This window comes from Sphingomonas sp. LR55 (genome assembly GCF_036856015.1).
Classification (GTDB): domain Bacteria; phylum Pseudomonadota; class Alphaproteobacteria; order Sphingomonadales; family Sphingomonadaceae; genus Sphingomonas.
The window spans coordinates 1,929,394-2,043,361 of sequence record NZ_JASPFO010000001.1 but is presented as its reverse complement, the minus strand read 5'-3'; the positions used below and the strand labels follow the sequence as shown (position 1 = coordinate 2,043,361).

Below are 113,968 nucleotides of genomic sequence, written 5' to 3'. Positions count from 1 at the left end.
CTATTTCCTGCTGTCGATCGCGCTGTTCACGCTCGCATCGCTGCTCTGCGGCCTCGCGCCGAACATCGGTACGCTGGTCGTCGCGCGTGTGCTGCAAGGCATCGGCGGCGGCGGATTGGCGCCGGTCGAACAGTCGATCCTCGCCGACACCTTCCCGCCGAAACAACGCGGAATGGCGTTCGCCGCCTTCGCGATCGTCGTCGTCGTCGGCCCCGTGCTCGGGCCAACACTCGGCGGCTATATCGTCGAATATTCGAGTTGGCACTGGGTGTTCCTGATCAACGTCCCCGTCGGCATCGCCGCGTGGTTCCTGGTCGAGACGTTCGTTGACGAGCCTGATCAGGTGAAGAAGGACCGTGACGAGCGCTTCAAGAACGGCCTGACGATCGACTATGTCGGCGTTGCCTTGGTCGCGCTCGGGCTCGGTTTCCTCGAACTCACTTTCGATCGCGGCGAGCGCGAGGATTGGTTCGCAAGCGGCTTCATCGTCATGTCGGCGATCATCGCCGCGGTGTCGCTGGTGACGCTGGTCGTCTGGGAGCTCAACCACAAGGACCCGGTGATCGACCTCAAGCTGATGAAGAACCGCAACTTCGCGCTGACGATCGGCGTGATGGGCGTCACCGGGATGATCCTGTTCGGCACCACGCAGCTCATCCCGCAGATGCTGCAACAGGTGCTGGGCTACAGCTCGCTCGACGCGGGTCTGGCGCTCACCGCCGGCGGTCTCGCGACGCTCGTCATGGTGCCGTTCGCGGGCCGGCTGAGCGGGCTGGTCGACGTCCGTTTCCTGCTGTTCCCGGCGTTGCTGGTGCAGGCGTTCGCGCTGTGGAACATGAGCCACCTGACCGCCGACATCGCGTTCTCCGATGCGGCGTTCGCGCGGCTGTTCCAGGCGATGGCGCTGCCGTTCCTGTTCGTGCCGATCAACGCGATCGCCTATGTCGGGCTCAAGCAGACGCAGACCGCGCAGGCATCGAGCCTGCTCAACGTCTCGCGCAACCTCGGCGGCACGATCGGCATCTGCTTTGCGCAGACGCAGCTCGCAGGCGGGTTGCAGCGGCACCAGTCGGAACTGACGCAGACGCTCAACCCGCTCGATCCGAACTATAACGACTGGATGCAGAAGGCGACGAGCGTGTTCGGCGGGCAGGGGGATGCGACGACGCCCTTGGCCGTTCTCTACAGCCAGATGCAGCGCCAGGCGACGATGCTCGCGTTTCTCGACGTGTTCCGCGCGATGATGGTGGTCGTGTTGTGCGTCGCGCCACTGGTTCTATTCATGCGCTCCGGCAAGACCGGCGGCGCGCCCTCGGGAGGGATGCATTGATGCGTGCGCGGTTCATGGTGGTTGCGGTCGCAGCCCTGCTCGCGGGGTGCACCGTCGGCCCGAATTACGTCGCCCCCGAGATGGCGGTGCCGTCGGCGTTCGTCGGTCCACAGGCCACAGTTGGGACGACGGTCGATCCAGCGCGCTGGTGGTCGGCATTCGGCGATCCGCAGCTGGACGGCCTCGTCGAGCGCGCGCTTAAGGGCAATCCCGACATCGCGATCGCCGCCTCGCGCGTGCGCCAGGCGCGGTTGCAGGAAATCGTCGCGCGCTCGCAAGGCCTGCCGAGCGTCAACGCCAGCGCCAGCCCGAGCCATATCGAGTTCAGCAAGAACGCCGGCCTCTCGTCGATCGCACGCGCGTTCAGCGGTGGCACGGGGGCAGGCGGCACCGGCTCGACCGGCGGCATCGCGCTGCCCGGTAGCGGGATCACGACGTACTCGGTCGGGTTCGATGCAAGCTGGGAGCTCGACCTGTTCGGTGGAGTCCGCCGCAGTACCGAAGGTGCGCGGGCACGGACGGAGGCGGCAGTCTGGTCGAAGCGCGACGCCGCGGTGACCCTCGCCGCCGAAGTCGCGCAGGCGTATTTTGCGCTGCGGCTCGACCAGGCGCAGCTCGCGACGATCGACGGCGAGATCGCCAACCAGCAGCGCGCGCTGACGATCGCGGGCAACATCGCCAAGGTCGGCCTCGTCCCGCCGATCGACGTCACCCGCCAACGCGCTTCGATCACGTCGACGCAGGCGCGCGCCGAACCGGTCCGCGCCGATGTGGATGTTCGGATGCATGCCTTGGCGATCCTGCTCGGCGAGCCACCCGCGACGCTGATGACCGAACTCGCAGCGCCGTCGGTCGCACCGCTCGGCGTGCCGTCGATCCCCGCTGGCCTGCCCTCCGAGCTGTTGCGGCGGCGTCCCGATATCCGTGCCGCCGAACGCGATCTGGCGGCTTCGACCGCGGATATCGGTGTCGCGGTGGCGGATATGTATCCGAAGTTCAGCCTGACCGGCATGAGCCAGTTGATCTCGACCGCGCTCGGCAATCTGTTCTCGGGTGACAGCCTCCAGCTGACCGCGAGCGGTGCGGCGCAATTCCCGTTGCTCGATTGGGGGCGGCGCAAGTCGACCGTGAAGTCGCGCGAGGAGGACCGTGAGCAGGCGTATCTCCGCTATCGCTCGACCGTGTTGCAGGCGTTGCGCGACGTCGAGGATCCATTGGCTCAGATCGCCGCCGAGCGGCGTCGGAATGCGGCGCTGCAACGGGCGATCGTCGATGCACAGAGCAGCGCAAAGGCGGCGGAGTCGCAGTACCGGACCGGGTTCGTGGCGCAGAATACGCTGCTGGACGCGCAGACGGATGTGCTGGCCGCGCGCGAGCAGCTGGTGGCCAGCGACGCACAGTTGCGCCAGCTGACGGTGGCGTTGTTCAAGGCGCTCGGTGGCGGTTGGGAGCAGGCGGAGTAGCTCTGCCGTCCCAGCACATTCTGCGATCCCTGGATTAAATTATTGTCACGTTGATTCCGACATATCGCTGCAACATATCGGGACGAAAGGGTGTGTGTCGCCGCTCCCTCTCCCCCTGTGGACGGCGACTTGACCGGGTCTCCCCTGTCCCGGTCTTCTCCCTGAACTACGGGGCGACCATCACGGTCGCCCCGCCTTTTGCGTTCTGGGACGATGCTCGAATGGCATTCGCGCGCCACGCGTCCGCCTTCCGACACGCGTCTGGGCCCGTCACGCCCCCAATATCCGTCATCCCAGCGAAAGCTGGGGTATTTCTCGTGGTGGGTGACCCTCGCCAAACCGGGATATTCCAGCTTTCGCTGGAATGACGGCAAGGCAAAAGTATCGCCTGCCATCATCCGCCGACACACCCATCCGCCATACCCGTCACCCCAGCGAAAGCTGGGGTATCTCTCGTAATGCGCGACGCTCGCCAAATCGGGATATTCCAGCTTTCGCTGGAATGACGGCTGGGAACATGATCGACGCTTCGTCGTCCGCCAATACGCGTCGTCCCAGCGAAGGCCAGCGAAGGCCGGCGATGGCAGATGAAGATGGCGACGGTAGGCGAAGATATCGCGCTTTCCAACATCCCGCCATCACACCCATCCGCCAAAACACGTCATCCCAGCGAACGCTGGGATATCCCTCGTGGTGGGCGACGTGGGCCTCACGGGGATATCCCCGCTTTCGCTGGGATGACGGTCGTTTTGGGTAGCTAACGGTTTGGACGGCGACGCGTCCGTCGTCCCGGATCGCTCCGGGACGACGTAGCAGTCTTACGCGGCCAGCTTGCGCAGGACGTAGTGGAGGATGCCGCCGTTGAGGAAATATTCCAACTCGTTGACGGTATCGATCCGGCACTTGGTCTGGAACGTCTCGCTCGACCCGTCGGCGCGGGTCATTTTGACCGTAACGTCCTGGCGCGGGCGGATGCTCGCGACGTCGAGGATCGTGAAGGTCTCCGAGCCGTCGAGGCCGAGCGTCTTGCGATCGGTGCCTTCGGCGAACTGCAACGGCAGCACGCCCATGCCGACCAGGTTCGAGCGGTGGATGCGCTCGAAGCTCTCGGTGATAACGGCGCGGACGCCCAACAGGTTGGTGCCCTTGGCAGCCCAGTCGCGCGACGAGCCGGTGCCGTATTCCTTGCCGGCGACGATCACCAGCGGGGTGCCGTCCTGCTTGAAGCGCATCGCTGCATCGTAGATCGCCATGACTTCGCCGTCGTACTTCGACATGCCGCCTTCGACGCCGGGGACCATCTCGTTCTTGATGCGGATGTTGGCGAAGGTGCCGCGCATCATCACGTCATGGTTGCCGCGACGTGCGCCATAGCTGTTGAAGTCCGCCTTGCTGACCTGATGCTCCTGCAGGAAGCGGCCTGCGGGCGAGTCCGCCTTGATCGAACCGGCCGGCGAGATGTGATCGGTGGTGATCGAATCGCCGAGGATCGCGAGCGGCTTGGCGTCGATGATGTCCTGGACCGGCGACGGCGTCATGCTGAGGCCCTCGAAATAGGGCGGGTTGGCGACATAGGTCGACCCTGCACGCCATGCGTAGGTGTCCGACCCCGTGACGTCGATCTCGCGCCACTTGGCGTCGCCCGCATAGACGTCGCCGTAGCGCGCGCCGAACATGCCGGCGTCGATGTTGGCGTCCATCGTCGTGCGGACTTCCTCGTTGGTCGGCCAGATGTCGCGCAGATACACGTCCTGGCCGTCAGACCCCTGGCCCAGCGGCGTCTCGATCATGTCGGTCGTGACGGTGCCCTTGATCGCATAGGCGACGACGAGCGGCGGGCTCGCCAGGAAGTTGGCGCGGACGTCGGGCGACACGCGGCCCTCGAAGTTGCGGTTGCCCGAGAGCACCGACGCCGCGACGAGGTCGTTCTCGTTGATCGCAGCCGAGATCGCAGGCGCAAGCGGCCCCGAGTTGCCGATGCAGGTGGTGCAACCATAGCCGACGAGATTGAAGCCGAGTGCGTTCAGGTCCGCGGTGAGGCCGGCCTTGTCGAGATAGTCGGTGACGACCTGCGAACCGGGGGCGAGCGAGGTCTTCACCCACGGCTTCGACTTGAGGCCGAGTGCGTTCGCCTTGCGCGCGACCAGACCAGCAGCGACCAGCACCGACGGGTTCGACGTGTTGGTGCAGCTGGTGATCGCGGCGATCACGACGTCGCCGTCGCCGATGTCATGCTCGCGACCTTCGACCGCGACGCGCGGGCTGCTCCTTGTGGTAGAGCTTGTGGAGGTCGCTGTTGAACACCTCGTCGACCTTGTTGAGGCTGACGCGGTCCTGCGGGCGCTTCGGGCCTGCGAGCGAGGCGACGACGGTGCCCATGTCGAGTTCGAGCGTGTCGGTGAACACCGGATCCTCGGCGTTCTCGTCGCGCCAGAAGCCGTTGGCCTTGGCATAGGCCTCGACCAGCTCGACGTTCTCATCGGACCGTGCCGTGAGACGCATGTAATCGAGCGTCTTGTCGTCGATCGGGAAGAAGCCGCAGGTCGCGCCATACTCAGGCGCCATGTTGGCAATCGTCGCGCGATCGGCGAGCGTCATCGACGACAGGCCGGGGCCGAAGAACTCGACGAAGCGGCCGACCACGCCCTTGGCGCGCAGCATCTGCGTGACGGTGAGCACGAGATCGGTGGCGGTGATGCCCTCGTTCAACTTGCCGAGCAGCTTGAAGCCGACGACCTCGGGGATCAGCATCGACACGGGCTGGCCGAGCATCGCGGCCTCGGCCTCGATCCCGCCGACGCCCCAGCCGAGCACACCGAGACCGTTGATCATCGTCGTGTGGCTGTCGGTGCCGACCAGCGTATCGGGATACGCGATCATGGTGCCGTCGCCGTGGTCACCCGACGACGCCGACGACCAGACGGCCTGGCCGATATATTCGAGGTTCACCTGGTGGCAGATGCCGGTGCCGGGGGGACGACCTGGAAATTGTCGAGCGCCTTGCTGCCCCACTTGAGGAACTCATAGCGCTCGATGTTGCGTTCATATTCGAGGTCGACATTGTCGTGGAACGCCTGCGGGGTGCCGAACTCGTCGACCATCACCGAGTGATCGATGACGAGGTGGACGGGGACCTGCGGGTTGATCTTCTCGGGGTTGCCGCCAAGCTTGGTCATCGCGTCGCGCATCGCGGCGAGGTCGACCACGCAGGGGACGCCGGTGAAATCCTGCATAAGTACGCGCGCCGGGCGATACTGGATCTCGCGGTCGCTGCGACGCTCCTTCTGCCAGTCGACGATCGCCTGGATATCCTCGCGCGTCACGGTCACGCCGTCCTCGAAGCGCAGCAGGTTCTCGAGCAGCACCTTCATCGAGAAGGGCAGGCGGCTGATGTCGCCGAGCTGTTCCGACGCCTTGGCGAGGCTGTAATAGTCGTACGACTTGCCGCCGGTGGAGAGGCTGGTGCGGGTCTTGAGGGTGTCCTGGCCGATGGCAGTCATAGGGGTCCTTCCCGTGGGCGTCGGGCCGCCGGGCGCCGAGGGGAAAGCAGCCGTATAGGCCACGCGGGCGCGTCGGGGACCGAGCGAAAAATGCTGTTACCGCTGGGGCCTTAGCAAGGGGGAGCGGATCGGGGAAGGGCGCGGGTGGCCGGCGGGAGAGGATAACTGCAATTGCAGTAAGCTTGACCGCGCCCGCGCCCGCGACGACCCATCGGGCGGGCATCGTCGATCGACACGATCAGCCTTTCTTCGCCAATGGAACAGCGTAAGGCGCGGGTGATGACGCGCCACGACCTAGAACCGCAAACCGACCGGCCTGCCGCATCGCTGTGGATCGGGACCTATGCCGACGGCGGCGGGAAGGGGGTGTATCCGTTGCATCGCGGTGCCGGGGAATGGACGATGCCCGCGCCGGCACATCCCGCGCAGAACTGTTCGTTTGGCGTCCATGCCACGCGGTTCGATCTTCATTATCTGGTCGACGAGCATGGCGGGTCGGTCGGGGTGTTCCGCAGGCGCGAGGATGATGGGGCCGCGCCCTGGGATTGCCTCGCACAAATACCGACTGGCGGCGTCGCACCATGCCACATCGCGCTTGATCGCAGCGAGTGCTGGTTCGCGGTCGCCAATTACGCCAGCGGCAGCCTGTCGGTGCAAAGCCTCGACCCGCAGACCGGTCTCCCGGTCGGCGTGCCGATCGTGCGGCAAAACACCGGGTCGGGACCGAATCCCGATCGGCAGCAGTCGCCCCACGCGCATTGGGTCGGGTTCAGCCCGGATAATCGCTGGCTCTACGCAACCGATCTCGGCACCGATCAGGTGCTGGCGTTCGCGTTCGATGCCGAGGACGGTACGCTCGGTCAGCCGATCGTCGCACTGGATGCGCCACCCGGCTCAGGGCCACGCCACCTTCTGCTGCACCCCCACCGACCGGGGTTGGCCTATCTCGCGTGCGAGCTGACCAATCACCTGGTCGTCCTGGAGATCGAGGGGGCGGTGTTCCGCCCGCGCAGGACGGTATCGACCCTGCCGGTCGATGCGGCACAGGGGTCGATCGTCGCGCACATCGCGGCAAACGCGGCGGGCAACCGGCTTTATGTGTCGAACCGGGGCGACGACAGCATCGCCGTCTTCGCGCTCGATGACGAGGGCGACCCGGTCCTGCTCCAGCATGTCGCCAGCGGCGGGGCCTCGCCGCGATTCTTCCTGTTGCTCGAGGATGAGCGCCAGATGATCGTCGCGCACGAACGCGATCACCGCGTGACGCTGCTCGATATCCAGTTGGACGGCACGTTGTCGCCGACCGCGACCGGCATCGTCGTTCCCGGTGCGGCGTTCGTGTTCGATAGGCGGTCTCGAAGACCCGCCTGACCGCCGCCCGCCAGACTACCGCGCGTCCGACTACCGCCCGCCTTTAGCGTTAATCGCCTAGCTCACGCTTGCGATCAGCAGCGTCAATTCATCGCGGACCGGGTTCAGTTCGATCCGACTCGGGCGGAGCGCCCGCCGCTTGCCGGGATACGCGGCACGCACGGCATCGCACAGATCCTTGACGGGAACGCGGATGCAGGCGCCCTCGTCGCAGACCAGCCGCGGCGTGCTCACGGTGTTGCCGCAAGTCGGTATCTCGCCGGCGATCGCCGGTGCGGTGCTCAGGAAAAGGCATGCGGCTGCGACCCGCAAAACGGGTGTCGTGATCGTCATAGGTCTGGCCCCCACAGGCGTTTGAACTTGGTAACCAGATCATTAGGCTTGAAAAGTTTCGGTATCGTTTCGATTTCGCCGCCGCCGCGACGAAAATCGCGAACGATCCAGGAATGGCACGTCGCTATCGATATTGTACGCATCGTCTATTGTTGTCGGCCAACAATTCAGGATAATATCCGGGACTGAATTCGATCGGACAATAATAACAACCATCAAATAAAATGGCGTATAGGTCGTGGGGGCATTCCGGATCGATGATATCGAATACGGTGATCGGCAAAGCCTTGAGAGGATAAAGATTACACGGGGGTGATAATCATGACGGCGAGATCGGCGGTAGCAGTACGAACATTGGGCATGTCGCGAACCGCGGCATCCGCACTTCGGACGCTCGCAATCACGTCGGAAGGGCTCGAAGCGCTGTTTGATCGCTTCACGGACCGATCATTTTCCGAAGCTTTCGAACAGCTTGTGCAGCAGATCTATCGACTTAGCGGGCGAGTGATCGTCACTGGCATGGGCAAGAGCGGAATCATCGCGCGCAAGGTCACTGGGACGCTCACCTCGACCGGTACGCCTGCGATGTTCCTCCACCCCGCCGAAGCGGGGCATGGCGATCTCGGCATGATCACCGACAAGGATCTGGTGCTGATGATCACGCTCTCGGGCGAGAGCGCCGAACTCGCGCCGATCATCACCTATTGCAAGCGCTTCGGTATCCCGATGGCCGCGATCACCTCACGCGCGCAGCACGGCGGGACGCGCGGCGGACGTGCTGATCAACCTCCCGGCGGTGCGCGAGGCTTGCCCGATCGCGCTGACGCCGACCACCTCGTCGACGCTGCAACTCGTGCTCGGGGATGCGCTGGCGATGGCGCTCGTCGACCTGCGCGGTTTCTCGGCGGACGATTTCTACAAATTCCATCCCAATGGCCGGTTGGGCGCGCAACTGCTCAAGGTGCACGACCTGATGTCGACCGGCGGCGACGTTCCCAAGGTCCGGCCCGATGCCAGCCTGCTCGATGCGACCACCGAGATGACGCGGGCGCGGTTCGGAGGCACCGCAGTCGTCGATGCCGAGGATCGGCTGGTCGGCGCGTTCACCGATGGCGATCTGCGCCGAACGATCACCGGCGGCGGCAGCATGGCCGCGCGCGTCGATGCGTGGATGACGAGCAACCCGATCAAGATAGCCCCGAACGAGCTTGCGTCCGAGGCGCTTCGCCGGATGCAGGCGAACAGCGTGACGATGATGTTCGTCGCCGATGCCGGCTATCTGCTCGGTGTCATCCACATGCACGATACGTTGCGCGCAGGCATCGCCTGACAATCCTGGTGGTCATCCCCGCCCGCGGTGGGTCGTCGCGGCTGCCGATGAAGCCGTTGCGGACGATCGCCGGGCTCAGCCTGCTGCATCGGACGATCGGGCTCGGTCGCCGCGCGATCGCACAGCTCGACGATGCCACGCTGGTCGTCGCGACGGACACGCCGGAAATCGCAGCGCATGCCCGCGCAATCGGGTGTGAGGCGATCATGACGCGGCGGGCGATCACCTCGGGGTCGGGGCGTGCGCTAGCCGCGGCGATGGCGACGAAGACGCAGAGCGGCCTATCGCCGCGGATCGTCGTCAATCTCCAGGGTGACGCGCCGTTCCAGTCGCCTGCTGCGGTCGCGGCGGTGACGGCCGCGCTCTCGGTCGGAACCGCGGATATCGCGACGTCGGTGGTCCGGCTTGACTGGCCTGCGCTCGATGCGCTGCGCCTGCACAAGCGAACCGCACCGTTTAGCGGCACCACGTGCGTGCGCACCACCGCGGGGCGGGCGCTGTGGTTCTCGAAGCAGATCCTGCCGGCGATCCGCGACGAAGCTACCGTGCGGGCGCTGTCGATGACGCTGTCGCCGGTATGGCGGCATGTCGGGCTCTATGCTTACCGGCTGGCCGCGTTGCAGGCGTTCGAAGCGTCGGCGCAGACCGAACTCGAGCGCCATGAGGGGCTCGAGCAGCTTCGCCTGTTCGAGCTCGGCCTGACGATCGATGCGGTCGAGATCGCACCGGCACGGTTCGACATTTCGGGGATCGATACGGAGGCGGACATCGTCCGGGCCGAGGCGTTGATCGCGGCGCATGGCGATCCGCTGGACGATCCATGATCGCGCGCGTGTTCGTCGTCCGCCACGGCAATACGTTCGGCACGGATGATGCGCCGCGCCGGATCGGCGGCCGCACCGATCTGCCGCTGGTCGTCACCGGCCGTGAACAGGCGCGCGCGCTGGGTCATGACTTTGCGCGGCGCGGCATCGTCTTCGATCGCGTCGTCTGCGGTCCGTTGCGTCGCACCCGACAGACGGCCCAGATCCTGCTGGCGGCGGCAGGGCAGGATCGCGCGGTGACGATTGCCGAATGGCTGCGGGAGATCGACCATGGGCCCGACGAGGATCGCTGCGAAACCGCCGTGCTCGCGCGCGTCGGGCAACCCGCGCTCGACGCCTGGAACACCGATGCGGTCGCGCCCGATGGGTGGCAGGTCGATGCCGATGCGCGTCGGAGTGCCTGGCGCGGCGCACTGGCCGCCGCCGCCGGTACGCTGCTGGTGGTCACGAGCAGCGGACACGCCCGCTTCGCCTTGCCCGGCGTGACGAGGTTGCGCACCGGCGCCTACGGGATGATCGCCGTGGGCGCGAACGCGCCGCCCCTGGCGGTGAGTTGGGACGTGCGTCCGTGACCCGCCGGACTTAACCGGGGCATCGCTGCCGGAATCGCCGTTCCGTCCCAACCGTGCCGCAACGGCCATTGTCCCCGACGCCCAGTTTCTGGCACGTCGAGGGAAGTCGCAGCAAACGGGCGGCGCTTACGCCTTCACCACCTCATCGATCGCGACCAGCTTCGCCAACAGCGGTGCGATCCAGTCGAGTGGCAACATGATCGCCCCGTCCGACGGCGCGTTGGCGGGGTCGTCATGCGCTTCGGCGAACACCGCGGCGACCCCCGCCGCGACCGCTGCACGCGCCAGAACCGGCGCGAAGTCGCGGTCGCCACCCGAGGAGTCGCCGTGACCGCCCGGCGCCTGCACCGAATGCGTCGCGTCGAACATCACCGGATAGCCGGTGCGCGCCATGATCGGCAGCGCGCGCATGTCCGATACGAGCGTGTTGTAGCCGAAGCTCGCGCCGCGATCGCACAGGATGATGCCCTCGTTGCCCGTCGACGCGATCTTCGCCGCGACCGCCGTCATGTCCCACGGTGCGAGGAACTGGCCCTTCTTGACGTTGACCACGCGTCCCGATCGCCCTGCGGCGAGCAGCAGGTCGGTCTGCCGGCTGAGGAACGCGGGGATCTGCACGATGTCGACCGCGTCCGCGACCGCGGCGACCTGGTCGACCGCGTGCACGTCGGTCAGCACCGGACAGCCGAACGCGTCGCGAACGTCGGCGAGGATCCGCAGGCCTTCGTCGAGGCCGATGCCGCGCCGGCCCGTGCCGGAGGTCCGGTTTGCCTTGTCGTAGGAGGCCTTGAACACGAACGGTACGCCGGCGGCGCGTGTCGCAGCGACCAGATAGTCGGCCAGCCGCAGGCTATGGTCGCGGGTTTCGATCTGGCATGGCCCACTGACGAAGACGAACGGCAGGTCGGAGGCGAACGTCACCGCGCCGACGGTCACGCGCCGGATAGGCGACGGCGCAAGCGTCATGACTGCGCCTTGACGAAACGCCGCACCATCTGGCCTCGCCAAAGCCAGTACCCCGGGTGATAATTGAAGAAAAACCAACCGAACCCGCGACATGCCAGCAGTGCAGGGATCGCCATCGGATCGTTTTGATCGCGCATTCGACGGTAGAATTCAGTATCTGCCACGTATCGATTGGATTCACTGCCGCCGCCGGCAATACCATAGGCATTGTCGTGTAATTGACAGCCGCGATTGCGATTATATTTGCGGTGATCCAAGAGGTGGCAATAGTTGCGTTCAGGCGGTTTTTCGTCAGTCGGCATGCGGGAAGTAGGCGGCGATCGTGACGATATTCAAGCGCAAAGTCTTTTACGTCGGCGGCTTCGATCCCCGCGGCGTGCGTTTTTATTACAATCTCGCCAAGGAACAGCTTGGTCGCTATGCCGACAAGACCGGTGAGGCCGTGACCATGTCTAGCCGCCGCAAGGCCTCGGCGATCCGCAGCGACTGGACGATCCGCAACGATACCGCCGACGCGACCACCGACTATAGCTTCCTGCGGTGGGAGGACATCGTCCAGCAGGCGTGGATCCGCAATCCGGTCCAACTCGCCCTGCGCGCCGCCCGTGTCTATGCCGGGTATCTCCGCCTGTTCGATTTCGCCACCGTCAGGAAGCTCGCCACCGGCCCGCTGGTGACGATGCTCTATCCGCCGATCCTCGGCATCCTGCTGCCCTTGCTACTCGCGCTGCCGGTGTTCCTGATCGCGCTGCTCTGGTTGCCGTGGTGGCTCGCGCTCGGCCTAGGCCTCGTCATCGGCGGCGCGGGCGCGATCCCGCTGCTCGACGCAATCCGCGCGCCGTGGCTGCTGAGGTTCGCCGTGTTCAACGGCGAGTTCGGCGACGGCGAGGGCAGCCCAGCGCTTCAGGCGCGGCTCGACGCGTTCGCCGACGAGATTGCGAAGGACCTGCACGGCGATCATGACGAGGTGCTGCTGGTCAGCCACAGCAACGGCTCGATCCTCGCGATGCTGCTGATGGCGCGACTGCTCGAGCGCTATGACGGCATTCTGCCGGCGAATTTCGTGCTCGTCACCTATGGCCACTGCATCCCGCTGGTCGCCTGCCGCCGCGACGCGGTGCGGTTTCACGCGCGGCTTCGGTATCTGTCGCATCAGGATTTCCGCTGGATCGACATCGGCTCGCCACCCGATGGCGCGGCGTTCTTCGGGGCGAACCCGCTGCTGCTGGTCGGCCCGTCGCCGCGCCCGCAGATCGAACTGCTCAGCCCGCGCTTCCACCGGTTCTACGAGCCCGAAACCTATCACAAGGGCTGGCGCAACAAATACGAGATCCATTTCGACTATCTGCGCGTCGGCGACCGCGTGAGCCCGCTCGATCTGCCCAGCCTCACCGCATCCGCGCGCAGCATCGAGGCCTCGGTCGCGGCGTTCCGGACGATCGCATGAGCGTCCGCTTCACGCCGCCCTATCCACAGCCGCACGCCACCAGATCCTCGCTGTTCAAACGGTTCCTGCGCGGCTGGAATTCGTGGATCCACGTGCTGTTCGACAAAAGCTACACGATGAAGATGGGCGAGATGCACCTGCCCGCGCTGTCGTTCTACATCGCCAACGAGCTGCCGCTGGTCCGCCGTATCCTCGAGACCGATGCGGCAATATTTCCCAAGGACGCCTTTCTTAACGACCTGCTCGATCCGCTGATCGGCAATTCGGTGTTCTCGTCGAACGGGCAGGATTGGCGCGATCAGCGCGCGATGGTGAACCCCGCGTTCAGCCATACCGCGCTGAAGGGCGTGTTCCCGATGATGGCCGCCGCGGTCGACGATCTGCTCGCGACGATGCGCGGCCTCGACCTGGCGAAGCCGGTGGCGATCGATCCGCTGGCGACACACATCGCCGCCGACGTGATCTTCCGCACGATGTTTTCGCAGCCACTCGATGCGGCCGGCGCGCGCGAAATCTTCGAGGCGTTCCACGAGTATCAGAAGCAGGCGCAGCGCAGCGCGATGCTGCGGCTCTATCGCCTGCCGGGGTTCGGCTATCTCGGTCGCGCGCGCCGCGCCGCCGCACGAATCCACGCGGTATTCGCGGGGATCGTCGCCGAGCGCTACGCGGCGACGCATGCGCGCGGCGAGCGGGGCGCGGACATCCTCCAGTCGCTGATCGATGCGCGCCATCCGCGGACCGGCGCAGCGTTCACCGAGCACGAGGTGATGGAGCAGGTCTCGACAATCTTCCTCGCCGGGCACGAAACCGCGGCGAGTGCGATCACCTGGGCGCTGTACCTGCTCGCGCGCGACCCCGCGTTGCAGGATGCGATCCGCGCGGAGGCGGGGGAGGGGCCGCTCACCTACGGGTCGCTGAAGGGCCTGAGCGTGACGCGCAACGTCTTCCGCGAGACGCTGCGGCTCTATCCGCCGCTGAGTTTTCTCGTGCGCAGCGTGACCTGCCCGGTCGAGATGCGCGACAAGCATCTCGATCCCGGCGCGATGCTGGTCGTGTCGCCGTGGCTGGTCCAGCGCAACCGCGATAATTTCCCCGAGCCGCACGGCTTCGATCCCGATCGCTTCGACGATCCCGACCAGGCCGACGCGTGTCGCCACGCGTATCTCCCGTTCGGCAAGGGGCCGCGGGTGTGTATCGGCGCGGGGTTCGCACAGCAGGAGGCGTTGCTGACGCTGGCGGGGATCGTGCGGACGTTCGATCTCGCGACGATCCCCGGCGACGATCCCGAACCGATCAGCCGCCTGACGCTGCGCGCGGGCAACGGCGTCCGCCTGATGCTGACGCTGCGCTAACGAGCGTCCTTCCCCTCAATCCGCCGCGATCGGACCCTTGGGGGGATCGGGGCGGCGGGTGAACCAGACCAGCACGATCAACGCGAGGCATAGCCACGACGACAGTCGGAACAGGTCGGTCGACGCCAGCAGATACGCCTGCCCGACGAGTTGGCGCGTGACGACGGCGGCGGACTGCACGTCGGTCAGCCCCATCCGTGCCAGCCCCTCGCGCGCCAGCTGATACGGCGAACCCGCGCCGACCGCCTCCGACAAGCGGCTTTGGTGGAGCGTCTCGCGCCGGTCCCATGCGGTGGTGATCAGCGACGCCGCGAAGCTGCCCGCGGTGATCCGGACGAAGTTCGAGATGCCGGTCGCCGATGGCAGCCGCTCGGCCGGGATGCGGTCGAACGAGATCGTCAGCATCGACAGGAAGAACGTGCTCATCGCGATTCCCTGCACCAGCATCGGCAGCATCAGATCGTAGAAGCTCGCATAGGTCGTGTAGCCCGAACGCAGGTAATAGGAGTAGCCGAACGCCGCGAACGCCACGCTGGCGAGGATGCGCGCATCGAACTTGCCCGCGAGCTTGGCGACGAACGGCGTCAGGATCACCGCGACCGCACCGCTGGGGGCAGCCACCAGCCCGGCCCAGGTCGCGGTATAGCCCATCTGCGTCTGCAGCCAGAGCGGCAGTAACAGCGTGTTGGCGAAGAACACCGCATAGCCTAGGCAGAACGCGGTCGTGCCGATCGCGAAGTTGCGGTTCTTGAACAGCGTCAGGTTCACCGCGGGGTTGGCGTCGGTGAGCTCCCAGATCAGCCAGCCGACAAAGCCGATCGCGGCGACGATGGTGGCGATGACGATCCGGTCGGCGGCGAACCAGTCGTCGTTCTTGCCGAGATCGAGCACGATCTGGAGCGCACCGACCCACACAACCAGCAGGATCAGCCCGACCTGATCGATCGGCAGCTTTCGCGTCGGCGTGTCGCGTTTGCCCAGCTTGTTCCAGCAGATGAACGCGGTGAACACGCCGAACGGCACGTTGATCAGGAAAATCCAGCTCCAGTGATAGTTATCGGAGATGTAGCCGCCGAGGATCGGTCCCATGATCGGCGCGACGAGCGTCGTCATCGACCAGATCGCGAGCGCGGTGCCGCGTTTATGCGCGGGGAAGATCGCGATCAGCAGCGCCTGGCTGCCGGGGATCATCGGCCCCGAGACGGCGCCCTGGAGGACGCGGAAACCGATCAGCGAGGGCAGGTCCCACGCGATCCCGCACAGGAACGAGGCGATCGTGAAGAGCGCGACGGACACGCAGAACGTCCGCACCACGCCGAACCGGCCCATCAGCCATCCGGTGAGTGGCACCGCAACGCCGTTGGCGACGGCAAACGCGGTCACGATCCAGGTCGAGTTGTCACTGGACACGCCGAGGTTGCCCGCGATCGTCGGCAGCGAGACGTTGGCAATGGTGGTGTCGAGCACCTGCATGAACGTGCCAAGCGCGAGCGCGAACGCGGTGAGCGCGAGCGATCCGCCGACGAGCGGGGCAGGGCCGGTAGTGGAGGGGGCGGCCATTATGCGACGTTCCGGTGAGGGCAGAGCACCCCGCCACGGCCACCACCCTGACCAGAGGCACCACCCCGGCGGAGGCCGGGGCCCAGTTGGGGAACGTTGCTGATGATCGACGGCGTGCCGTTACGACCACCTCTCCAACTGGGCTCCGGCCTCCGCCGGGGTGGTGTGGTATGTATGCGGGTGGTCAGCAACAAGACTGTTTCCCCGCGAAGGCGGGGACCCAGACTGGGCTCCCGCCTTCGCGGGAGAACAATGAGGAAGGGACCGATCCCAAGTGATGGCCACCGCCCGATCATCACCGGTTCGCCGCAATGATCTGCCGGATCTTCGCCTCGACCGCAGCAACGCCCGCGCCCGTCGCGAGCCCCTTGTATGCCGCTACCGCCGGCCGCCCGACCATCGTGCCGGACTTGTCCGCGGTGTCGACGATCGTGTTCACCGACAGCCCGACTCGCAACGGGTTCCGCCGCAGCCCGCCCTTGTCGAGCGCGATCCGGACCGGCACGCGCTGCGTGATCTTGATCCAGTTGCCGCTCGCATTCTGCGGCGGCAGCAGCGCGAACGCATTGCCGCTGCCCGCGCCAAGCCCGACCACGTGGCCATGATAGACCAGATCGTCGCCGTACATATCCGCGGTCACCGTTGCCGGCTGCCCGATCCGCAGATCGCGCAACTGCGTCTCGCGGAAGTTCGCATCGACCCACACGCGGTCGAGCGGCACCACCGCCATCAACGGCATCCCCGCCGACACCTGCTGCCCGAGCTGCACGGTCCGCTGCGCCACCACCCCGTCGATCGGCGCGACGACATGCATGTGGCTCCGCGTGATCGCCGCGCGGCGATAGGCCGCGATCGCCGCCATCACCGCCGGGTTGTTCGACACGGTGGTGCCGGCAACGCCGCTGCGCGACTGCGCCTGCTGGCTACGCGCGAGTTGCAGCGTCGCCGCCGCCACCTTCACCTGGTCCGCCGCATGGCTCAGTTCCTCACCCGAGATCGCGCCCTCGGCCGCCGCGCCACGCCGCCGCGCGAGGTCGTTCCGCGCCCGCGCCAGCTCGGCTTCCGCCTGCACGACCGCGGCCCCGGTCTCGTTCACCTTCGAAAAATCCGACCGGGTCGAGCGCACCGCCCGCGCCAACTCCGCCTCGGCCGAGGCGACACCGACATCCGCGGTCGCGGCGTCGAGATCGATCAGCGGCTGGCCTGCCTTCACCACCTGCGTGTTGTCGGCGTGGATCGCGGTCACCTGTCCCGGATCGCGCGCGGTGATCGAGACGACGTCGCCCGCGACATACGCGTCGTCGGTCTCCTGCTCGGGCGCGGCGAGCAGGAAATGGAACACCGCCCACACGATCGCGCCGATCAGCACGACCACGCCGAGGATCGTCAGCGCACGCTTGCGACCCTGCGGATTGCCCGCAGGCGCAGCGACAGGTGGGGAAGTCTGCGTATCGGTCATCGTGTCACACCCTGAAAATCGAAACCACCACCCAGCGCCAGCACCAGCTGGACGCGCTGTTGCGCGGAATTTGCGGCAAGATCGGCATCGGCTTGCTCGGCTGCGAGCAACCGTACGTCGTTGTCGACCAGATCGAGCCGGCTATCGAGCCCGCTCGACACGCGGATCGCATTCAACCGCCCGGTCTCGGCATAGCCGCGCACCACCTCGCGTTGCCGCTTTCGGTCGGCATCCAGCGCACCGATCCGCGCCACGGCATCCGCCGCCTCGCGCACCGCGCCGATCACGCGGTCATTATAGTCCGCGGTCGCCAGATCGAGCGCCGCGGTCGCTCCCGCCAGATCCGCCTTTAACCGGCCGCTATCAAAGATCGGCAGGTGGATCGCCGGCCCGACGCCGACCGTCCCGGCATCGAGCGAGACCAGATTGCCAAGCCCGATCGCCTGGAACCCCGCCATCGCCGCCAGATTCACGTTCGGATAAAAGCACGTCGTGCCACCTGACGTCCCGCCGCCGCTGCCTCGATCCGCGCCTGCGCCGCCGCAATATCGGCCCGCCGTGCGAGCAGATCGGCGGGTACCGACGCAGGCAACGGCAATACCGCATCGAGCTTCAATGCGGTCGCACCGATCGTCGCCGGATAGTCCACCCCGCGCCCGGCGAGTGCCGCCAGCGCGTTCTTCGCCAGCACCTGCGCCGCCTGCGCGCGCACCAGAGCCTGTCGCGCCTGCGCCAGCAACGTCGTCGCCGCCTGCGCATCCAGCTTGCTGCCGAGCTTGTTGCGGATCCGCACGTTGACCAGCCGCAGCGTATTCTCACGCGTCGCGATCGTTCGCGTCGCGATTCCGGCCTGCGCCTCGGCGCGTTCGAGGTCGATATAGGTCTGTACCACAGCTCCCGACAGCGCCAACCGCGCCGCCGCCAGATCGAGCGCAGCCGCCCTTACCGACGCACGTGCGCCAACGATCGCTGCCTTCTGCCGCCCGAACAGATCGAGGTTCCACGACAGGTTCGCCGCCACCGTCCCGACGAACCGCGTCGACCCCGCATAGGGCGGCGGGATCGTGTAGCGCCCGCTCAGTCGCGCATATTGCTCCTGCGCGTCGAGCGTCACGTTCGGTCCGTTCTCCGCGCGGTTCGTCGACAACACCGCCTGCGCCTGCGCGACCCGTGCGAGAGCGGCATCGAGCGAGGGATTGCCCGCCACCGCATCGGTCACCAGCCGGTCGAGTTGGCGGTCGCCGAACCCGCGCCACCAATCGGCGGCGATGACCGGTGCAGCGGTGTTCGCGGCTGCGTACGACAGCCCAAGCGACGGCCCGGCAAGCGGCGTAACCGCGGTTTGCGACTCCGGGATCGCACATCCCGCCAGCGATCCCGCCAGCGTGGTGGCCAGCAACAGCCTCGTTCGGGTCATGCTTCTCGGTCCTCGATCGCCGCGGACTCGAGCGTCCCGCGCAGTTTCTGCATCAGCCCAATCATCGTTTCGACCTCGCTGCGATCCCAGTCCACCAACACGCGGTTCCAATAGGCTACCGCCCGATCGCGACAGTCCAGCGTCACGGCCGTCCCTTCCGGGGTGAGCATCAAATTCACGACGCGACGATCGTCGGTCGCTCGTGTGCGGGTGACCCAACCCTGCTGCTCCAGCGTATCGACCAGCCGGGTCGTCGCACCCCGATCGTGGGCCAGATCGCGCGCAAGATCCGCGCAAGTATTCGCGCGACCGAACCAGATCGACACCATTGCCGACCATTGCGTCACACTCGGTCCCGCACCGGCGAACAGCGGCTCGAGCGCACCCTGCACTCCTTGATTAATACGCCGCGCGAGGAAGCCCAGCGAGCAATCGGGACCGAACGCCTCTGTCGTATAAAAATCCATGTAGTTGCCTTGGCAACCATTGCCGATGCAGTCAATCCACGTTGCCCGATACGGTAAGGATCACACCCTTGCACGTCCTTCCGCCCCGGCTATGGTACGGCAACGTTGCTGCCCGTTCCGGCAACCGTCTCACCGGCCTGATCGGGCATGCGGGGAGAGTAAGGCCTCGGTATCGGTGGGCGCCGCAGGGTGACCAGCCGTCGATCGCGAGCCCGACCCGCTCATCACCCGCACCACGAAGAGGCAATCCGTCCTATGACCGTGGAGAGTATGTTCATCGATTCCGGCGTCGTGGTCGCCGGGAAACTCGTTCTTGCCGGATGGACGGTGGCGGATGGCGATCCGGTCGCGATCCGCCTGGAGACGGCGGACGGTCGCGTCGGCGAGGCGGCGGTCGAATGCTGCGTAAGGTTCGACCGTGCGGACGTCGCCGCGATGTACGGCCGTCAATCGATCGACGTCGGCTATGTGATCGGCGTCGCGATCGAGCCGTTTGCCGGGCTGCACCTGTTCGAGTCGCGCCTTACGCTGACGGTGCTCGGCGCCGCCGGCAACACGGTCCATAGCCAGCCGTTCGCCGTGGCCAAGCTGGTGGTGGGGCCGGACGGTGTGGCGGCCGACCAGCGCTGGCCGATCGAACTGATCGTCGACCATGGGTTGTTTGCGCCTGAGATCGCGCGCGGTGCGATGGGGGTGAATGGCGGTGCCGCGGTCGAAACCGCGCAGGTCTTCCTGGATAGCTGGGCACCGGTCGGCAACGGATTGATCCTCAGCGGCTGGATCGAGAATGCGGGAGCCCGACAGGTCGTGATCCTGACCGATACGCTCGATGCCGTGCGGGTCTCGGCCGACCTGGCAATTTTCGACAGGCCCGATGTCGCCGAGGCAATGCAACGCCGCGGGAGCGCGGTCGAGACGACACACCACGGGTTCCTGACGACGATGCCCTTGGTCGATCGTGCGACGCGGCGGCTGTTCGTGCTGGCCGATCGCGGCGGCACGGCAACGCCGCTCGGTGCGCTCGCGCTGCGCGACGATCGGGTGGACAGCGTGGAGAACGCGCTGAACAATTTTGCGACCTATTTCGGTGGCACCGCGCTGCCCGCACCGGCGGCGATGCTGCGCCATGCCGGACCGTTGCTGACCGCGCGATCTGCCCATGCCGTCACGCACGAGGTGATACGGCTGTGCGAAGCGTCGGAGCCGCCACGGCTGTCGGTGATCATCCCGCTGTACGCACGGCCGTTCCTGCTGCGCGCGATCTTCGCCAACCAGTCCGCGTATCCCGCGGGCACCGAGTTCATCTACGTCAGCGACGATCCGCGCCAGCACCTGTTCGTCCGCAACTATCTGCACGATCGCCGCAGCCTGATCGAGCGCCCCACGACCCTGGTGATCAACGGCGGCAATTACGGATTTTCGGTCGCGAACGCGATCGGGGTGGGCGTTTCGCGCGCGCCGCTGCTGTTGTTCCAGAACTCCGATGTGTGGATCGAGGACGGGCAAGCGCTGACGGTGGCGGCCGCCGATCTGGATCAGGGTCGGTTCGGGATCGTCGGGTTTCGGCTGTTGTACGAGGACGATACGCTGCAACATGACGGCATGGTTCTGCGCAGGGGTCGCCACGTCCACGACCTGTTTGCCGCCGAGCATCCGGGCAAGGGACTGCCTCCCGTACCGGTCGATCCGGATGAGCCCATGACGATCGCGGTGCCAGCGGTCACCGGGGCGATGATGATGATCGCACGCGACTGGTACGAGACGCTGGGCGGGTTCGATCCGGGCTATGTCCGCGGCGATTTCGAGGATGCCGATCTGTGCATGCGCTCGGTCGCGGGCGGTCGTCCGATCGGTCTGGTCCGGAGCGGCGGGATGCGGCATCTCGAACGTCAGTCGCTCGTTCTCAGCGGCGGGGCCGGGTTGCGGAGCGCGATCACCTATCTCAACTGCATCCGCTTCAATACGCGCTGGCAGCAGGCACTGGCGGCGTGACTATGCGGGTCCTGATCCTCGCGCACGGCCATCCGGCGTTCTCGACCGGGGGCGGCGAGCAGGCGGCACATGCGCTGTATGCGCGGCTGCTCGGTCGCGACGACATCGCCCCAGTACTGGTCGCACGCGCGCCGCGAAGCGCGATCGGTCACGATGCGTCGTTCGGCGCATTCGGTGCGAGCCCGACCGAGATTCTCGCGGATCCGCCGGGCCAGGAGCATTTCTCGCTCGAGAGCACGCATTTCACCGTGCTGGAGGCGATGGTCGGACAACTGCTAGAGCGGTTCCAACCCGACATCGTCCATATCGAGCACCTCGCTTACTGGAGCCTCGACGTCGTCGAACTGCTCGCCCGCGCGCGCGTCCCGGTCGTGCTGACGCTGCACGAGTTCCTGCTGATCTGTCACAATGACGGCCAGATGATCAAGACCGACGGCCGGCTCTGTCGCGACGAATCTCCCGCCGCGTGCTCGGCCTGCTTTCCGCATCACAGCGCCGGCGAATTCTATCTCCGCAAGGCGATGATCCTCCAGCGGCTCGCGCCCATTGCGCGGTTCGTCTCGCCGAGTGCGTTTCTCGCCGACCGCTTCGTCGACTGGGGCCTCGATCGCGCGCGCATCACGGTGATCGACAACCCGTTGTCGCCCGATCTGATTGCGCAAGGGGTGGCGGCCGATCCTGGACGATCCGAACGACGGCGTGACGCGGATCGGCTTCTTCGGGCAGATCAATCCCTACAAGGGACTGGACGTGCTGCTCGAGGCGGTGTCGCAGATTCCGAAGCCGCTTCGCCCATCGCTGTCGGTGGGCATCCACGGCGCCAACCTCGATATCCAAGGCGGCGATTTCCGCGCCAGGATCGTCGCGTTGCTCGACGCCAACGCCGATGTGGTCGCGAACAAGGGACGCTACGCCAACACCGACGTCGTCGCGTTGATGCGCCAGTATGACTGGATCGTCGTGCCCTCGATCTGGTGGGAGAACTCCCCCGTCGTCATCCAGGAGGCGCTGGTCGCAGGCCGGCCGATCCTGTGCAGCGCGATCGGCGGCATGGCGGAGAAGGTCGCGGGTGACGAGGCCGGCATCACCTTCCAGCCTGGCAGCGCGTTCGATCTCGCGCGCACGCTCGTCGACATCGTCGAAGGCCGGATCGTCGCGCCTGACATGGCGGCGGCATATGCGGTTGAGGCGGAAGCGGCGCGCGTGACGCAGTATGTTTCGGTGTTCGCGACGACGCTCGACGCCAGGCGCGCGCTGGCCGAGTAAGGGGCAGGGGGCGTTCGCCCCAAACCTGACCGTCGCGCCACCTCACGATCCTCCCCCGCCAGGGGGAGGTGGCTGGCGCCTGCCAGACGGAGGGGGCGGAAGGCGACATCCGCTGTTGCGTGTCCTCCCCCGTCACCTTCGGCTACAGCCCCCTGACGGATAGGGCGGACACGCAAAAAGGGCCGGGATCGCTCCCGGCCCTTCTCAACTATCAGCGGCAGGACGGGAGTAAATCCCGTCCTCGTCGGTCGCGGTTGCCCGCGCCGGCCGGCCTGTCGCCGTCTCGGGATTAGCTCGCGCTAACCCCGTGCGGCTTGGGCTTACGCCCCAGCAACCTCGGTCGTGTCGACCTTGATGCCTGCACCCATGGTCGACGAGATCGCGACCTTCTGGACGTACTTGCCCTTGGCGCCGGTCGGCTTGGCCTTGACCACCGCGTCGACCAGTGCGTCGAAGTTCGCGCGCAGGTCTTCCGCCGGGAACGACGCCTTGCCGATGCCCGAATGGATGATGCCGGCCTTCTCGACGCGGTATTCGATCTGGCCGCCCTTGGCTGCCTGAACGGCGGCGGCGACGTTCATCGTCACCGTGCCGAGCTTCGGGTTCGGCATCAGGCCCTTCGGACCCAGCACCTTACCGAGGCGACCGACGATGCCCATCATGTCCGGGGTCGCGATGCAGCGATCGAAATCGATCGTGCCACCCTGGATGATTTCCATCAGGTCTTCGGCGCCGACGACGTCTGCGCCTGCGGCGAGGGCTTCCTCAGCCTTCGCGCCGCGGGCGAACACGCCGACGCGGACGGTCTTGCCGGTGCCCTTGGGCAGCGTCACCACGCCGCGGACCATCTGGTCTGCGTGACGCGGATCGACGCCCAGGTTCAGCGCGACTTCGATCGTCTCGTCGAACTTCGACGTGGCGCCCGACCGCGCGAGGCCGATGGCCTCGTCGATGCCGTGCAGCTTGACGAGGTCGACCGTGACGGCCTTCTGCTTCTTGCTCAGCTTAGCCATGATATCAGCCCTCCACCACTTCGAGGCCCATTGCGCGGGCGCTGCCTTCGATGATCTTCGTCGCAGCGTCGATATCGTTGGCGTTGAGGTCCTTCATCTTCGTCGTGGCGATCTCGCTCAGCTGCGAGCGCTTGATCGTGCCGGCGACGACCTTGCCCGGCTCCTTCGAACCCGACTTGAGACCGGCGGCCTCCTTGATCAGGTACGAGGCAGGCGGGGTCTTGGTCTCGAACGAGAACGAGCGATCCGCATAGACCGTGATGACGGTCGGGATCGGCATGCCCTTCTTCAGTTCGCTCGTGCCGGCGTTGAACGCCTTGCAGAACTCCATGATGTTCACGCCGCGCTGACCCAGCGCAGGCCCGATCGGCGGCGCGGGCTTTGCCTCGCCTGCAGGCACCTGCAGCTTGATGTATCCGGTAATCTTTTTAGCCATGTCACTCTCTTTATGTGAGCCTAGCGGTGATAGCGGCTACCCTTCGGCAACCTCCCGCAATTCCAACAGTGAAGGTGGAAGCCGGCGCGCATACCCCAAAACCCGCAAAGCGGCAACACCTGCCCTACCTTACTTCTTCTCCGCGCCTCCGCGCCTCCGCGCGAACCCCGAATCTTCTGCTCTTCGCGCCATTGCGTGAACAGATCCGGCAGAGTGACACCCGATCCCCACACCCGTCTCCCAAATTAAATCTGTAGCGAAACCGTCACCCGACTGTCGCGACGCGCCCATAGGTGCCGCCTCGGGAGTGACGATCGATCGATCTCGCTAGGGGTTTTCAAGAATGACGATGTTTTCTCGTACGGCCGCACGGCTGTTGTGCGGCGCTGTCGGTGTTGCCGTACTCGGCGTATCGCCCGCCTATGCGCAATCGCTGGTCGCCAAGGATGCCGAGCCCGGCTCGAGCGTTCCCACACCGGCGCCGGAGCCAGGACAGGCGACCACCTCCGCAGGCCAGGACGACACCATCGTCGTCACCGGCACCGCCACGCGCTCGGTGGCGCAGATCAGCGGCGTCGACATGCAGAAGATCCTCCCCGGCGTCAGCCCGCTAAAGGCGCTCCAGACATTGCCCGGCGTCACCTTCCTGACCGCCGATCCGTGGGGCAACAACGAGCAGAACATCTCGCTGTTCGTCCACGGCTTCAACGCGCAGCAGCTCGGCTACACGCTCGACGGCCTGCCGCTCGGCGACCAGAATTACGGCAATTACAACGGCCTGTCGCCGCAGCGTGCGATCATTTCGGAGAACGTCTCGCGCGTCACGCTGGCCAGCGGCGCGGGCGATCTCGGCACCGCGTCGACCAGCAACCTCGGCGGCACGATCGACACCTTCTCGAGCGATCCGCGCAAGGACATGGGCGTCCAGGTCGACCAGACGCTCGGCAGTCACTCGACCTCGCGGCTGTTCGCGCGCGTCGACAGCGGCACCTTCGGCAACGGCAACAGCTTCTACATCTCGGGCTCGCGCCAGAAGGCGAAGGCGTGGGACTTCGACGGTATCCAGGGCGGCTATCAGGCCAACGCGAAGTTCGTCCACGACGATTCGAACGGCAAGCTGACGGTCTACGCGGCCTATTCGGACAAGACCGAGCCAAACGAGGATTCGACCGTCATCACCACCGCGACGCAAGGCACCGCGCCGTACGTCCGCCCGTTCATGTTCCCCAATTTCCAGGGCATGCTCAACTACCTGAACTCGGGCGCGTACAAGGCCGACGGCTCGAACTACCGCAATTACTACGGCGTCGCGGCGCGCACCGATTATCTCGGCTACATCAAATACGACTGGAACGTCAGCGACCGCGTGACCTTCTCGAACCAGGCCTATTATCATCACAATGACGGCGTCGGCATCATCGGCGGCCCGATCGACGTCGCCGGCCTGCCCAAGCTGTTCTCGTTCTACTACCCCGGCCAGAACCTCACGACCGTCTTCGGCGGCTCGGGGCTCGCGACGCGCACCACCGAATACCGCATCGCCCGCGGAGGCGTCGTCTCCACCGTCGGCATCGATCTCGGCGCGCATCATATCGAGTTCGGCGCCTGGTACGAGCATCAGAGCTCGTCCGCCTATCGCCGCTGGTATCCGTTCCCGGTCAACGATCCGACCACGCCCTACCAGCGCCCGCGCGACAATCTGACCCCGCTGATCACGCAATATCACAGCGAAGTCCGCGTCGACGAATATCAGGCGCACATCCAGGACAGCTGGAAGGTCTTGCCGAGCCTGACGATCCAGGGCGGCGTCAAGAGCACGTTCCAGAACGCGTCGCAGCGAGTGCCCACGCAGCCGATCCCGGGCTCGTTCACCGGCTCGGTCGCGCTGCCGGTCGGCAAGATCGACACGCACAAATACTTCCTGCCGCAGCTCGGCGCGCTGTGGGACGCGACCGACAACGAGCAGGTGTTCGTCAACGTCCAGAAGAACATTCGCCAGTTCCAGACCAGCGCCGCCGCAGGCCTGTCCCCATTCGCACTCGGCAGCCAGGCCGCGTTCGACCTGTTCAAGCAGGATGTCGAGCCCGAAACCAGCTGGACCTACGAGGGCGGCATTCGCTCGCATCATGGGCTGAACCTCGGTCCGATCACCGCGTTCGAGGGCCAGGTCAGCGTCTATCACGTCGACTTCAGCAACCGCCTGCTCGGCATCAGCCCGAACCCGGTGGTCACCGCGGTGGTCAGCGGCGCGGCGATCCTGCAGAATGTCGGCGCGGTGAAGACAGACGGCATCGACATCGCCGGCACGCTGCGCTTTGGCCCGCATTTCTCGTTCTACGACGCGCTGTCATACAACAACTCGCGCTACGAGGAGAATTACGTCAGCGGCACGACGACGGTCGCCACCGCGGGCAAGAAGGTGCCGGGCAGCCCCGACTGGCTCAACAAGTTCGTCGCCTCGGCCAATTACGGCATCTTCGACGCGCAGCTGGTCGGCGACTACATCGGCAAGCGGTTCGCGACCTACACCAACGACTTGTCGGTCGCGTCCTACTTCACGCTGTCCGGCCGGATCGCCGCGCGCGTGCCGCTGTCGGAAGGGCAGATCGTCAAGACCGCGACGGTCAGCCTCAACGTGACGAACATCACCAACAAGCGCGCCGCCTCGACGCTCAGCATCGGCGCGGCGAGCGGGACCTTCAACCAGTTCCCGGTCGCCCCCCGCCAGGTGTTCGGCACGATCAGCGTCGGCTTCTAAGCGCAGGCCTCAATCCTCCCCGCCAGGGGGAGGTGGCACCGAAGGTGACGGAGGGGGAGGGCACGGAACAAAGGTTTCGCCGACCGCCCCCTCCGTCTGGCAAGCGCCAGCCACCTCCCCCAGGCGGGGGAAGATTCGAAAGCGTCGCCGCAGCTGCACCGGATCGATCACCCCATGCCGGATGCGCACCCGGCATGCGGTACGTGACATGCACCGGCCAGTCGCGCGTCTGGATCACCGCCTGCTACGCTCAACCGTCTGGCATAGGCCCGCTCTCCAGCATCAGCACAGTGCACCACCACACCCCACGACCACCGGCTTCTCCCCGAACCATGGCCACCTCGCCTAATCCTGCGAACGATGGCCTACATCGCCCGCGCCATTCTCCAACCGCTCTCGAGCCACTCGGCGCCCGACGCTCCGGCGCGCTTGCAATGTAGGATTTCGAGGCAGACCCCCGTGGGATGCCACGCCCGTCCACCCCCGACCAGTTCACCCGCCGACAGGCCGCGCAGAACGCCGCGTTCCTCGCCGGGCTCCGCCGCACCGGCAACGCTCGCGAAGCCGCCCGCGCGCTCGGCTATAACCGCTCCACCTTCACCAAGCGCCGCGCCATCCACCCCGCCTTCGCCGCAAAATGGGACGCCGCCCTAGCGTTCGCCTCCGCCGCCCTCAAAGATCCTCCCCGAAACGGGGAGGGGGACCGCCGACCAGAGGTCGGGGGTGGAGGGGGCTCGCCCCAAACGCGACGCATCGACACCACCCCCACCACGACAAGAACCGCCAACGGCCGCCTCCAGCTCCGCCGCCCGACCGCCAACCGCCTGGGTCACGCCGCCGAGCAAGCCTTCCTCACCGCGCTCTCCGCCACCGCCAACATCCGCCTCTCGGCCGCCGCCGCCGGCTTCAGCCACTCCGCCTTCTACGCCCGCCGCAAAGCCAGTCCCGCCTTCGCCCGCGAGATGCGCCTCGCGCTGGAGGCCGGCTACGAACAGGTCGAGTCGGCGCTGCTCGCCGGATCGCTGCCCGGCGCGCACGACCATGACGAATGGCGCCACAACGATCCCCCACCGATCCCGCCGATGACCGCGAACCAGGCGCTGCAACTCCTCCACCTCCACGCCAAGACGGTCCACCTCCAGGAGGAACCGCCCCACATCAAACGCCGCCGCGGTGAATCGAGCGAAGCGCACAGCTACCGCCTGTCGGCAATGTACGAAGCCCGCCAAGCCCGCGACCGCGAAGCCTTCGACCTCGCCGAAGCCGCCCGCAACGAACGCGGCGAACCGACGCTGACCAACCCGTATCCGATCCCGAATCCGATACGCCTGCCAGCGCTCGATCAGGTCACCGGCTGGAGCAAGGCCGACCCGACGAAGGTGCCGTATGATTCGAGCGTCGCGCTGTTTGGCGGGTGGCGTTTGAAGGATTGGAAGGGGGCATAGCGGTGCCGGTTTGTGTCGTGAAGGGGGTGTCCGCTGCGCCGGACAAGCAACGCCTGAGTGCTGCTCCGAACGCAGTAACTAGCGTCACTATCGAAATATCGTCTATGCTGGATATATGGATAACGAATCAGCTATCATAGCGCTCGGCGCGCTGGCGCAAGGTACCCGGCTAGACGTGTTTCGCCTGCTGGTCCGCCACGAGCCGGACGGAATGGCGGCAGGGGAGATATCCCGTCAGCTCGACGTGCCACAGAACACCATGTCGTCTCACCTCGGCATTCTGTCCCGTGCCGGCATCGTGCGCTCCGAACGGCTTAGCCGGTCCATCATCTACCGCGCCGATCTGGACGGGCTGCGCGCGCTAACACTGTTTCTCGTCAAGGATTGCTGCGCCGGTTCGCCCGAGCTGTGCGCGCCGCTTCTGGCCGAACTCACCCCTGCTGCTGAAAGGACGCCCAGATGACCTACCAGAGCGTGGCCGTCGATATCGTGATCTATCACAACCACGAGTGCGGCACGTCGCGCAACACGCTGGCGATGATCCGCAATGCCGGCATCGAGCCGCATGTGGTCGAATATCTGAAGACGCCGCCCTCGCGCGCGCTGCTGGTCGAGCTGATCGATCGCGCCGGGATCACGCCCCGCGATCTGCTGCGTGAGAAGGGCACGCCCTATGCGGAGCTGGGCTTGGGCGACACGTCGCTGTCCGACGACGCACTGGTGGATGCGATGACGGCGCATCCGGTCCTCATCAACCGGCCGCTGGTCGTCTCGCCGATCGGCGTGAAGCTGTGCCGACCGTCCGAAGTGGTCCTCGATCTGCTGCCCGAGCCGCAACAGGGTGCGTTTGCCAAGGAAGACGGCGAACAGGTCGTGGACGCCGCTGGTCAGCGCGTCGCCTAATGCTGCCTGCGCTCGCTATCTTCGTCGCGACGATCGCGCTCGTCATCTGGCAGCCCAAAGGTCTCGGTATCGGGTGGAGCGCATTGGGCGGAGCCGCGATTGCGCTGCTCGTCGGGGTCGTCTCGCTCTCTGACTTGCCGGTGGTGTGGGGTATCGTCTGGAACGCAACCGCGACATTCGTCGCGATCATCATCGTCAGCCTGTTGCTCGATGAAGCTGGGTTCTTCGAATGGGCGGCGCTCCATGTCGCACGCTGGGGCCGGGGGCATGGTCGTCGGCTATTCGTGCTTATCGTCCTGCTCGGCGCGGCGGTGTCGGCGCTGTTCGCCAATGATGGCGCGGCCCTGATCCTGACGCCGATCGTCATCGCGATGCTGCGCGCGCTAGGATACAAGGACAAGGCGACGCTGGCGTTCGTGATGGCTGCGGGGTTCATCGCCGATACCGCCAGCCTGCCGCTGATCGTCTCCAACCTCGTCAACATCGTGTCGGCCGACTTCTTCGGGATCGGCTTTGCCGATTATGCCTCGGTGATGGTGCCAGTCGATCTGGCGTCGATAGCCGCGACACTGGTTGCGCTGCTGCTGTTCTTCCGGCGCGACATACCGGCGAATTACGATGTGGCGCAGCTCCGCACGCCCGGTGATGCGATCCGCGATCATGCCACGTTCAAGGCGGGCTGGGTCGTTCTCGCCCTGCTGCTCGCCGGCTTCTTTCTGCTCGAACCGATCGGCATGCCGGTCAGCGCCGTGGCCGCTACCGGCGCGGTCCTCCTGCTCATCATCGCCGCGCGCGGACACGTTATCCAGACCCGCAAGGTGCTGGCGGGCGCGCCGTGGCAGGTCGTGATCTTCTCGCTCGGCATGTACCTGGTCGTCTATGGCCTGCGAAATGCCGGCTTGACCGACCACCTTGCCGGCCTGCTCGATCGCACCGCGCAAGGCGGCGTGTGGGGCGCGGCGTTCGGCACCGGGATCATCGCCGCGCTGCTGTCGTCGGTGATGAACAATATGCCGACCGTGCTGGTGGGTGCCCTGTCGATCGACGCGACCCACGCCACCGGTACGATCAAGGAAGCGATGATCTACGCCAACGTGATCGGTTGCGACCTCGGGCCGAAAATCACGCCGATCGGCTCGCTCGCGACGCTGTTGTGGCTGCACGTCCTCGGGCAAAAGGGCATCCGCATCGGCTGGGGCTATTACTTCAAGGTCGGCGCGACGCTGACGATTCCGGTGCTGCTGGTGACCCTCGCCGCCCTCGCCATAAGGCTCAGTCTGTAATGCCGCTTCGCACGGTCTCCGATCCTGACCACCTGCCCGCGCTCGATCGCCGCTATGCGCTCGACCGTCCCGCCCTCGGGTTGGGGGCCGATGATCCTCCCCGCGCATCCTGCTGCTTTACGGCTCTCTGCGGGAACGGTCCTTTTCGCGGCTGTGTGTCGAGGAAGCCGCCCGCCTGTTGCAATTCTTCGGCTGCGAGACACGCATCTTTGATCCCGCCACGCTACCGCTCCCCGACCAAGTGACTGGGGACGATCACCCGGCTGTCCACGAGCTGCGCGAACTGTCGATGTGGTCTGAGGGGCATGTATGGTGCAGCCCCGAGCGGCACGGCCAGATAACCGGCATCATGAAGCTCCAAGTCGATCACCTGCCCCTGTCGATGGGCGGAATGCGACCGACGCAGGGCCGGACTCTCGCTGTCATGCAGGTATCGGCCGGATCGCAGTCCTTCAACAGCGTCAACACGCTCCGCGTTCTCGGCCGTTGGATGCGGATGGTCACGATCCCGAACCAGTCGTCAGTCGCCAAGGCATTCAACGAGTTTGACGACGCCGGCCGGATGAAACCGTCCAGCTACTACGACCGGATTGTGGATGTGATTGAGGAGCTGGTGCGCTTTACCGTTCTACTGCGGCCTCACACCGCTCAGCTCGTCGACCGGTATTCGGAACGAAAAGACGCGGGCCTGCCGATCGACACGACCACCGACCTGTCCAGTATTGCGACAGCACCGCAGCGCTAATTCTAATCAGGACGACACGCGGGCGTGATATAATTGTAGAGCTTGGCTTTCCCCAAAGCGCGACGCGCGAGTAAATCCCGCGTCGTAGGCCGGGCCGATGGCCCGCCGGCCGGGCTGGCGCCGTCTCGCGATCAGCCCATGGCTGATCGCGTGCGGCTTGGCCTTACTTGCTGCGTTCGACCTGCTCGAACTCGAGCTCGACCGGGGTCGCACGCCCGAAGATCGACACCGAAACCTTGACGCGGCTGCGGTCGAAGTCGAGTTCTTCCACAAGCCCGTTGAAGGTCGCGAACGGGCCGTCGAGGACCTTGACCTGATCGCCGATCTCGTAGTCGACCTTGACCTTCTGCTTGGGCGCAGCGGCTGCTTCTTCCTTGCTGTTCAGCATCCGCGTGGCTTCCGCCTCGCTGATCGCCTGCGGCTTGCCCATGCTGCCGAGGAAGCCGGTGACCTTCGGCGTGTTCTTCACCAGGTGATACACGTCGTCGTTCATGTTCAGCTTGGCGAGCACATAGCCCGGCATGAACTTGCGCTCGACCGCGATCTTCTTGCCGCGACGGGCTTCGGTCGTTGTTTCGGTCGGGACTTCGATCTGCTCGACGAGCTGTTCGAGACCCATCCGGGTCGCCTCGGCCATGATCGAGTCGCGGACCTTGCCCTCGAAGCCCGAATAGGCGTGAATGATGTACCAGCGCGCCATGACGGAACCTTGCTTACTGAGCGAGTTTGAGGAGGGCGGAGACGATCGCTTGCAGGATCGAGTCGACGCCCAGGAAGAACAGCGCGAGGATCGTCGTCATGATCACCACCATCACGCCGGTCATGACCGTCTCGCGACGCGTCGGCCACGTGACCTTCGCGGTCTCGTTGCGGACCTGCTGGATGAATTCGAGGGGGACGTCTTCGCCACGATGTTCTTCGAACCCGCTGATTGAGAAACTGAGATGCGAGGCATAGACCGACTAGCCGCTCCCTGTGAAGGGCCGCGGCGGCAGGTCCGTCCTCGCTGTCGGAAGCGCGGCAGATAGCTGCCGTCACAGGTGAAAGCAAGTGCGCGGCCGGAGAGGGGCGGGGCGACGTTCAGAAGAGCGGTCGCCTGGCCGGAGGCGTGGCACGTGGGAGGAAGAGGTGGCGCGTGGGCGCAGACGTGGCGCATGGCCGGAGAAGTGGCGGGGGAGAGCGCTTGGGTCACTCGATCCCCCGCACGATCGTCTTGCCGGTGCCGGTTTCACCGGCGGCTCCGCTCCCACGGTTTCTTTTTATCGTTCGGCTTGACGACGGCACGAACGGTGTACGCGCATCGCGGACGAAAAAAAGGCCGGTACAAGACCGGCCATGAAAGTTTTTAGGAGAGGATGCCTGAAAGGCCTGATCGTTGTGCATCGCAGCACATCATAGAGCAATTGCGAAAATTGCATTATGAAATGCATTTTCTGCAATCGTGATGGGCGTGCGAAGGCACCGCGGGAAACGGTGCCGTTCGAAATCGGAATTTAAAGGGGGTGGCAGGAGTGCTCGGATTCGAACCGAGGGCCTTCGGTTTTGGAGACCGACGCTCTAACCAACTGAGCTACACTCCTACACGGACGCGCCCCTTACCCAGCGTTTTCGCGCAGGGCAAGCGCCTCGCGTGCAATTCGTCACCAATAAGGATGATGCGTTGCGCGCGGTCGTGTTTGCCCGTTAACCGTACGCCGTATCGTGGGATGTAGGAAAGCGTAATCGTATGCGAGCAAGTTTGGGGATGCTGGCGCTGCCGGTCGCGGCGCTGCTGATGGGTGCGGGGCCGGTGCCGGCGCCGCAGGTGCCCGACCTCGGGCCGCAGCTCGAACGCTTCACCTATCCCTGGCCGGTCCAGACGATGGAGGTCGATATCGTCGGTGCGCCCGCACAGATGGCGTTCATGGATATCGCGCCGCAGCGTCCCAATGGCCGCACCGTCGTCCTCCTCCACGGCAAGAACTTCTGTGGCGCGACCTGGGGCAGCACCGCGCGGGCGCTGAGCGAGGTCGGTTACCGCGTGATCGTTCCCGACCAGATCGGCTTCTGCAAATCGTCCAAGCCCCGCGCGGCACAATATAGCTTCGAGATGCTGGCGACGTTCACCAAGCGGCTCCTCGAATCGCGCGGCATCACGCGGGCGACGATCGTCGGGCATTCGATGGGCGGTATGCTCGCGATGCGATACGCCATTCTCTACCCGGCGTCGGTCGAGAAGCTGGTGCTCGTCAATCCGCTCGGCCTGAAGGATCGCGGCGAGGAGGGCGTGCCCTATGCCGACGTCGACACGCTCTGGGCGGGCGAGAAGAAGACGAGCTACGCGTCGATCAAGGCGTATCAGCTCGAGAACTATTACCACGGCGTGTGGAAGCCGTCCTACGATCGCTGGGTCTGGATGCAGGCGGGGATGTACCAAGGGCCGGGCCGCGATACCGTCGCGCTCGCCCAAGCCAAGACCAGCGAGATGATCAAGACGCAGCCGGTCGCGCACGAACTTTACCGGATCACGCCTCCTACGACGCTAATCGTCGGCACGCTCGATAAGACGGCTTTCGGCCGCGCGCAGGCCCCGACGAACTTGCGCAAGTTTCTCGAACCGATCCCGATGGTGGCGCCGCGTGCCGTCAAGCAGATGCCGAATGCGACCCTGGTGATGCTAGAAGGGCTGGGCCACTCGCCACAGGTCGAGGATCCGGCGCGATTTGAGAAGGCGCTGCTGGCGGCTATCGCAACGCCGCCGATCAGGCGTTAACGCTCAGGGGCTTGCCGCTAGTCGGTACGGAGCGGGTGGCGGTTCCGCAGCCAATCGTCGCATGCGTTTCTGCGGACCCGCTATCTACTGGCCGGGTAACGAGCTTCGTGACGCGGTAGGTTGCAACGATCATAGCGACGGCGCCGAGCATCGAAAGCGCCTGGGTGTCGGCCACATAGCCAAGAATGGCGAGTGTCGAGCCTGCCTGACAGAGAATGGCGATCGACCAACTCGCCCGGCTTCGCATTGTCATCGCAAGGACAAAGGCGAGGATGTCGGCAAGGAAAAAGTAGCGCTCGTGCATGCGGGGTAACATGCTGACCACAAGCAACGGGGCTAACAGCGCGGCGGGCAGGATACGCATCGGCGCGACCCGCCGTGAAGCTAGGCAGGCGATGTACACGACGCTTCCGGCGATCGCGATCGCCATGCCTAGCTCGTCCATGGGCAGGTCCTGAATGCCGGGCAGAGCCTGAATGATGATCCAAGGATTTGGCGCGTTCAGCGATAGTAGGTTGAAATGGCTGGTTTGGCGAACGTAGATCGTCAGCAGGTCGGCGATCGGCCAGCCCGCTGCCCAGGCAGGTAGCAATGCTATGAACGCGGTGGCAGGGGCGATCAGCCATAGACGGAAGCCAACCTGCCGGTTCAGGAGCAGCGCAACGACGAACGGCCCGAAGAATGCCGCCTGCAATTTGAATGCGATCGCCAGGCCAAACCAAGCGAGCATAGACGCATGGCGGTGCTCAACGGCCATCGCGAGCGCCATGACACAGGCGGCAGCCCACATCGCATCACACTGTGCGAGCAAGGGTGCGTTGAGCAGGGTCGATGGCAGCATCAAGGCCAAGGCTGCGGCGCGTTTCGGCGAGGGCGCATCGAGCGCGGTGAGTAAGCGCCACATCGCACCTGAAAGTGCGATCGTGCCCAGCACCGAGAGGAGCTTGAGCAACGTGAGGTCTGTCATCACGGCACCAAGCGGCGTGATGAGTGCTAGCAGGTACAGATATGGCGGAGTGTAATTGCTGAATGGGGTCGCGAAGGCTCCGATCAGCCCTGTCGCGCGGATATGATCAAGCCACGGGACGAGGAAGGTATCCACGTCTTCGGCGCGAAGGGCCAAAGCGCTGCATGTGCCAGCACCGTGGCGGAGAGCATCACCGGACCCCGGGGGTAGTTGCCACGCAGTTCGGGACAGAAGCATCGCGGCCGGATATGTCGTCGACGTTTTCCGCTCGGTTAACTCGCGGGCTTACATCGCCATTCGCGATTCCGCCCCGTTGACCCGAGCTCCGTCCTCGCATATAGGCGCGGCCTGTTCTTCGGGAGTGTTTCCCGCCGGGCATGCTTGAACATTGCTGGATGCATTCCAGGACCTGAGGGGCGCTTCCGCGTTCCTATGGTCCTTTTTGTATTCTCAGGCGCCTCATGGCTCCAGCAAAGTAACCACTTGAAAGGTGAAGGCTTCAATGCCGACGATCAACCAGCTGGTCCGCAAGGGCCGCGATCCGCAGAAGGCCAAGTCGAAGGTCCCTGCGATGGAAGCAAATCCGCAGAAGCGTGGCGTTTGCACGCGCGTCTACACGACGACCCCGAAGAAGCCGAACTCGGCTCTGCGCAAGGTGGCCAAGGTTCGCCTGACCAACCAGCGCGAAGTCATCAGCTACATCCCGGGTGAGGGCCACAATCTTCAGGAGCATTCGGTTGTCCTGATCCGTGGCGGTCGTGTCCGCGATCTTCCCGGTGTTCGCTATCACGTCCTGCGCGGCGTGCTCGATACACAGGGTGTGAAGGACCGGCGTCAGTCGCGTTCCAAGTACGGCGCCAAGCGTCCGAAGTAAGCCGGTCAGGTATCTGATCACTAAGGCTGAAGTTTAGAAGGAATACAAAATGGCACGTCGTCGTCGTCCCGAAAAGCGGGTCATCCTGCCTGATCCCAAGTTCGGGGATGAGGTTCTGTCGAAGTTCATGAACAGCGTCATGCTGGACGGCAAGAAGTCCGTCGCAGAGCTGATCGTGTACGGTGCATTCGAAACCGTCGAGCAGCGCGCCAAGCGCGATCCGATCGGCGTTTTCCACGATGCGCTGAACAACGTGAAGCCGGGCATCGAAGTCCGTTCGCGCCGCGTCGGTGGTGCAACGTACCAGGTGCCGGTCGAGGTTCGTCCCGAGCGCGCACAGGCGCTGGCGATTCGCTGGCTGATCGGTGCGGCACGTTCGCGCAGCGAGAACACGATGGCCGCACGGCTGTCGGGTGAGCTGATGGACGCCGCCAACAACCGTGGCAACGCGGTCAAGAAGCGTGAAGATACGCACCGGATGGCGGAAGCCAACCGTGCATTCTCGCACTACCGCTGGTAACAGCGGGCTTCCTGCCGCTGGTAACAGCGGGCTTTGAAGCCTAGCATTGCTATCCGTGTGACGGGCGGTCTTTCGCCTGTCATGCAAACACCTATATATTGGGGAGCCGGCACGTTCGGCTCCCCATATCCTTAAGGAAGCACGATCATGGCCCGCAGCCATCCGCTCGACCGTTACCGCAACATCGGCATCATGGCGCACATCGACGCCGGCAAGACGACGACGACCGAGCGCATCCTCTATTACACCGGCAAGTCCTATAAGATCGGCGAAGTGCACGAAGGCACCGCGACGATGGATTGGATGGAGCAGGAGCAGGAGCGCGGGATCACGATCACGTCGGCTGCGACCACCTGCAAGTGGCGCGCCGAAGAAGGTAAGGGCGAAGAGCACCTTATCAACATCATCGATACGCCTGGGCACGTCGACTTCACGATCGAAGTCGAGCGTTCGCTCCGCGTGCTCGATGGCGCGGTTGCCTGCTTCGACGGCGTTGCCGGCGTCGAGCCGCAGTCCGAGACCGTGTGGCGTCAGGCCGACAAGTACGGCGTCCCGCGCATGTGCTTCGTCAACAAGCTCGACCGCACCGGTGCCGATTTCTACTTCTGCGTGAACTCGATCATCGAGCGTCTCGGTGCGCGTCCGGCCGTGCTGTATCTTCCGATCGGCATGGAAGGTGGCTTCAAGGGTCTCGTCGATCTCGTCGAGAACCGCGCAATCATCTGGCTGGAAGAGAGCCTGGGCGCGAAGTTCGAATATGCCGAGATCCCCGCGGATCTGGTCGATAAGGCCGCGAAGTATCGCAGCGAGCTGATCGAGATGGCAGTCGAGCAGGACGATGCCCTCATGGAGGCCTATCTCGAAGGTAACGAGCCGAGCGTCGCCGACCTCAAGAAGCTGATCCGCAAGGGTACGCTGAGCATGGCGTTCGTCCCCGTCGTTTGCGGTTCGGCGTTCAAGAACAAGGGTGTTCAGCCTTTGCTCGACGCCGTCGTCGACTATCTGCCTTCGCCGCTCGACGTTCCCGCGATCCAGGGTCTGAAGCTCGACGGCGTGACGCCGGACGAGCGTCCTTCGTCGGACGACGTTCCGTTCTCGGCACTGGCGTTCAAGATCATGAACGATCCGTTCGTCGGTACGCTGACCTTCGCCCGCATCTACTCGGGCAAGCTGGAGACCGCATCGCAGGTCACCAACTCGGTCAAGGACAAGAAGGAAAAGGTCGGTCGCATGCTGCTGATGCATGCGAACAGCCGTGAGGACATCCAGGAGGCTTTCGCTGGCGACATCGTCGCTCTCGCGGGTCTCAAGGATACCACGACCGGTGACACGCTCTGCGCGATGAACGCACCGATCATCCTCGAGCGGATGGAATTCCCCGAGCCCGTGATCGAGCTTTCGGTGGAGCCGAAGACCAAGGCCGACCAGGAGAAGATGGGCGTCGCGCTCAATCGTCTCGCACGCGAGGATCCTTCGTTCCGCGTGTCGTCGGACCCCGAGTCGGGCCAGACCATCATCAAGGGCATGGGCGAGCTCCATCTCGAGATCTTGGTCGATCGCATGAAGCGTGAGTTCAAGGTCGAGGCGAATGTCGGCGCTCCTCAGGTCGCATACCGCGAGTATCTGAAGAAGCCGGTCGACGTCGACTACACGCACAAGAAGCAGTCGGGTGGTACCGGCCAGTTCGGTCGCGTGAAGGTTAAGGTCACGCCGGGCGAGCGCGGTTCGGGCATCACGTTCAAGGACGAGATCAAGGGCGGCAACATTCCGAAGGAATATCTGCCTGCGATCGAGAAGGGCTTCCGCGAAACCGCTGCGTCGGGTTCGCTGGTCGGCTTCCCGATCATCGATTTCGAGATCGTGCTGTATGACGGCGCGTATCACGACGTCGACTCGTCGGCACTGGCGTTCGAAATTTGTGCACGTGGCGCAATGCGCGAAGTGGCACAGAAGTCGGGCATCACGCTGCTCGAGCCGGTCATGAAGGTCGAGGTCGTCACCCCGGAGGATTATCTGGGCGACGTCATCGGTGACATGAACAGCCGTCGTGGCCAGATCCAGGGCACCGACAGCCGCGGCAACGCGCAGACGGTCGAGGCGATGGTCCCGCTGGCTAACATGTTCGGCTACGTGAACTCGCTCCGTTCATTCACGCAGGGCCGCGCGCAGTACTCGATGCAGTTCTCGCACTATGACGAAGTGCCGCAGAACGTTGCGGATGAGGTGAAGGCGAAGTTGGCCTAAGCCAGAGGTACACGGAGCCAGGGTAACCTGGCTCCGAGACACCGAAAGGCCGGCCGGCCTCGGGCTTGCCCGAAGACCGACGACACGGAATTCACTTCCGTGTCGGCTCCCTGATCGAGGCAGGGGCTGGCGCAACGCTTTAACAGCCGCTATTGGGCCGCGTTCGCGCGGTTCCCGGGGTGGCACCGGAATACGAATCAGAAGGTAGGAAACAATGGCCAAGGCAAAATTTGAGCGGAACAAGCCGCATCTCAACATCGGCACCATCGGTCACGTCGATCATGGCAAGACGTCGCTCACCGCTGCGATCACGAAGGTTCTGGCAGAGACGACCGGCGGTACCGCCGTCGACTTCGCCAACATCGACAAGGCTCCCGAGGAGCGCGAGCGCGGCATCACGATCTCGACCGCACACGTCGAGTACGAGACGGCCAACCGTCACTACGCGCACGTCGATTGCCCGGGCCACGCCGATTATGTGAAGAACATGATCACCGGCGCAGCCCAGATGGACGGCGCGATCCTCGTCGTTTCGGCGACCGATGGCCCGATGCCACAGACCCGTGAGCACATCCTGCTCGCACGCCAGGTCGGCGTGCCCGCAATGGTCGTGTTCATGAACAAGGTCGATCTGGTCGACGACGAGGAAATCCTCGAGCTGGTCGAGATGGAAATCCGCGAGCTGCTCAGCTCGTACGACTTCCCGGGCGACGACATCCCCGTCATCAAGGGTTCGGCTACCTGCGCATTGTCGGGTTCGAACCAGAAGCTGGGTGCCGACGCCGTTACCGAGCTGATGCAGGCTGTCGACGACTACATCCCGCAGCCAGAGCGTCCGCTCGACAAGCCGTTCATGATGCCAATCGAGGACGTGTTCTCGATCTCGGGTCGTGGTACGGTCGTCACCGGCCGCGTCGAGACGGGCATCGTCAAGGTTGGCGAGGAAGTCGAGATCGTCGGTATCCACCCGACCGTTCGCAAGACCACGGTCACGGGCGTCGAGATGTTCCGCAAGCTGCTCGACCAGGGCCAGGCTGGCGATAACGTCGGCGCACTGATCCGCGGCGTTGCACGCGACGAAGTCGAGCGTGGCCAGGTGCTCTGCAAGCCAGGCACGATCAAGCCGCACACCGACTTCAACTCGGAAGTCTACGTGCTGTCGAAGGAAGAGGGTGGCCGTCACACGCCGTTCTTCGCCAACTACCGCCCGCAGTTCTACTTCCGTACGACGGACGTGACCGGCACCGTGGAGCTGCCTGAGGGCACCGAGATGGTCATGCCAGGCGACAACGTGTCGCTCGGCATCAAGCTGATCGCACCGATCGCCATGGACGTGGGCCAGCGCTTCACGATCCGCGAGGGCGGCCGTACCGTCGGTGCAGGCGTCGTCAGCCAGATCGACAAGTAAGCATCTTCTCCTTCGGGAGGTGATCGAAAAGAGCCCGGCTTCTCGCGAGAGAGGCCGGGCTTTTTCGTGTTTGGGGAAGGAGGGTGAAAGTTAGTTCGGCAAGCTTGTCGAGATGGTCCGCTGCGCTCACAACCAAACGTTAAGCCTCCCTTTTACGGGAAGTGAAACAAACGGGGGCGTCGAGTGGACCTTTTAGGAAAAAGCACTGCGCTAGCGGCCATCATTGCGCTCTCGCCGGGCTGCTCGCCCAAATGGCCCTCGGAGCGTTTTCCCCTGAACTGGAGGTAAAGCGGACATTGTTCGTGGGCGGTCAGGGAGGGCTTCGAGAAACCTGCGAGGCCATGATCGTCGAGATTACGGACAGTTCTGCCAGCCGCACGTTCCGACTGAGAACGTCTAAGAATGGGATCAAGGTAGTGCTGCCCGCTGACTGGAAGAGCACACCTATAGCTGCCGGCGAAGAGCCAGCGTTCTACGAGGGCGCGTTCGGCGGCTGCAACAATAGCGGCGGCGTTCCGCTTGGAGATGTGCCGGGTTGGCTGAAGCGCCCCGGCGCCTTCTACAAGGTTATCAACGGCGGCGAAGGCATTGCGATCATCGTCCCAAGAAGCAAGTTGGCTGGCTTTTATTACGTTGGCTGACGAGGAAGGGGCAACGTCCGCTTCCTCTCTCCAACTCATCCATCCAGCTTTTGGCTCAATCCTCCCCCGCTAGGGGGAGGTGGCGCCGTAGGCGTCGGAGGGGAAGGGGGCGATTAGCTCTCGATGGAGGTTCGGCGTTGGAGTGCGACGGACGTGATCTGGCGGACGACGTCGTTGAGGTTGGCCAGCATTTCGCGAGCTGGGTAGTGGGGGACGCGGATGTCTTGCTCGACCAGCCAAGCGTCGCGCGTTACGTCTCGGTCGGGACGATCGCCTCGGTTGTGAGCTTCGCCGTCAACTTCGATCGCGAGTCGGGCTGGGGCGCAGTAGAAGTCCAGGACGTAGGGGCCTGCTGCGTGTTGTTTACGGAAGCGGAGGCCTTCTTCATTGCCTCGTAGGGCCAGCCACAGGGCTATCTCTGGCGGGGTCATCTGTTTTCGCAGGCGCTTGGCGTTGCTTTGATCGTGTAGGGATCCTTCGAGCCGCATCGCATGCCTCCCCTCCGTCGCCGTTGGCGACACCTCCCCCTGGCGGGGGAGGATTGATGGGTAGCATTTGTCGGGCGAGTTGAGCCGGAAAACCCTCTCCCCCCGGTTGCATTTCGCCCGACTCTCCCGTAATGGCCCGCCTTCGGTTTAAACATCAACCAGCAAGAGCCCGGAAACGGGCCCGCTCTTTCGCATCGGTAGGGACTATGGACAGCAATATCCGCATTCGTCTGAAGGCGTTCGATCACCGTGTGCTCGATCAGGCCACTGGCGACATCGCCGACACCGCACGCCGCACCGGCGCGCTCATCCGCGGTCCGATTCCCCTTCCGACGCGCATCGAAAAGTTCACCGTGAACCGCGGCCCGCACATCGACAAGAAGTCGCGCGAGCAGTTCGAGGTGCGTACGTACAAGCGTATGCTGGATATCGTCCAGCCGACGCCGCAGACGGTCGATGCGCTGATGAAGCTGGACCTCGCCGCTGGCGTTGACGTCGAGATCAAGCTCGCCTAAGGGCTGGCGCGGCGCGGTCGACCGGTAACGGTCCCGCGCCGTTCGACATTGGGATACCGCCGTCGGTGAAAACCGACGGGGCAGCGTCCCCCGTCACGCTTCCGCACTCGCGGAAGCACCAGCCCGGGACGGGGTCACGTTTCGTATTTACCGGGTTGAACCGACTCCATTCAGGGCATTTGCCGGGGATGGGGTCAGGTGGACGCATCATGGAGCTCGCTCCGGACATGGTCCGCAAGCCCCCGAGGAATAGTCCGACGGGGCCTCTGTCTAGGAAGGGACAAGATCATGCGTACTGGCGTGATCGCGAAGAAGATGGGGATGACCCGCCTGTTCCAGGAAGATGGTCGGCACGTGCCGGTCACCGTTCTGGCACTCGAAGGCAATCAGGTCGTTTCCGTTCGCGAAATGGATCGTGACGGCTACACTGCCGTCCAGCTTGGTGCAGGTGTCGCCAAGTCGAAGAATGTTGCAAAGCCGCAGCGCGGCCATTTCGGCAAGGCCGAAGTGGAGCCCAAGGCTGTCGTCCATGAGTTCCGCGTGAACGCAGACGGCCTGCTCGACGTTGGCGCCGAGATCTCGGCCGACCATTACGTCGCAGGCCAGATCGTCGATATCCAGGGCAAGACCCAGGGTAAGGGCTTCCAGGGCGGCATGAAGCGTTGGGGCTTCGGCGGTCTGCGGGCAACCCACGGCGTGTCGGTGTCGCACCGTTCGCTTGGTTCGACCGGTCAGCGCCAGGATCCGGGCAAGGTCTTCAAGAACAAGAAGATGGCCGGCCACATGGGCGACAAGTATCGCACCCAGCAGAACCTTGAGATCGTATCGACGGACGTCGAGCGTGGTCTCCTGTTCGTCAAGGGTTCGGTTCCTGGCTCCAAGGGCGGCTGGCTCTTCGTCAAGGACTCGGTGAAGGTCGCGCGTCACGCCGACGCACCGTTCCCCGCCGGTCTCAAGACCGCAAACAGCAACACCGCAGCAGACACGCCGGCCGAAACGACCGACGCACCTGCAGCCGACGGCCAGGAGGGCTGAGCGTGAAGATCAAGGTTTCATCTTTCGCCGGCACTGACGCAGCGGACATCGAGCTCAACGACGAGGTCTTCGGCCTCGATCCGCGCGCCGACATCCTGCACCGCGTCGTCACCTGGCAGCTCGAGAAGCGTCGCGAGACGGCTCGTGGCACCCGTGAGCGCGCAGACGTCGCACGCACCGGCAAGAAGTTCGGTCGCCAGAAGGGCGGCGGTACGGCTCGTCACGGCGATCGTCGCGCACCAGTGTTCATCGGTGGTGGTAAGGCTCACGGCGCACGCGTCCGTGACTTCAACCCGTCGCTGAACAAGAAGGTTCGCTCGCTCGGCCTGCGGATGGCTCTCAGCAGCCACGCCAAGGCGGGTTCGCTGGTCATCATGGACAGCCTGGCTGTCGAGGGTGGCAAGACCAAGACGCTGCAGGGCGATCTCGCAAAGCTCGGCTTCGGCAAGCGTGCGCTCGTCATCGACGGCGACATGGTCGACACCAGCTTCGCATTCGCTGCGGGCAACCTGTACGAAGTGAACGTGATGCCGGCTGCCGGCGCGAACGTTTACGACATCCTGAAGCATGACACGCTGGTGCTGACGCGCGCCGCTGTCGAAAAGCTGGAGGCGCGCTTCCATGGCTAAGAAGCAGAAGGCGGGCATCGATAATCGTCATTACGACGTTATCCGTGTGCATCACCGAGAAGACGACGACGCTGTCGGAGTTCAACGCGGTTGTGTTCAAGGTATCGAACGATGCCACGAAGCCCGAGATCAAGGCGGCCGTTGAGGCGCTGTTCGACGTGAACGTCGTCGGCGTGAACACGCTCGTCCAGAAGGGCAAGACCAAGAAGTGGAAGGGCACGAACTACTCGCGCTCCGACATGAAAAAGGCAATCGTGACGTTGAAGGACGGTCAGTCCATCGACGTGACGACGGGGATCTGAGGCCATGGCACTCAAGCATTATAATCCGACATCGCCGGCACGCCGCGGTCTCATCCTGGTCGACAAGTCGTCGCTCTGGAAGGGCCGCCCCGTCAAGGCGCTGACCGAAGGTAAGCACAAGACCGGCGGTCGTAACAACAAGGGCCATGTGACCTCGCGCGGCATCGCCGGCGGTCACAAGCAGAAGTACCGCTATATCGACTTCAAGCGTCGCAAGTGGGACGTCGAAGGCACCGTCGAGCGGATCGAGTATGATCCCAACCGCACCGCGTTCATCGCCCTGGTCAAGTACCCGGACGAGGAACTCGCCTACATCCTGGCGCCGCAGCGTCTGGCCGTCGGCGACAAGGTCCTTGCGGCCAAGAAGACCGACGTGAAGCCAGGCAATGCCATGGAACTCGGTCAGATGCCGGTCGGCACCATCGTCCACAACGTGGAGATGAAGCCGATGAAGGGTGGCCAGATCGCCCGTTCGGCCGGCACGTACGTGCAGGTCGTCGGTCGCGACAAGGGCATGGTGATGGTCCGCCTGAACTCGGGCGAGCAGCGCTACATTCGCAGCGATTGCATGGCGACGGTTGGCGCGGTCTCGAACCCCGACAACCAGAACCAGAACCTGGGCAAGGCAGGCCGTTCGCGCTGGATGGGTATCCGTCCTCTGACCCGCGGCGTCGCCAAGAACCCGGTCGACCATCCGCACGGCGGTGGTGAAGGCCGTACCTCGGGTGGCCGTCATCCGGTTACGCCTTGGGGTAAGCCGACGAAGGGTGCGCGCACGCGTCATAACAAGTCGACCGACAAGATGATCATCCGGTCGCGTCATTCGACGAAGAGGAAGGGCTAACATGGCTCGTTCAGTCTGGAAGGGCCCCTTCGTGGACCTTCATCTGCTCAAGAAGGCAGAAACCGCCCAGGACACCAACGCGCGTTCGCCGATCAAGACCTGGTCGCGTCGCTCGACGATCCTGCCGTCGTTCGTGGGTCTCACGTTCAACGTCTATAACGGCCGCAAGTTCGTGCCCGTCTCGGTCAACGAAGACATGGTCGGCATGAAGCTCGGTGAGTTCGCGCCCACGCGCTACTTCCCCGGCCACTCCGCCGACAAGAAGGGCAAGCGCTGATGTCTAAGCAAGTCAGCCCGCGTAAGGTCGCGGACAACGAGGCGCTTTCGGTCGGTACGCAGATTCGTGGTTCCGCGCAGAAGCTCGGCCTCGTGGCTGCGCTGATCCGTGGCAAGAAGGTCGGCGATGCGATGAACATCCTCGCCTTCTCGACCAAGGGCATGGCGATCGAAGCGCGGAAGGTGCTGGCCTCGGCCATTGCCAACGCCGAGAACAACCATAACCTCGACGTCGACGCGCTCGTCGTCGCCGAGGCTTCGGTCGGCAAGTCGATCACGATGAAGCGCTTCGCTACCCGCGGCCGCGGCAAGTCGACCCGCATCCTCAAGCCATTCAGCCGTCTGCGCATCGTCGTGCGCGAGCAGGAAGAAGCATAATGGGTCAGAAGAGCAACCCCATCGGTCTGCGTCTGCAGATCAACCGTACCTGGGATAGCCGCTGGTACGCCGAAGGCGCTGACTATGGTCGGCTCCTGCTCGAGGATCTCAAGATCCGCGCATTCATCATGAAGACGCTGCCGCAGGCCGCGATCTCCAAGGTGGTCATCGAGCGTCCGGCCAAGCTGGCCCGCATCTCCATCTTTGCTGCACGCCCCGGCGTGATCATCGGCAAGAAGGGTGCGGACATCGAGAAGCTGCGTTCGACGATCGGCAAGATGACGTCGTCGACCGTGTCGCTGAACATCGTCGAGATCCGCAAGCCGGAAGTCGATGCGCGTCTCGTCGCGCAGGGCATCGCCGATCAGCTCGAGCGTCGTATCGCCTTCCGTCGCGCCATGAAGCGTGCGGTCCAGTCGGCGATGCGTCTCGGTGCCGAGGGCATTCGGGTGAACTGCGGTGGCCGTCTTGGCGGCGCCGAGATCGCACGGTCGGAGAGCTATCGTGAGGGTCGGGTTCCGTTGCACACGCTGCGCGCGAACATCGATTATGCCGAGGCTACGGCGCACACGTCTTACGGCGTTTGCGGCGTGAAGGTCTGGGTCTTCAAGGGCGAGATTCTCGGCAACGATCCGACGTCGTACGACCGCATCATGATGGAGGCTCAGACCTCCGGCGTGCGGCCGCAGCGCGACGATCGTCGCTAAGGGGCAGGAACAGACATGCTGCAACCAAAAAGACCAAGTTCCGGAAGGCCTTCAAGGGCAAGATTTCGGGCGACGCCAAGAGTGGCTTCTCGCTCAATTTCGGCTCCTACGGCCTCAAGGCGATGGAACCCGACCGGATCACCGCACGCCAGATCGAGGCGGCCCGCCGCGCGATCACGCGTCACATGAAGCGCCAGGGGCGTTTGTGGATCCGCATCTTCCCGGACCTTCCGGTCTCGGGAAAGCCAGCCGAAGTCCGCATGGGTAAGGGCAAGGGCGCGCCGGAATACTGGGCCGCTCGCGTCAAGCCGGGTCGGATCCTGTTCGAGCTCGACGGCGTCGACGGCAAGATCGCCGCCGAGGCGTTCGAGCGGGCGGCCATGAAGCTGCCGATCAAGGTAAAGGTCGTTGCCCGCCTGGGCGACACCTCGCATCTGGGAGGCGAGTAAGATCATGGCTCGTATCGACGACATGAAGACCAAGAGCGACGACCAGCTGTCGGAGTCGCTCGGCGAACTGAAGCGCGAGCAGTTCAACCTGCGCTTCCAGGCCGCCACGAACCAGCTCGAAAAGCCGAGCCGCGTTCGTGAGGTCCGCCGCGACATCGCTCGCATCAAGACCCTGCAGGCTCAGCGCACCAGCGCTGAAGCCGCGAAGTAAGGAACACATCATGCCGAAGCGCGTGCTGACCGGTCTGGTCGTGTCCGACAAGGGCGACAAGACGGTGGTCGTGAACGTCGAGCGTAAGGTGAAGCACCCGCTCTACGGGAAGATCATCCGTCGCTCGAAGAAGTATCATGCTCATGACGAGAGCAACGAGTTCAAGCAGGGCGAGACCGTGCGGATCGAAGAGACCGCACCGATCTCCAAGCTGAAGACCTGGAAGGTGATCGAGCGGGTCAACACCCACGCGACGCCGGAGCGGGCTTCGGCCGAGGGCTGAACTTTCAAACGTACGTCACCCCAGCGAAAGCTGGGGTCTCGTGCGGCAGGGACGGACTTCGCTACCGGAATATCCCAGCTTTCGCTGGGATGACGGTAGCGAGATCGTTCTTGTGAAATACGAGTGGAACGGCTAAGCGGCCGCTCCTCCCCGCTGCGGTTCGTCCGTGGCGGGGTGATTTTTTAGGCGGGGTTCGGTCGGTATCGACCCCAGAGACAGAGAAGGGATACGGATCCATGATCCAGATGCAGTCCAATCTCGACGTCGCTGACAACAGCGGCGCGAAGCGGGTGCAGTGCATCAAGGTGCTTGGGGGTTCCAAGCGTCGTGTTGCAGGCGTTGGCGACATCATCGTCGTCAGCATCAAGGAAGCGCAGCCACGTGGCCGTGTGAAGAAGGGCGACGTTCACCGCGCGGTGATCGTGCGTACCGCCAAGGATATCCGCCGTGCAGACGGTACGGTCATCCGCTTCGACGGCAACGCCGCGGTGCTGGTCAACAAGAACGAGGAGCCGATCGGCACCCGTATCTTCGGCCCAGTCGTTCGCGAGCTGCGCGGCAAGAAGCACATGAAGATCATCAGCCTCGCGCCGGAGGTGCTGTAATGGCGTCGCAGCGTATCAAGAAGGGTGACAAGGTTATCGTTCTGTCCGGCAAGGACAAGGGCAAGACCGGTGAAGTCACCGTCTCCATGCCGAAGACCGACAAGGTCGTCGTATCGGGCGTCAACATCGCCGTGCGCCACACCAAGCCGACTCAGGGTGACCCGCAGGGTGGCCTGATCCGTAAGGAAGCACCGATGCACGTTTCGAAGGTCGCGCACGTGACCGCCGACGGCAAGCCGACCCGCGTCCGCTTCGAGGAGCAGGACGGCAAGAAGGTCCGCGTCGCCGTCAAGACCGGGGAGAAGATCAATGGTTGATCAGAACACTGGCGCTGAGAACACCGGCACCGAGGCCGTCTACGTCGCGCGCATGCGCAAGCTGTACGACGAGACGATCATCAAGGCGATGACCGAGAAGTTCGGTTACAAGAACGTCATGGAGATCCCCCGGCTCGACAAGATCGTGCTGAACATGGGCGTCGGCGAAGCTACGCAGGACAAGAAGAAGGTCGACCAGGCTGCTTCCGAAATGGAGCTGATCGCCGGCCAGAAGCCTGTCGTGACGAAGGCCAAGAAGTCGATCGCGCAGTTCAAGCTGCGTGAAGGCATGCCGATCGGCGTGAAGGTCACCCTTCGCCGCGAGCGCATGTACGAGTTTCTCGACCGTTTCATCACGATCGCTCTTCCCCGCGTCCGCGATTTCCGCGGCCTCAACCCGAAGAGCTTCGATGGCCGCGGCAACTATGCCTGCGGTATCAAGGAGCAGATCGTGTTCCCAGAAATCAGCTATGACCGGGTCGACAAGGTCCGCGGCATGGATGTGATCGTGACGACGACCGCAAAGACTGACGACGAGGCTCGCGAGCTTCTTCGTCTGTTCGGTTTCCCGTTCCCGATCGAAGACGACGCTGCCGACGAGAAGAAGGCAGCTTAATCTAAGTCCCCTCCCGCTTGCGGGAGGGGTCAGGGAGGGGCCTCGCGCCTAACAGGCGTTGGTCCTTCCCTCCCCCAACCCCTCCCGCAAGCGGGAGGGGAGCTAGCAAAGAAAGAACTTAAGTCGATGGCGAAACTGAGTTCAGTCAACAAGAACGAGCGCCGCAAGCGCATGGTCAAGCAGTATGCCCCGAAGTACGCGGCACTGAAGGCTATCGCAGCGGACAAGACGCTCGACGACGGTGAGCGTCTGATTGCTCGCCTCAAGATGGCGGCACTGCCGCGCAACGCGAACCCGACCCGCATCCGTAACCGGTGCGAGCTGACCGGTCGCCGCGCGCGTATTACCGCAAGTTCCGGCTCTGCCGTATTCAGCTGCGCGATCTGGCCAACAAGGGCCTCATCCCCGGCGTCACGAAGTCGAGCTGGTAAGGACTAAATCATGGCAGTGACCGATCCCCTGGGTGATTTGCTCACCCGTATCCGTAATGGCCAGCGCGCGAAGAAGGACTCCGTCCTCACGCCGGCGTCGAAGCTGCGCGTCCGCGTGCTCGACGTTCTGCAGCGCGAAGGCTATATCCGTGGCTATAGCGAAGAGCAGATGGGCCCCGCGGCCGGCCTTCGCATCGAGCTGAAGTATTTCGAGGGCCAGCCTGCGATCAAGCATGTCGCGCGCGTCTCGAAGCCCGGCCGTCGCGTCTATTCCGGCTCGCAGGAACTTCCGCGCGTCCGTAACGGCCTCGGCATCACCATCGTCTCGACGCCCCGCGGCGTGCTTTCGGATTCCGAAGCACGCGAGCAGAACGTCGGCGGCGAAGTCCTCGCGGAGGTGTTCTGATGAGCCGCATTGGTAAGAAGCCGGTCACCGTACCGGCGGGCATTACGCCGACCATCGAGAACAAGCAGCTGACGATGAAGGGCCCCAAGGGTACCCTCAAGATGCCGCTTCGCGACGAGATCAGCTACACGATCGAAGACGGCGGCATTTCGGTGCAGCCGGCCAACGACACCAAGCGCGCTCGCGCGTTCTGGGGCATGCAGCGGACCATGGTGCAGAACCTGGTCACCGGCGTGTCGGAAGGCTTCACCAAGAAGCTGCTGATCACCGGCGTCGGCTATCGTGCCGCAGCGCAGGGTCGCAACCTCAAGCTGCAGCTCGGCTACAGCCACGACGTCAACATCGACGTGCCGGAGGGGATCGAAGTCAAGACCCCCGACAACACGACGATCGAGATCTCGGGTTCGGACAAGCAGATGGTCGGTCAGCTGGCCGCGGAAATTCGTCAGTGGCGCAAGCCTGAGCCTTACAAGGGCAAGGGTATTAAGTACGACGGCGAGTTCATCTTCCGCAAGGAAGGGAAGAAGAAGTAATGACCAAGGGACTTTCTCTTTTCGCCAAGCGGCGTCGCCGCAATCGTACCGCGCTCCGCGCACGTGCAGGCACCCGTCCGCGGTTGTCGGTGCATCGCTCGGGCAAGCACATCTATGCCCAGGTGATCGACGATGCCGCTGGCACGACGGTCGCATCGGCCTCGACGCTGGAGAAGGACGTGCGCGGCACGTCCGGCGCCAACATCGACGCGGCGACTTCGGTCGGCAAGCGCGTCGCCGAGGCTGCCAAGGCAGCGGGCGTGACCCAGGTCGTGTTCGATCGCGGCGGCTTCCTCTACCACGGTCGCGTGAAGGCTCTTGCCGATGCCGCCCGCGAAGCCGGATTGGAGTTCTAAGACATGGCTGACGAAAACAACACGCCAGGAAACGCTGAGGCAGTAATCGCTCCCGAGACGACCGCACAGGACGTCACGGCTCAGAACGTTCCGCAGAGCACTGGCTACCAGGGCAACAACGGTGGCGGTCGCGGTCGCGGCGGTCCCGGCGGCGGCGGCGGCGGTGGTCGTGGTGGCCCCGGCGGCAACCGCAGCGGTGGCCCAGGCGGCAGCCGCGGTGGTCGCGACGGCGGTCGCGGTCGCGACAATCGTGGCGGTCGTCCGGGTGCGGACGATGGCGGCGAAGAGCTGATCGAGAAGCTGGTGCACATCAACCGCGTCTCGAAGACGGTCAAGGGCGGTAAGCGCTTCGGCTTCGCAGCGCTGGTCGTCGTCGGCGACGGCAAGGGTCGTGCAGGCTTCGGTCATGGCAAGGCACGCGAAGTGCCGGAAGCCATCTCGAAGGCGACGGCTGCTGCCAAGAAGAAGATGGTTCGCGTTCCGTTGAAGGACGGTCGCACGCTGCATCATGACGGCAACGGTCACTTCGGTGCCGGCAAGGTCACGCTGCGGTCGGCGCCTCAGGGTACGGGCATCATCGCCGGTGGCCCGATGCGCGCAGTCTTCGAATCGCTGGGCGTTGCGGACGTTGTGACCAAGTCGGTCGGTACGTCGAACCCCTACAACATGATCCGCGCCACGTTCGAGGCCCTTGGCGAGCAGACCTCGCCCAAGGCCGTCGCACAGCGTCGCGGCAAGAAGATCGCCGACCTGCTCGGCCATGGTGGTTCGAAGACCGCCGAGGCCGATGCAGCTGCGATCACGGAGTAAGCGATCATGGCAACCATCAAGATCACGCAGACCGGTTCGCCGATCCGCCGCGAGAAGGATCAGCGCGCAACGCTGATCGGTCTCGGTCTCAACAAGATGCACAAGACCCGCGAGCTGGAAGACAGCCCAGAGGTCCGCGGCATGATCCGCAAGGTGCAGCACATGGTGTCGGTCGAAGGCTGAGCCTTCACGCTACCTAGTGACAAATACCGGGAAGGGGGCTAACGGCCCCCTTCCTTATTTCCGGATTCGAACCCGGCGATTTCAAACCAGCGCGTAACAAGCGAAAGCGAGTGCATTACCATGAAGCTCAACGAACTCCGCGATAACGAAGGTGCCCGTAAGTCCAAGATGCGCGTCGGACGCGGCATCGGCTCGGGCAAGGGCAAGACCGCAGGCCGCGGCCAGAAGGGCCAGAAGAGCCGTGAGGGCGTTTCCATCGCCGGCTTCGAAGGCGGCCAGATGCCACTGCACATGCGTCTGCCTAAGCGCGGCTTCAACAACATCTTCCGCAAGGACTTCGCAGAGGTCAACCTTGGCGCGATCCAGCTTGCGGTCGACGCCGGCAAGATCGAGGCTAACGCGACGCTCGACCACGACGCGCTCAAGGCCGCTGGCTTGGCACGCGGCGGCAAGGACGGCGTCCGCCTCCTCGCCAAGGGCGAGCTGACCACGGTCCTCTCGTTCACCGTCGACGGCGCGTCGAAGGGCGCGATCGAAGCGGTCGAGAAGATCGGCGGCAAGGTCGAGGTGATTCACTTCGTCCCCGCAGCCGAGAAGGCTGCCGCCAAGAAGGGCGTAAAGTACAAGGAGCGTGCGGCGCACAAGGCGTCGTTCAAGGCTTAAGCCGAACTAGAGGGGGCGGGTGCGAAAGCGCCGGCCCCCTTTTTATTTGCCTGACTTAGCGTCTTCTCGCCGCCGACTTCCTGTCGATCCCTATCAGGGACCTCTCTTCCTCCGTTCGCCCTGAGCGAAGTCGAAGGGTGCCTCACTTGGGGCAATGTCCTTCGACTTCGCTCAGGACGAACGGGCCAGGCGGGCAACCGGAATTCGTCTAGGCATTAGACAAGCGCGCTCCTGCGCCTATATGAGCGGCGGGGGCGGTCACAACGCATCCCGCCTTCTTTGTTTCCAGGACGATCACACGCATGGCATCCGCAGCCGACCAGATGGCGCAAAGCATCAGCCTTTCGAAATTCGCGAAGGCGACCGACCTCAAGAAGCGGTTGTGGTTCACGATCGGTGCGCTGATCATTTTCCGCCTGCTCAGCTATGTTCCGCTGCCGGGTGTCGACCCGACCGCGCTCGGCCTGCTCTCGCAGCAGACTCAGGGCGGCGTGCTCGATTTCTTCAACACCTTCTCGGGTGGCTCGCTCAGCCGCATGTCGCTGATCGCGCTCGGCGTGATGCCCTACATCACCGCCTCGATCGTGGTGCAGCTCGCGACCTCGCTGTCGCCGACGCTCGCCGCCATCAAGAAGGACGGCGAATCGGGTCGCAAGCGCCTCAACCAGTACACGCGCTACGGCACCGTCGGCCTGACCGCGGTGCAGGGCTATTTCATCGCAGTCGGCCTTGAGACGCTCGGCGCCGCACAGGGCATCCAGGCGGTCATCGAGCCCGGCATGATGTTCCGCGTCGCCGCGGTCATCTCGCTGATCGGCGGTACGATGTTCCTGATGTGGCTCGGCGAGCAGATCACCAGCCGCGGCATCGGCAACGGCGTCTCGCTGATCATCATGGCCGGCATCGTCGCGCATCTCCCCGTCACGCTCGTCAACCTGCTCGAAGGCGGCCGTTCGGGTTCGCTCGATCCGATCAAGCTGATCGGCATCGTCGTCGCGGTGGTCGTACTGATCCTGTTCATCTGCTTCATGGAGCGCGCGCAGCGCCGCATCCTGATCCAGTATCCCAAGCGCCAGACGCAGCGCGGCATGCAGGCCGATCGCAGCCATCTGCCGCTGAAGATCAACACCGCCGGCGTCATTCCGCCGATCTTCGCGTCGTCGCTGTTGCTGATGCCGCTGACGATCTCGCAGTTCGCCGGACAGCGGGTCGCAGGCGAATCGAAGTGGGGTGACTTCATCATCACCCTCAACCAGTACCTGCAGCACGGCTCGCCCGTGTACATGCTGCTCTACGGCGCCGGGATTATCTTCTTCTCGTTCTTCTACACCGCGGTCGTCTTCAACCCCGAGGAAACCGCCGACAATCTGAAGCGCAATGGCGGGTTCATCCCCGGCATCCGCCCAGGCAAGAACACCGAGAATTACTTCGATTACGTGCTGACGCGCATCACCGTGATCGGTGCGGCGTATCTGACGATCATCTGCCTGTTGCCCGAATATCTGGTGACCGCGTTGCAGATCCCGTTCTACCTCGGTGGCACGAGCCTGTTGATCGTCGTCAACGTGACGATGGACACGGTGACGCAGATCCAGTCGCATCTGCTGGCGCACCAGTATGGCGACTTGATCAAGAAGGCGAAGCTCAAGGGCAATCGACTTCGTTAAGCCGCGCGTCTAACGCGGTAAAAATCCTGCACGAACGAGGGGAGTGCGTTTCGTGAATATCATCCTTCTTGGACCGCCCGGCGCGGGCAAGGGCACCCAGGCTGCCACGCTCGTCAGCGAGCGCGGCATGGTCCAGCTTTCGACCGGCGACATGCTGCGTGCAGCGGTCGCCGCCGGAACGCCGGTCGGCCTGCAGGCGAAGTCGGTCATGGAATCGGGCGGTCTCGTGTCTGACGAGATCGTGTCGGGCATCATCGGCGAGCGTCTCGACCAGCCGGACACCGCGAACGGCGTAATCTTCGACGGCTACCCTCGCACCGCCGCGCAGGCCGAAGCGCTCGACGGCCTGCTCGCCGATCGCGGCCGTACGCTCGATTACGTCATCGAACTGGGCGTAGACGAGGCCGCGCTGATCGACCGCGTCGTCGGCCGCTACACCTGCGCCAAGTGCGGCACGGGGTACCACGATCGCTACAAGAAGCCGGTCGTGGCAGGCGTCTGCGACGTCTGCGGCTCGACCGAATTCAAGCGCCGTCCCGACGACAATGCCGAGACGGTCCACAACCGGATGGCCGAATATCGGGCGAAGACCGCCCCGATCCTGCCGATCTACGACGCCCGTGGCCTGGTTCACCGCGTTGATGGCATGGCCGACATCGCGCACGTCGGTTCGGCGATCGCTGCGATCCTCGACAAGAAGTAGGCGTAAGTAAGTGTGTTCCCCGCGAAGGCGGGGGCCCAGGCTGGGCCCCCGCCTTCGCGGGGGAACACGGCATCGAGCGGGACGATCTTACGCCTCCCTCTCTTACACTTCTCTGTTTCTCTCCCCCACTCCGTCATCCCGGCGAACGCCGGGACCCACGAATACGGCGGATCATGCGTTAGCTTGCAACCACCACCAACTCCGCAACCATGGGTCCCGGCGTTCGCCGGGATGACGGAGTGGGGCCGGGACGTATTGCGGGGGTGCTTTGCTAGCTTGATCCCACAACGCGCGGCGGTACCGCCTTCGTATTCGTATTCGTATTCGCGTTGCTCTTACCGTCGCCCGCGCCCCCCAACATGACGCAATTGTCACCCGTCGGTCATCGCCCTGATCCCCACCCGATCCTAGAACTAACCCGTGGTCAGCAACGGCCGCACGCGTTTCCAGAGATCGGTGCCCGTCACTCCCGGGGGTACCGTGGGGGCCGGTGGGAAGACTTCTTTCCGCCGGCCTTTCCGTTTATGAGGGCAGGAGATAGTGACCGATTTCGGTGGCAGGGAAGGTGATAGCGCGTTGAGCCGCAAGATTTTGATCGTCGAGGACGATGCGTCGACATCCGCGTATCTTGCCAAGGGTTTAGCCGAAGCCGGGCATGCAATCGAAGCCTGCGCCGACGGCCGCGACGGCCTGTTCCTCGCCAGCGAGGGCATATTCGACCTTATCATCGCCGACCGGATGCTGCCGGGTCTCGACGGCCTGTCGATGGTCAGCGCTATTCGTGCCGCCGGCATCGCCACACCAGTCCTGATCCTGTCCGCGCTCGCCGCGGTCGACGACCGCGTCGATGGGCTGAAGGCCGGCGCCGACGATTACCTCTGCAAGCCGTTTTCGTTCGCCGAGCTCTCCGCCCGGATCGAGGCCATGCTCCGCCGCTCCGACCGCGCCGCGACCGAGCCGCAGAAAACCAAGCTCTCCGTCGGCGACCTTGAGATCGACCTGCTCGCTCGCGCCGTGTCGCGCGCAGGCCGCTCGATCCCGCTCGGCGCGCGCGAATTTAACCTGCTCGAATTTCTCGCCCGCCATGCCGGTCAGGTCGTTACCCGCACGATGATGCTCGAGAAGATTTGGAACTACCATTTCGACCCGGGTTCGAACGTGGTCGACGTTCATATCGGTCGCCTTCGTCGCAAGCTCGAGGACGGCTTTCCGACACCGATCCTGCACACGGTGCGCGGCGCAGGCTACCGGCTCGCCGTTGAAAACTGACCCGGGGAGTGATTCGTCTTTCGGTAACAGCCCGGATCGCGTTGCTCTCGATCGCGCTGGCGCTGGTGTCCAATTTGGCCCTTGTCGGCTTCGTCTGGAAGACCACCAGCGCCGATGCGATCGATGCGATTCGTCGCGAGACTACCGAGCAATCCGAAGCGTTGCGCGCAGTCTGGCGTAGCGGTGGGCTTCCCGCGGTCCGCCAGGCGATCGATGGTGCGGTTGTTCCCGGCGACGTTTCGCTCGTCCTGGCCTTGATCGACCCGGAGGGACGGGCGCTGGTGGGGATCGCGCCGGAACGGCTCGCTGTACCGCTCAAAACCACGCATTTCCGGATCGCGCGGCTCGGCGCCGACGAGCTCTGGTCGGCGCGTGAGTCCGGCTACGCGCTTCATCCGTTGGGCGATTATTGGCTGCTCACAGGGCGCAATCTCGACCTGATCGCCGCAGAGGAGCGTGCGATCGAACGGGCGCTCGCGGTTGCCGTGTTCCTTTCGCTCGCGCTCGGCGTGGTCGGTGGACTCGTTCTCACGCGCTATGTCGGCCGCCGGCTCGATGGTATCGCCAAGGCGATCGAAGCGGCGGGCGAGGGCGACCTCTCGCGTCGCGTCGACATGGTCGCCGGCGGTGGCGACGCGTTCGATCGTCTGGCCGCGCGGCTGAACGTCATGCTCGGCAAGCTCGAAGGCGTGATGGCCGAACTGCGAATTGTCACCGACAGCCTCGCGCACGACCTTCGCTCGCCTTTGGCGCGTCTGCGCACGAAGACGGAGCAGGCGGTGCTGATCGCCGACCCCGATGCGCGCGAGGCTGCTTTGGGCGGGCTGCTGGTCGAGACCGATCTCGTCATGCGGATGCTGACCATGGTGATCGAGATCAGCCGCTCGGGTTCGGTCTCGCGTGATCGTTTCATCGAGGTATCGCCCGCGAACCTGCTCGAGGAGATTGGCGAACTCTACGCTCCGGTCGCGGAGGACGCAGGCCTCGTCTTCAAGATCGCGATCGACGACCGCCCGCCGCCGATGAAGCTCCACCGCGAGTTGATCAGCCAGGCGATCACCAATTTGATCGACAACGCGCTTCGCCACGGTGCGGGGGGCGGCGAGGTCACGCTACGGATCGTCCACCGCACCGACGGCGTCGCGATCCAGGTTGAGGACCGCGGCCCCGGCATCGCCGCCGCCGACCGCGCACAGGCTTTGAAGCGGTTCGGTCGGCTGGACAGCGCACGCTCGACCCCGGGCGCAGGCCTCGGCATGGCGTTGATCGAAGCGGTGGCGCGGCTGCACGATGGCCATTTCGAACTTGCCGACAATGCGCCGGGCCTCGTCGCAAGGATCGTCTTGCCCGTCTGATCCTCCCCCGCGAGGGGGGTGGCTGGCGCTTGCCAGACGGAGGGGGAGGAATGGGGAACCTATTTTCCGTGTCCTCCCCCTCCGTCGCTTCGCGCCACCTCCCCCTGGCAGGGGAGGATCGTAAGCGGCAATCGGTTGACCGGAACCGCCTCGGGGGCGATGCCGTTAGCATGACGACGCTAGCCTCCAACCGCCGCATCCTTGCCGCCAGCCTGGTCGGCACTGCGGTCGAATTCTACGACTTCTACATCTACGCAACCGCCGCGGCGCTCGTGTTCGGCCCGCTGTTTTTCTCGGGCCAATCCGACTCCGCGCAGTTGCTACTGAGCTATGCCACGTTCGGGCTCGCGTTCGTCGCCCGGCCGGTCGGCGCGATCGTGTTCGGGCATTTTGGTGACCGTGTTGGCCGGAAATCCACGCTTGTCGCATCGCTGTTGCTAATGGGCGGATCGACCGTCGGTATCGCCTTCCTGCCGACCTATGCGCAGGTCGGCTGGATCGCACCAGCGCTGCTCTGTTTGATGCGGCTGGGGCAGGGGTTAGGCCTCGGCGGCGAATGGGGCGGGGCGGCATTGCTCGCGGTCGAGAATGCGCCGCCGCACCGCAAGAATACCTGGGGCATGTTCCCGCCGCTCGGGGCACCGGTCGGCTTTCTCGCCGCCAATGGGCTGTTCCTCATCATCGGGCTGGTACTCGACGAGGCGCAGTTCATTGCCTGGGGCTGGCGGATCCCGTTCCTGTTGAGCGCGATCCTCGTCGGGCTCGGTCTCTGGGTGCGCCTCAAGCTGACCGAGACGCCCGCCTTCCTCGAAGCGGAGGCGACCGAGGCGCTACCCAAAGTGCCGATCGCAACGCTGCTGACGAAGCATCTGCGCGCGACGTTGGCCGGCACGTTCGGCGTCATCGCGTGCTTCGCCCTGTTCTACCTCGCGACCGCATTCGCGCTTGGCTACGGGACGAAGACGCTCGGCTATTCTCGCGAGGCGTTCCTAGCGGTCGAACTGGTCGCGATCTGGTTCCTGGCGGGCGGCGTGATCGTCGCGAGCGTGCTGGCGGACCGGCATTCCGCGGCACGGATGCTGGCGATCGGGTTTGCCGGGTGCATCGGCGTTGGCGCACTGATGGGACCGATGCTGGGCTCGGGATCGCTGTTCACGGTGTGGCTGTGGCTGTCGGGCGCGCTGTTCGTGATGGGGTTCGCCTACGGACCGCTCGGCGGATGGCTGCCGAGCCTGTTCCCGGCGGGTGTGCGCTATACCGGGGTGTCGATGACGTTCAACTTGGGCGGCGTGCTCGGCGGTGCGCTCGCGCCGATCGTGGCGGAAGCGCTCGCGCCGCGCGGGTTGTGGCTGGTCGGCGGGTATCTGATGGCGGCGGGCGTGTTGAGTTTAGGCGGGCTGCTTATCCTGGGTCGCACAACCGACCACTAACTTGTTCTCCCGCGAAGGCGGGAGCCCAGACTGGGCTCCCGCCTTCGCGGGAGAACACGCTTTTACCCTGAAACTGGCCGCAACAGTGTCAGTCGCGCCTTGCCGTGCACGCGCGTCGCATCGACCTCGAAGCCGGCCAGTTCGACGACTTCGGCCTTGGCCGTCTCGAGGCTGATCCACGTCGCCGGCCCGACCCAACCCAGCCGCGACAGCTTGTCGAGCGCGACGAGTCCAGCACCGGTATTATACGGAGGGTCCATCAGGATCACGTCGAGCGGTGCCGGCGCAGGTCCGAGCGCCATCACCGAGGTGGCGCGAACATCGCCGCGGATCTCAAGCTTGGCGAGGTTGGCCTTCAGCGCGTCGACTGCCAGCTTGTCCGATTCGACGAACATGCACGTCGCCGCCCCGCGCGACAGCGCCTCGATCCCGAGCGCGCCCGAGCCTGCGAACAGATCGGCGACCGCCAACCCCTCGAAGCTGCCAACGCGGCTGGTCAGCATCGAGAACAACGTCTCGCGCATCCGGTCTGCGGTCGGGCGGGTGGTGTCACCCTTGGGTGCGGCGATCTGGCGCCCGCGATACTGCCCTGCGATGATACGCATCAGCGTTTCCCTCCACGTGGTGCACGGGGCGGATGACCGCGCCCTCCCGACGGACCCTTGCCGGGCGCCGTGGGGCGAGTCCCCGCTCGGGCCGTGCCGGCGCATCGCGCACCGGCCGTGGCTCGGCACCCGGACGTCCGGAAGCACTGCGCGCGGCACGTTTGTCTAGCGAACTGCGGCCGCGCGAATCATCGGCCTGCGGACGGAAACCACGCTGCGGCTCCTGACGCTGCGGCGTATCGGCGCGACGTGGCGTCACGGTGCCCCCGGCGCCGACTCGCGACGGGGCTGCACGATCGCGTGGCGGCTTGGCGGCGCGGAAATGCTTGATCTTCGGGCTGGTGCTCAGCTCCTCGCCGCGATCCGCCCGCTCCTGACGAACATAAGGCTTCGACATGTCGCCACTGGTCGGCCGGGCATGATGCGTGCCCGTCGGCCGAGCGGCATTCCGCGTATCCGGCCGCGCCCAGGGATCGTTGACGTCCCCGCGCTGCATTGCGGCAGTTGGGCGAATCCGTTCGGGCCGTGCAGGTCGTAAGGGACGATCGGTCGGCACGGTGCCGCTGGAGAAGCCCGAACTCGCCGGCGCCGTGTAGGGGCTGCGGACCGGGGCACGTGCACCGCCGGGAGCTGGCCGCGCACCCGGTGTCGGCCTTGCACCCGTCGCAGGTCGCCCCGTCGGCGCAGGACGGGCGGCATTGCTGCCCCGCTGGCTCGAACGTGCGCCGATCCCGGCGCCCGCACCGGCACTCGCGCTGATCCCGATATTCGCCCGCGCACCAGGACCCTCCGGCCGACCTTTTGCGAGCTCCTTCTGGAACGCGACGACGTCGTGCTGCAACACTTCGCCGATCTGCCCCGGCGGCAGGTCGCCGAGCACGAACGGGCCATAGCGCGTCCGGATCAGCCGCGAGACCTGCAACCCGAGATGCTCCAGAACGCGCCGGACTTCGCGGTTCTTGCCCTCGGTCAGGATCATCTCGATCCACACGTTCGCGCCCGTCCGACGCTCGATATTGGCGTTGATCGATCCGTAGCGCACGCCCTCGATCTCGATTCCTTCGATCAGCTCCTCGAGCTGCGGCTGCGTGATGTTGCCATACGCACGCGCACGATAGGCACGCTCGACGCCCGTCGCAGGCAGTTCGAGCTGACGCTTGAGGCCACCATCGGTGGTCATCAGCAACAGCCCCTCGGTGTTGAGATCGAGGCGACCGACCGGCACGAGCCGTGGCAAATCCTGCGGCAGGCGATCGTAGATCGTCGTGCGGCCGGCAGGATCGCGCTCGGTGACGAGCAGTCCAGTCGGCTTGTGATACAGGAACAACCGCGCTGCGCTGGGCGCCTCGACCGGATCGCCGTCGACCGTCACGCCTGCCAAGTTGCGCAGGATCGTCGCGGGTGTGTCGAGTGTGGAGCCGTTGAGCGCGACGCGCCCCTCGGCGATCATCCGCTCGATATCGCGGCGCGAGGCGATCCCGGCGCGGGCGAGCAGCTTGGCGATGCGGTCGCCCTTGATCGGTGTGGCAGGAGTTGCAGGCGCGTCGGGCGACGGGCTGGCAGTCGGGTTATCGTCTTTTGAAGTCGTCATGGCGCGGCTGATACTATGGATCGGCCGCCAGCGCGAAAATATTTGCGACCGTTCGTGCTGCGGTGCGTTAACACCCGCAAGCGTAACGACCTTTCGCGCGCGACCGGGGGCCTTTCGGCAATGTTGTTCGGCAAGAAAAAGCGGCAGATCGTCCGGCTCCTCGTCGTCGAGGACGAACCGTTGGTAGCGTTCGATACCGAGTATTTCCTCGCCGAAGCGAATTTCACGATCGTCGCGACGATCGACCGGGTCGCGGATGCGCTACCGATCCTGGCGAGCGACGCGGTGATCGACCTCGTGCTGGTCGACGTGAACCTCGCAGACGGCTCCGGCATCGACGTCGCACGCGCGGCGCATGCCAGGGGCGTGCCGGTGATGTTCGTGACCGGTAGCTGCCCGGTCGAGGCGACGACGCTCGCCGCCGGCTGCATGGCCAAGCCCTACGCCCCGCGCGACCTGATCGCCGCGATCGAGGCGATCGAGGCGACGCGCGCCGGCAGCAAGCCCAAGCGCGTCCCGTACGGCTTCACGCTGTTCGAAGCGAAAGCCTGACGTTTCCCCCGCGCTCCATCGCCTGACGGGTAGCGCGGTTGCGATTTCCCGTTAGGGTCCCCGCAAGCGAGTGGGAGCGTAAGTGCGATGGGCGGAACCGAAGAAAAGCGCTGGAGCGACGGGTTTCGACCGTATGTCGAGAAGGCCCCGCTCGCCGCGCTCGCGCTCGGCATATCGTCGGGCTTCCCCTATGCGATGATTGGCGCGACGCTGACCACCCGGTTGGCGGCGAGCGGCATCGATAAGAAGACAGTGACCGCGTTCAGTCTTGCGTTTCTCGTCTACAATTTGAAATTTTTGTGGGCGTGGGTCGTCGATGGCGTTCACCTGCCAGTGATCGGGCGGCTCGGCCAGCGTGTGTCCTGGCTGATCGTCACGGCTGCGCTGGTCGTCGCCGCGGTCGTCAATCTCGCGCTGATCGACCCGGCGGCGAGCATCGCCTCCACTGCAACCGCAGCGATTCTGGTCGGCGCTGCAGGCGCGACGTTCGACGTCGTGATCGACGCGTTCCGGATCGAGACGCTCGAACCGCGCCAGTTGGGCGTCGGATCGGGGATGAGCCAATATGGCTGGCGGATCGGCTCGGCAGGCTCGGGCGCCCTGGCGCTGGTGGTCGCCGAACGGGCCGGCTGGAACGCCGCCTATCTGGCGTGCGTGGTGTTCGCACTACCCGCGGTGCTGGCAGGCTTGGCGCTGGGCGAGCCCGAACGCCGCCGTCCGCCGATCGAACGCCGCGGTCTCGCCGAGGGGTTCCGCGCCATCTGGGGGCCGTTCGTCCAGTTCTTCTCGCGCGAGGGGGCACTCATCGTCCTTGCCTTCATCCTGATCTTCAAGGTCGGCGACACGCTCGCCAATTTGACGTTGCGGCTGCTGTTCGACGACCTCGGCTTCACCGGCGACGAGATCGCGTTCTACGATGTCGGGATCGGCTTCATCGCGTATCTCGTCGGCATCTTTATCGGCGGCATCCTGTACGCGCGGATGGGGATGAAGCGATCGGTGCTGTTGTCGCTCGTGCTGATGGGCGTCTCGAACCTGTCGTTCGCTGCGTTAGCGGCGGCCGGGCACTCAAACTTCGGCATGGCGGCGGCGATCGGCTTCGAGAACGCGTCGAGCGGGTTTGGCGGCGTGGTCGTGATCGCCTATTTCTCCGCGCTGTGCGATCTACGCTTCACCGCCACGCAGTTTGCGCTGATCTCGGCAGCTGCAAGCATCGTCGGGCGGATCGTCACCGGCACGACCGCCGGCGCGCTGATCGAGGCGTTCGGCTATGTCGATTTCTACCTGCTGACGACCGTGCTCGCGGTACCAGGAATCGTGTTGTTCTGGTGGATGAGCCGGTCGGGGATGATCGACCGCTCGATCGGCAGCGCCGGCGTCGAGGGAGAGGGCGACGCGCGGGCTGGCGAGGCCGTTTAGCCCTACATCGTGACCGGTCGCCCCTCGTCGGCAAACGCGGCGGCGACGGCTGCGGCGCTGGCCAGGACGCCGTCGATGCGGCGGACGCCGAGGAGATCGGTCATCAGATAGCGGGCTGTCTCGGGCGCGGTCTCGACCCGCGCGAGGATCGACAGCATCGCCGACTCGGCCGGGGTCATCCGCGCACAGCAGCATGGCGCGATCGCGATCGATCCCGCCGACGTTCCCGCCAGGTCCGCCATCAGCGCGCGCAACAACACCAGCGGACGACGGAAACTCTGCCCGAAGGCGGTGAACATCGTGTGTGCGGCGCGTGCGTCGGCAAGGCCATGCGCGCCCATCCGCCGCATTGCGAACAAGGCGATCTCGCGCATTTTCACAAGGCGGCAGTGGATGCGGCAGCAACGCCGTCGCGTTGGCGAGCAAATTGGTCGAGGCCGGCGTCGAACTGGGCGTCGAACTGGGGCGGGTATCGGTCATTCACGCGACTCCGTGGTGGTGTCCACAAACTCGCGCGTCCGTTATTGATAGTCAATAGCAATAAGAGGTCAGTCCGGCGGCTGGTCGTTCGCCGCGAGCACTTCACCGGCGAGGTAGAGCGAGCCGGCAATCAGGACGAGGTTGGATCGATCGCCACGGGCTGCGATCAGGTCGAGTGCGTCGGTTGGCGTCGACGCGGTTTCCGCGGTCTTGCCGAAACGTTCCGCGAGCACTGCAAGGGCCTCGGGGGCATGGTGCGCATGGCCGGGGACCGGGATCGCGACGACGTGGCCGACCGAGGGCGAGAGAATCCGCATCACCGCCTCGGCTTCCTTGTTGGCGAGCATGCCGAGGACCAGCGTGACGGGCCGGCCCTTGGCCAGCGTTCGCAGCGCCCACGCGACCGGTTGCGCGGCGTTGGGGTTGTGCGCGCCGTCGAGCCAAAGTTCGCTGCCGGTCGGGAGTCGCGCGAGCAGGGGGCCGTCGGACAGACGCTGCATCCGCGCGGGCCAGTGCGCCCAATCGGCGGCGGCGCGCATCGCGGCTTCGGGAACATGCAGCGCGCCCTGATGGCGGAGCATCGCGATCGCGAGCGCGAGGTTGCGGGACTGGTGCGCGCCGACGAGGCGGGGGCGATTGGTGACGACCGAAAAGCCGGTATCCTCGTAGCGGACGGTCGAGCGTGCGGTCTCGCTCGTCCAGGCCGTGCCGCGCGTGGACGTGGGCACCCGCGGCGGCGGCTACCGCGGCGATCTTTGCGCGGAGGGCCTTGGGATAGTCCATCGTCACCAGCGGCACGCCGGACTTGGCGATGCCCGCTTTCTCGCCGGCGATTTCCAGCAGCGTGTCGCCGAGAAACGCCTGGTGATCGATGCCGAGCGCGGCGATGCCGGTGACGACCGGGTTCGGGATGACGTTGGTTGCGTCGAGCCTGCCGCCGAGGCCGACTTCGACGATCGTTGCTGCCGCCGGCGTGCGGGCGAAGGCGAGGAAGGCGGCGGCGGTGGTGACTTCGAAGAAGCTCGCCTGGAGGTCGGCAGCGTGGTCGAGCACTTCCGCCAGCAGGGCGGCGAGCAGGTTGTCTTCGATCAGCTTGCCCGCGAGGCGGATGCGTTCGTTGAAGCGGACGAGGTGCGGCGAGGAATAGACGTGGACGCTGTGCCCGGCGGCTTCGATCGAGGCACGCAGGAACGCGCAGGTCGAACCCTTGCCGTTGGTGCCGGCGACGTGGAATACCGGGGAGATCGAGGTGGGGGTCGCCGAGGCGGCTCAGGAGCGCGGTGATGCGCTCGAGGCCGAGGATGTCGGCGCCGGGCGACAGCGCGGTGAGGCGGTCGAGCTGGGCCTGCACTGCGGGGGACGAGGACGTCGCGTGGTCGGGCATTCTTCTAGGCTCCCTCTCCCCTCCGGGGAGAGGGCTGGGGTGAGGGGCTGTACCGGGGCGCGGCGCTGCTGGGCTGCCCCTCACCCCGACCCTCTCCCCGGAGGGGAGAGGGAGTTCGTTACGCGGCCTCGCGCGCGCTGAGATACCCGATGACCGTGCCGAGCTGCTCGCGCAGGTCCTTCCGGTGGACGACCATGTCGATCATCCCGTGTTCGAGATAATATTCCGACGTCTGGAAATCCTCGGGCAGCTTCTCGCGGATCGTGCTCTCGATCACGCGGCGACCGGTGAAGGCGAGAGTCGCCTTGGGCTCGGCGATCTGGACGTCGCCGAGCATCGCATACGCCGCCATCACGCCACCCGAGGTCGGGTCGGTGAGCACGACGATATACGGCAGGCCGGCATCGTGCAGCATCTGGATCGCGACGGTGCTACGCGGCATCTGCATGAGGCTGAGGATACCCTCCTGCATACGTGCGCCGCCCGATGCGGTGAAGATCACGTACGGCACGCGGTCTTCGATCGCCGCCTCGACGCCGCGGACGAACGCCTCGCCGACGGCTAGGCCCATCGAGCCACCCATGAAGCCGAAATCCTGCACGCCGACGACGACGCGGTGGCCGTCGATCGCGCCGCGTGCGTTGATCAGCGCGTCCTGCTCGCTGTTGTCCGTCCGCGCGGCCTTCAGGCGATCGGTGTAGCGCTTCTGGTCGCGGAACTTGAGCGGATCCTCGGGCACTTTCGGCGCGGGAAGTTCGCTGCAGCTGCCCTCGTCGAACAGCTGCGCGAAGCGGATCTTCGGCCCGATGCGGTCGTGGTGATCGCATTTCGGACAGACGTAGAGATTGTCCTCGAGCTCCTTGGTGAAGATCATCTGCCCGCAGCCCTTGCACTTGTGCCAGAGATTCTCGGGCGTCTCGCGCTTCGCGACAAAGGGCAGGACGTTGCGGACGCTGTTGAGCCAGCTCATGCGGATACTTTCCTTGCGCTCGCGACGGCATCAGCGAGGGACTTGATATAGGCGCGGACCGGCTCGGCCGCAGCGGCACCGTGCTGTGCGACGAGTTCGACGATCGCCGATCCTACGACGACGCCGTCGGCGACGCGCGCGACGTTGGCGGCCTGCTCGGGCGTGCGGATGCCGAAGCCGACCGCGATCGGGATATCGGTCTGGGCCTTCAGGCGGGCGACGGCGTCCTCGATCGAGGACTGCTGCGCCTGCTGGAGCCCGGTGATCCCCGCGACTGAGACGTAATAGAGGAACCCGCTGGCGCCATCGAGCACGGTCGGCAGGCGGGCGGCATCGGTGGTCGGGGTGGCGAGGCGGATCAGGTCGATCCCGGCGGCACGCAACTGGGGCCCGAGCGCATCGTCTTCCTCGGGCGGCACGTCGACGCAGATCACGCCGTCGACGCCGGCGTTGGCAGCCGCCTCGGCGAACCAGTCCGCGCCACGCCGGAGCATCGGGTTGCCATAGCCCATCAGGACCAGCGGTACGTCCGGATGCCGCGCGGAAGGCGGTGGCGGTGGCGAGGATGTCCGCGGTGCGCGTGCCTTGCGCGAGGCTGCGGATGTTCGCGGCCTGGATCGCGGGGCCGTCGGCCATCGGATCGGTGAACGGCATGCCGAGTTCGATCGCATCCGCGCCACCCGCGACAAGCGCGTCGAGGATCGGGCCGGTCGCCTCGGTGGTGGGATCACCCGCGGTGACGAACGCGACGAGCGCAGCGCGGCCGGCGGCGGCGGTGCGCTCGAAGGTGGCGGCGAGGCGGCTCACTTGCCCCCTCCAAACTAACGCCCGTCGCTCGACCCATATCCCGAGCCATACCAAGACCCGTCACCCCAGCGAAAGCTGGGGTATCCCGGTTGGCGACCACGGCACATGCCCCATGAATACCCCAGCTTTCGCTGGGGTGACGGGTGGGGGACGGGCACTGAACGTCAATCGCGATCATATCGCCACTCCGAGCGCTTCGGCCACGGTGAAGATATCCTTGTCGCCGCGGCCGCACAGGTTCGCTAGGATGATCTGGTCCTGCCGCATCTCGCGCGCTTTCTTCGTTACCGTTGCGATTGCGTGCGATGGCTCCAGCGCGGGGATGATGCCCTCGGTGCGGCACAGCAGCTGGAACGCGTCGAGCGCTTCCTGGTCGGTCGCGCTGTCATACTGGACGCGGCCGATGTCGCGCAGCCAGGCGTGCTCGGGGCCGATGCCGGGATAGTCGAGCCCGGCCGAGATCGAGTGCGCCTCGGTGATCTGGCCGTCCTCGTCCTGCAACAGATACGTCTTGTTGCCGTGGAGTACGCCCGGAAAACCGCCAGCGAGGCTCGCCGCGTGCTGCTTGTCGAGCCCATGGCCCGCCGCCTCGACGCCGAGCATCTGCACGTCGGCATCGTCGAGGAACGGATGGAACAGTCCGATCGCGTTCGAGCCGCCACCGATCGCCGCGACCAGCATGTCTGGCAGGCGACCGATGCGCGAGAGCATCTGCGCGCGTGCCTCGGTGCCGATCACGCTCTGGAAATCGCGGACCATCTCGGGATACGGGTGCGGGCCGGCGGCGGTGCCGATGATGTAGAAGGTGTCGTGGACGTTCGCGACCCAGTCGCGCATGCCCTCGTTCATCGCATCCTTCAGCGTGTGCGCGCCGCTGGTCACGGGGCGGACTTCGGCGCCGAGCAGCTTCATGCGGAACACGTTGGGCGCCTGACGCTCGACGTCCTTGGCACCCATGTAGATCACGCAAGGGAGGCCGAAGCGCGCGCAGACCGTGGCGGTGGCGACGCCGTGCTGGCCCGCGCCGGTCTCGGCGATAATCCGCGTCTTGCCCATCCGCATCGCGAGCAGGATCTGGCCGATGCAGTTGTTGATCTTGTGCGCGCCGGTGTGATTCAGCTCGTCGCGCTTGAACCAGACTTGAGCGCCCATGCCCTCGGGGGCGGACTCGCGGAGCGCTTCGGTCAGGCGTTCGGCATAGTAGAGCGGGCTTGGGCGGCCGACATAATGTTCAAGCAGGTCGTCGAACTGCGCCTTGAAGGCGGGGTCGGCCTTGGCGGCGCGATATGCCTCGTCGAGTTCGAGGACGAGCGGCATCAGCGTCTCGGCGACATAGCGGCCGCCGAAGTCGCCGAAATGGCCGCGTTCGTCGGGCTGGGCGCGGTAGGAGTTGGGAGCGAGGGTTGGAGCGTTCATGACTGGGCGTTTAGCACTTCGTAAATCGCTGTCACCCCTTCCGTTTTATTGGGCACCACCCCGGCGGAGGCCGGGGCCCAATTGGGAAGGTCATAATTACGGCGGGAAGGGACTGTCACAGGCCTCCCCCAATTGGGCCCCGGCCTTCGCCGGGGTGGTGCTAGCGCGTGGCGACAGCTTTCAGGAACGAAGCGATCCTGGTTTCGTCCTTGATACCGGGCTCGCTTTCGACCCCCGACGACACGTCGACAAGCTCGGCGCCGGTGCGGCGGATTGCCTCCGCGACATTTGCCGGATCGAGTCCTCCCGATAGCGCCCAGGGCAGGGGATGTCTGAACCCGTCGAGCAGGTCCCAGTCGAACCGCAAGCCCATTCCGCCCGGCAATGCGGCCGAGTCCGGGGTCTTGGCGTCGTAGAGTATCCGGTCGGCGACCCCGGTAAAGCCATGCGCCGCATCCAGATCGCCTCGCGTTCGCACCGCAACAGCTACCCACGTCTGGATTCCGAACTTCGCGCGGATCGCGGCCGTCCGTGCGGGTGTCACCTTGTGAAGTTGCAGCACGTCGAGCGCGGCGGAGGCGACTGCCTGTTCGAGCATTTCGTCCTCGGGATCGACGAACACGCCGACCTTCGCGACGTGACCGGGTACGCGCGCCGCGAGTTCGGCGGCTTTCGTGAACGTCACGTGGCGCGGTGAGGCGGGGAAGAACACGAACCCGACATGGCTCGCGCCGTGCTTGATCGCAGCGTCGAGCGTCGCGGGGTTGGAAAGGCCGCAGATCTTGGCGGTGGTCATGCTGGTTCCTAAAACCCTTCTCCCGATGGGAGAGGGATCAGAGCGTCGCGCCGATCGCGCGGGCGGCGGTGTCGGGGTCTTCTGCTTGCGTGATCGGACGGCCCACCACAAGGATCGAGGCGCCTGCGTCCATCGCCTGGCGCGGCGTGACCACGCGCTTCTGGTCGCCGATATGGCCGTCGGGCAGGCGGACACCGGGGACCACGAAGAACCCCTTGGGCCAGATTGCCTTCGCCGCAGCAACCTCCGCGCCTGAGCAGACGATGCCGTCGACACCGGATTCACTCGCAAGTTCGGTCAGGCGCGTGACCTGGTCGTGCGCGCTGCCGGTAATGCCGGTGGCGGCGAGATCGGCGGCGTCGAGGCTGGTCAGCATCGTCACCGCGATCACCTTCGTGCCGATCGGCGCGGCTGCCTTGGCGTCCTCGAGCATCGCCCGGCCGCCGCTTGCATGGACGGTCAAGATCGCGGGTTCGAGCGGGCCGAGCGCCTGCACCGCCTTGGCGACGGTGTTCGGAATATCGTGCAGCTTGAGATCGAGGAAGATCGGCAGGCCGAATTCGGCCATCGCATGCACGCCGGCTTGGCCGTGCGCAGAGAAGAATTCGAGGCCGAGCTTGATCCCGCCGACATGATGGCGGACGCGCGCCGCGAGTGCCTTGGCGCGCGCCAGATCGGGTGTGTCGAGCGCGACGTAGATGCGGTTGCTCATCAGGCGACGCCCGGCGGGACTGCGGTCGGCGCGCCGAGCGGCGCGATCGTTACCGGCGTTTCGGCGGGCGCGAACGCCACCGGCTCGGGCCGCGGCGTGCGCAGTTCGAGCAATTCGCGCTCGCAGGTCGACAGGCGCTGGCGCAGGCGCCACCGGATCGCGTGATTGTAGAGCATCGTCGGCACGAACCCGATCAGGAACGTCACGAACAGCAGCAGCGGCAGGTTCACGTCGGCGATCAGCCCGCCCCAGAGCTGAATCTGGACCGCGTTCCAGTTGCTTATGGTGAAGACCGCGGCAACGAACGCCAGCAGGCACCAGAACAGGATTTTCAGGAACTGCATGCGGCCACCTCTATGTCTTCGCCCGCAGCCGAAGCGGCGAGTGGCCCAGAGCTACCGCTAGATCGCGCGTTTGGCCAGCATTAGCCGATTTCCGTCCGCAACTGCGCGATCAGCGGCAGGATCGCGGTCAGCCGTGGTTCCTCCTCGTCGAGGATCGCGAGAAACGCGGCGCGCTTGATCGCCGCGACCCGCCCGGGCTTCATCCGCACCGTCTGCGGCAGGGTCGAGACGGTTATATCGATCATCCGCTCCGACCCGTGCAGCCGCCCCCATAGATAGTCGTTCTCGCGGTAGGCACGACTGAAGAACGCGCCGAACGTGCCGAACTGGATGCCCTTCAACGTCGCCTCGGCGCCGCCCGAGCGGATGGCGGTCGCATCGTCGGGCGCGATCCGGTCGACCTTGATCGGATCGAATTCGTCGAGCCCCTCGCCCTGCAACAGCGGCAGCGTCGCGGTGTCGAAATACGGAAAGCCCAGATAGGCGAGCAGCAACGTCCGCCGTGCGGGCTTGGCGAGCGCGGCGAACGCCTCCGCCAGCCGCTGGTCGGTCTCCGCATCGAGCCGCTCCAGATCGAACGTCCGCCCGAGCGTCTCCAGGACACCGGTCGCATCGCCTTTCATCGCGCGCACGGCGTCGTGCATCCCGGCATGCATCTCGCCGCGCAACCGATCGAGATACGGCGACAGCGATTCGTAGATCGCGTCGCGCATCGGCGCGAGTTCGGGCTCGTCGGCGGCGGTCTCGACCTCCGACAGGCGCCGCGCCATCAGCCGGAGCCGGCGGATACGAAAGCCGATGTCGAAGGTCCGCAGGAATGCGATCGAGGCGGGACTTGCGCCGTTCGCAAAGCCCGCGCCAAGCTGGTCCGCGCCCGTCGCCGCGACCTGCGCGACGATCGCGGCACGGATCTGTGTCAGTCGCCGCGGGCTATGGTGCCGCCCGGCTTCGTACAGCAGCCCGGCCAGCGCCTCGATCACCGCGCTCCGCTTCAGATGCCCATAGGCGACGAACCCATAGCCCGAACTCGCCGCCGCGGCCTTCTGCGCGCGCCGCCGCCACGCGATCAGCCGCGGCGCGGTCGGTCGATCGAGGAACAGCGTGTGGCCGAACAGCGATTCGACGTCCGCCTCGACCTCGGGCCGGATCGCGGTGACGATCCCGCGCATCCGGTCGATCCGCGCGGAGCGCTCGGCAATCGCCTCGAGATTGTCGCGGATCGGTTGCTGGCGCGGAATATCGCTGATCGCGCCGATGATTGTCTGGAAGAAGCCGGGCGTACCTTCGCCGCGGTTGAGCCGCAGTTTGATGCCGGGGGAGGGGTCGATGTAGATGAAGCGTCGGTCGATCTGGCGTCGTGCAGGGCGTTGCTTGAGCGCATCGAGCGCCGGGCGGAACGGCGCGTTGGCGAGCACCGACCCGTCGATCAGTACCGCGCTCTCGGCCGCGTTCGCCGCGGTATGCCGCGGCAGCACACGCGCGAGGAAGCTGCTGCGTTCCGGCCACGCGATCTTCCGCTGCTCCAGCACGCCGTCGAGTTCGGCGACCGTGAACGGCGGAAATGCGCCCGGAAAGCTCGATGTCGCGCGCGCCGCGAAGGCCAGTTCCGCGCGCGGCGCCAGCGTCTCGGTCGCGCCGCCATGATCGGTAAAGTCGACCACCAGCCGGTGCTCGGTCTCGACCACCTCAGCGGGCGAATTGAGCTGCAACCGTTCGGGATGACCCGAGAAATCGGTTACCGTGACGAACAGGTCGAGCGGCTGGCCCGGCGGCAACAGCCGCGGCCCGCGCTCGCTCGCGCCCATCGCGTCGAACGCATCGAGCAGCAGGTTGGTGAAGGTCTTCCCCCGAACGGCGGCTCGAACCAGCGCGAGCGGATGAAATGCGACAGCTTGGTGCGCACCTCCTCGCGCGTCGGCTCGTCGAGTGCCTCGACCTTGTCCGTGCTCCGCCCCGCCGCCATCCATGCGAGCGGCATCGCCCATGCCTTCGAAAAACGCGATTTCGGCGCCGCTTCGGTATCGATCAGCGCCTCGACATCGGCCGACGTCATCCACAGGTCGGTCAGCGGATCGAGGCTCTGGCCGGTCGCGATCGCCTGCGCGAGGAAGATGCCGTTGATCCCGCCCGCACTTGCGCCGGCGATGATGTCGGCGAGCACGCGCACCCGGATCGCGGCGTGGTCTTCAATTTCCTGGAGCAGCGCGTGATACACACCCTGGCTGCCGCCCTTCGGGGCCTCGCCGTCATGGAACGCCCGGCTCGCGCAAACGAGACGCCAGATCTCCTTGGTGATGCCGTGCATGTAGACCGCCAGGCTGATCCCGCCATAGCAGACGAGCGCCAGTCGCAGTTCCTTCTCGCGCATTCTACATCCTCGGTATCGATTATGGAGCCGTTGCCCTGGGTTCGAGCATAGCCCAGATCGGTAGATGATCCGACGCTTTCCGCGCCGCCGGGCTGGCATGCACGCCGCAATCGACCACGTTCAACTCGCGCGAGACCATGATCCGGTCGAGCCGCGCGATCGCCCGCCGCGAATGGAAACTCGCGCCGGTTTCGGCAAACGCATAGTCGCGCCCAAAATCGCGCAGGCACCCGGCGCCCGCGCTCCACTCGTTGAGATCGCCCATCATCACCGTCGGATGCCGATGCGCGCAGGTATCGACATGGTTCATGATCGCCGCTGCCTGCTTGCGCCGCCAAAGCCCCGATAGATCGAGATGCATGCCGAGCACACGGATCGTTCCGCCAGCGAGTTGCACGTCGGCCATCACCGCGCCGCGTGGCTCAAGGGCCGGCAGGTGCAGCGGTTCGCTGGCGATCACCCGCGCCGATTTCCGAACGAGGATGACGTTGCCATGCCATCCCATGCTGAGCGCGCGCAGGCCAAAATCGACCGGTTTCCAGTCGCTGTGCTCCTCGAGCAGGTGATGCGGCAACACGCACGCCTTAGCGCCGAAGCGGCGATCCGCCTCCTGCAGCGCGATCACATCGGCGTCGATCTCACGCAATACTTCGACCACGCGTTCGGGATTGCGCCGACGGTCGAGCCCTATGCCCTTGTGGATATTGTAGCTGGCGACCTTGATCATGCGTGGGGTCTATAACGTCGCTTTGGCGATCCGGGTTGCGCAATGGCCATCGATTGCGCTGCAAATCCCGTCGACCGTGCTGGACGCGGGTCGGACTCTATCAGGCCGCGCGGGAATACGCGGCGGGCGCCTGATGCGGCAATCGTCAGCGAGCATAGCATTTCTGCATGCCGATCAGTCGGCCGCGACCATCCATGTGGGTCGCGTCGCCGGGAAAGGCGCGCATCGTCGCGCCCAGTTTGGCCAGTTCGTCCGGCAACAGCCAGCCCTGGATCCGGCCCTGCTGTACTGCCCAGCGATCGGCGGCGGCTTCGCCCGGACCAAAGATCTGGTGGGCACATTCGTGCGTGTACCAGAAGAGTTGCTGCGCACGCGGAAGGTTGAGAACGCGCGGGTGCAGGATGATCCGTCCCTTATAGGCGGCGGCAATGTCGTCGATCGGCTGGATCATCGTGTCGACCGGGCCACAGGTGGCGCGATAGCCCGCGAGCAACAACGCACCGGGGAGGATGAGACGCTGCGCGGGGGCGGGTTGCGGGACAAGCGCCAGCAACGACGCCGCAGCGCCTGCGAGAATGTTTTTGAACATGGGTATCCTGGCCCCGCGAAGCGCGAGGACGATCAAGAGTGGTGCGCGAAGCGCGTTCGCGTTTCAGTCAGGGGAGAGCCGGATGTCGCCGGCCTGCGCGGCTACCCGAAATACAGGTAGATGATGCCGCCCCAGATCATCGCCGATGGCAATGCTGCGTAGCAAAGCCCTCTCATGACCGCGGTCTCCGGCAAAACTGTTCGCCGTCGTTTCGGGCGGACAGGCAAGACTTCTAAGGAAAACACCGGGATAGTCGGAACCTGATCGGCCAAAGCATTGCCGAGCGGAGGCTTGCGTCCGAATGGGAACAGACTTTTCGTGAACGGCTTCATGCCCTGTCTCCGCCGATGTCGGTCAAATCGCGTCATCCGTGTCGTCGCCGGCAGCGACGCATGGGATGTTCCCGAACTCTTTGGCCTGGTGCGACTTAGCGCATCCATCGTGGCGGGGTGGTAGCGATAAATCGCCGAACCGAGCCAAACCTGTGTTGGTCGTACTTGATAAACGTATGTTAGCTGCTAAAGATGCATCAATTAAAATATAAACCTAGATCAATAATCTTGATATCGGCCCAGTAAAGGGTGGATGATTAAAGCGATCAAAACATGTCCGAATTTTTAGATACTGGCGCTTGGCCAACAGATGACTCTCATAACACTTCGCTTATTTCCGCACCATTGTCAGCGCTTGATCTGCGCGATGGGCACTTGGAAGCATTGGCCCGATCCGATTCTGCAGCACGTGTTCGGGAACGGATCGCGCATTATCCCGGTGCTGTCCGGATCCCGGCCAATGGCGTCGAACTCTACGTCGTCCGAAATTTTATCACGATCGAGGAATGCCAGGCACTGATGCGGCTTATCGATGCCGAGCGTGTACCGTCACCCGTCGTCTCCGACGATCCGGTGCCGTCGTATCGGACCAGCGAAACCTGTTATCTTTATCCCGGCCCCGATGCGGTGACGGCGGTCGAGAACAGGCTCGACGATGTCACCGGGATCGAGCCAATATTTGGCGAAGCCTTGCAGGGTCAGCGCTATGCGGTCGGACAAGAGTTCAAACCGCATCATGACTTCTTCGATACCGGTCAGCATTACTGGCGGAACCAGGTGCCGATCGGCGGACAGCGTACATGGTCGGCAATGACGTTTCTCAACGAGCCGGCACTGGGCGGGCGGACGAACTTTCCGACCGCTGGCGTGGTGATCGCACCGAAGGCCGGCAATCTGGTGATCTGGAACAACATGGATGCGCTGGGCAGGCCGAATCCCGGATCGCTGCATCAGGGTATGCCGGTCGAGCAGGGCGTCAAATACGTGCTGACCAAATGGTATCGCGAGCGCCCCTGGTGCCAGTAACGTAGCGACCCGCTGGCGGGATCGTCGTGATCCTCTCCGACGTGTGGAGGATCACGATGCGCTAGCCCGCCGCCGCGACCGGCACGGCGAAGACGCTGCGGAGTGGCCTGGTCTCGGGCAGGATGTAGACGATGCCGACGGTGCCGGTGAACAAGGGCTTGACCACGTCGTCGTAGAATTTGGCGGGTACGTTGACGCAGCCATACGAGATCCGGTTGTCGCTGGGTGTCGGCGATGCGAGTCGACCCGCACGGTTGTCGATCCGGCGGCCGACGATCACGCGGTGCATCGACAGCGCGGCATCATAGTCGATCCACAGGATATCCTGCTCGAAATCGCGACCGAGCGATGCCTTGAACCGGCCCGCAGGGGTGGTGCGTTCGGCCGGCGTGATCGTCGCGAGCTTGCGCTGGCCGATGCCGGGTACGCTCGCATCGCCGCGCGCCATGCCGAGCAAGGCCGGCGCCGTGCCGCGCAATCCACCGGCGGCGTCGAACGCGAACACGACGGCGTTCACCTTATCGATGACGATGAACGGCAAGCTCTGGTTATCATGCGATGCGGCAACCCAGTTCGCGGTGTCCCGCGCATCGTTCGACACCGTCTCGGTCCCGAACCGGGCGACGCTTTCGGCCGATACTGGTTGCGCCACACCCTGGGATGTCGCCGCAAGCCCCATGAGGCTCGCCATAAGCGTTACGCACCAGCGCCTTTGGATCGCATCCCGACCGATCATCTTAATGACGCGCCTGCTTGCGCGGATAGTCGGGGACGGCCGGCGTATTCGGCGGGGTCGGTTGCACGAAGGGACGACCGGGGGTCGGCTGCACGGCCTGCGGCGTCACGGGGGTGTCGACGACGGGCAGCACGGTTTGCGGCGTGCCGGGGGTCTCGACGATGACCGTACCCGGACGGATGGGCGGCGGGAAACCCACGCCACCCTCGACGACCTCGAGCGGCGGCGGCGACGGCACGCGGACCATCACGGGCGGAACGTCCAGGATCGGGCGAGTCGCGGTCGGCAGGTTTGGCACGGGTGTCGGGGTGACTACGACTGGCGGGGTTGGCGTTGGCGTTGGGGTTGGAGCGGGAGCCGGTGCTGGTGACGGTGACGGTGACGGCGCGGGAGCAGGCGCTGGAGCTGGAGCTGGAGCTGGAGCTGGAGCTGGAGCTGGAGCTGGGGCAGGCGCAGGAGCTGGGGCAGGCGCAGGCGCTGGAGCTGGAGCTGGAGCTGGAGCGGGCGCCGGTGCTGGAGCGGGCGCTGGTGCTGGAGCGGGCGCTGGTGCTGGAGCGGGCGCTGGTGCCGGAGCGGGCGCCGGTGCAGGAGCGGGCGCTGGTGCCGGAGCAGGCGCCGGTGCCGGAGCAGGCGCCGGTGCCGGAGCAGGCGCCGGTGCTGGAGCGGGCGCTGGTGCCGGAGCAGGCGCTGGTGCTGGAGCAGGCGCCGGTGCTGCAGCCGTAATCGTTCCGGTCGTCCGGAACCCGGCGACGCAGCACGAACTTGCCAGCGCATACTGATCCGCGTTGGCGCCGGTCAGCGTGTAACCGCTGAAGCTGACGCCGATGGCCGTGCCCTCGCCGGTGCTGTCGAACGTCGCGGTCGCATCGGTGCCGGCGACCAGCGAAACGCCGGTCGGGGTCCCCGAGGTGTCGGTGGTGTTGAACCCGCTCAGCACCGCCGCATTGGTGCCGTCGGCGACCTTCTGCGCGGTTGGGAACAACAGCATGCGCTGGGTGATCGCCGCGCCTTCGGTCAGCACGAACTCGGTCGAGAAGTCGGTCGGCGTCGTGTACGACACCGGGTTGTAGTTGATCGACACCGGCGCCGCGGTGACGGTGGTCGGCGGCGACAGCGCGGAGAACACGATCGTGCCGCCATTGACGCCCGGCCCGGTGCCGTCCGACCCGGCGATCAGCGTGAGGCCAACCGGCAGGCCGAGGCTCTGCGCGGGGATCGTCGTACCGCGCGTCAGCGTCACCGCCGCGTCGATCATCACGTCATGCCCAGCGCACAGCGCGATGTTACCGTCGGTCGTGGTGATCGCGTGGAACACCTGCACGTTGCGCCCGGCGTTGAGCAGGATGCTGCCGTTGGTCGTGGTCAGGTCGGCGTTGACGTTCACGTCGCGGCCGCAGCAGGCGACGATATTGCCGTTGGTCGCGGTGATCGGCGCGTTGATGTTGACGTCGCGAAACGCGTTCATCGTCAGCGTCGTCGGTACGCCCGACGCGGTCCAGGCTACCGCGTCGTTGACGAAGATGTCGCCATTGCCGGTGGTCGTGTCGCCCGCTGCGGGGATCGTGCTGATCGTGATGCTGGTCGTCACCAGCTGCGCCGACAGCGTCGCGCCCGAGATGTTGCCGCCTGCGCCGATCACGTAATCCTGCGGATCGATCAGCCATGTGCCGGTCAGGCCGCCCGGTGCGTAGGTCGAGACCTTGGCGCTGTCGGCCACGTTGACGGTCGCCGCCGACGTCTCGATGAAGCCGCCATTGCCGCCGACCGGTGCGCTCGCGTCGAGCGTGCCGGCGAGGCTGACGGTGCCGCTCTTCATGTCGCCGAGCAGGAGAATGGTACCGCCGCGGTTCTGCAACGTGCGTGCCTCGACGACACCGGTGTTGTTGACCGCGGTGTGGAGCAGGTCGCCCGCACCCTGCGCGGTCATCACCACCTTGCCGCCGTCGGCGCGGATCAGGCCACCGTTGCGCACCAGCGCGCCGACCGCACCCTTGTCGACCGCGACGTTGAGCAGCCCGTCACCCGCGACATCGAGCGTGATCGCCTCGCCGCCCGCGAGCACGACGGTGCCGAAGTTCGCCTTGATCGTGCCGCCGTTACCGACGTTCGCGCCGAGCAGCGCGACATAGCCGTTCTTCGCGGTGATCGTGCCGTCGTTCTGGACGCTAGCGCCGCTTGTTCCCGCAAAACTGTTCTTGCCCGCGAGGAAGTCGGCATCGGAGATGTTCAGCGTCGAGGCGACGAGCCCGCCGACGTTAACATTGGCGGTCTGGCCGAACAGGATGCCGTTCGCGTTGACCAGGAACACCTTCCCGTTCGCCGACAGATTGCCGAGGATCACCGACGGATCGGTGCCGAGCACGCGGTTCAGCGCGACCGAACTGCTGGTCGGCTGGTCGAAGACGACGCTCTTGCCCTTGCCGATCGAGAAGGACTGCCAGTTGATCGCCGTCCGGTCGCTGGTCTGCGTCACGGTCACCGACTTGCTGCCCGTCGCGATGCTCGCCTGGCCCGCGACGACTTCGCCGCCGGTCGGCAGCGTCTGCGCCTCGACCGGGCGCGCCGCCAACGTGCCGGCGAGGCTGAACCCGATCAGCCAGGCGAACCGCGCGAGCCCGGTCGTGCCGAACAGGCCGCCAAGTCGTGTGCGCGTGACCGATGGGGCGGGGCGGCTGGTGTTTCTGAGCGAAGAGGGAATGGGCGTCATGGGCGGTATCCTTGGTGGCGGCGGATGGCCGCAAAATTCGGGGGTGCGTGCGCGGTCAGAAGGTCTTCGAAACCTGGAACCAGGCGCGGCCCGACTTGTCGGGGGCCGACGTCGCATCCGCGTCGCCGAGTTTGCGCGCATAGGTCGCCTTGGCGGCGATCCCGTACGGTCCCGCCCAGCTCAGCCCGGCGCCGTACGCGCTGCGCTTCGCGTGGTTCGACCCGTCGAAATACGGGTGCTTGACGTAATCGACCTCGCCGACGTCGACGAACCCGAACAGCTGGAGCGCACCCGGCACGATCTGCGGCAGCGCCAGCCGTGCTTCTGCGGTCGCGACATAGCCCTGGTCGCCGTAAGCCTCGCCCTCGGGATAGGCGCGGACAGCGTAGGCGCCGCCCAGTTCCATCCGCTCGGAGATGTCGAGGTTGCTGAACGCGATCTGCCCGCGGGCGGAGGCGAAGAACGACAGCGGCCCGGCGATCGTCTGCAACCGCGCGAAGCTGAACTGCAGCTTCCCATAGCTACCGTCGGTGCGCGCGGTCAGCGCATCGACCGAGCGCTCGTACGCGCCGCGAATGTCGAGATTGCCGACCGAATAGCTTAGCGAATACGCGCTCCAGCCGCCCCCGAGCAACGTGTCGTGCTCGTCACCGCTGAGCCCTGCAGTGATCACCTGCGCACGGCGATAGCTGGTAGTGTCGACGATCCCGATCTTGTCCTCGAACCATTTCGCGTCGCCGCCGATGGTCACGTACAGATTGTTGTCGCGCGAGCGGATCAGCGGATAGCTCGCATAGACGCTGGCCACGTCGGCATTGCCGCTGCCGTCGAGGCTGTCGAATTCCTTGCCGAGCGAGTATTCGAGATGCGCGAACGCGACGCCCAGCGTGACCTGCCCGATCGGCGCCTGGTAGGACGCGCGACCATAAGCGAGCCCGGAGAACGAGGTCAGCGCGCGCAGGCTCAGCACGTCGCCCGACCCGGTCGGGTTGTTCCAGTTGACCGAACCGCCGACACGGTAGGCGCCGGTGTAGCGGTTGCCGGCATTGTCGGCCTCGACGCTGCCGGTGATGCTCTGGCCGGGGGTGATGTCGACCAGCAGGTCCGACGTGCCGACCGCGGTGCCGGGGCTCAGCGTCGATTTCACGCGCACGCCGGGAAGGTCCGACAACATCAGCAGGCGCCGTTCGAGCGACGCGACCGCGACCGGATCGCTGACGTCGAGCCCGGTCAGGATACCGTTCGCGACGCTGTCAGCGAGCCGCGACTCGTTCTTGACGCCGACTGCGCCGAAGCGCCCTTCGATCACCGCGATAGTGACCGCGCCGCTCTGGACGTCCTGCTCGGGGAGATACGCGTTCGCGACGAAATAGCCGCGGCTGGTGTAATAGGCGGTGATCCGCGCGGCGAGCGTCTTCAGGTCGGACAGATCGAGCTCGCTGTTCGGCGTGAACTGCGACGCGGCGATCAGGTCGGCCTCGGGGAACAGCGTCGCACCGGTCACGCGGAGCGACCGGACGAGCGTCTTCGGGCCACCCGTGGCGGCAACGACGGTCGGCGTCTTGCGCTCGAAGCCGAAGTCAGGCGCCGGCGTCTCGTTCAGCGGAGTCGGCGGGATCTGCTGGAGCTGTCCACCGGCGCCGACGGGAACCTGCGCCTGCGCGGATTGTGCGGAAACCAGCAAGGCAGCCGGGCTCACAGCCGCAAGCGCGGCCGCCCATAGGGTCGACTTGTACATGAACACCTCGATCGTCACCGCGGATGGAAGGCACGGATCTCCCATCCGCAGCAGCGGGAGCCGTTCGAAGGGGGTAGAGCGCCCGAAGCGAGGACGAAGCCTTAGCGGATGGCAGCGGATCGATCTGCGTCGAACCTCGCTGCCATCAAAAACCAAATGGTCAGGGCATTGTATCCTAGGCGATCGACCGGTCGCGAGGATCGCACGGTATGATCGCTAAGTCTGCTTAACCTATGTAAGTCCGCCAAATAAAAATCAAGCTATAATCTTGATATGATAGTGTAAAACGTACAATTTGGGGCGATTTAGGCGGTTTGCCGATCGGTCTATCTGCGCAAGACTGTAATTAAGACCGTCTGTTAAGATTTGGATAACACTATTTCGCGTCCAAGCCGCGACGTGACTCAGGATCGAACGGGGGTTTCACTGGGCCGAATCTATCGATTCGTCAGATCACTGTAGTTCGATCGTCGAGAACGGCTGGAGCTGGAGCCTATGTTAGCGGAGCGGCGACCGCGGCGCCGACATCAGCCGGACTAGGCCGTTCGGTAGTTGGGAGCGGGCACTTGTCGGCCTGGATGCAGATAATCCGACGAGAAGCAGGCGACGTCGCGCAGCCCTTCCCAGTTCGAGAACACGACGTTGCGCCAGCTGCGCTCGATCAGACCGGCGGCGTGAAGCGTCTTCAGCATTCGGTTGACGTGAACCGCGGTCAGTCCCGTCGCCTGGCCGATCTGTTCTTGCGACATCGGCAACTCATAGCCGGCGGCGGTATCGCCCCGCCAGGCGTCGCAACGGACCGCAAATTCGCACAGAAAATGCGCGACGCGGCGCAAACCGTCTCTGGCGCCGATGTTGACGATCCATTCGCGGGCGATCGCATGGTTTATCGCCTGATGAATACCAAGCGCGTGGGCAACCGCCGGCCGGCTCGCGGAGAGTTGCTGCACCGCGGACAAAGGTATCATGGCGACGTCTACCGTCGTGAGCGCGCGCACGTTGTGATCGGTCGTCTGCAAGTATAAATGCTCGAGGCCGATAATATCACTGGGTATTGCGAGCGACACGATCTGGCAATTTCCCTCGCCATCGTCCTTTTGGCCGTAACAATAGCCATCCAATAGTACCGAAACGGTATCACACCGGTCACCCTGGCGTACGAGATATCCCGACGCCATGAATGTCTTTCGCGTAAAGGGCAGATTTAGCACGTGATTCCGGTCGTCTTCGGCGAGCGAGACCCCGAGCGAAAGCCCGTCGATAAACTTGGAGAGCGTCGTATCGATGTCGCGGTGTCTCTAAAAACCAGAGTATCTGTCTGACATCCGGTTCGACGGCGTCACACTTGGTATTGTTGGTCTTTAGCAGATGTGTGCGAGATCAAGGCGAACAATTATCAGTATCGGAAAGATTTTTTGTAAACTTATATTTGACCGTCAGTGCCAGAAATACTTGGCTCTTCCGTAAGGGTAAATGCGTTCCGCAGGCGCTACCAAGATTTCTAGTGCCGGCAAGGGGATTGGAACCGCGTCGCTGTCGGGGAGGGCGGTACACCCAACGCGCCCAGGCTCTTCTGCGCTACCGCTTACGGCAGCCGTGACCATCCCGCGTACGTCGGTGCGCGCGGGATGGTCGTAGAATGTTCGATGAGCAACACGCTGATGTGCGCGGGGCGGCTCCGCGATCAGTTAGTGCGAGCTGGGCGCCCGTCGATCGCGATCGTGGTGGCACCGGATTGCGCGGGAACGGTCACGGTCGCGGTCAGAGCTTGGGCGTCACCAATCAGGTTCAGGCGCTTGCCCTTCGCCATGGCGGTACCACCGCCGGTCCAGTTGTGGACGGTGACGGCGATCGATTTCCACCACGGCTTGAACCCGCCCTCTGGCTTGGCGAAGTCGATCGACAGGCCGGACGGCGTCGTCGCGCAGCGCACCGTCTGGCGGAAATAGCCGCGGCGGGTGTACGCGAGCGTGCGGCCATCGTCCTCGTAGAGCGTGCCCATGCAGTCGTCGCCGGGATAGACGTCGAGCCGTAGCGGACCGTTCGGCGTTTCGCTCGTGCTCTGGACCAAAGGTTGACGCGGCAGGATCGTGCCGGCGCGGACGAACACGGGCAGATGATCGAGGCGCGGCGTTTCGGTCACGCGGTCGCCGAGCGTGCGCGCGGTCGGTACGGCCTGCGTCGCCGACTGGATCGGACCGGCGGCGGCGGGCTCGGGCGTGCCGACGCGCTGTCCGGTCCAATAGTCGTACCAGCCGCCCGCGGGGAGGCAGACGTCGTAGACCTGCGGCGACTCGGGCTTGGGCGGCGGCGCGATCAGCAGCGACTTGCCGAGCGTGAACGCCATCGACTGGTCGCAGGATGCGGTCGCGGCGGCAGGATAATCGTAGAACACCGGGCGCATGATCGGATCGCCGAACCGCGCGTTCTGGTCCGCCAGCGCGTAGAAATACGGCATCAACCGGTAGCGCTCCTCGATGAAGCGGCGGCGGATCGCGAGATGATCGGGGCCGTCGACCCAGGGCTCGACGCGGGGGGTGCCGGTCGCCGAATGGTTGCGGAACACCGGCGTGAACGCGCCGATCTCGGTCCAGCGGGTGAGCAGATCGGGGCTCGGGCCGCCTGCGAACCCGCTGACATCGGCGGCGCTGTAGCCGAAGCCCGACAGGCCGAGGTTGATGATCTGCTGCACCGACAGCTTCAGATGATCCCAGGTCGCGCTGTTGTCGCCGGTCCAGGTGACCGCATAACGCTGCCCGCCGGCATAGCTCGCGCGGGTCATCACGAACGGGCGCTCGTCGGGGCGCAGCTTGAGCAGGCCGTCGAACGTCGCGCGCGTGTTGAGCATGCCGTAGACGTTGTGCGCCTCGCGGTGATCGGTGATGCGCGCCGCGAAATCGTCGCTGTCGATGCGGTGGCGGGTGTCGAGCGGCATCGTCTTGGTCGGCGTCTCGAAGATCGCCGGCTCGTTCATGTCGTTCCAGAACCCTGCGATCCCGGCGTCGAGGAACCCCTTGTACTGCTGTCCCCACCACGTCCGCGCGGCGGTCTTGGTAAAGTCGGGGAACACCGACGGGCCGGGCCAGACCGGCGCGACATAGGGGGTGCCATCGGCGTTCTTGATGAACGCATCGGCCTTCATCCCGCTCTGGTAGGGCGCATAACCCTGCTCGACCGCGGCGATATGGAGGTCGGTGATCGCGACCAGCTTGATCCCGTCGGCGTTCATCTCGGTGGCGAGCTTGGGGAGGTCGGGGAAGGTCTTGGCGTCGGTGGTGAACGGCCGGTTGCGATCCTGATAGCCGATGTCGAGCCAGATCACGTCGGTCGGCACGCGGTCGCTGCGCAGGCGGGCGGCGATCTGGCGGACCTCGTCGGCGCTGCCATAGCTGTAGCGCGACTGCTGATAACCAAGCGCCCATTTCGGCGCGAGCGGGGCGTGGCCGGTCAGGTCGGCGTAGCGCCGCGTGACCTCCGCCATCGATGGCCCGGCGATGAAATAATAGTCGATCGGGCCGTCGGGGCCGCCGAACGAGAGCGTCTCGGCATCGCGGTGACCGAAATCGAACCAGGTGCGGAACGTGTTGTCGAGCAGGATGCCGTAGCTGCCGCCCGGACCGCCAGAGCCTATGAAGAAGGGTATCGATTTGTAGATCGGATCGTCCGCGCTGCTGAACCCGAACGCGTCGGTATTCCAGTCGACGAAGCCGTGGCCGCGCCGGTCGAGCCCCTGCGTCTTGTCGCCGAGGCCGTAGAAATGCTCGGCGATCGGGAGCGTCTTGGAGATCGCGAACGCCTTGCCGTCGGTCGCGACGGGGGCAGCGTCTGCGGAGATGATCTTGCCGTCGAGCGTCTCGAAGGTGATCGCGCCGCCTGGACCGACACGCACGCGGACGCTGGCGGTGGCGAAGCCGTCGGGGGCGGCAGTGACGGCGATCGCCTGGTGGCGGATTGCGGCGGGGACGGCCCAGCTGGCGTCCTCCGGGAACAGGCCGTTCTTGTCGACGCGCACGCGAACCAGACCGTCGGTCATCGCGGTGATCCGCGTGGTGGTCGTGCCGACATGGACGTCGATACCGTCACCCCGTGGAGTCAATGTGGGCGCGAGTGCGGCGGCCGCTGCGGGAGTCTGCGCGTAGACGGGGACGCTGCACACGCCAGCGGTGGCGGCGAGCAGGAGGGCTAGGCGTTTCATACGGTATCCTTGTGGTCCGCCAGGTGGCGGAGGCGAGAGGCGTGCGACCCGAAATTCGATGCGCAACGGGTCAGGAAATCGTCGATCTTCGGCAGGTCGATGGGATCGATATCGGCACCGGGCGGGATGAGCCGCGCCGCATCGGGGAAGGTGCCGTAGCCCGCGAACAGGCAGTGCCAGCTGGTCGCCGAATAATAGCGGCCGAGCCCGGCGCGATCGATCGCCGCGACCATGTCCGCGCCGGTGAACCAGGTGGACATCAGCATCTTGAGGTCGTCGGACAGCGCCTCGACTCCGCGCGCTTCCGCCCAATAGCCGGTCGGATCGTCGCGGCGCTGGTTCAGGCGGTAATGCGCGACGATGTAGTCGCGGACGCCGTCGTAGCGCGCGGCGATGCGCGCGTTGAACGCGGTGCGGGCTGCTTCGGTCGCGCCGCCCTGGTCGACCATGTCGAGGAACGCTTCGACGGTGGCGATGACGAGATGCAGTGCGGTCGCCTCGAGCGGTTCGAGGAAGCCTTGGGCAAGTCCGACCGCGAGCGCGTTGTGCGACCAGCTGTCGCGAACGCGACCGACGCGCATCTTGAGGTGGCGGGCTTCGCCGGTCTCGTCGCCGATGTGCGTGCGTAGTTCTGCTTCGGCCTGTGCTTCGGTCAGGTGGCGGCTGGAATAGACATAGCCGTTGCCGTTTCGGCTGGTCAGCGGGATGTGCCATGCCCAGCCGGCCGATAGTGCGGTCGCTCTCGTCTGGCTGGAGATCGGCGTGCCGGATGCGTGCGCGGTCGGCATCACGACCGCCCGGTCGTTGAACAACGCGTCGGCGTAGCTGACGAACGGCATTACGAGCGCGCTGAAGATCGTGCTGCGGAACCCGCTGGCATCGACGAAAACATCGCCGGCGACGCGTTCGCCGTCGGTATCTATCAGCGCGGCGACGTTGCCGGATTGGCTGCGCTCGACGCTGGCGATCCGGCGCTGGAGATGGACGACGCCCAGCGTCTCGGTCGCATGCGTGGCGAGGAACGCACCGACCTTGTACGCGTCGAAATGATAGCCGTAGCTTACCTCGAACGGGAAATTTTCGGCAGGCTGTGGCGCGCAGTTCGCAGAGGCTAGGCGGGCAGGGAGCAGGAACTGGTCAGGATGTGCCTCGACATCGCGCCCGGTCCGTCGGGCCCGCGCATTGTAGAAGAATTGCGGTGTGGTGTGGCCGTCGAGCGCGGTGGGGAAGGGGTGGAAATAGCGCTCATGCCCAGCGCGGTCGGACCAGCCCTCGAAGCCGATCCCGAGCTTGTAGGTCGCGTCGCACGCCGGCATCCACTCGGCTTCGTCGATGCCGAGCGTGTCGAAGAAGTGCTTCAACTGCGGCGTAGAGCCTTCGCCGACGCCGACGATGCCGATCTCTGGGCTTTCGACCAGCGTGACGCGAACGCCGCGCGCTCCAGCGATGCGCGATCAGGCACGCGGTCATCCACCCGGCGGTGCCGCCGCCGAGGATGACGATGTGCTGGCCGCGCCCGTCGATCACCGCTGCAGGACCAGCCCGGAGAGCGGCGGCAGCGTCGTCGTGTCGGCGCCGTCGGTCGCAAACAGCATGTCGCCTTCGGTCATGATGCCGGTCGGCCAGCCACGTGCGTCGTCCCCGAGATTGAACACGCAGAGCAGCGTCTCGTCTTCGGACTCCCGCTCGAACGCGATCACAGCATCATCGCTGTGCACGATCCGCAGGCTCCCCAGCCGTAACGCCGGATGCGCCTTACGCGCGGCGATCAGCGCCCGCGTCCAATGCAGCAGGGATGTCGCGTCCGCTTCCTGCGCGTCGACCGCGATCGCGCGGTGATCCTCACCGAACGGCAGCCAAGGCTCGGTGCTACCGAACCCAAGATCGGGCGCCGCGCCGATCCACGGCATCGGCGTACGTGCGCCGTCTCGGGACAAGGTGAGCGGCCAGTTCGCGATCGCCTCGGGATCGAGCAGGTCGTCGAACGCGATGTCGACCTGCGTCAGCCCGAGCTCCTCGCCCTGGTACAGGAAGATATTGCCGCGCAACGCGACGAGCAGCAGGATCTTCATCCGCGCGAACGCCTCGCGCTGGTCGGGCGTGGTCCAGCGCGACACCGCGCGGCGCGTCGTGGTTCTCGAACGCCCAGCTCGGCCAGCCGAGGCCGGGCGTATCGGGCCAATTGCCGACCGCATCGACGATCAGCTCGGGCGTCAGCCGGTCCGCGTACAGGAAGTCGAAGCCGTACGCGCTGTTCAGCCGGCCATTGCCGCCGGTGAACAGCTTCATCTCGCGGTCGCTGTCGTCGCCGCCGACTTCGGCGACGGTGAACCCCGCGCCATATTCGTCGAGCAGCGCACGAATCCGCTCGATGAACCCGACGATGTCCGGATGGCTCTGGTTGTGCAGCTTCATCTGGAAATCGAACGACCGGGTGCGCGCGCGATTGGTCGCGGGCGCGGGCGGATTGTCGGTCAGCGCCGGATCGTGCATCGCGAAGTTGATCGCATCGAGGCGGAAGCCGTCCACGCCGCGATCGAGCCAGAACCGCGCCGTCGCGATCAGCTCGTCCTGCACCGCGGGGTTATGCCCGTTGAGCTGCGGCTGATCCTTCAGGAAATTGTGCATGTAATATTGGCCGCGTCGCGCATCCCAGGTCCAGGCCGGGCCGCCGAACACCGACTGCCAGTTCGACGGCGGGGTGCCATCGGGCTTGGCATCCGCCCAGACGTACCAGTCCGCCTTGTCGCCGCTGCGCGACGCGCGGCTCTGGCGAAACCAGTCATGCTCCTCCGAGGTGTGCGAATAGACCTGGTCGATGATGATCTTGAGCCCGAGTTCATGCGCGCGCGATCAGCGCGTCGAAATCGGCGAGCGTGCCGAAGATCGGATCGACGTCGCGGTAATCCGACACGTCATAGCCGAAGTCCGCCATCGGCGAGGTAAAGAACGGCGACAGCCACACCGCGTCGACACCGAGCGCGGCGACATAGTCGAGATGCGCGGTGATGCCGGCAAGGTCGCCGATCCCGTCGCCGTTCGAGTCGGCGAAACTGCGCGGATAGATCTGGTAGATCGTGGCGCCCTTCCACCAGGGCGTCGGGGTCTCGGAAGCGGTCATCGGTCTCGATCGTAAAGGGTGTCGGCGTCGGGGGTCATGCGGCCAGGCCCGCCGCGGCGGCGCAGTGCTGGGCGACGAACGCGGCATGATCCTGCATCTGGCCCGCCTCGCGTGCGTTCAGCTTGTCGATCGTGTCCATGAACTCGGCCAGATCGGCGGTCGATATCGCATCCGCCAGGGGATGATGGCCGTGCGGCACGATGCCTTGCCCGGCGAGCACCTGAAGCCAACCGACCTCGGTGAACAGCTCCTCATGCTCGCGGACGATGTGCCCGCTGCCGCGCCACAATTCGATCTTCGCGGCGAGCGTGTCTGGCACCGCCATGTCGCGGCACTCGCGCCAGAACGGCGTGTCGTCGCGCGTCGTCGCCTTGTAGTGGAGGATGATGAAGTCGCGGATGCGCTCGTATTCGAAGTCGCTCTGGCGGTTGAACTCGGTGCGATCGGCGTCTGCGATGACGCGCCCCGGCAACAGCTTCAACAGCCGTGCGATCGCCGACTGGATCAGGTGGATGCTGGTCGATTCGAGCGGTTCCATGAACCCGGCGGCGAGCCCGAGCGCGACGACGTTGCGGTTCCACATCCGCTTGCGGCGACCGGTGCGGAACGTGATCGTCCGCGGATCGGCCATCGCCGGCGTGTCGAGTCCGCTAAGCAACGTCGCGGTCGCCTCGTCCTCGCTCATATGCGCGCTGGAGAAGACGACGCCGTTGCCAGTGCGATGCTGCAACGGGATCCGCCACTGCCAGCCGGCCGCGTGTGCGGTCGAGCGCGTGTAGGGCGTGAACGCTTCGCTGCGCGCCGATGGCACCGCGATCGCGCGGTCGCACGGCAGCCAGTGCGTCCAGTCCTCATACCCCGTGCCGAGCGCCTCTTCGATCAACAGCCCGCGAAACCCGGTACAATCGATATAGAGGTCGGCGGCGACGGTCGTGCCGTTCTCCAACACGAGGCCCGAGACATCCCCACTCTCGCCGTCGCGCGTCACGCGGACGATCTTGCCTTCGATCCGGTTGACGCCGCGCGTCTCGGAATAGCGCCGCAGATAGCGCGCATAGAGCCCGGCATCGAAATGATAGGCGTAGGGCATCGATGGCAGGACGCGCGACGTGCGGGCCGGACCACGCTGCATCCGCTCGGCGAGCGCAGCGTGCGTGTTGAGCGAATAGGCGCCGAGATCGCCGGCAAGCCCGAGCGACCGTGCGCGCAGCCAATATTGGTGGAACGGCAGCAGGCCGACATCACGCCCGACATCGCCGAACGCGTGCATGTAGCGATGGCCCGGCTTGAACCAATCGACGAACTCGATGCCGAGCTTGAACGTACCGCCGGTCGCGCGGAGGAACGCATCCTCGTCGAGCCCGAGCGCATCGTTGAACAGGTGGATCTGCGGAATCGTCGCCTCGCCGACGCCGACCGTGCCAATGTCGTCGGACTCGATCAGGTCGATCTCGTAGCCCGTCTCCAGGAACCGCGCGAAGGTCGCCGCCGCCATCCAGCCGGCGGTACCGCCGCCGGCAATGGCTATGCGCAAGGGGTGGTCGGCCATGGTCTGCTTCCCGTTTTCAAACCGTTGTTTGCGCCACATGCGAGCGGATCGACTGCCGCGCTGCTGGACCGAGCCCTCGCTGAAAACCGTCCGTCACCTCGGACTAGTTCCGGGGTCCACCGTTCCGCAAACCCGAGGCCCTCGATTTTGCGGCGCCGTGGATGCCGGAACAAGCCCGGCATGACGGAGAACTGGTTGGCCAATCCGCGTGGCGTTTTTTACGCCCCGCGTCCCGCTCAGAACTTATACGTGATGCCAACATAGTAATCGCGACCATAGCGCTGGTAATCGATCACCTGGCGCGCATCGCCGTTCTGGTAGGTCACGAACGGACGGTCGGTCAGGTTCTTCGCCTGTGCCAGGATTGCGAAGTTTGCGAGCGGACCGCTCTGGAACTCATACCCGATCTGCGCATCCAGGATGCCTTCCGATCGCGCGGTGCGATAGGTCGGCGTCGACGAGATGCCCGCGACTTCGGCCAGGAAGGACGAGCGGTAGCGATAGTTCACACGCGCCTGGAAGCCGGCCTTCTCGAAATAGACCGTGCCGCTACCGGTCAGCTTCGACAGGCCGGGCAGGGTGATCGCCTCGATCGGGTTGTTCGCGTACTTGATCTCGGACTCGGTGTAATTGGCCGACACGAACATCCCGAACCCGTCGAGCGCCGATGTCAGCGCCTTGAACGGCAGCGAGAACGTCCCCTCGACGCCCAGCACGGTACCGCGACCGGTATTCGCGGGCGCGCTGACCACCCCGGTCTGCAAGCCGTTCGCGATCACGATCGCCTGCTGCGCCGGGCTCAGCGCGCCGAGCAGCGAACTGAAATCATACGCATAGCTGTTGTTCGGATCGACGAAGTCGGTGAGGTGCTTGAAATAGCCCGACAGCGCGACATAGCCGCCGCCCGCGAAGTATTTCTCGAACGACAGATCGATGTTGGTCGACTGATAGGGCTTCAGATTGACGTTGCCGCCGGTCGAGGTGAACACCGGGTTGAGGCCCGGGTTGGTGTTGTTCGCCTGGATGTTGGCGACATTGATGCCGACCGCCTGCGTCACGCGCTCCTGGTCGAGACGCGGGCGGACCATCGTCTGCGAAGCACCGACCTTGACGAAGCCCAGCGGGATCAGCTCGACCGACATCGTCGCCGATGGCAGGACGTTGGTATACGTCACCTTCTGCGAGGCGGGGGCGATCGTTACCACGCCGTCGACGACGCTGGCGATCTGGCCGTCCGAACGCTGGTCGCTATGCACGACCTGCGCGCCGATCGATCCCTTCAACGGCTTGCCGCCGAGATCGCCGTCGAGCGTGATCTTGGCATAGCCGGTGTAGATGTTCTCGGTCACCGTGTTGTCGCGGACCAGCGAGTCCGGCCGGTTGTCGTACGAACTGGTGTAGACGTTGTCGTAGAGATACAGCGGATCGAGCGCGAGTGCGGCCGGTACGCCGAGATAGTCGAGCGGCACGGTGCCGATGACTGACTCTGCCGGTACCGCCGCCGAGGTGGGCGTCCCGCTGGTGACGGTGCAGTTGGTGCCGGCGCCCTTCGGGCACAGGAAATACGACTTGTACGCGCTGGTCTTCTCGCGGCGGCTATAGTTGCCGCCCGCTTCCCAGCTCTTGACGATGCTGTCGTCGAACTCGCCGTTCAGGCTTGCGCGGAGCGACTTCAGGTCGTCCTTGAAGTTGGGATTGCCGAGGAACCCGGCCTGCACCACGGCCTGCGTGCCGTTATAGCCCCAGCCCTGCGGATCGGTCAGCTTGAAGATATTGGTATCGGTGTAATCGAGCGTCGGTACGATCTTGTACGTGCCGTTCGAATTCTGCGACACCTTGACCGTGTCGTCCGGACCAGTCGCCTGATAGCCGGCGCCGGTATAGGTCTCGAGCGTGAAGTCGGTGCGTGTCGCGCGGCTCCAGCTGGCATCAACGTTGAGGTGAACCTTGTCGGTCAGCTTGAGGTCGTTGTTCCAGCCGAACGAGAAATTCTCGGCCTTGCGCTGGTTATAGTCGTTGCGCTGGATCGCGTGGACCTTGCTGAAGGTGATCTCGTCGGCGAACCCGTCCGAGACACCCGTGATATTGGTATTGGCGGTGCCGACATTGCTCGCGAGCGGGAACTCGATCCCGCGCAGGCGCTGCGTTTCCTCGAAATGCGAATACAGCGCATCGAAGGTCGAGTGGAAGCTGTCGGACGGCTGCCACTCGATCGTCGCGACGCCGCCATAGCGCTTGAGTTCGTTCGACTGGACATAGGGCTTTGCGCCCTGGATGACGTAGGGATCGGTCGCGGTGCCGGTGCCATTATAGCCCCACGCATTGTAGCGCTCGTCCTGCGACGGGGTCTGCGTCGCCGACACGCCGATCGCGATGCCGAGCGTGTCGTTGGCGAACTTGTCGACATAGGTCGCCGATGCGCGATAGCCGTAGCGCGTGCCGTCGGGATTGAGCTTGTCGATACCGTTCATCTGTGCGCGGGCGCTGACCGCGATGATACGGTGCGCCTGGTCGAGCGGGCGCAGCATGCGCAGGTCGACCGTGCCGGCGATGCCGGCGGCGACCAGCGAGGCGTCGGCCGACTTGTAGACGTTGACGGTCTTGAAGAATTCCGACGGATACTGGTCGAACTCGACGCCGCGGTTGTCGCCGGTCGTCACCTGTTCGCGACCGTTGAGCAAGGTGGTCGAGAAATCGGGGCCGAGGCCGCGGATCGACAGACGCTGGTCGCGCCCTTCGAGACGCTGCGCGGTCACGCCGGGCAGGCGCGCGAGCGAGATCCGCGATCGACACGTCGGGCAGCTTGCCGACATCTTCGGCGGAAACTGAGTCGACGATCAGGACCGACTGGCGCTTGATCTTGGCGGAGGATTCGAGGCCGGCGCGGATACCGGTGACGACGATATCGCCACCGCCCGTAGCATCGTCCTGCGGCGCTGCGCTCTGCGTCACGGCATCCTGCGACGACGGCGGGACGGCGTCCGCCGGCTGCGGCGTCGGATCGGCGGCGGTGGTGACCGCGTCGACCTGCGCGGCGGCGGTCGGGTTGGCATTTGCGGTACCGGGAGTCACGGTCGACGGGGCGGACTGTGCGAATGCGGCATGGCCCGGCAGGATCAGTGCGGCGGCGAGCGCGGTGGCGCTGACCCGCAGCGCAAGGCGCGTGTGCGCCGTCGAGCCGAACGTCGCGCGGGCGCGGTACGATTTGAAATTGCTCATGAAATCCCCTTCGGCGAGACGGGTCCCGCGCATCCTCAACTCTGTTTGTCAGTGTCCTCGACGTCGTGCGTGCGCGTCGATTGTCCTGGGGATGCTGTATCCCCGTCGGGGGCGTATCGAAAGAAACCAGCATACGTATTCACGGCAGCGTCGGTGCCGCGGGCAGCGCAAGCGACGCCGCGATCAGTCGTCGAACAGGAACAGGTTCAGGGTCAGCCGCCCCGCCAGCGGATCCGCACTCAGTACGACCTCAGGCGGCAGATACGCGCAGTGCAGCGTGTTTCCCGCATAGACGAGCGCGCGGTTGAAGACGGCCGGCTGTACCGCAATCCGTTCGTACATCGGTGTATCACCGGCGATATACGCCGCATCGGGCAGGCCATGCGTTCGCACGTCGGCGTCGAGCGTCGCCCGGAACCGATCGAGCCGCGGGCCGTCGACGCTTTCATACCCCGTGGCGCGCTGGCGGTAGAACGCCGTCCCGCCTTGGTCGCCGTGACCGAGGAACAGCAGCACCGCGATCCGGCGTGGTTCGACCCCATCGAAATGCGGCAGGCGTTGGATCGGCGCGAGATCGGCAGGTGCGGTGGTGACGAGCGAATAATAGGCTTCCGAAATCGCCGGCGCGGGATCGAGGCCGAAATGCTCGGCGAGCAACGGCGCGATCCTGCGGCGCATCGTGTCCGCCAGGCGCGGCGGCACCGTGGCGCGGATGCCAGGATAATGTGGTCCGATGCTGCCCATGCGCAGGCTCGCCGCATCCTCGCGCAACGCTTCCGGATCGGGCCAGAAATCGTCGATGACGATCAGCGGGTGGCGCTCGACGCCCTGGTGATGGATGGTGATCTCGGGTGTACCAGTCATCGGCCTATCCATGCCGCCGTCGCCGCTGGAGGCAACCCCGCAAAGGTCTCGTCACGTCAGCCGGTGCGATTTCTACCGGCCCGAACCCGTGCGCGGTCGCGCTCAGCGTTCGGCGAGATGCTCGAGGAAATTGACGAGCTCCGTGCGACGGCTCGCTTCCTCGGCGAAGGCGCGATCGATCCCCAGTGCCCACCATAGCGCGGGCCGTTCGGGGTCGTCGTGGAGCGCATCGAGCAGCGCCGCCTGCCGCTCGACCTCCGCTTCATTTTCGGCAAGGCCAAGTTCGACGATGTCCGCCGACTGCCGACGTAGCGCCACGGCGATCTCGCCCGGTGCCAGTTCGGGATGATATTGCACCCCCAGAAGGTCCCGCCGTCATGGCGGATCTCCGCGGCCTGGACGGTCGTCACCGCATTGCTCGCGAGCAGGATCGCATCGGCGGGAAGCGTCTCGACTTCGTCGCCATGGATCGCCGGCGCGTCCCAACACGCGGGTCGGCCGGCGAGCAAGGGATGGTCCTGCCCGGCTGCCGTCGGCGTGATGCGGCGCGCGATCCCCGCTTCGAGCCGTTCGGGCATCTTGCGAACCTTGCCCCCGGCCGCGGCAACCGCGATCTGCAACCCGGCGCAAGATCCGAACGACGGTGTGTGCGACGCAAAGACGGTGCGCATGAACGCGATCTGGCGGCGGACTTCGGGGGTGTCGTCATAGACGTGCATCGGCGATCCGGTGATGAACACCGCGTCGAACGCGCGCAGTTCGCCCGCGTCGAAAACCCGCGCATCGTCATCGGCGGGGGCGACGATGGTGATCGCGGCACCGGGCCGGATCTGGCGCAACGTCGCGGCATAGGTCTCACCCGAACTCTTGCCCGCATGCCGCCGACGCGCCTCGCGCTCGTCGGCAGTTTCGCTTTCGGCCACCAGAAAATTCAGCAACGACAATCCTCTATCAAGCGTCTCTGCGGTGCCGAACGCGCGGCAACGCGTTTGGATGGCGGGTGGATGGCGGGAAACGTATAAATACAGGTCAGTATCGGTGTCGGTTTTGCGCGCTAGACGTTCTGTCTTCGTCGCCGCTGAAATGGATTTTACCGTAATGCCGAAGCCAATGCCCGCCGCCGCCGATCGTCGGGCCGTTCTCGAAGGAAACCGGACCCGCAAGATGGCGCGTTCGGCGCATGCCTATGTGCGCGGCAACACCGCACAATTCTACGAATGGCTAGCCGCGTCGCCGGTCGCCCGACGCGTTCCCACCGGCCCGGCGATCTGGATCTGCGGCGATTGCCATCTCGGTAATCTAGGCCCGATCGCGTCGGCGGACGGGCAGGTCGAGGTTCAGGTCCGCGATCTGGATCAGGCGGTGATCGGCAATCCGGCCCACGACCTGATCCGTCTCGGCCTGTCGCTGGCGACGGCGGCGCGTGGCTCCGATCTGCCAGGCGTGACGACCGCTCGGATGATCGCGGCGATGGTTGAGGGCTATGCCGCCGCGATCGACGATCCGAAGACGGACGATACCGGTCCCGAACCCGACGCCGTTCGCAGCGTTCGCAAACGCGCGCTCGGACGACGTTGGCGTCACCTTGCGAAGGAACGGCTCGAAGCGATCGAGCCACAGATCCCGCTCGGTCGTAAATTCTGGGCGTTGGCGGATGACGAGCGCGCGGCGTTGACCGCGGTGTTCGACGATCCCGCCGTCGCCCGGATGATCCTGTCGCTCGATCGCAAGGATAAGGGCGGCGGCGCGCGATCCGGCTGGTCGACGCCGCGTATTGGATGAAGGGGTGCAGTTCGCTGGGCCTGCTGCGCTTTGCCGCGATCCTCGAACTAAAGTCCGCCAAGGGTCGGTCGAGCTATGCGATCGTCGACCTGAAGGAAGCGGTCGCGCCGATCGCGCCTCGGGCGGCGCAGTCGTTGACGTCCGCCAATCCCATGCCAGCGGATAATGCGGAACGGGTCGCCGCCGCCGCCCGTGCGCTGTCACCGTATCTTGGTGCCCGAATGATCCCGGTACGGATGCTAGGCCGATCGTTCTTCATTCGCGAACTCGCGCCCCAGGACCTGAAGATCGAAGTCGATCAGTTCAGCCACGGCGAGGCGATCAAGGCTGGCCGTTATCTCGCCTTCGTGGTCGGCAAGGCCCATGCCCGGCAAATGGACGACGCGACCCGGCAGCGCTGGCTGGCGATGCTGGAGGCCGATCGGCGCGGTGCGATCGACGCCCCGACCTGGTTGTGGGACAGCGTGGTCTCGCTCGCCGGTGCGCACGAAGCGGGATATCTGGAGCATTGCCGTCGCTACGCGCTCGCAGCGTAGCGATGACGCGGTGTCGAGTGCTAACACCGCAGCATGGCCCGCGCACAAAAGCTGAAAGTCTATCGTACCGTGGCGGGGTTCCACGACGCGTATGTCGCCGCCGCCAGTCAGAAGGCGGCCCTGGCCGCATGGGGTAGCGACAAGGATCTGTTCGCGCGCGGTATCGCCGAGCAGGTCACGGATGACGCGCTGACGGCGGAACCGCTTGCGGCGCCGGGCACGGTCATCAAGCGCGCGGGGGACGGGCGCGGAAAATCTGGCAGTCGAGGTGGAGACACCGCAGGCACGTCGCACCGGACCGCAGGAACCGACACCGTCGAAGTCGGGTCCGAAGCCCAAACCTTCACCCAAGCCCAAGCCTTCACCCAAGCCATTACCCAAACCCAAACGCGATGCACTGGACGCCGCGGATGACGCGCTGGCGTCGCTTGAAACCGAGTATCGTCTGGCCATCAGGTCGATCGAACAGGAAGAGGCCGACCTTGCCCGCCGTCGTCGCGCGCTCGAGCGCATGCAGGACGTCGGGATGAAGGAAGCCGTCGCCGCGCGCGATGCAGCGCGCGAACACTATGACGCCGCGCGTGCCGCCTGGCTGCGAAGCCGTACCTGACCTGTCGTATCGCCGCCGTTCCGACGTTGCGGCGATCCCGGGGCGGGCCTAGATGTCAGGGACTTAGCGACAATCGAGGCGGCCTTGACCGATACGACCGACAGCGCCGTCCAGGGCGTGCCGAAAATGACTGCCGATGCCGAGCGCATTGCTGCCGAGGTACTGGGGCAGGATGTCGGGACCGATCCGTTCGTCGCGGCGGTGCGCGCGACTCGGATGCCGATGATCATCACCAATCCGCGTCTTCCCGACAATCCCGTGGTGTTCGCCAATAACGCCTTCTGCCGGTTGAGCGGGTATACGCGTGAGGAGATTCTGGGGCGCAACTGCCGGTTCCTGCAGGGGCCGGCAACCGATCCCGCGACGGTCGCCAAAATCCGAGATGCGGTGCGGCGTGTCGAGTCGATCGAGATCGACATTCGCAATCAGCGCAAGGACGGAGAGCTTTTCTGGAACCGGCTGCTGATGGCGCCGGTCTACGACACCGAGGGCGTGCTGGCGTATTTCTTCGCCAGCCAGGTCGATGTGACGATCGAGCGCGAGAGGCTGCACGGTCTGGAAGTCAGCAACGCGTCGCTCATGGCGGAACTGACCGATCGACTGCGGCTGCAAAAGGAGCAGGAGCGCGAACTGGCGTTCACGCTGAAGGCGGCACGGTTCGGCACCTGGACGCTCGACATCGTCAGCCGCCAGCTGATCGCATCGGAAACCTGCAAGGAGATCTTTGGGCGTCCGATCGATCAGCCCTTCACCTATGATGAGCGGCTACAGGCGATCCATCCCGACGATCGGGAAAAAAGCGCGGCGGAGGTTCGTCGCTGCATCGCCGAGGGCAATGATTATGACGTGATCTACCGTATCTACCGGCAGGACGGTGAGGTGCGCTGGATCGCGTCACGCGGTCAGCCCTTCTACGATGCCAAGGGCGAGGCGTTGCGGATCGCCGGGGTGTCGACCGATATCACCGAGCATAAGCGCGACGAGATCATGCGCGCCGGGCTCGTCGAACTGGGGGACGTCTTTCGCGATACCGACCAGCCTGAGGACATCGCATTCGCCGCGGCGCGGATCATCGGCAAAACGCTGGAGGCAAGTCGCGCCGGCTTTGGCGAGATCGACTTGGCGGCGGAGACGGTGACGATCGTTCGTGACTGGAGTGCGCCCAATGTCGCGCCGTTGACGGGGACGTTCGCGCTACGCGCCTATGGTTCGTACATTGACGATCTGAAACGCGGCGAAGAAGTGTGCGTGGAGGATGCGCGGACCGATCCGAGGACCGTCACGACCGCAACCGCGCTCGAAGCACTCGACGCGCGGGCGATCATCAACATGCCGGTCATGGAGAATGGCCGTCTCGTGGCGATGCTGTACATCGCGTCTGCCGGCGCTCGGCGCTGGCGACCGGACGAGGTTGAGTTCATTCGCGAGGTCGCCGAACGGACGCGGATCGCTACCGAGCGCCGCCGCTCCGAACACGCCCTGAGTATGCTCGCCGCTTCGCTCGAGCAGCAGGTCGCGGCGCGGACGAGCGAATTGCAGACCGCGGAAGACGCGTTGCGCCAGTCGCAGAAGATGGAAGCGGTCGGCCAGCTGACTGGCGGCGTTGCGCATGATTTCAACAATCTTCTCACGGTGATCCGCTCCGCCACCGACCTCCTGAAACGCCCCGATCTCAGCGCCGAGCGACGCGAGCGGTATATCGATGCGATCTCCGATACCGCGGACCGTGCGGCAAAGCTGACCGGGCAGTTGCTCGCATTCGCACGCCGGCAGGCGTTGCAGCCTGAAGTGATCGACGTCGGACAGAGTCTGCGCGTGATCTCCGACATGCTCGGCACGCTGACGGGGTCGCGGATCGTCATCGCCATCGATCTTCCCGACACGCCGTGCTTCACGAATGTCGACCCCAGCCAGCTCGATACCGCGTTGGTGAATATGGCGGTCAACGCGCGCGACGCGATGGAGGGGGCCGGGCGGATCGATATCACGGTACGATCGGCGGGGCTCATTCCGGCGGTCCGCTCGCACCCGGCGGTCGAGGGGCGTTTTATCGCCATCGCAATGGCCGACAGCGGTTCGGGAATCGAACCCGACAAGCTTGAGCGTATCTTCGAGCCGTTCTTCACGACCAAGGGGGTTGGGCAGGGGACCGGACTGGGCCTTAGCCAGGTCTTCGGATTCGCCAAGCAATCGGGTGGCGACATCACGGTCGAGAGCGAGGTCGGCCGGGGCACGGTCTTCACGCTGTATCTTCCCCAGGTCGATCAGGGCGCGCCGGCCGAGGTCGACGATGTGGGCGAGGGCCTTGCCGATGGCCATGGCACGTGCGTGCTCGTGGTCGAGGACAACAGCGAAGTCGGGACCTTCACGACGCAGTCACTCGCCGAACTCGGGTACGTGACGGTCTGGGCGGCGGACGCTCAGGAGGCGCTTGCCGAACTCGCGGTCGACGCGACACGGTTCGATATCGTCTTTTCGGACGTAGTGATGCCTGGAATGAACGGCATCGAATTGGGCAAGGTGATCCGCGACCGCTACCCGACGCTGCCGGTGGTGCTGACCTCGGGCTACAGCAACGTGCTGGCGCAGGACGGTACGCACGGGTTCGAGCTGCTGCACAAACCCTATTCGGTCGAGCAGTTATCGCGGATTCTGAGCAAAGTAGTGGGCTGACCGGCTGTCGCGCACCGCTGGCAATAAGAGGATAGGCAAGGCGATTGGCGTGATCGGCATGCCGCGGACCCATGCCGACGACGCGGCCGCTTGAGCGTTTGCATGGGGCGCCGATAGTATAAACGTCACAAGCGCATAGTGCATGGTTACCTGGGATACATCCGGCCGCACGCTGGTTATGCGTCTGGGAAATATGGGTTTTGCGTCCGGTCGGAGCAAAGCCGCATGGTGCCCGAAGACAGGGGCTTATCATGGTTCAGCATCGTAGTTTCATCCGCGTCGCAGGCGTTCTCACCATTGGCATCGGCGCGCTATCGTTGGCGGCGTGCGTCAATCCGTCGGCCAAGATCGCGACCTCGCTGGAGGGCTATGGTTTCCAGCCGGCTCAGTCGCAGTGCGTCGGCGACCGGCTCGAGGCGAACCTGTCGCTTGGCCAGCTCCAGCAGCTCGGTCGTGCCGCCAAGGCATCGCGTGAAGGCGACACAACACCGGGCCGCTTGACCGCGAGCGATTTCATCCGCGTGTCCAGCCAGGTCAAGGACCCCAAGGTTCCGCTCGAAGTCGGCAAGGCCGCCGCGGCCTGCGGCATTCTGAGCGACCCGGCATCGCCGCTATGATGCGATGATCGGACGCGATGAATCGTTCGGTATCCGGATCGTTCGCGGATCGTAACGACGCCACCGACGTTACCGACACGCCTCGTCCCCGATCGAAGCATCTCTGATCGAAGTTTTCAAACCCTTCATTAACCCCATCATCAACCAAGGAGAATTCATGTGAACACCGACACCCTCGCAGGCGCAGCAACCGATTTCGGCGGCAAGGCCAAGGAAGCGCTCGGCACCGCGACCGGCGACACGTCGCTGAAGAGCGAAGGCGTTGCGGATCAGCTCGGCGGCACGGTCCAGAAGACCGTCGGCCAGGCCAAGGACGTCGTCGAAGAGAACATCCGTCCGCTGGTCGACTATGTCCGCCAGTTCTCGAAGGAGCGTCCGTTCACCGCAGCAGCGGTTGCCGGCGTCCTCGGCATCGCGCTGATCAACACGCTCCGCGGCAAGTAACCGCGTAGCCGGTGGGCGTGCCTGGCACGCCCACCGGTATTTTCGACCATCAGAGATGCGCAATAACGCGTCCTGTACGAGGTGTCAGGGGATGACCGAAGCCATCTATCGTCCGACCGTCGGCAAGACCGACGGTCCGCCTAGGCCACGCCCGATCGCCACCGCGCGCCGACTTGCCGCGGAAGCCATCGGCACGTTCTGGCTGGTACTGGGCGGATGCGGGGCTGCTGTCCTCGCCGCAGGTAGCGGCGTTCCCGGCACGATTGGGATGGCCGGCGTCGCTCTTGCTTTCGGTCTTACCGTTTTCACGATGGCATTTGCCGTCGGCTTCATCTCCGGCGGCCATTTCAATCCAGCGGTCAGCGTCGGCTTGACGGTTGCCGGCCGCTTTCCAGCGCGCGACCTTCCCGGTTATGTCGCAGCGCAGGTCATCGGCGGCATCCTCGGCAGCGCCGCGCTCGCTGCGCTGGCGTCCGGCACCGGCGGGTTCGATCTCGTCGCCAGCGGGTTCGCCGCCAACGGCTATGGCGCCCATTCGCCAGGCGGCTACAGCGCCGCGACCGCGTTCCTCAGCGAAGCAATCCTCACGGCCGGCTTCCTGACCGTCATCCTCGGCGCCACCGACGAGCGCTCACCGGCGGCCTTCGCGCCGCTGTCGATCGGCCTCGCGCTGACGCTTATCCACCTGATTTCGATCCCGATCGACAACACGTCGGTCAATCCCGCGCGCAGCACCGGCCCCGCTCTGTTCGTTGGCGGCTGGGCGCTGTCGCAGCTCTGGCTGTTCTGGCTCGCACCGCTGACCGGCGCCGCGGTCGCTGGACTGCTTGGCCGCTGGCTGTTCGCGCATACCGACGAGGATCAGTCGCCCGGCCCGATCGGCGATACCCCGGTCGAAATGTTGGTCGGCGACGATCGCACCCCCGCGGAGGGAGGCCGCGTATGATGGATCACAGCGATTACGACACGGCGTTCGACGAAGCTCATTACGAGCCACGGTCCGAGGAGGAATGGGAAGGCTTGTGGAACACCGACGACCGCAACCGCGACACGCTCCGCAAGATCGAACTGGGGCTAGCCGTGGTTGCCGCGGCGGTTGCGCTGGTCGTCGTGCGCGGTGGCTGGCTGCGGATGTCGTCGCGGGCGCGCCACGTCGTGCCATCCGCAGCCGATATCCACGTCAGGCTCCCACCGCCACGCTGATGCCCTTGCTTTGGGGCGCGCGTACCAAGGGACGTGACGGGTCGTAGGCAGTTAAGAGTGCCGCCTGAAGCGACGTAGACCTGACAAGCCGCATCGCAGGCAAAGAAAGCGGTTGCCAGCATCGTTGCCGGCAACCGCGTTGAAGGTCGTGAAACTCAGGCGGCGCTGCGGTCCGCCTGGTGTTCTTCGATGCGTACCGCGGTGTCGCCGGCGTTGCGATCGTTGGCCGCGCTGCCGGCAATCTCGATCCGCCGTGGCTTCATCGCCTCCGGAACCTCACGCTTAAGCGCAATACGCAACAACCCATTGTCAAAGCTCGCGCCCTGTACCTGGACGAAATCGGCCAGTTGAAAGCGTCGCTCGAACGCGCGCGTGGCGATGCCGCGATGGACGAAACGGCCCTCGTCGCGATCATCGGGCTTGCGTCCGCTGACGGTCAGCTGGTTGTTTTGCGCGACGATCTCGATGTCGTCGGGGCTGAACCCAGCCACGGCGAGCGTGATCCGATAGCTGTCCTCGCTCTCACGTTCGATGTCGAACGGCGGATAGCCGTCGACCGTCTCGGTTCGCGCAGTCGCCTCCAGCAGGTCGAACAGCCGGTCAAAACCGACAGTGGACCGGCGATACGGCGTAAAATCGAAGTTCGTCCTCATATCCAAATCCTCCACATGAGCAATCTGAGCATAAGGAGCACCGGGAGAGCCGGTGCCCTCAGTCACCGGACCGATCGCGTCCGGCGTTGGCGAAGATAATTCACCCGATCGCCGCATCAAGACTGCGCTGCGATTTTTTGGAGCCGAATTTCGGACGTAGTTATCCCGCTGGGCGCGCGAGATCGGGATAGCGATCGAGGATCGCGCTGGCGACGCCGTTGGTCCAGCCGAAGCCGTCCTGCACCGGATACTCGCCGCCGCCGCCGAGGGTGCGCTGCTCGATATTATACTTCTCGAGCATCTTGCCGGTTTCGGCATAGGCTGCGCCGACCGTGCCGATCCAGCGCCGCGCGATGTCCTTGGCGAGGGCCGGTTCGCCATTCGCATCGAGCCCGGCGATCGCGACCCATTGCAGCGGCGCCCAGCCATTGGGTTCGTCCCATTGCTGGCCGGTCTTCAGCGTCGTGGTGCGCACTCCGCCTTCGGCGACCAGTGACCGGCGCACGGTCGCCGCGACCGCCTTCGCCTGAATCGGCGAGGCGAGCCCGACGAATAGCGGCTCGAGCATCGCGGCATTGATGCTGGCGGTGGGCTTGCGGGTCGACAGGTCCCAGTCGGCATAGCGCGCGGTCGTCGCTTGCCAGAGATAGCGGTCGATTGCCGTCTTGCGCTTGGTCGCCATCGTCGTGAACGCGGTGGCGCACGGCGTGTCGCCCGCGGTTTGGCAGCGTGCGGCGATCCGACGCTCCATCACCCATAAAAGACTGTTGAGATCGACGGGTACGATGTCGGTGGTGTGGATCGTCGTCAGCGATTGCGGGTCGCGCAACCAGCGCGAGCTGAAATCCCATCCGCTTTCCGCACCGGCACGAAGATTGCGCTGGGTGTCGGCGGCAGGGCGGGGTGCAGCCTTCGCCGCGGTCGCGACGTCCTCGGCATAGGATTCGTCGCGCGGCGTATCGCGGTCGTCGTAATAGCGGTTGAGCACGCTGCCGTCGGGCATCCGCACCACGCGCAGGCAAGCGGGTTTGCCGGCGACGCAGGTCTCACCCTTCATCCAGAACGCGTGTTCCGCGCGCAGGGCCGCCAGCCGACGCTTCGCCACCGCAGGGTCGGTGTTGGTCGAGAGATCAAGCATCATCGCGTAATAGGGCGGCTGCGAGCGGCTGAGATAATAGGTTCGCGTGCCGTTCGGGATATGGCCGTATCGCTCAATCAGGCTGGTGAAATCGTCGAGCATCGTCTCGACGAGCGGCTGCTGGCCGTCGACCTTCAGCCCGAGCATCGTGAAATAGCTGTCCCAGTAATAGATTTCCCGGAAGCGCCCGCCGGGCACGACATAAGGCGCAGGGAGCGGCAGCGCGGAACTGCCCGCGACCGGCGCGGCGGGCTGGCGCACGAGTTGCGGCCAGAGCGTGCGGACATGCGACCGAAGATCGCCGGAACCGCGATCATTCTCGCCGGGGACGATGAAATTGGCGAGGATAAACGCCTTCAGCGCGGGGCCTTTGGGCTTGGCCTGCGCATAGTCCGCCATTATCGCATCGGCAGCGCGCTTGGGTATTGCATCGACGAACGTCTTGCCGTCCGCGAAGACATGACCCTGCTGCACGGCCTGGAACAGCGGCCCGTACAGGTCCGCCGGCGATCGGATCGCGGTGGAGGAAAGGCGCGCGGGGGCCGGACCAGACTGCGCGGGCGCCACCGCGGCGACCGAGGCCAACACGGCAAAACGGCTGATAGTCTTCATCACGTGCGATCATCCCGGTAGAGCGATCGATCCCGCCGACGTGGCGGGATCGATCGCCGGAGCGCTTATCAGAATTTGCCGTAGTGCCGATCAGAACTTGAACGCGGCGCCGAACCGGATCGAACGACCGACGATCGGCCGGGCGAGGATCGTGCCGCTGCCCTGCGATCCGAGCGTCCGCGGGTTACCCTCGGTCAGCCCGATCTCGTCGGTCAGATTGTCGCCGATCACCTGGAACTGGATCTGCGGAGTCAGATCGAGTGTGGCGCCTGCATCGAGCTTGTAATAGCTCGGCAGGACCTGCGCGTTCTGGACGTCGGAGAACCGGTCGCCGACATAGCCGATCGTCGCATACACGCCGGCCTTGGCGTCGCCACCGAGGTTCAGATCATAGGCGGGGGTGACGCGCCACTGCCATTTCGGCTGCCGCTGGACCCGGTTGCCGGTCAGGTCGGTCAGGCCGCCATCGGTGAAGAAATCACGGTATTTCGCGTCGAGATAGGTCGCCGATCCGCTGAGCGTGAAGCCGCCGAACGGTCGCAACTGCCCCTCGAACTCGACGCCGGTCGCCTTGGCACCGCCAACCGACGCGATCGGTGCGCCGCTGGTGATGACCGTCGTCGCTAGCCCGTCGAAAGTGTTGTGGAACACCGTCGCGTACAGGTGGGCGATGCCGGTCGAGACCTTCACGCCGCCCTCATAGCTGTCGACCTGCGGTGCGACGTCGATGCCGTCGCGCAGATTGTCGAAGAACGGGAAGCTGTTGCCGCGGCTGTAGCGGACGAACGCGCCGATCTCTCGCGTCAGATCGTAATTGACGCCGCCGGTCCACGACCAGGCATCGCCGCGGTAGCGGATCGTCCGGAAGGTGCCGTTCAACTGCGCATCGCCATTGTCGTACAGCGTCAGCGGATTACCGTCAGCGCCCGCCGCCGGGACCGTGCCGGCGAGGTTCTCAAGCGTGCCGTCGACCGAGTGGTGCTGATAGCGGACGCCGCCATCGACGCGCAGCTTTTCGGTTATCTGCAACTCGTCGACCGCATAGCCAGCGACGTCCTCGCCGGTGTAGCGCGCGTTGACCTTGAACGTCGAACCGCCCGAAAAGCCGTCGCGCGTGACGATCCGGCCGTCCGCCAGCGTCAGGTTGAGCCGGCGTGCATTGGGTTCGGCGGTGAGCAGCATGCTGTTGCCGAGATTCCACCGGTCGCGCGACTTGTAGCGTGTGTAATAGATGCCGCCGGTCAGCGTGTTGCCGCCCGACTTCCACGCCAGCGCGAAATCGTTGACGAACGCCTGGATATGCTTCTCGACGCTCCACAGCCCGGCCTCGACGACCGCGGTGTTGGGCGATGCCGTGGCACCGCCGGTGACGTAGGTGAGCGATCCGATTGTGCCGCCCTTACCGGCAGCATAGGCGGCGGCGGTGATCGGCGGGGTGCCGCCGGGGACCAGCCCGATCGTATTGGCATCGCCCTCCATCCAGCTGCCGCGATCGCGGATGGTGATGCCGCTGCCGAGGTCGTAGTCGAAATTGCCGCCGAGATTATAGGTCTTCGCGCTGCGGCCGTCCGCCAGATCGACGCGGCTGCCGTCGTTGCGCACGCCGATCCGCGTGTCGCGGCCGACCAACGTGCCGGTGCCGGCATCGAAGCCGGGATATTCGCGGATCTTGTTGCCGTCCTGGACGACTGGGATCGGCAGCAGCCACTGGCCGCGATCGTCGAGATAGCGGCCGAACAGCAGGATCGAGCCCTTGTCGAAGTCATGCCGGATATTGCCGGTGATCTGACCGCCGCGCTCTGCCTCGAACTGCGCATCGCGGATGCCGCGCGAGGTCGAGTAATAGCCGCCGACCATGTAGGTCGTGCTGTCGTCGATCGGGCCCGAGACATAGCTGTCGACGCGGAACTCGCCGAAATCGGTGCCGCTGAGCTTGAGCAATCCGGCCGGCGTCTGCTTGCCCTCGCGCTGGACGAGGTTGACGGTCAGGCCCGGCTGTCCGTTCGAGAACAGTGCGCCGGTGCCGCCGCGGACCGCCTCGACGCGCTGGATCGTCTCGTCGATCCGGATCAGCTGCGTGTTCTCGAGAAACGACAGCGTCGGCGGCGGGAAGAACGGCACGCCCTGCGTCTGGAAGGTGACGTATTCCGCATCGCCGCCCGACGGATAGCCGCGGACGAAGATGTTCGCGCCGGTCTTGCCGCCCGAGCTTTCGGTGCTGACGCCCGGTACGGCGCGCAGCACCTCGGCGGTGCTGGCGGTGCCGAGACGCTGCGCCATCGTGCTGTCGATCGTGGTGACCGCGAACGCCGCACTCTGCCGCCGCGTGCCGCCGCCCGCGGTGCCGATCACGACGATGTCCGCGGCGGGTTCCTCGGGCGCAGCCTGCGCGGGCGACGGATCGGGAGCGGGCTGAGCCGGCTCGGTCTGCGCCGCTGCGGGGATCGCGCCCGCCTGCTCCTGCGCCGCGACGATCAGGTACGCGCCGCTCGGCGTCAGCCGGTGGTCGAGGCCTGAGCCCTTCAGGATCGTCGTGAGCGCATCGCCGACCGCCATCCGGCCGTTCACCGCGCGCGCGGTCTTGCCGCGGACGAGGGTGGGCGCGAACAGGATCTGCTTGCCGCTCTGGCGTGAAAAGGCGAGCAGCGCGGTGCTCATGTCCTGCCGGGCGATGCGAACGCCGACCGCGGCCTGCGCGGTCGCGCCGATCGGGATGCCGCCTGCGCCGAACACCAATGCGGTCATCATCATGCCGCGCATCAGCACGGTCCTGCCTGTGGATGTCATGCAATCCTCCCTGTACGTGCGATCCCTCTGCCGGGGTCGATCTGAAGGTAAAGACGCAACGCTCCGAAAATACCGAACCTGTTCGATCCGTTTTCAGCGGTATTTTTTCGTCGCGATCGTGATGCGGCCATCGGCGCGGCGATCGACCGTCACCGGAAAGCCCAATTCCAGCGCATCGAGGAACGGCTGGACGTCACCGGTCCGGAACGATCCGCTGATCCGGACCGCACCGGCGCTGGCGTCGGCGATCGCGATCTGCGGCGTGCCATAGCGATTCATCTCGGCGACCGCGTGGCGCAGGCTCGTATCCTCGAACACGAGCCGCCCCTCGCTCCAGCTCGACAGCGCCAGCGCCATGCCGGGCACATGGCGCACCGATATGCCGGTGGCGGAGGCGGTCAGAACGTCGTCGGGCACCATCTTGACGGGCCTGACCTGGCCGCCGCTGGTCGCGACGCTCACCAATCCCTCGACCAGCGCGACCTGTACGGTGCCCGGATCGAGCCTCACGTCGAACGCGGTGCCATGCGCGGTGACCGCGTGCGATCCCGCGAAAACGACGAACGGTCGGGGCTGGTGCTTGGCCACCTCGAACAGCGCCTGGCCGCGTTCGAGCACGAGCCGCCGTTCGGAATCGCTATACGCGACGCGGACCCGGCTGTCGGTGTCGAGCGTCAGCCGCGATCCGTCGGTCAGCGTCACCATCAGGCGCTGGCCCGTTGCGGTGCGATAGGTCGGGGCGCTTGCGATCCGGCTCGCCGGCGCACCATCGTCGGCCAGCCGCAGCCACGCCAGCGGCGCGACCACCGCGGCACAGGCCGCCGCCGCCAGCAACCAGGGCGCGGTCCGGCGCGGAGCCCTGGGCGCACGGGCCAGTGCGACACGCGCCACCGTGGCATGGCGCAGCGCGAGCATGTCGGGATGATCCGCCAGCGCCGCGCTCGCGTCGCGCGCGTCGACGACCGCGTCGTATGCGACCTTGTGACCCGGCTGCGCGTGCCAATGGTCGAACTGCGCGCGCGTCGAATCATCCGATGCCGCATCCAGACGCTCGACCCATTCGGCAGCCTCGATCATCACGCGACCGTTCACGCGCGCCAGTCCTTCAGACGGTCCGCGACATGCGCGAGCGCGCGCGCCTGATGCTTTTCGGCGGCGCGAGTCGAGATGGCCATGGCATGCGCGACATCGGCCATCTTCAGTCCCTCCAGCATCCGCAGCACGAACACGTCGCGCGTGCGCTCGGGCAATTCGGCCAGCGCACGGCGCAGCGCATCGGCGACCTGCCTGCTTTCCAAGACGCGGTCGGGGGAAAAGTCCGAACCTTCGAGTGAAAAATCGTCGATCGGATCCGACAGTCCCGCGCCGCGCACCTGATCGCGTCGCGCCTGATCCTTCAGGACATTGGCCGCCGTCACGAAGATGAAGCTGTCGCGCTGGCGGATGTCGTTGGGGTCGGTCAACCGGCTGAGGCGGAGGAACACCTCCTGCACGAGATCGGGAACGTCGTGCGGTGTCGACACGCGGCGATTGAAATAGCGGCTGAGCGGACGGCTATATTTCTCCACCAATGCCCGCAGGATCGTCGTCCTGTCGCCCGGTTCGGACGATCGTTCCCTCTCCATCCCCATGTCATCGGTCTAAAGGGTCCGTATCGGCCGTCAACATCGACCGAAGGGACGTCTTGCCTGTGCCTATCGATCCGACGCCCGGCTCCAGCGACTCAGACCCAGGACCAATGCAAAGCACAAAGCTGCGCCCGACAGCGGCACCGACCACGCCATCGTCATCAGCCGAGCACCCTGCGCTTCAGTGAGCGGCGTGGCGATGGTCCAGCCGATCCGCGACAGGCCATGCCCGAGTAGCGCACCGCTAAGCCCACCGCCCGATTTCAGCGTCAGCAACAGCAACGCGACCGGAAGCCCTTCGAAGCGCATGCCGGTCTGGCGGTCTCCGTGATCGATCGCGTCGGCGAGCGACGCCCAGATCATCATCTGCAACCCCGCATTGCCGACGCCGAACAGCGCGACGCCGGCGATCGTCGATGCCGACCCGGTCGCGAACAGCGCCAAGCCGGCGGCGGTCGTGGTCAGCGCGAGAGCAAGCACGGGGGTTTGCCCGATACGCCGGGCGATGCTCATCCAGCCGGGCAGCGCGACGAGTTGCGAGAGCGCGAGGGTTGTCAGCGCCGTGCCGGTCCAGCTCGCATCATGGACGATGCCTTTACCGATATAGGCGAAGGATCGGGCGAAAAAGGGCAGCGTCAGCGCCTGCGCGAAGCCAAGCGCGAGCAACAGCAGCAATGGCCGGTTGCCGAGAACCCAGGCGAGCGGCGCGCGAGGGGCGGATATGTCCGGCACGACCGGCGATCGCGGTGCGGCAGCGGCCGAAACCCACAAGGTCGCGACATAGGTCAGCGCCGCACACCCGGTGACGACGAGGAGGGCATGGCCACCACCGGCGCGCGCCGGGTCGACGAATGTCCGCGCAAAATGCGCGACCGTGAGCGCGCCGAGGCAACTGAACATGTAGCGCAGTCCCGACACCGTGGTCGCTGCACTTGGCGATCGCGCCATCCGCATCATCAGCGCGTTGTGCGCGACGTCGCAGACCGAATAGGCGGTGCGGAACAGCAGCACGATCGCGAGCGCCCAGACGAGGATCGCCGTCCCGCGCCAGCCCGGATCGACGAAGAACACCGCGAAAAATACGCCGACGACGGGCGCGCCGACGAACAGCAGCCGGCGATACAGACCGAGTCGGTCTGCGGAACGATCGACCAGTCGACCAAGCAGCGGATCGCACAGGCCGTCCCACACCAGGCCGACCATCACCACCAGGCCGGCTGCGGCGGGGGACACGCCCCAGCGTTCGGTCAGAACGAACAGCAGGAAGAAGTCCATCGTCGAGGCGAGGACGTTCTTGCCGAAGTTTCCGCTCGCATAGCCGACCAGCCGTGCCCGGTGGACCGGGCGATCGACGACGTCCGTGGCAACTCTAGCGGCGGCGGCTTGCTCCATCCTTCGGGGTCTTAGCGCCGGTGTCTTGCAGTTGCGGGACATTTTGGACGGTCGTGATGTCCAGCGTGCCGCCGCGGAGCAGGTCCGCGTGCCGGACGCGAAAGTGCGGGAGGGTCCGTCCGTTCAGGTTGGCCTGCGCGATCAGGCCGTCTACCGGGCCGGCGCGCTGGATCGTCAGCGTGCGGCCGTTGCCGAGATCGATCGAGCTTTGCACGAACGCCGGGGTCGTCACGACGTACCACGGCTCGCCCGGCACCAGCGGATACAGGCCGAGCGTTGCGAACACGTACCACGCGGTCATCCCGCCGGCATCGTCGTCCATCCCGTCGGCGAACCCCTGCGGCGACAGCGCGAAGCTGCGCCCGACGAACGGGACCGGCAGCTTGCCGCTGTTGGTATAGGGGTGCGCGATCGGCTTGGTCAGGATCGTCTGGACGAGGTCGGCGGTCGGCTGCGGCTGGCCTAGCGCGGCGAACATCCAGGGCACCTGAATGTCGGGCTCGTTGGTCATGTTGAACAGCCCGGCATCGAAGAAATGATGCAGTTCGCCGAGCAGTCGATCGCGCCCGACCGTTTGCGTCATCCAAGGCAGGTCGAAGATCGGCGCCCAGCGATATTGCCACAAGGTGCCCTGATACAGCCCGCGTGCCTTGACCACGTCGCCATCCGCGCCCGGCGTCTGGAACACCGATCGCCACATCGGGCGGTAGCTTTGTGCCTTGGCGGTGAACGTCTTCGCGAGGTCGGTGCGACCGAGATCGCGTGCGAGTTCGGCGGTCGCCCAATCGTCATACGCGGCTTCGATCTGCTCGTCCGGCGTGCCGCGCTTGAGCGTGTCGCTGTCCGCCGCCATTCCCGCCAGCGCGGCGTCCGCGTCGAACGCGATGCCCTTGCGGTGCATGTCGAGCAGCGCGATCCCGGCATGTTCGGTGCGGACCGTCAGGAACGGCTCATTGGGCGTCGACCATTGCGGCTTGCCACCAGCGTACAGGGCGACCAGCGACTGCGCGATATCGGCGCTGCGCTCGGGCTGGAGCAGCGCGAGCAGCGGCATCTGGGTGCGGTAATTGTCCCATAGCGACCAGTTGGCGTAGCGCGTCTGGCCCTTTGGCGAGGTCTGCACAGTGCCGCTATTGTCGCGGTGGCGGCCGTCGGGATCGTCGATCGCGACCGGGGTTTCCATGACGTGGTAGAGCGAGGTGTAGAACAGCGCACGCTGGTCTCGCGAGCCGCTCGGCACGACGCGGCCGAGGATGCGGTTCCAGGCGCTGCGCGTTTCGCCTGCGACGGCGGCGAGGGACTTGTTGCCGACTTCCGTGTCGCGAACCGATGCCGCGCCGCGTCCGTCGACGGTAGACAGGCCGGTACGGATTTCGATTGCGTCGCCCGCTTTGCCGGCGATGTGCAGCGTCGCCAGATCGTTCTGGTCGGTGGTCGGCCTTTGGTGGATCGGCCGTCCGTTGACGAGGATGCGGCTGGCGGTGTGGAGATGATAGGCGCCCTGATCGCAGACCGTGCCTGCGACCAGATCGGCGCGGAGGTCGTCGCTGGCGAGGCTGCCCCAGCTGGCGGCGAGGCGCTTCGAATAGCTGTGTCGCGGGTCGATCCGCAGGTCGACCGCGCCGGTGCGGGGCAAGGTGAAGCGAAGTACGCCAGCCCCCGCGTTGCTGCCATCTCGGCCAGGATGCCGCCGTCGTAGCGGACGCGGTACGTCCCGGCGCGCGGTTTCGCTGGGCTTGTCGATCAGCGCCGGGCCGGTCTGGCCAGCATAGCGCAGCGAGATCATCAGGTCGCCGCCTGCGCCGCCGCAGCCGACCCCGACGCCGCGGGTGTGCGAGAAGCCGAGCAATGTGGTCGCGCCATGGTCGTAGCCGGCGTGGTTGGCGGGGCTGGTGTCGGGGCCGAGCTGCATCATGCCGAACGGGGCCACGGCAGCGGGGGAGAGTTGGCCGAAGTCGGCGAGCGTGCCGACGAAGGGGTCGACTAGGTCTGCGGGGGATTCTTGTGCGGTGAGGGCGGCTGGGGTCGCCAACAGCACGAGAAGCAGCGGATATTTCAACCACCCCGGCGAAGGCCGGGGCCCAATTGGAAAGGTCGACGTAACGGAGCACAATCCCCGGTTACGGCCGTCCCCCAATTGGGCCCCGGCCTTCGCCGGGGTGGAACTGGGGGTGGTGTTTACCGGGATCGGGCGTCTGAAATATTCGCTCATGGATCGAGAGGATCGCGCGGATCTTGTCGTAGGGATAGCCGCGACGGTTGAAATTCCAGGTCGTACGCTGACAGGCGCCGCCCAACGGTCCCAGGCAGATAGCCCAGTTCCGTGCGGTTGCGGTCGGTGAAGGTCTGGCTTTCGATGTATTTGCTCTGCTCGGCGTCGGTCACGATCAGCGTCGGCCGATCGAGCGGGATGCCCAGCGCCACCATCCGCCGCGTCGCGTTGCGCAGGTTGGTGGTCGTATGCCGGGCGTAGGGCTCGAGGATGACGCGGTCGGCGGGGATGCCGTAGCGCTCGATCAGGGCGCGGCGGATCTCGACGGCTTCGACGAACCGCGTGCCGCGCGGATGCACCGCGCTGCCCGAGACGAGGATGAACGGTGCGAGACCCTGGCGATAGCGTTGCGCCGCCAGCAGCGCGTGGAGCTTGCTGCGCGGGCTGAGTTTAGTGCTCGTATCTTCAGGACCGACGCCGGGGACGATCAGCAGCGAGTAGCGGAACGCCTTCCAATCGGTCCGCGCGGCAAGTGTGCGTGCGCCTGCATTCTCGCGCTGGTCGAGCGGTTCGAACCGCGTCGCCGCCGTCGCATCGTTGGCATCGAGCAACGCCACAGCCAACCGCACGCTGGCCACGATGGTCGCGGGCGGCGCATCGGACGCGGCGCGCGCGGTATCGATCGCGACCTTCACGCTGTCGGTGAAGAACGGCGTGTCGGTGGCGAAGATCGGTCCGTCGATCTTCGGGTAGCGTCCGGGCAAGCCGAGGCCGTAGACCCGGAGGACGACGTTCAGTGCCTCAAGCTCCTGATCGATGCCGGCCGCCACTGGCAGGTCGGCATTGGACTTCGGCCGCGCGCCATTCTTGGACAGACTGGCGACGACCATCGCCCGGTCCTGATCGGTCCAGATCGTCGCCTCAATCACGCAGGCGGGTACGCCACCGCACGCGGCAATCCGTCGCGCCCGCGTATCGAGCGCGCCAGCCGGCAACCGCCCCAGCGCGCCGAGCATCGGAAACAGCCGCTCCGACAAGGTGTCGACGACCGTATCGCTAACCGCCACCGGTGCGGACGTTTCCGCCCACACCGGAGCCGCCGCCGTCATCGCCAACGCCGCGAGTATCAAACGCAAGCCCGTCACCAGGACTTGCTGACCACGAGGCGGACGTTGCGACCGAAGATCGGGCGGCCGTAGATCGCATCCGCGGTACCTTGGCCGCTCAACTGATCGGTGCGCGTGTTGCCCTCGGTCAGGCCCTTCGCGTTGAACAGATTGTCGCCGACGACCTGCATCTGCCACGTGTCGTGCGTCAGCGTGAGCCCAGCGCCGACCGTCTGATACGAAGGCAGGGCAGTGTTGTTGAAGAAGTCGACATAGCGTTTGCCGGTATATTCGTAGCGGCCGTACAGCTGCACCGAGTTGCCCGCGACGTCGAAGTCGACCGAGGGGCGGATATTGCCATAGACCTTCGGCTCGCGGACAATCTGGTTGCCCTCGACGTCGCCCGCACTCGCGCCGTTGGCGTTGACGAGGCTTTTATACTGCGGATCGCTGATCGTCAGCGCGCCGGTCACCGCGAAACCGTAGGGCAGCGCGAGGTTCCCGTCGATCTCGATGCCCTTGATCTCGGCCTTGCCGACGAACGGCACCGACTGGTCGTTGCGGCCGGTGACCGGGTCGAGCGCGACGAACGACGCATTGAGCGGATTATAGCGCGTATAGAAGCCGATCAGGTACAGATACGACCGGCCGAATGCTGCCTTCAGCCCGACCTCATACTGGTTCGCCTTCGACGTGATGATCGTCGGGTTGATCTGATACGTCACCTGCGTCGACGGCGGCGTTTCGAGATGCGACGCGCGGGCATAGGCGCCGAGATGCTGCGTGACGTCGTAGTTGATTCCGCCCGTCCAGTTGGTGATGCTCGGGCTCAGCTTGGAATTGATGATCTGCCCGGTGAATGCGCGGACCGCGTTGTCGGCGAGCGTGTTAGGATTGCCGAGGTTGGCGGAGGTGGTCGCGAAGGCATAGCCGTTGAAGCTGTACCGTTCGTGGCGGACACCGCCGTCGAGCGTCAGGCCCTTCGTCAGTTCCCAGGTGTCGTTGGCGTAGAGCGCGTACATCTTGGCGTCGGTGTTGCCGCGGTTGAGCGTGGTCGTATAGCGCAGCACGCCGTTGTCGGTGATCGAACCGACCGCCTGGCCCGCGGCGTTGTACGCGATCAGATCGAGCGTCCGCGGCTTGCCTTTCACCTCGAGCAGATAGTCCTGATACGCGACCTCGTTGGTCTCGCCGTACAGGCTGCCGTACACGCCGACGCGGAGATCGTGCGTGCCGAACCCGGTCGCGATCGAGCGCGTGACGCTCAGGTCCCCTTGCGTCGAATAATATTTCGAGACGACGTCGCGGAACTGCGCGGGGACGACGAGGCCGGAGGCGGCGTTGGGGTCATAGACTTCGGCGCCGTTGGTGCCCGCGATCGCATAGCCGAGCCGGGTCACGCCCGCGCCGAACGCGGTCCGTGCCGCACCGAGGTTGCTGGCGGCATAGGCGTTGGCGTCCGAGGGATTGCTGGTCGAATACAGCGCGTTGAAATGGAGCTTGCCGACGCTGACGCCGCCCTTCGCCGCGACCTTCCAGCCGTCATAGTCCGCGTCGTACTGCACGCCGACATTGCCGAACTGCGTGTGACGACCATTGCCGAGATCGGCGTCGACGTTGCGCGTCGTGCCGTCGGCCTCGCGGAAACGGATGTTCGCGTTGCGCAGCGCGGGCGAGTTCATCGTGCCGCTGAAGAAATCGATATACTGGTTGAGCGACTTGCTCGGATCGCGCGGGTCGGCGGTCGGGATCGGCAAATAGAACACGTTGTGGTCGTTCAGGTAATTGCCGGACACGCGCAGCGATCCGTTGCTGAAGTCGTGCTTGATATTGGCGCGGACCTGGCCGCCGCGATCGTTGGGGAAGCCGTTGTCGCGGTAGCCGTCGTGGCGACGCAGGAACCCGCCGATCGCGTAATAGGTCGAGTCGTCAATCGGGCCCGCCTGGTACGCGTCGAGCCGGTACAGCCCGGTATCGCCGAGCGTGACCTGTGCCTTGCCGCGCGTCGTATCGGTGCCCGATACGGTGATGTTGTTGACGATCGCCGCGGCATAGCTCGCATAAACCGGGGCAGGGCCGCCGCGCACGACCTCGACGCGCTGCGTCATCAGGTCGAACCGGTTGATGCTGTCGCCGCGGAAGAAATTGCCGTCATTCTCGTGGAACATCGGCAGTCCGTCCTGCTGGAAGGTGACGAGGCCACCGTCGCTCGGCAGGCCGCGCAGGCGG

Annotated in this window: 99 protein-coding genes, 1 tRNA gene and 11 pseudogenes (2 of these 111 running past the window's edge); 60 read left to right on the top strand and 51 right to left on the bottom strand. The window is 65.3% G+C overall.

Translation table 11 applies throughout. From position 1 onward, the window contains the following. Positions 1–1,330, top strand: the 3' portion of a protein-coding gene (locus QP181_RS09670) for a DHA2 family efflux MFS transporter permease subunit (protein WP_107961914.1). It extends 287 nt beyond the left edge of the window; 1,330 of the gene's 1,617 nt are visible here — the last part of the coding sequence; the start codon falls outside the window, past its left edge; it ends in the stop codon at positions 1,328–1,330. After that, positions 1,330–2,793 (top strand): efflux transporter outer membrane subunit, encoded by a 1,464-nt coding sequence (locus QP181_RS09665; RefSeq protein WP_333928380.1) that lies wholly within the window; start codon positions 1,330–1,332, stop codon positions 2,791–2,793. Before QP181_RS09670 ends, QP181_RS09665 begins: the two co-directional genes overlap by 1 nt. An 818-nt stretch (positions 2,794–3,611) precedes the next feature. Here the strand turns inward: QP181_RS09665 and acnA are convergent. After that, positions 3,612–6,293 (bottom strand): annotated as a pseudogene (gene acnA / locus QP181_RS09660) (aconitate hydratase AcnA). A 279-nt stretch (positions 6,294–6,572) separates the two neighbouring features. Here acnA and QP181_RS09655 point away from each other — a divergent pair. After that, the gene (locus tag QP181_RS09655) at positions 6,573–7,664 is read left to right on the top strand and encodes a lactonase family protein (protein ID WP_333928379.1); all 1,092 of its coding nucleotides are present in this window, start codon (positions 6,573–6,575) and stop codon (positions 7,662–7,664) included. 57 nt (positions 7,665–7,721) lie between these two features. Here the strand turns inward: QP181_RS09655 and QP181_RS09650 are convergent, their stop codons facing one another. Next, the gene (locus QP181_RS09650) at positions 7,722–7,997 is read right to left on the bottom strand and encodes a hypothetical protein (RefSeq protein WP_132741474.1); all 276 of its coding nucleotides are present in this window, start codon (positions 7,995–7,997) and stop codon (positions 7,722–7,724) included. A gap of 360 nt (positions 7,998–8,357) precedes the next feature. Between QP181_RS09650 and QP181_RS20010 the strand changes: the two are divergent. The 3 genes and pseudogenes from QP181_RS20010 (at position 8,358) to QP181_RS09630 (ending at position 10,723) form a co-directional block, all read left to right on the top strand. After that, positions 8,358–9,327: pseudogene (locus QP181_RS20010) on the top strand (KpsF/GutQ family sugar-phosphate isomerase). A gap of 8 nt (positions 9,328–9,335) precedes the next feature. Then, the gene (kdsB, locus tag QP181_RS09635) at positions 9,336–10,151 is read left to right on the top strand and encodes a 3-deoxy-manno-octulosonate cytidylyltransferase (RefSeq protein WP_333929607.1); all 816 of its coding nucleotides are present in this window, start codon (positions 9,336–9,338) and stop codon (positions 10,149–10,151) included. Then, the gene (locus QP181_RS09630) at positions 10,148–10,723 is read left to right on the top strand and encodes a histidine phosphatase family protein (RefSeq protein WP_132741480.1); all 576 of its coding nucleotides are present in this window, start codon (positions 10,148–10,150) and stop codon (positions 10,721–10,723) included. The genes kdsB and QP181_RS09630 overlap by 4 nt, the downstream gene beginning before the upstream one ends. A 126-nt stretch (positions 10,724–10,849) precedes the next feature. On the opposite strand, the gene kdsA is transcribed toward QP181_RS09630, so the two are convergent. After that, on the bottom strand, positions 10,850–11,689 hold the full coding sequence (gene kdsA / locus QP181_RS09625; protein ID WP_333928378.1) for a 3-deoxy-8-phosphooctulonate synthase: 840 nt from the start codon (positions 11,687–11,689) through the stop codon (positions 10,850–10,852). Continuing rightward, positions 11,686–11,991, bottom strand: a complete 306-nt coding sequence (locus tag QP181_RS09620) for a hypothetical protein (protein ID WP_333928377.1) — start codon at positions 11,989–11,991, stop codon at positions 11,686–11,688. Before QP181_RS09620 ends, kdsA begins: the two co-directional genes overlap by 4 nt. A gap of 20 nt (positions 11,992–12,011) precedes the next feature. Between QP181_RS09620 and QP181_RS09615 the strand changes: the two genes are divergently transcribed. Further along, entirely contained in the window at positions 12,012–13,136 is a 1,125-nt protein-coding gene (locus QP181_RS09615) for a histidine phosphatase family protein (protein WP_333928376.1), read from the top strand. Continuing rightward, the gene (locus QP181_RS09610) at positions 13,133–14,488 is read left to right on the top strand and encodes a cytochrome P450 (protein WP_333928375.1); all 1,356 of its coding nucleotides are present in this window, start codon (positions 13,133–13,135) and stop codon (positions 14,486–14,488) included. The genes QP181_RS09615 and QP181_RS09610 overlap by 4 nt, the downstream gene beginning before the upstream one ends. 15 nt (positions 14,489–14,503) lie before the next feature. Here the strand turns inward: QP181_RS09610 and QP181_RS09605 are convergent, their stop codons facing one another. From QP181_RS09605 to QP181_RS09585, 5 genes are all read right to left on the bottom strand, one after another. Beyond that, entirely contained in the window at positions 14,504–16,048 is a 1,545-nt protein-coding gene (locus QP181_RS09605) for a DHA2 family efflux MFS transporter permease subunit (RefSeq protein WP_333928374.1), read from the bottom strand. A 295-nt stretch (positions 16,049–16,343) separates the two neighbouring features. Next, complete coding sequence (locus tag QP181_RS09600; protein ID WP_333928373.1) at positions 16,344–17,507, bottom strand: HlyD family secretion protein; 1,164 nt, start codon at positions 17,505–17,507, stop codon at positions 16,344–16,346. After that, positions 17,504–17,965 (bottom strand): TolC family protein, encoded by a 462-nt coding sequence (locus QP181_RS09595; RefSeq protein WP_333928372.1) that lies wholly within the window; start codon positions 17,963–17,965, stop codon positions 17,504–17,506. The genes QP181_RS09600 and QP181_RS09595 overlap by 4 nt, the downstream gene beginning before the upstream one ends. A gap of 11 nt (positions 17,966–17,976) precedes the next feature. Then, positions 17,977–18,924 (bottom strand): TolC family protein, encoded by a 948-nt coding sequence (locus tag QP181_RS09590; RefSeq protein ID WP_333928371.1) that lies wholly within the window; start codon positions 18,922–18,924, stop codon positions 17,977–17,979. Further along, positions 18,921–19,391, bottom strand: a complete 471-nt coding sequence (locus tag QP181_RS09585) for a MarR family winged helix-turn-helix transcriptional regulator (RefSeq protein ID WP_333923037.1) — start codon at positions 19,389–19,391, stop codon at positions 18,921–18,923. The genes QP181_RS09590 and QP181_RS09585 overlap by 4 nt, the downstream gene beginning before the upstream one ends. 270 nt (positions 19,392–19,661) lie before the next feature. On the opposite strand from QP181_RS09585, the gene QP181_RS09580 reads away from it, so the two are divergent. The 3 genes and pseudogenes from QP181_RS09580 (at position 19,662) to QP181_RS09570 (ending at position 22,649) form a co-directional block, all read left to right on the top strand. Further along, complete coding sequence (locus tag QP181_RS09580; RefSeq protein ID WP_333928370.1) at positions 19,662–21,383, top strand: hypothetical protein; 1,722 nt, start codon at positions 19,662–19,664, stop codon at positions 21,381–21,383. Positions 21,384–21,385: 2 nt separating this feature from the next. Beyond that, positions 21,386–22,021 (top strand): annotated as a pseudogene (locus tag QP181_RS09575) (glycosyltransferase); the annotation flags it as partial. A gap of 61 nt (positions 22,022–22,082) precedes the next feature. Continuing rightward, positions 22,083–22,649, top strand: coding sequence for a glycosyltransferase (locus QP181_RS09570; protein WP_333928369.1), 567 nt, complete (start codon positions 22,083–22,085; stop codon positions 22,647–22,649). Positions 22,650–22,969: 320 nt separating this feature from the next. On the opposite strand, the gene rplA is transcribed toward QP181_RS09570, so the two are convergent. Together rplA and rplK are read right to left on the bottom strand one after the other, a co-directional pair. After that, positions 22,970–23,662 carry a 50S ribosomal protein L1 gene (rplA, locus tag QP181_RS09565; RefSeq protein WP_056047582.1) on the bottom strand — a complete coding sequence of 231 codons (693 nt, stop codon included), beginning with the start codon at positions 23,660–23,662 and terminating at the stop codon, positions 22,970–22,972. Between the two features lie 4 nt (positions 23,663–23,666). Further along, positions 23,667–24,098 carry a 50S ribosomal protein L11 gene (rplK, locus tag QP181_RS09560; protein ID WP_056047586.1) on the bottom strand — a complete coding sequence of 144 codons (432 nt, stop codon included), beginning with the start codon at positions 24,096–24,098 and terminating at the stop codon, positions 23,667–23,669. Between the two features lie 349 nt (positions 24,099–24,447). Between rplK and QP181_RS09555 the strand changes: the two genes are divergently transcribed. The 6 genes and pseudogenes from QP181_RS09555 (at position 24,448) to arsH (ending at position 31,232) form a co-directional block, all read left to right on the top strand. Next, complete coding sequence (locus tag QP181_RS09555) at positions 24,448–26,856, top strand: TonB-dependent receptor (RefSeq protein WP_333928368.1); 2,409 nt, start codon at positions 24,448–24,450, stop codon at positions 26,854–26,856. A gap of 464 nt (positions 26,857–27,320) precedes the next feature. Continuing rightward, positions 27,321–28,301, top strand: coding sequence for a hypothetical protein (locus QP181_RS09550; protein WP_333928367.1), 981 nt, complete (start codon positions 27,321–27,323; stop codon positions 28,299–28,301). 115 nt (positions 28,302–28,416) lie between these two features. Then, positions 28,417–28,764, top strand: coding sequence for an ArsR/SmtB family transcription factor (locus QP181_RS09545; protein WP_333928366.1), 348 nt, complete (start codon positions 28,417–28,419; stop codon positions 28,762–28,764). Continuing rightward, entirely contained in the window at positions 28,761–29,204 is a 444-nt protein-coding gene (gene arsC, locus QP181_RS09540) for an arsenate reductase (glutaredoxin) (RefSeq protein ID WP_333928365.1), read from the top strand. Before QP181_RS09545 ends, arsC begins: the two co-directional genes overlap by 4 nt. Beyond that, positions 29,204–30,487, top strand: a complete 1,284-nt coding sequence (locus QP181_RS09535) for an arsenic transporter (protein WP_333928364.1) — start codon at positions 29,204–29,206, stop codon at positions 30,485–30,487. Before arsC ends, QP181_RS09535 begins: the two co-directional genes overlap by 1 nt. Then, a pseudogene (gene arsH, locus QP181_RS09530) lies at positions 30,487–31,232 on the top strand (arsenical resistance protein ArsH). Before QP181_RS09535 ends, arsH begins: the two are co-directional and overlap by 1 nt. Positions 31,233–31,395: 163 nt before the next feature. Here the strand turns inward: arsH and nusG are convergent. The 3 genes from nusG to QP181_RS09515 all read right to left on the bottom strand — a co-directional run bounded on the left by nusG (position 31,396) and on the right by QP181_RS09515 (position 32,812). Beyond that, a complete protein-coding gene (nusG, locus tag QP181_RS09525; RefSeq protein WP_055872668.1) occupies positions 31,396–31,932 on the bottom strand; it encodes a transcription termination/antitermination protein NusG in 537 nt (178 codons plus the stop codon). A 13-nt stretch (positions 31,933–31,945) separates the two neighbouring features. Next, the gene (secE, locus tag QP181_RS09520) at positions 31,946–32,164 is read right to left on the bottom strand and encodes a preprotein translocase subunit SecE (RefSeq protein WP_333924229.1); all 219 of its coding nucleotides are present in this window, start codon (positions 32,162–32,164) and stop codon (positions 31,946–31,948) included. Positions 32,165–32,735: 571 nt separating this feature from the next. Next, positions 32,736–32,812, bottom strand: a tRNA-Trp gene (locus QP181_RS09515). A gap of 164 nt (positions 32,813–32,976) precedes the next feature. On the opposite strand from QP181_RS09515, the gene QP181_RS09510 reads away from it, so the two are divergent. After that, positions 32,977–33,984 (top strand): alpha/beta fold hydrolase, encoded by a 1,008-nt coding sequence (locus QP181_RS09510; protein ID WP_333928363.1) that lies wholly within the window; start codon positions 32,977–32,979, stop codon positions 33,982–33,984. Here QP181_RS09510 and QP181_RS09505 read toward each other — a convergent pair. After that, on the bottom strand, positions 33,974–35,086 hold the full coding sequence (locus QP181_RS09505; RefSeq protein WP_333928362.1) for a putative hexosyltransferase: 1,113 nt from the start codon (positions 35,084–35,086) through the stop codon (positions 33,974–33,976). The genes QP181_RS09510 and QP181_RS09505 overlap by 11 nt on opposite strands. Before the next feature lie 367 nt (positions 35,087–35,453). Here QP181_RS09505 and rpsL point away from each other — a divergent pair, with 367 nt between their 5' ends. From rpsL to QP181_RS09480, 5 genes are all read left to right on the top strand, one after another. Beyond that, positions 35,454–35,825: a 30S ribosomal protein S12 gene (gene rpsL, locus QP181_RS09500; RefSeq protein WP_010164594.1), complete on the top strand. Its 372-nt coding sequence runs from the start codon at positions 35,454–35,456 to the stop codon at positions 35,823–35,825. A gap of 49 nt (positions 35,826–35,874) precedes the next feature. Then, positions 35,875–36,345: a 30S ribosomal protein S7 gene (gene rpsG / locus QP181_RS09495; RefSeq protein ID WP_055872660.1), complete on the top strand. Its 471-nt coding sequence runs from the start codon at positions 35,875–35,877 to the stop codon at positions 36,343–36,345. Positions 36,346–36,492: 147 nt separating this feature from the next. Then, a complete protein-coding gene (gene fusA, locus QP181_RS09490) occupies positions 36,493–38,589 on the top strand; it encodes an elongation factor G (RefSeq protein ID WP_333928361.1) in 2,097 nt (698 codons plus the stop codon). Between the two features lie 214 nt (positions 38,590–38,803). Then, positions 38,804–39,997 (top strand): elongation factor Tu, encoded by a 1,194-nt coding sequence (gene tuf, locus QP181_RS09485; RefSeq protein WP_031393767.1) that lies wholly within the window; start codon positions 38,804–38,806, stop codon positions 39,995–39,997. A gap of 341 nt (positions 39,998–40,338) precedes the next feature. Then, positions 40,339–40,638 (top strand): hypothetical protein, encoded by a 300-nt coding sequence (locus tag QP181_RS09480; RefSeq protein WP_333928360.1) that lies wholly within the window; start codon positions 40,339–40,341, stop codon positions 40,636–40,638. 113 nt (positions 40,639–40,751) lie between these two features. Here the strand turns inward: QP181_RS09480 and QP181_RS09475 are convergent, their stop codons facing one another. Continuing rightward, a complete protein-coding gene (locus QP181_RS09475; protein ID WP_333929606.1) occupies positions 40,752–41,069 on the bottom strand; it encodes an endonuclease domain-containing protein in 318 nt (105 codons plus the stop codon). 263 nt (positions 41,070–41,332) lie between these two features. Between QP181_RS09475 and rpsJ the strand changes: the two genes are divergently transcribed. The 26 genes and pseudogenes from rpsJ to QP181_RS09345 all read left to right on the top strand — a co-directional run bounded on the left by rpsJ (position 41,333) and on the right by QP181_RS09345 (position 58,099). Further along, positions 41,333–41,641, top strand: coding sequence for a 30S ribosomal protein S10 (gene rpsJ / locus QP181_RS09470; protein ID WP_007406109.1), 309 nt, complete (start codon positions 41,333–41,335; stop codon positions 41,639–41,641). A gap of 288 nt (positions 41,642–41,929) precedes the next feature. Beyond that, positions 41,930–42,676: a 50S ribosomal protein L3 gene (gene rplC / locus QP181_RS09465; protein ID WP_056060507.1), complete on the top strand. Its 747-nt coding sequence runs from the start codon at positions 41,930–41,932 to the stop codon at positions 42,674–42,676. Between the two features lie 2 nt (positions 42,677–42,678). After that, on the top strand, positions 42,679–43,305 hold the full coding sequence (gene rplD / locus QP181_RS09460; RefSeq protein ID WP_056047616.1) for a 50S ribosomal protein L4: 627 nt from the start codon (positions 42,679–42,681) through the stop codon (positions 43,303–43,305). Continuing rightward, positions 43,298–43,607: pseudogene (locus tag QP181_RS09455) on the top strand (50S ribosomal protein L23). The gene rplD and the pseudogene QP181_RS09455 overlap by 8 nt, the downstream one beginning before the upstream one ends. Before the next feature lie 4 nt (positions 43,608–43,611). Next, on the top strand, positions 43,612–44,451 hold the full coding sequence (gene rplB / locus QP181_RS09450) for a 50S ribosomal protein L2 (RefSeq protein WP_055872649.1): 840 nt from the start codon (positions 43,612–43,614) through the stop codon (positions 44,449–44,451). 1 nt (position 44,452) lies between these two features. Beyond that, positions 44,453–44,728, top strand: coding sequence for a 30S ribosomal protein S19 (gene rpsS / locus QP181_RS09445; RefSeq protein ID WP_031393761.1), 276 nt, complete (start codon positions 44,453–44,455; stop codon positions 44,726–44,728). Next, positions 44,728–45,105, top strand: coding sequence for a 50S ribosomal protein L22 (rplV, locus tag QP181_RS09440; protein ID WP_056047621.1), 378 nt, complete (start codon positions 44,728–44,730; stop codon positions 45,103–45,105). The genes rpsS and rplV overlap by 1 nt, the downstream gene beginning before the upstream one ends. Beyond that, positions 45,105–45,812 carry a 30S ribosomal protein S3 gene (rpsC, locus tag QP181_RS09435; RefSeq protein ID WP_055872646.1) on the top strand — a complete coding sequence of 236 codons (708 nt, stop codon included), beginning with the start codon at positions 45,105–45,107 and terminating at the stop codon, positions 45,810–45,812. The genes rplV and rpsC overlap by 1 nt, the downstream gene beginning before the upstream one ends. A 62-nt stretch (positions 45,813–45,874) precedes the next feature. Beyond that, positions 45,875–46,261: a 50S ribosomal protein L16 gene (gene rplP / locus QP181_RS09430; RefSeq protein WP_416365596.1), complete on the top strand. Its 387-nt coding sequence runs from the start codon at positions 45,875–45,877 to the stop codon at positions 46,259–46,261. Positions 46,262–46,265: 4 nt separating this feature from the next. After that, entirely contained in the window at positions 46,266–46,472 is a 207-nt protein-coding gene (gene rpmC, locus QP181_RS09425) for a 50S ribosomal protein L29 (protein ID WP_055872644.1), read from the top strand. A 10-nt stretch (positions 46,473–46,482) separates the two neighbouring features. Continuing rightward, on the top strand, positions 46,483–46,755 hold the full coding sequence (rpsQ, locus tag QP181_RS09420) for a 30S ribosomal protein S17 (RefSeq protein ID WP_031393756.1): 273 nt from the start codon (positions 46,483–46,485) through the stop codon (positions 46,753–46,755). Between the two features lie 236 nt (positions 46,756–46,991). Next, a complete protein-coding gene (gene rplN, locus QP181_RS09415; protein WP_031393755.1) occupies positions 46,992–47,360 on the top strand; it encodes a 50S ribosomal protein L14 in 369 nt (122 codons plus the stop codon). Continuing rightward, positions 47,360–47,677: a 50S ribosomal protein L24 gene (rplX, locus tag QP181_RS09410; RefSeq protein WP_056047623.1), complete on the top strand. Its 318-nt coding sequence runs from the start codon at positions 47,360–47,362 to the stop codon at positions 47,675–47,677. Before rplN ends, rplX begins: the two co-directional genes overlap by 1 nt. Positions 47,678–47,729: 52 nt before the next feature. Continuing rightward, the gene (gene rplE / locus QP181_RS09405) at positions 47,730–48,293 is read left to right on the top strand and encodes a 50S ribosomal protein L5 (protein WP_082441396.1); all 564 of its coding nucleotides are present in this window, start codon (positions 47,730–47,732) and stop codon (positions 48,291–48,293) included. Between the two features lie 126 nt (positions 48,294–48,419). Further along, a pseudogene (gene rpsN / locus QP181_RS09400) lies at positions 48,420–48,724 on the top strand (30S ribosomal protein S14). Positions 48,725–48,734: 10 nt separating this feature from the next. Next, positions 48,735–49,130, top strand: a complete 396-nt coding sequence (gene rpsH / locus QP181_RS09395) for a 30S ribosomal protein S8 (RefSeq protein ID WP_031393751.1) — start codon at positions 48,735–48,737, stop codon at positions 49,128–49,130. Then, the gene (gene rplF, locus QP181_RS09390; RefSeq protein ID WP_056047628.1) at positions 49,130–49,663 is read left to right on the top strand and encodes a 50S ribosomal protein L6; all 534 of its coding nucleotides are present in this window, start codon (positions 49,130–49,132) and stop codon (positions 49,661–49,663) included. The genes rpsH and rplF overlap by 1 nt, the downstream gene beginning before the upstream one ends. Beyond that, entirely contained in the window at positions 49,663–50,019 is a 357-nt protein-coding gene (rplR, locus tag QP181_RS09385) for a 50S ribosomal protein L18 (protein WP_031393749.1), read from the top strand. Before rplF ends, rplR begins: the two co-directional genes overlap by 1 nt. Positions 50,020–50,022: 3 nt before the next feature. Continuing rightward, complete coding sequence (rpsE, locus tag QP181_RS09380) at positions 50,023–50,829, top strand: 30S ribosomal protein S5 (protein ID WP_333928359.1); 807 nt, start codon at positions 50,023–50,025, stop codon at positions 50,827–50,829. A gap of 6 nt (positions 50,830–50,835) precedes the next feature. Next, positions 50,836–51,012: a 50S ribosomal protein L30 gene (gene rpmD / locus QP181_RS09375; RefSeq protein ID WP_055872633.1), complete on the top strand. Its 177-nt coding sequence runs from the start codon at positions 50,836–50,838 to the stop codon at positions 51,010–51,012. Between the two features lie 120 nt (positions 51,013–51,132). Then, on the top strand, positions 51,133–51,675 hold the full coding sequence (rplO, locus tag QP181_RS09370; protein WP_056047631.1) for a 50S ribosomal protein L15: 543 nt from the start codon (positions 51,133–51,135) through the stop codon (positions 51,673–51,675). A gap of 302 nt (positions 51,676–51,977) precedes the next feature. Further along, on the top strand, positions 51,978–53,342 hold the full coding sequence (gene secY / locus QP181_RS09365) for a preprotein translocase subunit SecY (protein ID WP_055872627.1): 1,365 nt from the start codon (positions 51,978–51,980) through the stop codon (positions 53,340–53,342). Between the two features lie 52 nt (positions 53,343–53,394). After that, entirely contained in the window at positions 53,395–54,045 is a 651-nt protein-coding gene (locus QP181_RS09360; protein ID WP_056487096.1) for an adenylate kinase, read from the top strand. A 576-nt stretch (positions 54,046–54,621) separates the two neighbouring features. Beyond that, a complete protein-coding gene (locus tag QP181_RS09355) occupies positions 54,622–55,314 on the top strand; it encodes a winged helix-turn-helix domain-containing protein (RefSeq protein ID WP_132741525.1) in 693 nt (230 codons plus the stop codon). Positions 55,315–55,379: 65 nt separating this feature from the next. Then, the gene (locus QP181_RS09350; protein ID WP_333928358.1) at positions 55,380–56,669 is read left to right on the top strand and encodes a sensor histidine kinase; all 1,290 of its coding nucleotides are present in this window, start codon (positions 55,380–55,382) and stop codon (positions 56,667–56,669) included. Positions 56,670–56,839: 170 nt separating this feature from the next. Next, complete coding sequence (locus QP181_RS09345; RefSeq protein WP_132898057.1) at positions 56,840–58,099, top strand: MFS transporter; 1,260 nt, start codon at positions 56,840–56,842, stop codon at positions 58,097–58,099. Between the two features lie 62 nt (positions 58,100–58,161). On the opposite strand, the gene rsmD is transcribed toward QP181_RS09345, so the two are convergent. Both rsmD and QP181_RS20005 read right to left on the bottom strand, forming a co-directional pair. After that, complete coding sequence (rsmD, locus tag QP181_RS09340) at positions 58,162–58,704, bottom strand: 16S rRNA (guanine(966)-N(2))-methyltransferase RsmD (RefSeq protein ID WP_132898056.1); 543 nt, start codon at positions 58,702–58,704, stop codon at positions 58,162–58,164. Continuing rightward, positions 58,649–60,295, bottom strand: coding sequence for a pseudouridine synthase (locus QP181_RS20005; protein ID WP_443027534.1), 1,647 nt, complete (start codon positions 60,293–60,295; stop codon positions 58,649–58,651). The genes rsmD and QP181_RS20005 overlap by 56 nt, the downstream gene beginning before the upstream one ends. Positions 60,296–60,415: 120 nt before the next feature. Between QP181_RS20005 and QP181_RS09330 the strand changes: the two genes are divergently transcribed. Continuing rightward, entirely contained in the window at positions 60,416–60,847 is a 432-nt protein-coding gene (locus QP181_RS09330) for a response regulator (RefSeq protein WP_332754960.1), read from the top strand. A gap of 87 nt (positions 60,848–60,934) precedes the next feature. Beyond that, positions 60,935–62,266, top strand: coding sequence for an AmpG family muropeptide MFS transporter (locus tag QP181_RS09325; RefSeq protein WP_333928357.1), 1,332 nt, complete (start codon positions 60,935–60,937; stop codon positions 62,264–62,266). Positions 62,267–62,268: 2 nt separating this feature from the next. Here QP181_RS09325 and QP181_RS09320 read toward each other — a convergent pair whose 3' ends face one another. The 12 genes and pseudogenes from QP181_RS09320 to QP181_RS09265 form a co-directional block, all read right to left on the bottom strand. Continuing rightward, positions 62,269–62,640, bottom strand: coding sequence for a DUF6628 family protein (locus QP181_RS09320; protein ID WP_333928356.1), 372 nt, complete (start codon positions 62,638–62,640; stop codon positions 62,269–62,271). A gap of 174 nt (positions 62,641–62,814) precedes the next feature. Next, positions 62,815–64,130 (bottom strand): annotated as a pseudogene (locus QP181_RS09315) (bifunctional folylpolyglutamate synthase/dihydrofolate synthase). Between the two features lie 118 nt (positions 64,131–64,248). Next, on the bottom strand, positions 64,249–65,100 hold the full coding sequence (accD, locus tag QP181_RS09310; protein WP_056051006.1) for an acetyl-CoA carboxylase, carboxyltransferase subunit beta: 852 nt from the start codon (positions 65,098–65,100) through the stop codon (positions 64,249–64,251). Next, positions 65,097–65,907, bottom strand: a pseudogene (gene trpA, locus QP181_RS09305) (tryptophan synthase subunit alpha). Before trpA ends, accD begins: the two are co-directional and overlap by 4 nt. Positions 65,908–66,081: 174 nt before the next feature. Beyond that, on the bottom strand, positions 66,082–67,323 hold the full coding sequence (trpB, locus tag QP181_RS09300; protein ID WP_333928355.1) for a tryptophan synthase subunit beta: 1,242 nt from the start codon (positions 67,321–67,323) through the stop codon (positions 66,082–66,084). A gap of 160 nt (positions 67,324–67,483) precedes the next feature. Then, positions 67,484–68,119, bottom strand: a complete 636-nt coding sequence (locus tag QP181_RS09295) for a phosphoribosylanthranilate isomerase (protein ID WP_333928354.1) — start codon at positions 68,117–68,119, stop codon at positions 67,484–67,486. A gap of 37 nt (positions 68,120–68,156) precedes the next feature. Then, the gene (gene pyrF, locus QP181_RS09290) at positions 68,157–68,831 is read right to left on the bottom strand and encodes an orotidine-5'-phosphate decarboxylase (RefSeq protein WP_333928353.1); all 675 of its coding nucleotides are present in this window, start codon (positions 68,829–68,831) and stop codon (positions 68,157–68,159) included. Next, positions 68,831–69,175, bottom strand: coding sequence for a hypothetical protein (locus QP181_RS09285; protein ID WP_333928352.1), 345 nt, complete (start codon positions 69,173–69,175; stop codon positions 68,831–68,833). The genes pyrF and QP181_RS09285 overlap by 1 nt, the downstream gene beginning before the upstream one ends. Positions 69,176–69,255: 80 nt before the next feature. Continuing rightward, positions 69,256–71,543: pseudogene (locus tag QP181_RS09280) on the bottom strand (patatin-like protein). A 19-nt stretch (positions 71,544–71,562) separates the two neighbouring features. Further along, on the bottom strand, positions 71,563–72,270 hold the full coding sequence (locus QP181_RS09275; protein ID WP_333928351.1) for an endonuclease/exonuclease/phosphatase family protein: 708 nt from the start codon (positions 72,268–72,270) through the stop codon (positions 71,563–71,565). Between the two features lie 145 nt (positions 72,271–72,415). Next, complete coding sequence (locus tag QP181_RS09270) at positions 72,416–72,859, bottom strand: hypothetical protein (RefSeq protein WP_333928350.1); 444 nt, start codon at positions 72,857–72,859, stop codon at positions 72,416–72,418. A 101-nt stretch (positions 72,860–72,960) separates the two neighbouring features. After that, a complete protein-coding gene (locus QP181_RS09265; RefSeq protein WP_132741555.1) occupies positions 72,961–73,191 on the bottom strand; it encodes a hypothetical protein in 231 nt (76 codons plus the stop codon). Between the two features lie 375 nt (positions 73,192–73,566). Here QP181_RS09265 and QP181_RS09260 point away from each other — a divergent pair, with 375 nt between their 5' ends. Then, positions 73,567–74,217 (top strand): prolyl hydroxylase family protein, encoded by a 651-nt coding sequence (locus tag QP181_RS09260; protein ID WP_333928349.1) that lies wholly within the window; start codon positions 73,567–73,569, stop codon positions 74,215–74,217. A gap of 61 nt (positions 74,218–74,278) precedes the next feature. On the opposite strand, the gene QP181_RS09255 is transcribed toward QP181_RS09260, so the two are convergent. The 11 genes and pseudogenes from QP181_RS09255 to QP181_RS09205 all read right to left on the bottom strand — a co-directional run bounded on the left by QP181_RS09255 (position 74,279) and on the right by QP181_RS09205 (position 93,284). Then, on the bottom strand, positions 74,279–74,908 hold the full coding sequence (locus QP181_RS09255) for a L,D-transpeptidase (protein WP_333928348.1): 630 nt from the start codon (positions 74,906–74,908) through the stop codon (positions 74,279–74,281). A gap of 46 nt (positions 74,909–74,954) precedes the next feature. After that, entirely contained in the window at positions 74,955–77,660 is a 2,706-nt protein-coding gene (locus QP181_RS09250) for a two-partner secretion domain-containing protein (RefSeq protein ID WP_333928347.1), read from the bottom strand. A 55-nt stretch (positions 77,661–77,715) separates the two neighbouring features. Continuing rightward, positions 77,716–79,398, bottom strand: a complete 1,683-nt coding sequence (locus QP181_RS09245) for a ShlB/FhaC/HecB family hemolysin secretion/activation protein (RefSeq protein WP_333928346.1) — start codon at positions 79,396–79,398, stop codon at positions 77,716–77,718. Between the two features lie 536 nt (positions 79,399–79,934). Further along, on the bottom strand, positions 79,935–80,576 hold the full coding sequence (locus QP181_RS09240) for a Crp/Fnr family transcriptional regulator (RefSeq protein WP_332754479.1): 642 nt from the start codon (positions 80,574–80,576) through the stop codon (positions 79,935–79,937). 506 nt (positions 80,577–81,082) lie between these two features. Next, on the bottom strand, positions 81,083–83,593 hold the full coding sequence (locus tag QP181_RS09235; RefSeq protein WP_333928345.1) for a glycoside hydrolase family 31 protein: 2,511 nt from the start codon (positions 83,591–83,593) through the stop codon (positions 81,083–81,085). After that, positions 83,590–84,987, bottom strand: coding sequence for a tryptophan 7-halogenase (locus QP181_RS09230; RefSeq protein WP_333929605.1), 1,398 nt, complete (start codon positions 84,985–84,987; stop codon positions 83,590–83,592). Before QP181_RS09230 ends, QP181_RS09235 begins: the two co-directional genes overlap by 4 nt. A gap of 129 nt (positions 84,988–85,116) precedes the next feature. Next, positions 85,117–86,714, bottom strand: a pseudogene (locus QP181_RS09225) (alpha-amylase family glycosyl hydrolase). Positions 86,715–86,748: 34 nt separating this feature from the next. Further along, positions 86,749–88,263, bottom strand: coding sequence for a tryptophan halogenase family protein (locus QP181_RS09220; protein ID WP_333928344.1), 1,515 nt, complete (start codon positions 88,261–88,263; stop codon positions 86,749–86,751). Positions 88,264–88,499: 236 nt separating this feature from the next. Beyond that, positions 88,500–91,482, bottom strand: a pseudogene (locus QP181_RS09215) (TonB-dependent receptor). 183 nt (positions 91,483–91,665) lie between these two features. Beyond that, complete coding sequence (locus tag QP181_RS09210; protein ID WP_333928343.1) at positions 91,666–92,346, bottom strand: DUF6445 family protein; 681 nt, start codon at positions 92,344–92,346, stop codon at positions 91,666–91,668. Positions 92,347–92,402: 56 nt separating this feature from the next. After that, positions 92,403–93,284 carry a type 1 glutamine amidotransferase gene (locus tag QP181_RS09205; RefSeq protein ID WP_333928342.1) on the bottom strand — a complete coding sequence of 294 codons (882 nt, stop codon included), beginning with the start codon at positions 93,282–93,284 and terminating at the stop codon, positions 92,403–92,405. A gap of 145 nt (positions 93,285–93,429) precedes the next feature. Here QP181_RS09205 and QP181_RS09200 point away from each other — a divergent pair, with 145 nt between their 5' ends. From QP181_RS09200 to QP181_RS09190, 3 genes are read left to right on the top strand one after another with little or no spacing between them, the layout of a single operon-like run. Continuing rightward, positions 93,430–94,128, top strand: coding sequence for a DUF2252 family protein (locus QP181_RS09200; protein ID WP_333928341.1), 699 nt, complete (start codon positions 93,430–93,432; stop codon positions 94,126–94,128). Next, the gene (locus QP181_RS09195; RefSeq protein ID WP_333928340.1) at positions 94,125–94,664 is read left to right on the top strand and encodes a DUF2252 family protein; all 540 of its coding nucleotides are present in this window, start codon (positions 94,125–94,127) and stop codon (positions 94,662–94,664) included. Before QP181_RS09200 ends, QP181_RS09195 begins: the two co-directional genes overlap by 4 nt. A 33-nt stretch (positions 94,665–94,697) precedes the next feature. Further along, on the top strand, positions 94,698–95,078 hold the full coding sequence (locus QP181_RS09190; RefSeq protein WP_333928339.1) for a hypothetical protein: 381 nt from the start codon (positions 94,698–94,700) through the stop codon (positions 95,076–95,078). Here the strand turns inward: QP181_RS09190 and QP181_RS09185 are convergent. Then, the gene (locus QP181_RS09185) at positions 95,038–95,232 is read right to left on the bottom strand and encodes a hypothetical protein (RefSeq protein WP_333928338.1); all 195 of its coding nucleotides are present in this window, start codon (positions 95,230–95,232) and stop codon (positions 95,038–95,040) included. The two genes, QP181_RS09190 and QP181_RS09185, sit on opposite strands and share 41 nt — an antisense overlap. Before the next feature lie 126 nt (positions 95,233–95,358). On the opposite strand from QP181_RS09185, the gene QP181_RS09180 reads away from it, so the two are divergent. The 5 genes from QP181_RS09180 (at position 95,359) to QP181_RS09160 (ending at position 100,211) form a co-directional block, all read left to right on the top strand. Continuing rightward, positions 95,359–97,947, top strand: a complete 2,589-nt coding sequence (locus QP181_RS09180; RefSeq protein ID WP_243643461.1) for a PAS domain-containing protein — start codon at positions 95,359–95,361, stop codon at positions 97,945–97,947. A 251-nt stretch (positions 97,948–98,198) separates the two neighbouring features. Then, positions 98,199–98,564, top strand: a complete 366-nt coding sequence (locus QP181_RS09175) for a hypothetical protein (protein ID WP_333928337.1) — start codon at positions 98,199–98,201, stop codon at positions 98,562–98,564. A 159-nt stretch (positions 98,565–98,723) separates the two neighbouring features. After that, positions 98,724–99,008, top strand: coding sequence for a CsbD family protein (locus QP181_RS09170; RefSeq protein ID WP_132741579.1), 285 nt, complete (start codon positions 98,724–98,726; stop codon positions 99,006–99,008). 91 nt (positions 99,009–99,099) lie between these two features. After that, positions 99,100–99,954 carry an aquaporin Z gene (aqpZ, locus tag QP181_RS09165; protein ID WP_443027533.1) on the top strand — a complete coding sequence of 285 codons (855 nt, stop codon included), beginning with the start codon at positions 99,100–99,102 and terminating at the stop codon, positions 99,952–99,954. Further along, on the top strand, positions 99,954–100,211 hold the full coding sequence (locus QP181_RS09160; protein ID WP_333928336.1) for a hypothetical protein: 258 nt from the start codon (positions 99,954–99,956) through the stop codon (positions 100,209–100,211). Before aqpZ ends, QP181_RS09160 begins: the two co-directional genes overlap by 1 nt. Before the next feature lie 155 nt (positions 100,212–100,366). Here the strand turns inward: QP181_RS09160 and QP181_RS09155 are convergent, their stop codons facing one another. The 9 genes from QP181_RS09155 to QP181_RS09115 form a co-directional block, all read right to left on the bottom strand. Continuing rightward, a complete protein-coding gene (locus QP181_RS09155) occupies positions 100,367–100,864 on the bottom strand; it encodes an Hsp20 family protein (protein WP_333929604.1) in 498 nt (165 codons plus the stop codon). Between the two features lie 160 nt (positions 100,865–101,024). Then, positions 101,025–102,614 (bottom strand): alpha,alpha-trehalase TreF, encoded by a 1,590-nt coding sequence (treF, locus tag QP181_RS09150; RefSeq protein WP_333928335.1) that lies wholly within the window; start codon positions 102,612–102,614, stop codon positions 101,025–101,027. 90 nt (positions 102,615–102,704) lie between these two features. Then, the gene (locus QP181_RS09145) at positions 102,705–105,401 is read right to left on the bottom strand and encodes a TonB-dependent receptor domain-containing protein (protein ID WP_333928334.1); all 2,697 of its coding nucleotides are present in this window, start codon (positions 105,399–105,401) and stop codon (positions 102,705–102,707) included. A 93-nt stretch (positions 105,402–105,494) separates the two neighbouring features. After that, the gene (locus QP181_RS09140) at positions 105,495–106,493 is read right to left on the bottom strand and encodes a FecR family protein (RefSeq protein WP_333928333.1); all 999 of its coding nucleotides are present in this window, start codon (positions 106,491–106,493) and stop codon (positions 105,495–105,497) included. Further along, positions 106,490–107,032 carry an RNA polymerase sigma factor gene (locus tag QP181_RS09135; RefSeq protein ID WP_333928332.1) on the bottom strand — a complete coding sequence of 181 codons (543 nt, stop codon included), beginning with the start codon at positions 107,030–107,032 and terminating at the stop codon, positions 106,490–106,492. Before QP181_RS09135 ends, QP181_RS09140 begins: the two co-directional genes overlap by 4 nt. A 63-nt stretch (positions 107,033–107,095) precedes the next feature. Next, a complete protein-coding gene (locus tag QP181_RS09130) occupies positions 107,096–108,421 on the bottom strand; it encodes an MFS transporter (RefSeq protein WP_333928331.1) in 1,326 nt (441 codons plus the stop codon). Then, a complete protein-coding gene (locus tag QP181_RS09125) occupies positions 108,399–110,453 on the bottom strand; it encodes a glycoside hydrolase domain-containing protein (RefSeq protein WP_333928330.1) in 2,055 nt (684 codons plus the stop codon). The genes QP181_RS09130 and QP181_RS09125 overlap by 23 nt, the downstream gene beginning before the upstream one ends. 176 nt (positions 110,454–110,629) lie before the next feature. Beyond that, positions 110,630–111,769: a YdcF family protein gene (locus QP181_RS09120; RefSeq protein WP_277984450.1), complete on the bottom strand. Its 1,140-nt coding sequence runs from the start codon at positions 111,767–111,769 to the stop codon at positions 110,630–110,632. A 5-nt stretch (positions 111,770–111,774) separates the two neighbouring features. Beyond that, a protein-coding gene (locus tag QP181_RS09115) for a TonB-dependent receptor (protein ID WP_333928329.1) crosses the window boundary here: on the bottom strand, positions 111,775–113,968 show its 3' portion. Its footprint extends 362 nt past the window's final position; the window shows 2,194 of its 2,556 coding nt (coding positions 363–2,556); the start codon falls outside the window, past its right edge; its stop codon occupies positions 111,775–111,777.

What these genes read in the sequence shown, in the direction of transcription:
- QP181_RS09665 (WP_333928380.1), top strand. Translation starts at nt 1,330, where the DNA reads ATGCGTGCGCGGTTCATGGTGGTTGCGGTCGCAGCCCTGCTCGCGGGG.
- QP181_RS09655 (WP_333928379.1), top strand. Translation starts at nt 6,573, where the DNA reads ATGACGCGCCACGACCTAGAACCGCAAACCGACCGGCCTGCCGCATCG.
- QP181_RS09650 (WP_132741474.1), bottom strand. Translation starts at nt 7,997, where the DNA reads ATGACGATCACGACACCCGTTTTGCGGGTCGCAGCCGCATGCCTTTTC.
- QP181_RS09630 (WP_132741480.1), top strand. Translation starts at nt 10,148, where the DNA reads ATGATCGCGCGCGTGTTCGTCGTCCGCCACGGCAATACGTTCGGCACG.
- kdsA (WP_333928378.1), bottom strand. Translation starts at nt 11,689, where the DNA reads ATGACGCTTGCGCCGTCGCCTATCCGGCGCGTGACCGTCGGCGCGGTG.
- QP181_RS09620 (WP_333928377.1), bottom strand. Translation starts at nt 11,991, where the DNA reads ATGCCGACTGACGAAAAACCGCCTGAACGCAACTATTGCCACCTCTTG.
- QP181_RS09610 (WP_333928375.1), top strand. Translation starts at nt 13,133, where the DNA reads ATGAGCGTCCGCTTCACGCCGCCCTATCCACAGCCGCACGCCACCAGA.
- QP181_RS09605 (WP_333928374.1), bottom strand. Translation starts at nt 16,048, where the DNA reads ATGGCCGCCCCCTCCACTACCGGCCCTGCCCCGCTCGTCGGCGGATCG.
- QP181_RS09600 (WP_333928373.1), bottom strand. Translation starts at nt 17,507, where the DNA reads ATGACCGATACGCAGACTTCCCCACCTGTCGCTGCGCCTGCGGGCAAT.
- QP181_RS09595 (WP_333928372.1), bottom strand. Translation starts at nt 17,965, where the DNA reads ATGGCGGGGTTCCAGGCGATCGGGCTTGGCAATCTGGTCTCGCTCGAT.
- QP181_RS09590 (WP_333928371.1), bottom strand. Translation starts at nt 18,924, where the DNA reads ATGACCCGAACGAGGCTGTTGCTGGCCACCACGCTGGCGGGATCGCTG.
- QP181_RS09585 (WP_333923037.1), bottom strand. Translation starts at nt 19,391, where the DNA reads ATGGATTTTTATACGACAGAGGCGTTCGGTCCCGATTGCTCGCTGGGC.
- QP181_RS09580 (WP_333928370.1), top strand. Translation starts at nt 19,662, where the DNA reads ATGTTCATCGATTCCGGCGTCGTGGTCGCCGGGAAACTCGTTCTTGCC.
- rplA (WP_056047582.1), bottom strand. Translation starts at nt 23,662, where the DNA reads ATGGCTAAGCTGAGCAAGAAGCAGAAGGCCGTCACGGTCGACCTCGTC.
- rplK (WP_056047586.1), bottom strand. Translation starts at nt 24,098, where the DNA reads ATGGCTAAAAAGATTACCGGATACATCAAGCTGCAGGTGCCTGCAGGC.
- QP181_RS09555 (WP_333928368.1), top strand. Translation starts at nt 24,448, where the DNA reads ATGTTTTCTCGTACGGCCGCACGGCTGTTGTGCGGCGCTGTCGGTGTT.
- QP181_RS09550 (WP_333928367.1), top strand. Translation starts at nt 27,321, where the DNA reads ATGCCACGCCCGTCCACCCCCGACCAGTTCACCCGCCGACAGGCCGCG.
- QP181_RS09545 (WP_333928366.1), top strand. Translation starts at nt 28,417, where the DNA reads ATGGATAACGAATCAGCTATCATAGCGCTCGGCGCGCTGGCGCAAGGT.
- arsC (WP_333928365.1), top strand. Translation starts at nt 28,761, where the DNA reads ATGACCTACCAGAGCGTGGCCGTCGATATCGTGATCTATCACAACCAC.
- QP181_RS09535 (WP_333928364.1), top strand. Translation starts at nt 29,204, where the DNA reads ATGCTGCCTGCGCTCGCTATCTTCGTCGCGACGATCGCGCTCGTCATC.
- nusG (WP_055872668.1), bottom strand. Translation starts at nt 31,932, where the DNA reads ATGGCGCGCTGGTACATCATTCACGCCTATTCGGGCTTCGAGGGCAAG.
- QP181_RS09510 (WP_333928363.1), top strand. Translation starts at nt 32,977, where the DNA reads ATGCTGGCGCTGCCGGTCGCGGCGCTGCTGATGGGTGCGGGGCCGGTG.
- rpsL (WP_010164594.1), top strand. Translation starts at nt 35,454, where the DNA reads ATGCCGACGATCAACCAGCTGGTCCGCAAGGGCCGCGATCCGCAGAAG.
- rpsG (WP_055872660.1), top strand. Translation starts at nt 35,875, where the DNA reads ATGGCACGTCGTCGTCGTCCCGAAAAGCGGGTCATCCTGCCTGATCCC.
- fusA (WP_333928361.1), top strand. Translation starts at nt 36,493, where the DNA reads ATGGCCCGCAGCCATCCGCTCGACCGTTACCGCAACATCGGCATCATG.
- tuf (WP_031393767.1), top strand. Translation starts at nt 38,804, where the DNA reads ATGGCCAAGGCAAAATTTGAGCGGAACAAGCCGCATCTCAACATCGGC.
- QP181_RS09480 (WP_333928360.1), top strand. Translation starts at nt 40,339, where the DNA reads ATGATCGTCGAGATTACGGACAGTTCTGCCAGCCGCACGTTCCGACTG.
- QP181_RS09475 (WP_333929606.1), bottom strand. Translation starts at nt 41,069, where the DNA reads ATGACCCCGCCAGAGATAGCCCTGTGGCTGGCCCTACGAGGCAATGAA.
- rpsJ (WP_007406109.1), top strand. Translation starts at nt 41,333, where the DNA reads ATGGACAGCAATATCCGCATTCGTCTGAAGGCGTTCGATCACCGTGTG.
- rplC (WP_056060507.1), top strand. Translation starts at nt 41,930, where the DNA reads ATGCGTACTGGCGTGATCGCGAAGAAGATGGGGATGACCCGCCTGTTC.
- rplB (WP_055872649.1), top strand. Translation starts at nt 43,612, where the DNA reads ATGGCACTCAAGCATTATAATCCGACATCGCCGGCACGCCGCGGTCTC.
- rpsS (WP_031393761.1), top strand. Translation starts at nt 44,453, where the DNA reads ATGGCTCGTTCAGTCTGGAAGGGCCCCTTCGTGGACCTTCATCTGCTC.
- rplV (WP_056047621.1), top strand. Translation starts at nt 44,728, where the DNA reads ATGTCTAAGCAAGTCAGCCCGCGTAAGGTCGCGGACAACGAGGCGCTT.
- rpsC (WP_055872646.1), top strand. Translation starts at nt 45,105, where the DNA reads ATGGGTCAGAAGAGCAACCCCATCGGTCTGCGTCTGCAGATCAACCGT.
- rpmC (WP_055872644.1), top strand. Translation starts at nt 46,266, where the DNA reads ATGGCTCGTATCGACGACATGAAGACCAAGAGCGACGACCAGCTGTCG.
- rpsQ (WP_031393756.1), top strand. Translation starts at nt 46,483, where the DNA reads ATGCCGAAGCGCGTGCTGACCGGTCTGGTCGTGTCCGACAAGGGCGAC.
- rplN (WP_031393755.1), top strand. Translation starts at nt 46,992, where the DNA reads ATGATCCAGATGCAGTCCAATCTCGACGTCGCTGACAACAGCGGCGCG.
- rplX (WP_056047623.1), top strand. Translation starts at nt 47,360, where the DNA reads ATGGCGTCGCAGCGTATCAAGAAGGGTGACAAGGTTATCGTTCTGTCC.
- rplE (WP_082441396.1), top strand. Translation starts at nt 47,730, where the DNA reads ATGCGCAAGCTGTACGACGAGACGATCATCAAGGCGATGACCGAGAAG.
- rpsH (WP_031393751.1), top strand. Translation starts at nt 48,735, where the DNA reads ATGGCAGTGACCGATCCCCTGGGTGATTTGCTCACCCGTATCCGTAAT.
- rplF (WP_056047628.1), top strand. Translation starts at nt 49,130, where the DNA reads ATGAGCCGCATTGGTAAGAAGCCGGTCACCGTACCGGCGGGCATTACG.
- rplR (WP_031393749.1), top strand. Translation starts at nt 49,663, where the DNA reads ATGACCAAGGGACTTTCTCTTTTCGCCAAGCGGCGTCGCCGCAATCGT.
- rpsE (WP_333928359.1), top strand. Translation starts at nt 50,023, where the DNA reads ATGGCTGACGAAAACAACACGCCAGGAAACGCTGAGGCAGTAATCGCT.
- rpmD (WP_055872633.1), top strand. Translation starts at nt 50,836, where the DNA reads ATGGCAACCATCAAGATCACGCAGACCGGTTCGCCGATCCGCCGCGAG.
- rplO (WP_056047631.1), top strand. Translation starts at nt 51,133, where the DNA reads ATGAAGCTCAACGAACTCCGCGATAACGAAGGTGCCCGTAAGTCCAAG.
- secY (WP_055872627.1), top strand. Translation starts at nt 51,978, where the DNA reads ATGGCATCCGCAGCCGACCAGATGGCGCAAAGCATCAGCCTTTCGAAA.
- QP181_RS09345 (WP_132898057.1), top strand. Translation starts at nt 56,840, where the DNA reads ATGACGACGCTAGCCTCCAACCGCCGCATCCTTGCCGCCAGCCTGGTC.
- rsmD (WP_132898056.1), bottom strand. Translation starts at nt 58,704, where the DNA reads ATGCGTATCATCGCAGGGCAGTATCGCGGGCGCCAGATCGCCGCACCC.
- QP181_RS20005 (WP_443027534.1), bottom strand. Translation starts at nt 60,295, where the DNA reads ATGACGACTTCAAAAGACGATAACCCGACTGCCAGCCCGTCGCCCGAC.
- QP181_RS09330 (WP_332754960.1), top strand. Translation starts at nt 60,416, where the DNA reads ATGTTGTTCGGCAAGAAAAAGCGGCAGATCGTCCGGCTCCTCGTCGTC.
- QP181_RS09325 (WP_333928357.1), top strand. Translation starts at nt 60,935, where the DNA reads ATGGGCGGAACCGAAGAAAAGCGCTGGAGCGACGGGTTTCGACCGTAT.
- QP181_RS09320 (WP_333928356.1), bottom strand. Translation starts at nt 62,640, where the DNA reads ATGCGCGAGATCGCCTTGTTCGCAATGCGGCGGATGGGCGCGCATGGC.
- accD (WP_056051006.1), bottom strand. Translation starts at nt 65,100, where the DNA reads ATGAGCTGGCTCAACAGCGTCCGCAACGTCCTGCCCTTTGTCGCGAAG.
- trpB (WP_333928355.1), bottom strand. Translation starts at nt 67,323, where the DNA reads ATGAACGCTCCAACCCTCGCTCCCAACTCCTACCGCGCCCAGCCCGAC.
- QP181_RS09295 (WP_333928354.1), bottom strand. Translation starts at nt 68,119, where the DNA reads ATGACCACCGCCAAGATCTGCGGCCTTTCCAACCCCGCGACGCTCGAC.
- pyrF (WP_333928353.1), bottom strand. Translation starts at nt 68,831, where the DNA reads ATGAGCAACCGCATCTACGTCGCGCTCGACACACCCGATCTGGCGCGC.
- QP181_RS09285 (WP_333928352.1), bottom strand. Translation starts at nt 69,175, where the DNA reads ATGCAGTTCCTGAAAATCCTGTTCTGGTGCCTGCTGGCGTTCGTTGCC.
- QP181_RS09275 (WP_333928351.1), bottom strand. Translation starts at nt 72,270, where the DNA reads ATGATCAAGGTCGCCAGCTACAATATCCACAAGGGCATAGGGCTCGAC.
- QP181_RS09270 (WP_333928350.1), bottom strand. Translation starts at nt 72,859, where the DNA reads ATGTTCAAAAACATTCTCGCAGGCGCTGCGGCGTCGTTGCTGGCGCTT.
- QP181_RS09265 (WP_132741555.1), bottom strand. Translation starts at nt 73,191, where the DNA reads ATGAAGCCGTTCACGAAAAGTCTGTTCCCATTCGGACGCAAGCCTCCG.
- QP181_RS09255 (WP_333928348.1), bottom strand. Translation starts at nt 74,908, where the DNA reads ATGGCGAGCCTCATGGGGCTTGCGGCGACATCCCAGGGTGTGGCGCAA.
- QP181_RS09250 (WP_333928347.1), bottom strand. Translation starts at nt 77,660, where the DNA reads ATGACGCCCATTCCCTCTTCGCTCAGAAACACCAGCCGCCCCGCCCCA.
- QP181_RS09245 (WP_333928346.1), bottom strand. Translation starts at nt 79,398, where the DNA reads ATGTACAAGTCGACCCTATGGGCGGCCGCGCTTGCGGCTGTGAGCCCG.
- QP181_RS09240 (WP_332754479.1), bottom strand. Translation starts at nt 80,576, where the DNA reads ATGGCGTCGGGATATCTCGTACGCCAGGGTGACCGGTGTGATACCGTT.
- QP181_RS09235 (WP_333928345.1), bottom strand. Translation starts at nt 83,593, where the DNA reads ATGAAACGCCTAGCCCTCCTGCTCGCCGCCACCGCTGGCGTGTGCAGC.
- QP181_RS09220 (WP_333928344.1), bottom strand. Translation starts at nt 88,263, where the DNA reads ATGGCCGACCACCCCTTGCGCATAGCCATTGCCGGCGGCGGTACCGCC.
- QP181_RS09210 (WP_333928343.1), bottom strand. Translation starts at nt 92,346, where the DNA reads ATGACTGGTACACCCGAGATCACCATCCATCACCAGGGCGTCGAGCGC.
- QP181_RS09200 (WP_333928341.1), top strand. Translation starts at nt 93,430, where the DNA reads ATGGATTTTACCGTAATGCCGAAGCCAATGCCCGCCGCCGCCGATCGT.
- QP181_RS09195 (WP_333928340.1), top strand. Translation starts at nt 94,125, where the DNA reads ATGAAGGGGTGCAGTTCGCTGGGCCTGCTGCGCTTTGCCGCGATCCTC.
- QP181_RS09190 (WP_333928339.1), top strand. Translation starts at nt 94,698, where the DNA reads ATGGCCCGCGCACAAAAGCTGAAAGTCTATCGTACCGTGGCGGGGTTC.
- QP181_RS09175 (WP_333928337.1), top strand. Translation starts at nt 98,199, where the DNA reads ATGGTTCAGCATCGTAGTTTCATCCGCGTCGCAGGCGTTCTCACCATT.
- aqpZ (WP_443027533.1), top strand. Translation starts at nt 99,100, where the DNA reads ATGACCGAAGCCATCTATCGTCCGACCGTCGGCAAGACCGACGGTCCG.
- QP181_RS09160 (WP_333928336.1), top strand. Translation starts at nt 99,954, where the DNA reads ATGGATCACAGCGATTACGACACGGCGTTCGACGAAGCTCATTACGAG.
- QP181_RS09155 (WP_333929604.1), bottom strand. Translation starts at nt 100,864, where the DNA reads ATGAGGACGAACTTCGATTTTACGCCGTATCGCCGGTCCACTGTCGGT.
- treF (WP_333928335.1), bottom strand. Translation starts at nt 102,614, where the DNA reads ATGAAGACTATCAGCCGTTTTGCCGTGTTGGCCTCGGTCGCCGCGGTG.
- QP181_RS09145 (WP_333928334.1), bottom strand. Translation starts at nt 105,401, where the DNA reads ATGACATCCACAGGCAGGACCGTGCTGATGCGCGGCATGATGATGACC.
- QP181_RS09135 (WP_333928332.1), bottom strand. Translation starts at nt 107,032, where the DNA reads ATGGGGATGGAGAGGGAACGATCGTCCGAACCGGGCGACAGGACGACG.
- QP181_RS09130 (WP_333928331.1), bottom strand. Translation starts at nt 108,421, where the DNA reads ATGGAGCAAGCCGCCGCCGCTAGAGTTGCCACGGACGTCGTCGATCGC.